Raw genomic sequence first — 115,343 nt, forward strand, 5'->3', positions numbered from 1 at the left:
AACTCGACGAGAAACTGAAGGGCTGGCTCTCTGAAATCGACGGCGGTATTGCAGATGTTTCGCGCACCGTGCGCAGCTTCGTGAAAGACCCTGTGTCGGCCGGCAAGCAAATGGGTCTCATCAAGGAGAACACAGGCTTTCTGTCGTGGTTGCCGACCGGTGAAGAAGTCACCCTGCATGGCATCGATGAATTGCTGAAGCTCTCGGGCCAGCGCGACACGATCCTGAAATGGCTCGATGCCTTCGACGCCAACCGCAGCGCGATGCTCAAGCAGGCATTCGGCGATGCGGCCACGGCCGGCACTCTGATCTTCATGGCCGCTCAGGTCGTAGCGGAAATCAAGCGGCGCAAGGCGCGCGGCATTCCCTCGCATACCGCGCACGCCGCGCCCGGCACGATGGAAAAGCCGCACATCAAGCCTGGCGAACATCGCGAGACCACGCAGAAAGGCGCAAAGCCCAGCGACCTGCCCGCGAAGGACGGCTGTGGGTGTCCGGCAACGGCGAGCAAGAGGCCCGTCAACTACGCGATGGGCGACGAGAACCTCGAACAGACCGACTTCGCGCTCGACGGCGTGACGCCGATCGTCTGGACGCGGCGCTATCGGTCGAGCCTTTGCGCTTACGATGCAAGCCCGCTCGGTGCGCGCTGGACGAGTCCCTATCACCTGTCGATCGACGAGCACGACAGCGGCGCGCTGACCTTCTTCGATCCGGACGCGCGCGCGGTGCCGCTGCCCGCCGTCCCGCTCGGCGATTCGATCGAGGTGCCGAGCGAGCAACTCACCATCAGCCGAGTCGATGCGCGCACTCTGCAACTCGCCTATCCCGATGGCTCGCGCGAGGTCTACGAGCAAAGCCGCACCGTGAAGACGTCACGCTACCGGCTCGTCGGCCGCACGGGCCGCGACGGTCTCGGGCTGACGTTGAGCTACAACGACAAGGACGAACTGACCGGCATCACCGACGGCGCGGAGAACACGATTCGTATCGAGAACGTGAACGGGCGTGTGGCGGCAATCTATCGGATCGGCTTGCACGGCAGCCGCGACGAGGCGATCGCGCAGTACACGTACAGTCCAGAAGGCGATCTGATCGAGCACCGCGACGTACTTCATCACGCGCGCACGTATGTCTATCAGCATCACCTCCTTACGCGCTACACGGACTTCAACGGCAACCCGGCCAATCTCGAATGGGACGCGTTGGGCCGAAGCGCGGCAACGTCCGCGCAATCGCGCTGCGTGCGGACGTGGATCGCCAAGGACACAATCCTCGACCGCGAAATGAACGTTCACGCGCTGGCCCCGAAAGAGGACACGCGCTTCGAATATCACCGCGAGCACTGGTACACCAAGGTCACGGACGGCGAAGGCAACGCCACGATTCATCGATACGACCAGCACAACCGCATCATTCTGGTCGAGCATCCGGACGGAACCAGCGACGCGTTCAACTGGAACGAGAACAATCAGCTCGTCAGCACGAAGAACGCGCTCGGTCAGGTGCAACGCTTCGAATACGACGAGCAAGGGCGTGTACGGCTATGACAAACAGGGCCGGCTCGCCTCGCTGCGCAACGAAAACAACGAGTCGACGACCTTCCGTTATGACGCGCTCGGGCAGTTGATCGAACAGACCGGCTTCGATGGGCGCAGCATTAGCTACGAATGGGACGACGCCGGACGGCTCGCGGCCTCGACCGAAGCCGGGGTCCAGACGCGTTACGAGCGCGATCCGATGGGCCGATTGCTCGCGCGCAAGATCGGCAACGCCGCCATCGAGCAGTTCTATTACGACGCCCGCGGGCGGCTCGTCACCGCCAAGGGCGGCGGCGCGGTGACGCGTCTTCATTACGATGATGCGGACAACCTGATTGCGGAAGAGCAGCACGTTCATCCGTCTTTCCGGGGCAGCTATTCGACCGTCACGCGTCACGAATACGACGTGCTCGGCAATCGCACGAAGACCACGCTGCCGAATACGCGCACGGTCGACTGGCTGCGCTATGGTTCGGGCCACGTTCACGGCGTTCTCGTCGACGGCAAGCCGTTGGTGGACTTCGAGCGCGACAATCTGCATCGGGAGGTGAAGCGCACGCATCGCAGCTTCACGCAGACGCGCGAGTATGACCGCGTGGGACGGCTCGCGCAGATGTCGGTGCGTCATGCGACGAGCGTCAATCTGCTCGATGTGCTTGCACGGCGCACGTATCAGTACAGCGCGGCGGGCCACCTGACGCGTATCGAGGACCACGCGCGCGGTGTAACCGACTATACCTATGACCCGCTCGGGCGCTTGCTCAAGTCGGTCACGCCCGATCTGACCGAAATCTTTGCGTTCGATCCGGCGGGCAATCCTGTCGATCCGGAGAAGGTTCCGCCGCGCCCGGTCGTGGAGACGGATGCAGAGCGCGCCGAGCGGCACGCGCGGGAACGCGCCGAAGACGAAGCGTGGCTGCGCGCGAATCCGGGCAAGCCGGCGCGCTCACAGTGGGATCAACGCCGCTCCGACGATGATAAGAAGCTTCATGCATGGGAACAGTCGTTGCCGAAGTGCATCGGCAATGTGCTGAAGGAGTTGAACCGCACGCACTACGCGTATGACGAGCGCGGGAACCTGAGCCGCAAGACCGAGCCTAATGGCGTGACGTGGGTTTATGCCTACGACAAGCAGAACCGGCTCACGGAGGCCAAGCGCTACGGGAAGCCGCCAGCGGCGAACGAGATCGATCGACGTGAGAGGAACACGGATGGTTCTACTCGGTGGATTTCTGGCACTGCGCCGTTCGATGTTGCCGCAAGCTATACCTACGACGCATTCGGGCGGCGCGTGGCGAAGGAAGTCAGAGGCGCGACAGGCGCAACCGAGCTAACCGTCTTCACATGGGACGGCGATGTGCTGCTCATGGAAGAGCGCTTTGACGAGCTGCCGCGCGAATATGGGCGTGAGCGTAAGTCCGCGAATGCCCGCTATGAGACGGTGCGAGAGGACGCGCAAGACGCGGATTCGCTGCCGGTCGCGCAGCGCATGCATACGTTGGACGTGAGCCATCAGTGGACGCGCGCGTCGCTCTATCTGCACGAACCGGGGACGTTCGTGCCGCTCGCGCGTCTCGATGAGAAGCTGGTCGAACCGGCGTTTCTCGCGACGGGCACCGATGGTGGGTTTGTTCAGGTTCCGGCGAAGAGCCGTCATGCGACGCTGTTCTATCAGAATGACCACCTTGGCACGCCGCAGGAGTTGCTGGACGAGTCGGGTAAGGTTGTGTGGCTGGCGCGGTATAAGGCGTGGGGCGGAAGGAAACCAACGCCCTATGGCAAGACGGATGCGGCCGAAGCGGATAACGCTATCCGGTTCCAAGGTCAGTACGCGGACGACGAGACGGGGCTAACGTACAATCGGCATCGGTACTATGATTCGAGTTCGGGCCGCTATATTACGCAAGACCCGATCGGCCTTGCGGGTGGCGTCAACCTGTATCAATATGCGCCTAACCCGATTCAGTGGATGGATCCGCTTGGGCTGACTCCATGTTGCCTCACATCTAGAGCAGCACGCCGCGAAGCGATGCGGCAAGCCGGTATCCCAACGAGCCAGCAGCCAATAAGTCAGTCGCGCAATGCTTCAGGATATGAATACCGGTACAACAAAGTAAAGGTTGATCCGATTAGCGGCGAAACGCGGATGACTGATTATGATCGACCTAAAATAGCCAATCCGAAAGGAAAGGCTTATTACGGGAGCTGCCAATGAATGAGCGAGGTGTGAACCAATACAAGAAAGAGCTCCTTTACAGAAAGGCTAACGGGAAAAAGTTGCTCAATGAGTACCTTGGCAAGATAGCGTCTTTGTTCCCAACTGAAGATCGATCAGAGATAATTCCTTTGGAGGAAACGGATGCTGTATTGGATCGCTTCAAAGCGGCGTCCACTCAACTACACCAGAAGACTGAGCGGATATCCGGGAGCGGACTTCACGTCGAACTCTCAGCCATGAAAGATCATCATAGAGACATGTATGTCCTCATAGATGAAGACTGGAGGTACTGCGGGATATTACGGGTCAAAAGTACGGAAAGTCTCAATGTCGACTTTGAATTTGGCAACAAAATACTGAATGACATTGTGTTTATATGGGCTGATATGTCTGCTGCTATCAGCTTTGATTTCTTTGAGGTTTCAGGCAATCGCCTGATAGATGTGAAGAGGTGGGGTGTGAGATGAACAAAGGGCCGCTTCTGCGGTAATGCCGTTTAGTTAAGGTCTTTTCTTAGATAGCGAACGGTGTACCGTTTAGGGCGGGATTTGACGACCCGGTCGCATGTGCGTCCGGGTCGTTTTTCGTTGCGCATAGACTTGAGCCTTTCGCGCAGACGCTGAAGGCAGGCGGGTAATTTTGCAAACGCCGGCGTGAGGGCCGAGCAAGAACAACAGCTCGTGCGCGGCGTGCTCGGATCCGATTGGGTTGGCGGGGGGGCTGAAAGTCTATCAATATGCGCCCAATCCGATTGAGTGGATTGATCCGCTTGGGCTTGCGAAGCGCTGTGCATTGAGCACAAAGAGACTCGGCAAAGCGACCGGGAGTTATTCGGCAGTGAAGCCGGGTCCTTTGCCCGATGATCTAGCCGCGACGTTTGCAGGAGGGCGATACAAAACCGTCACTTTGCCCAAAGACACCGTGCTGTATCGAGCAGGAACGGCGGAGCGACCGTTGGGGCAATTCTTTAGCCAAGAGGCACCTACTGGCGTGTTGCAAACTCGGATAGACAAAGCGGTGTTGCCTACGTGGCCTGGTGGGGGAACATCGCCGATTGATACGTCATTCGGGGTCAAGATTCCTGCGGGAACTCAAGTGTATGTTGGAGAGGTTGGTTCGCAAGGTGGTTTTTACGTAGGCGGTACGCAGTAGGTGGTTGTGCCAAAACCGTGGACTATCGAGGGAGTCGAGGTCACGCATTCATGCGTTCTCAAATGATGGATATTCGACAAATTGAGGCAGTGCTTTCTAAGATGCGCGACTTGCTACGCATCGGCGGACTGAGAGACTGGGCCGATGCGCTTGATAGTTGTGTACTGGACTTGCCTGTTGATCCTAGCGGTGTGCGAATGAGAATCGTCTCGATGTATGGCGGAATGGGATCGCTGAATGATGTGGTTTTATACAGAAATGGGCAGCCTCTGATTCGCGAAAACAACGAGCTTGATGATTTATGAAGCGAATTGTATCGACTCTGTCATGCGGCACCATAACGCTGTCCCCCTCGTGTCTTGTTGTGGACTGCAAAGGGTCGCATACGCGGCCCTTTGTTCGTCTACTCGGGGTAATGATCAGCCGTCCGTGTTCAACGTTGACCGACACGAACGGCAATGGCGTCGCACTCGACGGACATTTGACCGCGTGTGGCAGCCGTCTGATCGCTTACGAGGATCACGGCTCGGTGGGGTAAGGGAAATGGTCGAGCGTTGATGCGCGGCTCGACCTTCGCGACGAGCACCCCAAAGGCCCGCCTCGCGCGGGCCCCTACTTATGCGCGCTCGACGTCCTCGCTCGCTTCGTGTTGCGCCTCGCCGCCGTCCAACTCGCGCAGTTCAACGACGCCTTCAGGTTCCGTCGCGTAGACTTCCGCCTCTCCCGGCGTGAGCGTCGAATCGTTCAGCGTGTCACCGTCCACGATGACCCGAATATCTGAAACTGCCCTGGTTCTCGATATGCACCTTCATTGCTTTGTGTCCTTGGGGTTAGCGTTGCTGCGGGTGGATGAGCCGATCGATCGAGTTCGAGCCGCTTTCATGCTCAGGTAACTGCACGCCGCCGTGTCCGCCCGTATTGGCGATGGTGTTGTGATCGCTTCTATGTAGACGAGCGTGCACCTGTGAAAAATAAGCGCGGCTAGCAGAGCTGCGGCGTAGCGGATGCACATAGCAGAGCGACGCTTTACGAGAGCGCTCCGAAAGCCTTCCACGTTCCCGGCGTGCCTGCTGCGGTGCAGGTTCACCCGGCGACGGCTGTTCCGGCTGGGTTGCTATTGGTCATGGTGTCACCGATGACCCACGTTCCGGAGGTCGGCGGAGCCGTGCCTCGCAATACGCGCTGCCCGGGCAGCCGGTTCCCGCTGTCGAAGGACTGAAATGGCGCTACCGCTGTCGTACTGTCGATAGCTCAATTCCGAACGGCATAGCGGGCACACTGAAATCGTTGCCCGCGACATCAGCGAGTGCCACGGCCCCCGCTTGAAGATTGATAAGCCCAATCGGATATTGCGTATCGCCTGGGTAGGTCCGCACGTTCCCCATAATCGATAGCTTGCTGATGGTCACAGTTGCGCTCGTCGAGGAAGCGCCAACCGTGACCGCGCGCTCGTCGCTCGCGCCCGAGCTGTTGACGTTCAGAATGGCGTTACCGTCAACAACGATCGCTTGAACTGTGCATGCTGCCGCTGGCGCACACGCGACACAACCCGCAACTTCGCACTCTGCGATGGAAAGCAAGGTTGAGCGGGTCGGCTTCGCCTTCATCGGTTCGCGAGGAGATGCTCGATGTGCCCGTCGAAGCGTGCCGGGTTCGGGCCGCTGCGCGAGCCGCGCATCGCCGCCCAATCCAGAACCTGACGGACCGTACCATTTCCGTGGTAATGGTTAGTCGAGCCTGAACAATCCTCGAAGCGTTATGATGCAAGGCTTTGCACTCTGACTGGGGTTGAGGGAATTGCAGGAAGCAGGCATATTAACGCGTAATTCCTGCATTTTTTTACGAGGTGCGGATGGGTCCGAAGGCGCCTTTGACGGAGGGAGATTTCTTCCGGCAACCGTTGCGTGAACAGATCAATTTGAAGCATCCGTTGGTCGGTTTGGCCGATCTGATCAACTGGGACCGATTGGGCGCGTCGATGAGCGAGAGCTTCGTATCGCGCAAAGGGAGACCGGCCACATCCCCAAGGCTAATCGCCGGCTTACTGTACCTCCAGCACGCGTTCGACCTGTCCGACGAGGAGGTCGTCTGGCAATGGGTGGAGAATCCGTATTGGCAGGTTTTCACCGGCGAGACGTACTTGCAGACCGAAACGCCGATTGATCCGTCGAGTCTCACGCGCTGGCGTAAGCGTCTGGGCGAAGCCGGCGTCGAAGAGTTACTGGCCGAGACGATTGAAGCCGCCAAGCGTGCCGGTGTGATCAAGGCCTCAAGCGTGAAGCACGTGATCGTCGACACGACGGTCATGCAAAAAGCGATCGCCCATCCCACTGATTCACGCTTGCTCGAGCGGTGTCGCGAACATCTGGTGAAGGCGGCGGCGCGGCACGGATTGAAATTGCGGCAGAACTACAATCGCGAGGCCCCGCGCCTGGCCAGCCAAATCAGCCGCTACGCGCACGCCAAGCAATACAAGCGAATGAGGAAAGTTCTGCGCACGTTGCGCTCTCGTGTTGGCCGAGTCATGCGTGATGTCGAGCGTCAGCTCGATTCAGTGGCCGACACTGGGCACGGCGCGCTGCACGAGTTGATCGGCCGCACCAAGCGAATCTTGACGCAAAGGCGGAAGGACAAGAACAAGCTGTACGCGCTGCATGCGCCGGAAGTCGAGTGTCTGGCGAAGGGCAAGGCTCGCACGCCGTACGAGTTCGGTGTCAAAGTGTCGATCACGACGACCCACAAAGAGGGGCTCGTGGTAGGTGCCCGCTCGATGCCGGGCAACCCATACGACGGTCACACGCTGCCTGAAGCGTTGGAGCAAGCGGCGATCTTGAGCGACGTGAAGCCGGAAGTCGCCATCGTCGATCGCGGCTACAAGGGTGTTGCCATTGAGGGTGTGACGATCTACCACCCGGGATTGCGGCGCGGTATCACGCGCGGGCTGCGGGCGATGATCCGACGGCGAAGCGCGATCGAGCCTGCCATCGGTCACATGAAGGCGGACGGCAAACTCGATCGGAACTGGCTCAAAGGCGCACTCGGTGATGCGATTCACGCCGTCCTGTGCGGCGCCGGCCACAATCTGCGCATGATCCTCAGGAAGCTGCGGCTTTTTTGCGCCCTTGTTCTGTTCGCTTTGCTCAACCGCACAACCACTGTCGTCTTCACGGCATGAGCGCTAGCGCCGCCCAAAACGAATTATTCAGGGCGGACTGGTTAATTTTGCAAAGAAAGTAGGCGCCGCCCCGCACAGGGGCAGTGCCAATAGACCGACGCGAACACGGGATCCGGCGAAAACCAAAACCAAAACCAAAAAATCAAAACGAGTGATGAATCCCCGCCAGCACGATGACCTGATTCGCCGTACTCGACACCCCAGCGGTAAAGAAAGCCGCCTTCACCCCCCCAGTAGCATGCTCATAAAGCGCATTGACATAAAGCTGCGTCGACTTCGACAACATATAGATATCGCCGATTTCGAACTGCGTCCATCGTCCGCCCGCGAACGTCGTCGTCGCCGCGCCGCCCGCGATCCAGTTCCACGCGACCGGTTTAAAGGTCAACCCCGCATCGTATGACTGAAACGTATCGGACTGCCCGTTCGATTGCAGCTTCACGCGCGTATAAAGCGCATGCACGACGAACTTGCCGATCTCATACGACGCACCTGCGCCCATCTCCTCCTGCTTGTCCGCCATGTAAGTCGCCGCCGGCTGACCCTGAAACGTCGTCAGACCGGTCGTCGCGATCGCGGGCGTGCGATTGTGCTCGTTCGAATACGTGGCCGCCGCCTTGAACGGACCGTTCGCATACGTAATGCCGAAGCCGTAGTTGCGGCCCGTCGAGAAGTTCGTCGTGTTGCCGAGGCCCATCATCGCGCCCGCAGAGAAGCCATAGAAGTTCGCCGAGCGGAATTTCACCGAGTTGTCGTAGGGCACCACGCCCGTATCCGCCAATTGATCGATGTTGCCTGGATGGAACGCGTACCAGCTCGCCGCGAGATACGCGGTCGATAGCGGTCCGAGCATGTCGAAGCTGAACGGCGTCTGATGACCGAGCGTCAGCGTGCCGACGTTTTCCTGCTCGAGCCCGAGATACGCCTGCCTATTCCAAAGCGTGCCCGCCTTCGCGAAGTTGCCCGTGTTCGTGTAGAAGCCGTTCTCGAGTTGCGCGACGGTCTTGAGCCCGCCGCCCAAATCCTCGACCACGCGAAAGCCCCAGCGATCCGGCTGCATGTTGCCCTGCTCCTCCATCCACTTCGGATGGCCGCCGACGTTGTTGATATACGCGATGCCGGCATCGAGACTGCCATAGAGCGTGACCGTGCTTTGCGCGGCCGCACCGGTCGCGACCCCGGCCCCGATGAGCCCCGCTGCGATGATGTGCTTCACCCTTCGTTCTCCTGATCGTGTGGTTCGAGCGCGGGCCTCGCCCGCTTTCCTGTTCCTGCTGATCGCAGTTGTTGCCCTTCCCCCAGCAAGACGTCCCGCCACTCGTTTACGTTCCATATCTGGATCAACGTCCTGCCTATGGAAAGTATAGTGAGCTTTCCCGCGCCAAAAAAATAGATTTGTGATGAAGCCGGGTAGACCCTGAGACGACGCGCACACGGCGCATCTGCCGGGCAAAAGGGCTTACGGATCAATGACAAACGGGCGTTCTTACTTCATCCGCGAGCTTTGAACCGCGTCGACTTAAGTGTTTTCACCTAGATATCTACTTTTATATTTTTTCCGAGCCAGTCGACTCCTATAATCACCATACACGAACTGTCGTTCCTTTAGTGGAACACAGACGAACCAGAGGAAAGGGTGAAAGATGTCTGAACAATGGCGCTGCGCCGGGCATGCCGGCGATCTGTCGGAAGACGCACCAATCGAATTCAAGCTCGATGACGGCGCGGAAATCGGAATCTACAAAGTGGGCGACGCGCTGTATGCGCTCGAGAACGTCTGCCCGCACGCATATGCGTTGCTGACGCAAGGCTTCGTCGATGGCGACACCGTCGAATGTCCGCTGCACGAAGCGGTGTTTCACATCCCCACGGGCAAATGCCTGAAAGAGCCCGGCGGCCGCGACCTGAAGACGTATTCGGTGCGCCTCGCCGGCGAGGAAATTCAGATCAAGGTGGCGTGACATGGAAAAAGTCGTGAACTTCAACCCGCATCTCAAGCCGTGGCTCGCGCCGCAGCCGAACAACGTCGCCGGCAAGGGCGTGATCGAAAAGCCGGGCGAGACTGAAAGCTTCATCTGGCAGACGCGCAAGGCCGAGCCGACGCAATACGAAAACGACTTCGGCGATGCGCTCGAACGCGTCTTCGAAGCGGGCGCGCTGGAACTGGAACAGGTGGTCGCGGGCTTGAACAAGGACGGTTTCCGCACGCCGGAAGGCACCGCATGGACCGCCGACCGCCTCGCCGCCGAACTGCGCACGCTCGCCGAATAAAGAAGGAGCTTCTTCCCATGACGTCCCCTCAGCAAACAACCGCCGCCGATCCCGTTCAGGCCTATCTCGATCGCGGCTTGCGCAATTACTGGTATCCCGTGGCGCCGAGCTGGCAAGTGGCGAATGCGCCCATCGGCTTGACGCGACTCGGCGATCAGATCGTGCTCTGGCGCGACAACGAAGGCAAAGTGCATGCGCTCGAAGATCGCTGTCCGCATCGCGGTGCGCGTCTGTCGCTCGGCTGGAATCTCGGCGGCAGCGTCGCGTGCTGGTATCACGGCATCGAAGTCGATGGCAGCGGCACTGTGCAGAAAGTGCCCGCCGTGTCCGCGTGCCCGCTCGAAGGCCAGAAGTGCGTGAAGTCGTACCCCGTCGAAGAACGCGCGGGCGCGATCTTCCTCTGGTTCGGCGACGACGCCAACAAGGAACCCGCGCCGCTCGTGCTGCCCGAAGAACTCGTCGCCGAGGAATACGCGAGCTTCCTGTGCATGTCGCACTGGAAGTGCAATTACCAGTACGCGATCGACAACGTGATGGACCCGATGCACGGCGCGTATCTCCACGCGACATCGCATTCGATGGCCGAGGGCGACAAGCAGGCCGACATGCGCGTGCGCAAGACCGAAACTGGCTTGATGTTCGAGAAGGTCAATCAGCGCGACGTGAACTTCGACTGGGTGGAGCTCGGCGAAACCGGCTGCCTGTGGATGCGCCTCGCGATTCCGTACAAGAAGAAGTTCGGGCCCGGCGGCAACTTCGGGATCATCGGTTTTGCTACGCCCGTCGACAACGACAACTGCCAGGTCTACTTCTGGCGCACGCGCAAGGTCTCCGGATGGCAGCGCGATGCGTGGCGCTTCCTGTATCGCAATCGTCTCGAAGGACTGCACTGGGCCGTGCTCGAACAAGACCGCTATGTGCTCGAAAGCCTGGCGCCGAACGCACGCGATCACGAATTCCTCTATCAGCACGATGTCGGCATGACGCGCGTGCGTCGCATGTTGAAGCAGCGCGCGCAGCAACATCTCGCCGCGCTCGAAGCATTGCCGAAGAACACGGAGCACGCTCATGCGTGATGCGTCGAAAGCGCTCGACGGCCGTCGCGTGATCGTGACCGGCGGCGCTCGCGGACTCGGCGCGGCCTTCGTGCGCGCGCTCGTCGGGCAAGGCGCGCACGTCGCGTTCGGCGATGTGCTTAGCGAAGAAGGCGAAGCACTTGCGCGCGAACTGCGTGACGTGCACTTCTTCCCGCTCGATCTGAACGAACCGCGAAGCATCGCCGAATTCGTCGAACAAGGCACGAATGCGTTGGGCGGTCTCGATGCGCTCATCAACAACGCCGCGATCACCAACTCGGGCGGCAAGTCCGCCAGCGAGCTCACACCGCAAACATGGGATGCGGTGATGAACGTGAACGTGCGCGGCACTTGGCTGATGAGCGTCGCGTGCCTGCCGCATCTGAAGGATTCGGGACGCGGCGCGATCGTGAACATCGCATCCGATACGGCGCTGTGGGGCGCGCCGAAGCTGCTCGCATACGTCGCGAGCAAGGGCGCGGTGATCGCGATGACGCGCTCGCTCGCCCGCGAGTTCGGCGCGGACAACGTGACCGTCAACGCGATCGCGCCCGGCCTCACCGAAGTGGAAGCCACCGCATATGTGCCCGCCGAGCGTCACGAGTATTACCTCAAAGGCCGCGCATTGACGCGCGCGCAAGTCCCCGACGACGTGAACGGCCCCGTGCTGTTCCTGCTCTCGGATGCGGCGCGCTTCGTAACGGGCCAGTTGCTGCCGGTGAACGGCGGCTTCGTGATGAATTGATTCGCTCTATTTGATTGGAACCTGGAGAAAGCAATGGCCGATGCAGACATCGAACGCAAGTCGTGGGATCAGCCCGCCGAAGCGAGCTTCGCACAATGGATGGACACGCGCGTCGCGCGCCTCGAAACGCGCCGTTACGACTGGGACGCGCTCAAGTTCCAGGCCGACTACGACCCGAAGTATCGTCGCGCGCAGATGCGTTATGTCGGCACGGGCGGCACGGGTGTATCGAAGGACATGAACACGATTCCCGCAGGCAGCTTCACGTTTTCGACGATGGTCATTCCCGCCGGCAACATCGGGCCGAGTCATATTCATATCGACGTCGAAGAGATTTTCTTCGTGCTGCGCGGAAAGATGAAAGTCGTCTGCGAGAAGGACGGACAAACGTGGGAAGCCGTGCTCGGCGAGCGCGATCTCATTTCCGTGCCGCCGGGCGTGTATCGCACGGAGATCAACATCGGCGAGGAAGACGCGCTGATGTGCGTGATGCTCGGCGCGCCGAAACCCATCACGCCGACGTATCCGCCGGATTCGCCGCTGGCGAAGTTGAAGCGCTGAGGCTCGCATGAACATCCAGACGCTCGCGTGCTTTCCCGACACGCATATCGAAACCGCGCACGGCATCACGGGTTATCGCGAGGCAGGTGCGATGCATCGGCGCGCGCTGCCCGTCGTGCTGCTGCATGGGATCGGGTCGGGCGCGGCGTCGTGGGTCCGGCAGCTCGACGCGCTCGGTGCGAAGCGGCGTGTCATCGCATGGGACGCGCCGGGGTATGGCGAATCTAGTTGCATACGTAACGATTCGCCGCTTGCGCTCGATTACGGGCAAGCGTTGCGCGCGTGGCTCGATGCGCTCGATATCGATCGATGCGTGATCGTCGGCCATTCGCTCGGCGCGATCATCGCGGGATCATTCGCCGTGCATACGCCACAGCGCGTCGCGGGCCTGCTGCTGATATCGCCGGCTGCGGGTTATGGCGCTGCATCGAAGGAAGTGCGCGAATCGAAACGCGATGCACGTTTGAAGATGCTGAACGAACTCGGCCCGCAAGGACTCGCACGCGAGCGCAGCGCCAACATGCTTTCGCACTACGCCGACGATGAAGCGCGCGAATGGGTCCGCTGGAACATGGCGCGCATCGTCCCCGCAGGCTATGCGCAAGCGACGCATCTGCTTGCCAACGCCGATCTCGCAGCGGATATCGCGCGCTTTCACGGACGCATCGCGGTCGCCGTCGGCGCGGACGATGCGATCACGCCGCCCGACGCATGCGAGCGCATCGCGCAGGCCGCGCGGGTCAATCTGCAAGTGATGCCGCGTGCGGGCCATGCAGGCTACGTCGAATCACCCGCTGCATACACCGCATTGATCGATGCGTTTTGCGAAAGCATCGAATGCCACACGAAAGACGGAGTACCGCAATGACATCCCTCGCCACGGAAGAAGCCGACAAGGGCGAACCGACTTACATCGTGCCGGGACTCGAACGCGGATTGAAGATCCTCACCGAGTTCTCGCCGCGCGAACCGGTGCTTGGCGCGCCCGAATTGTCGCGACGCCTCGGCATTCCGCGCACGACGGTTTTCCGCCTGTTGCAGACGCTCGAATCGCTCGGCTTTCTGGAGCGCGCGGACAAGGACCGCAACTATCGGCTGGGCGTCGCCGTGCTGCGTCTCGGCTTCGAATATCTGAGCTCGCTTGAACTCACCGATCTCGGCCTGCCGATCATCGAAGCATTGCGCGACGCGACCGGTCTCACGAGCCACATCCTCATTCGCGATGGCCGCGATGTCGTGTTCGTCGCGAAAGCGCAGAGTCACGCGCCTATCTTCAGTTCGGTGAAGGTGAACGTCGGCACGCGCCTTCCCGCCCATGCGACGACGCACGGCCACGTTCTGATGGGCGATCTTTCGCTCGATGAACTGCGCGCGCTCTATCCGGAAGCGCATCTCGAACGCTTCACGACGTCCACGCCCGAAACGGTCGAAGAGCTCTTCGAGCGCGTGAAGGAAGACGCCGAACGCGGCTACGCGACAAGCCAGTCGTCGTTCGAGCGCGGCATATCGGTCGTCACCGCGCCCGTTCGCAACGACACGGGACGCATCGTCGCCGTCATCACGACGACGATTCCGCGTCCCGAAATCGACGCAGCGTTGCTCGACAGCGGTCTCGTCGACAAGGTTCGCGAAGCCGCCGATGCGCTCTCGATGCGTCTCAACTATCGCCCGGGCGCGCGTGCGTCCGCGTCGAACCGCTACATGAAATCTCTGGGGTTGCAATGATTCGAATCGATCTCTCGGACCAGGTCGCTGTCGTCACCGGCGGTTCGTCGGGCATCGGTCTCGCGACGGCGAAGTTGTTCTTGCAAGCGGGCGCATCGGTGGCCATTTGCGGGCGCGACAGCGAACGTCTGCAAGGCGCGCAGGCAACGCTCGCCGATGAATTCCCGCAAGCGCAACTGTTCGCCGCGCGTTGCGACGTGCTCGACGCGGAGCAAGTGAACGCATTCGCATCGCAGGTAATGCAACGCTTCCGCCGCGTCGACATGCTCGTGAATAACGCGGGTCAGGGCCGCGTCTCCACATTCGCCGATACCACCGACGACGCCTGGCGCGACGAACTGGAACTGAAGTACTTCAGCATCATTCGTCCGACGCGCGCCTTCTTGCCGATGCTGAAAGATGCGCCTTCGCCCGCGATCGTCTGCGTGAACTCGCTGCTCGCGCTGCAACCAGAGCCGCATATGGTCGCGACTTCATCGGCGCGCGCGGGCGTGTTGAGTCTCGTGAAATCGCTTGCGACGGAACTCGCGCCGCAACGCATCCGCGTGAATTCGATTCTGATCGGCATCGTCGAATCGGGGCAATGGAAGCGTCGCTATCAGAACTACTTGAACGAAAACGCCGATAACCCCACGCGCCAAAGCTGGGAAGAATGGACCGGCGAGCTCGCGCGCAAGAAAAACATTCCGCTCGCCCGCTTCGGCTTGCCCGAAGAAGCGGCGCAGGCGCTCTTCTATCTCGCAACAACGCTGTCGTCGTACACGACCGGCAGCCATATCGATGTTTCCGGAGGCTTTGCTCGTCATGTCTGAAAAAACCACGGTCGGCGAACTGATCGCCGCGTTCCTCGAACAATGCGGCGTCCGCACGGCGTTCGGCGTGATCTCGATTCACAACATGCCGATCCTCGATGCGATCGGGCGTCGCGGCAACATCCGCTATGTCGGCGCGCGCGGCGAAGCGGGCGCCCTGAACATGGCCGACGGCCTCGCGCGCGTATCCGGCGAACTCGGCGTCGCGTTCACGTCGACGGGCACGGCTGCCGGCAACGCAGCGGGCGCGATGGTCGAAGCGCTGACCGCGGGCACGGCGTTGCTGCATATCACCGGGCAGATCGAAACCGAGTATCTCGATCAGGATCTCGCGTATATCCACGAAGCGCCCGATCAGTTGTCGATGCTGCAATCCATCTCCAAGGCGGCGTTTCGCGTACGCACCGTGGACACCGCGTTGCCGACGATTCGCGAAGCCGTGCGCGTCGCGCTCACTGCGCCTGCGGGCCCGGTGAGCGTCGAGATTCCCATCGACATTCAGGCCGCTGAAATCGAATGGCCCGCCGATCTCGCCGCGCCGCACGTCGGCATGCTCACGCACGACAGTCTGCGCGTGAAGCAGCTCGCCGATGCGCTCACGAACGCGAAGCGTCCGTTGCTATGGCTCGGCGGCGGCACGCGTCATGCGCGCGGCGCGGTCGAGCGCCTCGTGAAGCTCGGCTTCGGCGTGGTGACGAGCGTGCAAGGTCGCGGCGTGCTGCCGGAAGATCATCCGGCGACGCTCGGCGCATTCAACGTGCATCCGTCCGTCGAAGCGTTCTACAAGACCTGCGATGCGCTCGTCGTCGTCGGCTCGCGTCTGCGCGGCAACGAAACGCTGAAGTACAAGCTCGCGCTGCCGCAGCCGCTTTATCGCATCGACGCCGATGCGCTCGCCGATAACCGCGGCTATCGCAACGAACTCTTCGTGCATGGCGATGCATCGCGCGTGCTCGATGAACTCGCGACGCTGCTCGAAGGCCGCATCCGCATCGATGCCGCGTTCGCGAGCGATCTCGCGGCAGCGCGCGAAACGGCCGTCGCGGAAGTGTCGAAGGGACTTGGACCGTACAAGCGTCTCGTCGATTCGCTGCAACGCGCGGTGGGCCGCGATTACAACTGGGTCCGCGACGTGACGATCTCCAACAGCACGTGGGGCAACCGCCTGCTGAAGATTTTCAATCCGCGCGCGGGCGTGCATGCGCTCGGCGGCGGCATCGGGCAAGGCATGCAGATGGCGATCGGCGCCGCGCTTTCGGGCGCGGCGAAGAAGACTGTCGCGCTCGTCGGCGATGGCGGTCTGATGGTCAATGTCGGCGAGCTCGCAACCGCCGTGCAGGAAAAGGCCAACGTCATGATCGTGCTGATGAACGATCAATGCTACGGCGTGATCCGCAACATTCAGGACGCGAACTACGGCGGACGCCGCATGTTCGTCGATCTGCATCAGCCGGATTTCGCGCAGTTCTGCGCGAGTCTCGGCCTTGCGCATCGCCGCATCACGTCGCTCGATCAGGCCGATGACATCGTGCGCGAAGGGCTCGCGATCGATGGCCCGGTGCTGGTCGAAGTGGACATGCTGTCGGTCGGCTCGTTCGCGACCGCGTTCGCCGGGCCGCCCGTCAAGAAGGAAGAGCCGAAGGAGCCGGAATATGCGTGATCCCCTCCATGCACGGCAAGCGATCGACATCGCGATGATCGGCTTCGGCGCGATCGGTTCGGCGGTGTATCGCGCGCTCGACAACGATCCGCTCGTTCGCATCTCGCATGTGATCGTGCCGGAACGCGATCGCGACAACGTGCGCGCGGTGCTCGGCGATAACGTCGATGTCGTGTCCCACGTCGATGCGCTCGCCAGTCATCCGGAATTCGCGCTCGAATGCGCGGGACATGCGGCGCTCGTCGATCATGTCGTGCCGTTGCTGAAGTCGGGCACGGATTGCGCGGTCGCATCGATCGGCGCGCTGTCGGAAGCCGGCTTGCTCGATGCCCTCGCCAATGCCGCCAATGAAGGCGCGGCCACGATCACGCTGCTCTCGGGTGCGATCGGCGGCGTCGATGCGCTCGCCGCCGCGAAGGAAGGCGGCCTGGACGACGTGCAGTACACCGGCCGCAAGCCGCCGCTCGGCTGGCTCGGCACGCCTGCTGAAACGCTCTGCGATCTGAAGTCGCTGACTGAAGAGAAGGTCATCTTCGAAGGCACTGCACGCGATGCGGCGCGTCTCTATCCGAAGAACGCGAACGTCGCGGCGACCATTGCGTTGGCGGGACTCGGGCTCGATGGCACACGCGTGCGTCTCATCGCCGATCCGGCTGTCGAGCGCAACGTGCATCGCATCGTCGCACGCGGCGCGTTCGGCGAGATGTCGCTGGAAATGTGCGGCAAGCCGTTGCCGTCGAATCCGAAGACATCGGCGTTGACTGCATTCAGCGCGATCCGTGCGTTGCGCAATCGCGCCGCGCGTTGCGTCATCTAAGGAGCTTCAGAAAGATGAATCATCCCGACACTTCGCTCGTAGCGTCCGGCGATATCTATATCGGCGGCGAGTGGCGCAAAGGGCGCGGCAATCAGTACGCGAGCATCTATCCCGCCGATCAATCCGTCAACGCGGAGATCAGCACCGCCGATGCCGACGACGCGCGCGAAGCCGTCGAGATCGCGGATCGCGCTTACAGGCAGGCCGATTGGGCCGGACTGAAGCCGCATCAGCGTGCTGCGGTTCTGCATCGCATCGCGAATCTGATCGAAGCGCGTCATGAAGCGCTCGCGCAATTGCAGCGCCGCGACAACGGCAAGCCGATCAGCGAAACGCGCGCCCTGGTCACGAGCGCGGCCAACACGTTCCGCTACTTCGCAGCGTGCCTCGAAACGCTCGAAGAAGAACTCACGCCTTCACGCGGCGATTATCTGACGATGAGCGTGCACGAACCGCTCGGCGTCATCGCGGCAATCACGCCGTGGAATTCGCCGATCGCATCCGATGCGCAAAAGCTCGCGCCTGCGCTCGCGGCCGGCAACGCGGTCGTGCTGAAGCCCGCTGAAGTGACGCCGCTGGCATCGCTTGCGCTCGCGCGCATCTGCGAGGAAGCGGGCGTGCCGAAAGGCGTCGTGAGCGTGTTGCCCGGCAAGGGCTCGGTCATCGGCGATGCGCTCGTGCGTCATCCGCTCGTCAAGAAGGTCGCGTTCACGGGCGGCACCGAAGTCGGTCGCGGTATTGCGCGTCTTGCCGCGGAAAAGCTGATGCCGGTATCGCTCGAACTGGGCGGCAAGTCGCCGACCATCGTCTATGCCGATGCCGATCTCGATCACGCAGTGAACGGCGTGCTGTACGGCATCTTCAGTTCATCGGGCGAATCGTGCATCGCGGGATCGCGGCTCTTCGTCGAACGCAAGGTGTACGGCGAGTTCATGTCGCGTCTCGTCGATCGCGCACGCGGGCTGCGCGTCGGCGATCCCACGCGCGAAATCACGCAGATGGGTCCGCTCATCACATCGCAGCATCGCGAGAGCATCGAACGCTATGTCGCGCTCGGTCTCGAAGAAGGCGGCACGCTGTTATGCGGCGGCGAACGTCCGACGGGCGATGGCCGCGAGAAAGGCTTCTTCTATCTGCCGACGATCATCGAAGGTCTCGCGAACGATGCGCGCATGTGTCAGGAAGAAATCTTCGGCCCGGTGCTTGCCGCCCTGCCCTTCGACGACGAAGCCGCGTTGTTGCAGCAAGCGAACGACAGCGTGTTCGGTCTCGCCGCCGGCATCTGGACGCGCGACTACAAGCGTGCATGGAACCTCGCGCGCGCGTTGAGCGCGGGCACGGTCTGGATCAACACGTACAAGCAGTTTTCGATTTCGACGCCTTTCGGCGGATGGAAAGACAGCGGCATGGGACGCGAGAAAGGCCGTCTCGGCCTGCGCGAATACATGCAGCAAAAGAGCCTGTACTGGGGCTTGAACGATGCCCCGCTGCCGTGGGCGAACTGAAGGAGTTGCCATGACGATCCTTGGCATTGAACGCATCACCTACGGCGTGACCGATCTCGACACCTGCCGGCGCTTTTTCGCGGACTGGGGATTGAAGGAAGTCGCGCACGATGAAGCGCGCGCGCGTTTCGAAACGCTCAACGGCTGCGAAGTGCTGCTTGCATTGGCCGACGATCCCGCGCTGCCGCCCGCATTCGAAGGCGGTCCGACGTTGCGCGAAGTGACGTGGTCCGTCGCGACGCGCGCCGAACTCGACGCGTTGCGCGGACGCTTCGCGGGCCAGCCCGGTCACATCGAAACCGACGATGCGGTCGGTTGCATCGATCCGAACGGCATGGCGATTCGTGTGGAAGTGACGAAGAAGCGCGACATCGACGTGAAGGGCTCACTGTCGAACGTGTGGGGCAACGCGCAGCGCATCGATACGCCGAGCCCCGTCTATGAGCGCGCGGAACCCGTCGAAGTGGGACACGTCGTGTTCTTCACGAACTGCGTCGCGGAGCAGGAAAAGTTCTATCACGAGCTGCTCGGCTTCGAGACATCGGATCGCTATCCGGGACGCGGCGCGTTCATGCGTTGCGCGCCGCATGGCGGTCATCACGATTTGTTTCTCTTGCAACTACCCGATGGAAAACGCGGCCTGAATCACGTCGCGTTCACGGTGCGCGACATCCACGAAGTCTTCGGCGGCGGCCTGCATATCAGCCGCTGCGGATGGACCACGCAACTCGGACCGGGACGTCATCCGGTTTCGTCGGCGTACTTCTGGTACTTCAAGAATCCGGCGGGCGGTCTCATCGAGTATTACGCGGATGAAGACGTGCTCACGCCCGAATGGCAGCCGCGCGAGTTCGAGCCGGGTCCGACCGTGTTTGCGGAATGGGCCGTCGATGGAGGTCTCGACGGCAACACGCGCCGCCAGAAAGAGGCGAAGGCGCCCGAAGGCAAGTTCATGACGGAGCGGAAAAATGGCTGATCTTCAGACAGTCGTCGTGATCGGCGGCGGACAGGCGGCGGGCTGGATCGTGAAGACGTTGCGCAAGGAGGGCTTCGATGGCCGCGTCGTGATGATCGCCGACGAGATTCATCTTCCTTATGAGCGCCCGCCGTTGTCGAAGGCCGTGCTCGCGGGCGAAGCGGATATCGAAACCGTGCGTCTCGTCGATCACGATGCATTCGCCGCGTTGAACGTCGAAGCGTGGCAGCCGGAACGCGCGACGTCGATCGATCGCGACGCGCGCATCGTGCGTACCGCGAGCGGACGCGAAGTGCAGTACGACCGGCTTGTCATCGCAACGGGCGGTGCGGCGCGCCGTCTGCCGGCATCGCTCGTGAAGACTTCGCATCTTGCCTATCTGCGCACGCTCGACGATGCGGTGCATATCGGCAAGCGTCTGCGCGAGAGTCATGCGAAGCGCCTGCTCGTGATCGGCGGCGGATGGATCGGCCTTGAAGTCGCGGCGACCGCGAAGAAGCTCGGCGTCGATGTGACCGTGATCGAAGGTGCGCCGCGTCTGTGCGGACGTTCGGTGCCCGCGAGCGTGTCGGACTTTCTGCTGAAGTTGCATCGCGATAACGGTGTCGATGTACGTTTGAATGCATCGGTCGTATCGCTCGAAGACTGCGAACGCGGCGTGCGCGCTTCGATGGCCGATGGCACGTTCATCGACGCCGGCTTTGCCGTCGCGGGCATCGGTCTCGCGCCGCACACGGCGCTCGCGGAAAGCGCGGGCATCGAAGTGAACGACGGCATCGTCGTCGATGAATTCGGCGCGACCCACGATGCACATGTGTTCGCTTGCGGCGATGTCGCCAATCATCCGAATGCGTGGCTGAAGCGCCGCGTGCGTCTCGAATCGTGGGCGAACGCGCAGAACCAGGCGATCGCGACGGCCCGCGCCGTGCTCGGCGTTCGCACGCCGTATGCGGAGATTCCGTGGTTCTGGTCGGATCAGTACGACGTGAACCTGCAGATTCTCGGCGACATTCCGCCGGGCGCGACGCCTGTCGTGCGCGGCGATCTGGACGCGCGTCGTGCATCGCTCTTCTTCTTCGAAGGCGATGTATTGCGCGGCGTCATCGCGATCAACGCGACGCGCGATCTGAAGGTCGCGAAGAAATGGATGAGCCAGGGACGCGCGGTCGATATCGCGTCGCTTGCGGGTACGGCGAAGGCACTCGCATAACACATTGACGGGAGCAGGCATGAGGAGCATGAGCAACACGGCCGTTGAGCACGGCGGCACGGCCACGACAGTCGCGGACGCGAGCGCGGCCGCTCACGCGGTCACGAAGGGATCGATCATCGCGCGCATCGAACGGCTGCCCGCCAATGCGATGCAGGTGCGCGCGCGGATTCTGATCGGCGCGGCGACGTTCTTCGATGGCTTCGATGTCATCGTCATCGCGGCGACCTTGCCGCTGCTCATCCAGCGTTGGGGGCTTACGCCGGGACAGGTCGGCTTTCTGATCGCGTCGGGATCGATCGGACAATTGATCGGCGCATTCCTGTTTCCTTCGCTTGCGGAACGCTTCGGGCGCGTGCGTTCGATCGCGTGGAGCTCGGGGATCATCGGACTGACGAGCATTGCATGCGGCTTCGCGCCTTCGTTCGCCGTGTTCGTCGCCTTGCGCATCGTGCAGGGGCTCGGACTCGGCGGCGAGTTGCCGGTGGCGGCGACGTACATCAACGAGATCACCCGCGCGCATGGACGCGGGCGCTTCGTGCTGCTGTATGAGATCGTGTTTCCGATCGGCCTGCTTGCATCGAATGCGCTCGGCGCGTGGATCGTGCCGCGATTCGGATGGGAAGCGATGTATTTCATCGGCGGCATTCCGCTCGTGCTGTTCTTCATGTTGCGCGCGCTGGTGCCGGAATCGCCGCGCTGGCTCGGTGAACGCGGCCGCATGAAGGAAGCGGGCGATGCGCTTTCCGCATTCGAAGCGACCGTCAAGCGGCCGTTGCCGCCGCTCGGCAATCTCGCCGAATTCGAAGCGATGGCGAATCGGCATCCGAAGCGGCGCCGTCTCGATCTGATCGGGCCGGCGTATCTGAAGCGCACGATCGCCGTCGCGCTGCTGTGGATGACGTGCGGCGTGCTGCAGTACGGTCTCTCGACGTGGTTGCCGACGATCTACAAGACGGTTTATCACGCGCCGCTGCAGCTTGCGCTGAATCTTGCGGTGGCGGCGTCGGTGCTGGGCGTGATCGGCTCGCTGACGTGCGCGCTGATCGTCGACAAGGTCGGGCGCAAGCCGGTCATCAACTGGTCGTTCGTGTTGTGCGCGCTGTCGCTGGTATGCGCGGGCGTGTTCGTCGCGCAGTCTGTGTATGTGGTTGCGACGTTCTGCGCGCTCGCGCTCGGCTTCATGGCTTGCGGGTTTATCACCGCTTATGTTTATACGCCGGAGTTATATCCGACGAGTATCCGCGCTTTCGGTTGTGGTCTCGGTGGCGCATGGCTCAAGATCGCGGCGATCTTCGCGCCGGCGCTCGTCGGCAAGACGCTGATGGGCGGGAACATGGACATCGCGTTCTATGCGCTCGCGGTCGTGCCGGTCGTCGCGGCGGCGGCGGTGCATTTCATGGGGATCGAGACGAAGGGGAAGGTGCTGGAGCAGTTGGAGGTTTGAGAGGATGGTTGCCCCGCTTTGCGCGGGGCTTTCTCTTTCCTGTTGAGCGGAGGCCAGAGGGGGCCTCGCTCGTTCGGAGGGTTTTCTGAGTTTTCTAGGTGGAACGTCCGGGGCGATCATGCTGCCGATTTAATCGCGGTTAGCGTCGCAAAGTATGCCTCGTCCGGCGTTTGATCCGCCAGGCTCGAGTGGGGGGCCGCTTTCGGTTGCACAGTTCGATGTATTCGCCGATGGGGCGCTTCGGACCACGCACTCGCGCGTTCCAGATCGGCGTGAACTAACGCGCCGCGTGCATCAGTTCGCCCCCGGTAACGGGACGCCAACCTTCTGCGCGGCAGCCAGCGCACCAGGTGGCAAGGGCGGCGGCGGCGGCCCGGTTGCCTTCTCGGCGAGCGTCTTCGTCACGAGGATGCGCGAGGGCAGTGTGAAGTGACGCAGCGCCAGCACGTCAAGCGGACCGGCGAATTCGACATGACGGTCTGGATAGAAGTGAACTTCCAAGATGCGGGTTCCGACTTTGTCAGGAATAGGCATTGATGGCATTGAGACCTTTGTTTCGGCGTGGAACATTCTCTCGTCTCCCTTGTGCCACTGATCGACATCGTAGTAGTCCCACTTCACCGTGAATTCCGTCCCTTTAAGCTTGTAGCAGCATGCTATGCCACCACCACCGGGCGGTTCATCGCCGCCGCCGCTCGCCTTATTCCCGTAGGCGTCGGTAATCGTGAAGCCATCCATGTTGTAGGGAAGATAGTTCCGCCCCATCGTGGAAATCCCGCTATACACTGGCTCTGACTTTCCACAGGCAACAAGCGTCGAAAGGGAAAAGATAACGATCGCGGCTCGCGACAGGGATTCGACTAACTTAAAGTCACTACGCATTCTGTTTAGCCTCTGTACGCGGCGGCGGCAACAGACCATCCTCGATGACCGGCACGGCGACTGCTTCAAACTTATCTCGTTTCAAATCGTCAAGCAGATCCTTAGGCAGATTCTGCATGGCTTTGGCAAATTGCCCGGGCTGGTCCTTGCTTTCTTGCAGGATGCGCTGAACCTCTGACTGTGCATCGAACCTGTTGTTGACCAGCAATGCAAAATATGCGAACTGCTCGAGATCTTTCTGATCGGTGAGCCTGTATTTCAACCAAGCGGCAGCGACAACACGTGCAATGCGCCGGTGCGACTCCGCCCAGTTGTCAGCGAACTTCGCATCCAGATCTTTCTCGTAGTGTTGTGACATCCAACGCGATACCTCGACCACCGGAACGCGGGATGGATCGAGCAATCCGCCTGGAAACTGCAACTCGACATGGCGATCGGGAAAGAAGTGGACTTCGAATATGCGCATGCCGACCTTGTCGGGCGTTGCGGTCGCAGGCATCGATACTTTCGCTTCGGCGTGTTTTATGTGTGAATTCTCCGGAGACCACTGATCGACATCGTAGTAGTCCCACTTCACCGTGAACTCAGTCCCTTTGAGCTTGTAGCAGCATGCTATGCCACCACCACCACCGGGCGGATCATCGCCGCCACCGCTTGCCTTATTCCCGTAAGCGTCGGTGATCGTGAAGCCATTCATGTTGTAGGGAAGATAATTCCGCCCCATGGTGGAAACTCCGCTGTATAGCGGCTCGGCCTTGCCGCAGGCAGCAAGTGTCAGAACTAAAAGCGTTGCCTCCAGCATCCGAAACACGGAACGGCTGCGTTTCTTTTTGTTAAGCATGACCTTTCCTCTGAATGGCATTCCATATGTCATCACCCACTCCCTCCAGTGCTTCGACTGACGACATCTCGCCTTTCGCGACAGCACGCAAACGCTCATTAACAAAGGGATGCTCGTCGAACGATGGCGAAACGAGTACGCCACAGGTCACGTAATCCAATGTCCCGGGTCCATCGTTTATGCGGTATTTTTCTGCCCGCTCGATTTGGCCACAAATCAACGTATAGAGGTCAATCACCGTCGGATGATCTAGCCGCACCCCGCATGTGGTTCGCAATTGGAGCGCGAGCTTGTCCGCATAGAAAAGGTTAAGTAGTTGACGATGTTGCTCGTTTGTGATGCAAAACTTATCAGTCTCGAATTCCCATGAGGGTTGAGGGTTTTCCCAGTGCACATCAACCAGCAAGCGATTGCGGTAGTCGATAGCGACACACGGCGCGATGAATTGCTGACATTCCACCTCAGTCCACACCTTTCTCAGGTGTTCGAGAATCCGGTTATCGTAAAAATGCAGGTAATACTCTTTTCGATCCGGAAGCGAGTAGGTGACATATCGCCGGTAGTGCGATGCCATTGCATCGAGGGCATTGTATGACCAAAGCCACGTCACCATAGGAATGGTTGCCTCGCGCCAAATTCGCCGAGCTAGACGATATTGCAAACTTCGCTCATCTTGAAGTTGCCATCGATCAAGGGCGATCAAATAGGGCGCGATATCCGTGTAGGACTCGATTTCCGTACCGTGCCACAGCGATACGTAGCTTAGACCGGGAACTCGTTCAAGCAGATTAACTAACCCCGCATTTCCGCGCCCATCGACCATCATGTACAAAAAAACCGGCTGCGCTTCGCCAGCATACCTATCGAACATCGCGCAGAGTCTCTCGACACAGCTTTGCCAATCGGCATCACGATTCGACACAGGCAACGCTGACGAGTCACCATGAGCCTCAGCAGGCCGTGGGAAGGCAGTCGCACCGATCTTAGGGGAGTTGGTCACGCCACCTCCGTCATCGCTTCAACACCGCGATGCGCGTCCAGCAGGCATTCTTTGCACGGCCCGATCGGCATGTTCGGCATCGGCAGTGACACACTGCCCGGTCCGGTCCAGTTGAAGCTGCCGCACTTCAGCAGAACACTGCCCGGAGCGCCCAACTCGATGTTGCCGCCTTCGATCTTGATATAAGCGCCGCCGCTCGTGAGCGTCATCGCCCCCTTTGAATGCGCCACGATCGAGCCGTCAATGCTATTGAATTGCATATCCTTCGACGACGACAATTCCATGCCACCGGTTCGCGCATGGACCACGATGTCCTGTTTGGCCGCCGTCAGCCGCATACCCTGAGTCTGCGCAAAAAGCGAAACAGCTTCGGCGGCGCCGGTCCATGCCGACGAGCAAGAGCGGTGTGAATCGCGTGATTGTTCTCGCGAGTTCCGCTTCCAGTTCTGCTCGTTCGTCACTCATGGCGCATTCCGGCGCTGTGATTCACGCGTATTCCAGTGCGTCCCCAGACAAAAATGCCGGGACCCCTTAAACGGGAATCCCGGCACACTCAGCACCTACTGGACGAAGCGAAGAATCAGCTCTTCGCTTTCGGCATCTGCGAAACCAGCGACAAGCCGATATCCATGCCTTCCACCTGGAAATGCGGCACGATAAAGAGCTTGATGCGGAAGAAGCCCGGGTTATCTTCGATATCCTCGACCGTCACCTTCGCCTCACGCAGCGGATGCGATGCCTGCAACTCATCGCCCGGATCCTTCATCTCGGTGACGAGACCCTTGATCCAGTTGTTGAGTTCAAGTTCGAGAAGACGCCGGTCCTTGGTCGTGCCGATGTTCTCGCGCTGAATCAGCTTCAGATAATGCGCGATGCGTGAAAGCAGAAAGATATACGGCAGACGCGCATTGATGCGGCTGTTCGCGGTCGCTTCCTTGGTCTCGTATAGCGCAGGCTTCTGCGTCGAATTCGCCGAGAAGAAGCACGCGAAATCGTGGTTCTTGTAGAACGACAACGGAATGAAACCGAGGTTCGCGAATTCGAATTCACGCGTCTCGGGAATCAGCACTTCGGTCGGGATCTTCGGCTGCACGCCCGTGCCGAGGTCATACAGATGCACCGGAAGATCCTCGACCTTGCCGCCTGCCTGCGGGCCGCGAATCTGCACGCACCAGCCGTTGTTCACGAAGCTGCGCGTCATGTTCGCCGCAAACGCGAACGATGCGTTCACCCACAAATAACGATCGTGGTCCGGACCCTTCACCTGCTCTTCGTAGTTGAAGGCGCGCACGGGCGTCGTATCCTTGCCGTACGGCAGACGGCCGAGCACGCGCGGCATCACGAGCCCGACGTAGCGCGCGTCGTCCGTGTCGCGGAAGCTCTTCCACTTGATGTATTCCGCGCGGTCGAAGTAGTTGCCGATATCCTGAATCGCAGCGACTTCCTCCATCGACTTCTTGCCGAAGAAGGCCGCGCCCACCGAGCCGATGAACGGCATGTGCGCGGCCGCCGCCACCTTCGAAATATTGCGCAGCAACGCCACATCCTGCGGCGAGTTGGCGAACTCGAAATCGCTGACCATCGCGCTGATCGGCTGGCCGCCCGGCGTGTCGTACTCTTCGATGTACGTCAGGCGATACAGGCCGCTCTGGATCAATTCCGGCGCGTCCTCGAAGTCCCGCACGAGCGCATCCTTCGATACGTCCAGCACTTCGATGCGCGCGTTCTTGCGAAAATCCGTGCGCGACACGAGCATCTTCAGACCGCGCCAGCGGCCTTCGAGCGCTTGAAATTCGGGGTTGTGCATGACCGAATCGAGTTGCCGGCTGATCTGGCGATCCAACTGACCGATGAAGAAATCGAGCAGCGACTTGTCGAGACGATCCACCGGCTTGCTCGTCTGCGCGACGAGATCGAGAAACGCGCCCATGCCGCGCGCGAGGCGCTCGTCGGCGGATGCTTCGGAAAGCATGTCGTTGTCCCGGAATGCCTCCAGCGGACGCGCCTGCGCCACCGGACTCAGATTGATCTTGTTGCAAAGCGATGCATAGACGCTGTCGCCATACGACTCTTGCGGAGCATCGAGCACGACGGTTTCGCCTGCGGCGCTCGCGCGGACTTCTTTCTTAGTCATTGATTGTCCTGTCTGGGATTCTTGTCGATTGAAGCGTATGGAAGGGTGCCGAGGTTCAGGCGTGGCCTTCCGGCTGCGTCGCCGCGGTGGCGATTTGCGAGAGTTCCCCGCGCAGCTTGTCCGACAGTTCCTTGTTCTTCAGGATCTTTTCGAACTCGCGGCGGAAAGTGCCGTTGTCCAGCAGATTCGACTTCAGATCGCGCAGCAGATTGCGCACGGCGAGCAGTGCCTGCAGTTCCGGAATCTGACGCGCCACCTGCTCCGGCTCGAAATCCTTCATCGAACGGAAAGAAAGGTTGATCGGCAGTTCGGAGCCGTCGTTGGAGAGCGTGTTCTCGGCGGCGAACTTCAGGTCGGGCGCGTAGTCGGCGAGAACGGCGTCGATATTGTTCTTGTCGATGTTGACTTTCTTGCGTTCGGAAAGCGGCGCCTGCTCGCGTCCCGCGCTGAAATCGCCCGCGACCAGCAGCTTGAGCGGCAATTCGACCTTCTTTTGCGCGCCGCCCGTGTGTAGATCGAGCGTGATCGAAACACGGCTTTTGGGAATCTCTCTCTGGAAGCTATCCATCAATAATCCTTAATAAATTGATCAAACCCATCTCGAAACCGAGAAACCACCTTGATTCTTCTTGCGCATATCGAGCGCCGATCAGACTCACGCGCCCAATGTGCCCTTCGGATTTTCGCGGGCATATTAGAACAGGTTTCGCCGCATTCCAAAAGAATCCAACGCTTGCCTAAATAATCGGCACGACACCCGTCCTCATCCGCCATTGCCGTTGATAAACAACGGCTTCGCAGTTTCCCGGATTGACTGCGCATGCTCGCGAAGCGCGCGCGACAGGGATCGAATGAACACTAATTGACAATCGTCACCCTCGCCATCTTCTTCTTGAAAATAGTCCAAGATCCATTTCCGTACATGCAAGTGGTTGTTATCGATCGACTTTCTCCTTGCCACTCTATAAATCCACTATTCATCCAGCAGGTATACGAATCACTTGGCCGACGATAGAATCCGCCCTTACATAAACCAATCAGTATCGCGAAATACATTCATGCGGATCGATAAACCGCTTTGGCACGAAGGCCTGATTCTCACGCAGCAGCATTTTCAACAACAGGAGCGATGGGCGGAATACCGGCTACGCAGTTTGCGGTTCAGGGCTACGGCGACACACGCCCCATCGTCGCGAACGACACGCCACAAGGGCGCGCGAAGAACCGTCGCGTGGAAATCACTCTCGTACCGGACACCGCGAACGTCGCGAACTGACATCGTTAATCGAATTCCCGGAGTTCTCTCTTCGGGATCTTGTCGCTCAGGAGTTGTTTTTCTGAGCATTGCTTGGCAGTACCAAAGAGGAGTAGTAAATGGCAATTCCCGCATACATGTGGCTGAAGGATGACGGCGGCGCCGACATCAAGGGTTCCGTCACCGTGCAAGGCCGCGAAGGCAGCGTCGAGATCGTCGAGTTCGGTCATGGCGTGCATATCCCGACCGATGGCAACACCGGCAAGCTCACCGGCACGCGCGTGCACGCGCCGATCACGCTGACCAAGGAAACCGATTCGTCCACGCCGTATCTGTACAAGGCGGTGACGAGCGGCCAGACGCTGAAGTCGGTCGAGATCAAGTGGTACAAGATCGACGACGCGGGCAAGGAGAAGGAATACTTCAACACCAAGCTCGACAACGTCAAGGTCGTCGCGGTCCGTCCGAAGATGCTCGACATCAAGAACCCGGCTTTCGAGAAGCACAACCATCTCGAAGAAGTCGAACTGCGCTACGAGCAGATCACCTGGTCGTTCAAGGACGGCAACATCATCCACAAGGACACGTGGAACGAGCGCGCGTAAGCGCGTGACCCAGCGGCTCATGACAACGTGAGCCGTCGAAGCCAGCCTGCTTGCGGGCTGGCTTTTCTTCTGCAATTCATCCCCACCGTACGCCCTCTTTCATTCACCTCGGCACCGACTTCATATGACAATGCGCGACTCCACTCATCTGCTTCGCCGGCTCAACCAGCACTGCGCCCGCACGCTCGAAGCGGCCGCGAGCCTGTGCCAGACGCGCCTTTCCGACGAAATCACCGTCGAGCATTGGCTGCTGAAGCTCATCGAGGCGGACGAAGGCGACATTCCCGCGATCCTGCGTCACTATGAAATCGATGTCGATGCGATCTGGAACGCACTGCTCGCCGCAATCGACCGCCTGCCGCGCAATCTGCGGGGCATGCCGTCGCTTTCCATCCAGCTCGCGAGCGTGCTTCAGGACGCGTGGCATCTCGCATCGCGCGAGGATATCGACGGTACGATCCGCTCGGCGCATCTGCTGCGCGCGCTCATCGGCGCACCGCATGTCATGCGGACGCAGGACGCGTGGCCGCTTTTTTCGCTTTCCGATGCGCAGATCGAACGGCTCGTGCCGCGTCTCGGACGCGCGTCGTGCGAGAACGCGCCCGCGCAGGAAGACGAAGGCGACGCAAGCGCACCAGTTGCAGATGCTCAAGCGCCCGTCAAGCAGGCGGCCCCGCGCTCGACCGAAGGCCAGGCGCTCGAGCGCTTCGCCATCGACCTGACGGAGAAGGCGCGTCGCGGCGAAATCGATCCGGTGTTCGGCCGCGATCGTGAGATCCAGCAGATGATCGACGTGCTCGTGCGGCGGCGCAAGAACAACCCGATCCTCGTGGGCGAGCCGGGCGTCGGCAAGACGGCGCTAGTCGAAGGGCTCGCGCTGCGCATCGCCGAAGGCTGTGTGCCGTCTCTCTTGCGCGACGTGCGCATTCTCACGCTCGACCTCGGGCTGCTGCAAGCCGGTGCGGGCGTGAAAGGCGAATTCGAGCAGCGCCTGAAAAACGTGATCGATGAAGTCAAGGCATCGGCGACGCCGATCGTGCTGTTCATCGACGAAGCCCACACGCTGATCGGCGCGGGCAACTCGGCCGGCGGCTCGGACGCTGCGAACTTGCTGAAGCCTGCACTCGCGCGCGGCGAGTTGCGCACCATCGCCGCGACGACGTGGTCCGAATACAAGGAATACTTCGAGCGGGATGCGGCGCTCGAGCGGCGCTTCCAGATGGTCAAGGTGGAAGAGCCGGACGACGATGCCGCCTGTCTCATGTTGCGTGGCCTCGCGACGCGCTACGCACGGCATCACAACGTGCATATCCGCGACGAAGCGCTCGTTGCGGCAGTCAGACTGTCGCGCCGCTACATCCCCGCGCGCCAGTTGCCGGACAAGGCCGTCGATCTCATCGATACCGCCGCGGCGCGCGTGCGTATGGGTCTCGACGCGCCGCCCGCCGAACTGCAGCGCGCGCGCGCGGTCGTGGCCGCGCTGGAACTCGAAGGCGCAAGCATCGATGCCGACGAACGGGCGGGCATCGACGATACAGCCGCGCATCGCGACGCGCTCCGCGCCTCACTGGCGCAAGCGAATCAGGAACTCGCGGACGTTCAGGCGCGCTACGACCGCGAACTGTCGCTGGTGCGCGCGCTGCTGGAACAACGCGGCGACGGCAAGACGAAGCCGGATGCAGACGCGTTCGCCGCAGCGAAGCACGCCCTCACGGATGCGCAAGGCAAGTCGCCGCTGATCTTCGCCGATGTCGATGCACAGGCCATCGCGCGCGTGGTCGCCGAATGGACGGGCGTGCCGGTCGGCAATCTCGTCGAAGACGAGCTGCTCAATCTGCTCACGCTCGAAGATCAACTGGCGAAGCGCGTGGTCGCGCAAGACGACGCGCTCGGCATGCTCGCGCAAAGCCTGCGCACCGCGAAGGCGGGGCTCAAGAGCGAACATGCGCCGCTCGGCGTGTTCCTGCTGACCGGACCCTCGGGCGTCGGCAAGACGGAGACGGCGCTTGCGCTCGCCGATGTGCTGTTCGGCGGCGAGGCCGCGCTCACCACGATCAACATGTCGGAGTATCAGGAAGCGCACACGGTGTCGCAGTTGAAGGGCTCGCCGCCGGGTTACGTCGGCTATGGCCGCGGCGGCGTTCTGACCGAAGCGGTGCGTCAGCGCCCATATAGCGTCGTGCTGTTGGATGAAGTCGAGAAGGCGCATCGCGACGTGCTCGACATGTTCTATCAGGTGTTCGATCGTGGCTCGATGCGTGACGGCGAAGGTCGGGAAATCGACTTCCGCAACTGCGTGATTCTGATGACGTCCAACCTCGGCTCCGAACAGATTCACGATGCGACCACGGACACGCCCGGCATCGCGCACGCCGCGTTGCTCGACGCCATCCATGATCCGCTCGTGAAGCACTTCCAGCCGGCGCTGCTCGCGCGTTTCCAGACGCTCGTGTTCCGCCCGCTCGACGTAAGCGCGCTCGGCGATATCGTGCGCCTCAAGATCGCGAAGATCGCCGATCGCCTGAAGCGTCAGCACGATGTGACGCTCGCCTGCGAGGAATCGCTGATCGCATCGCTGGCTCAAATGTGCCTGTCGCGCGATTCGGGCGCCCGCAATATCGACGCTTTCCTCGACCAGCGCATTCTGCCGACTGTCTCGCGCGAACTCCTGACGCGCATGGCGAGCGGCGCCGCACCCGCGGAGATTCGTCTCGCCTATTCAGAGGAAGGCAATCTGACGATCGAGTTCATCGATCGCGACTCGTCCGTGCCCGCAACCGCCTGAAGCGAGAAAAGATGCCAGGCCCGTCCCTATATGAAATGCTGCTCGGTCAGATCGACGGCGAACCGCTCAGCGATTTCGATGACCGCACGCTCGAAGTCCTGAGCGTGCAGCAGAACGTGCGACGCATCCTGAACACGCGCGCCGGTGCCCTCAAGCATTTGCCGGACTACGGGCTGCCCGATCTGACCAACATCTACAAGGCGCTGCCGGCTTCTTCACAGGCGCTGAAGGAGCAGATGGAAGTCGCGCTGCTGAAGTACGAGCCGCGCATCCGCGCGATCGACGTCGCGATGGTCGATACGTCCGAGCCGGGCCTGCAAGTGAGCTTCGAAATGACCTGTCATCTGAAGCGCGCGGGCCTCGTGCGCTTCGGAACGTACTTCGTGCCGCCCGGCGTTTTCCGGCTGGAGCGGCGCGTGCGCGAGGGCAGGATTTGACTCAGCTTGCGCGCGGGCTGATTCGCGCGCTACACCGAAGCCCCCCGCTCGCCGACCAACTCGCGAAGATCGTGCGCGATCCGGCCAATGACCGGCTCCCAGTCATGCAGCTTCTTCTGTCGATACAGACGCACGGTGGGATACCATTCGGTTCGCTCGCCCTGCAGTCCCCAGCGCCACTCGGGCGCGGACGGCAAGATTCCCCATGTCGGCTTGCCGAGCGCGCCAGCGAGATGCAACGGCGAAGAGTCCACCGATATCACGAGATCGAGATGATCGATGAAGCCGGCGGTATCTGCAAAGTCCGTCCACTGAGACGACACGTCGTGCGCGCGAATGCCCGACTGCCTCGTCAAACTGGCGTTCGCCTGGTTCTTCTGCAGCACGAACCATTCGATACCCTCGATCTCCGACAGCGGCTTCAATGCGCGCGCAGGCACGAAGCGGTCAATGCCGCTGAAGTTGTGCGGCCCGCTATACCAGCACAGTCCCACCTTCAGCTTGCCCGCATACGGCTGCATGAAGCTGTCCCAGCGAGCGCGGGCATCAGTTGGCGCCTCGATGTATCCGCGTCGACTGTCGGAGATGGCCGCTGCTGTCTCGTGCACGTATGCGGGCAGCAAGTAGTCGAAGACCCAGTAATCGTAATTCGCCAGTTCGTCCGGCCGCCAGCCAGATGCAACGGTTTGCGCGCCGTCGAGATCGCGAAACAGCCGGTGCAGTTCCGGCCGGCAAACGAAGTGAACCGACGCGCCCGCCGCTGTCAGCCGGCTCGCGTAACGCGCGAGCATCAGATTGTCGCCGACGCCCGCATGGTAGGCGACCAAGATACGCTTGCCTTGCAGCGATTGACCCCGCCACCATTTTGAAAGATACGGGGCAATATCCGGATCAAGCGCAAGAACATACTCATCGCTCGACACCCCTTCGAGCTTGCGCCATCCCTCGCGCTCGCGTCCGAGCAGAATGAGCACGTCCCCGAGCGGACCGAAGGCATCCACTCGGTGCGGTGCAATCTCTTCGGCTCGGCTAAATGCATTCAGCGCTTCGAGATAACGGCTCTGCATGTACAGCGCTTTCCCCAACATCAGCCAGATGTCGACGTCGTCGGGAGTCTGCGCGAGCAGCGCGCCCGCACGTTCGATGACCCCGGCATAATCGGAGAGGAATCGTCCGCGAAGATGCAGCGCGCTCTTCTCGTCGGCCCGGATAAGCGCCTGCTTCGCATGGAACCGCATCAGTTCCGGTCGACCAGCGAACAGGTAAATCTGCGCGAGGGCGGAATGTGCGTCGCAGTTGTCGGGATCGAATTCGAGCGCCTCGACAAAGCACTCGATCGCGCTTTCCCGATCCCCGCATTCGTTCAGATAGATGATGCCGCGCTGTACGCGGACGATCGCGTTGTCGGGGTTCCGCGCGATCCATCGCGTACACATTTCCAGCGCGAGAAGCGGCTCACCTAATCGGATGAGGCCATTGGTGGCCTCGATCGCGTAATGAGCCTCGTGAGGTTCGATATCGAACGTCCCGTGCCACAAGGCGATTGCCTGGTCGCGTTTGCCACGCTCGATTGCAGCCTGAGCAGCGCTGGCGAGCGCCGTCGCTCGCTCCCTGATGTCATGCTCCACCATCGCTCTTCCGTCGTTCAATAAGGATGCCAGAGCGTAACAGAGCCGAGCGTCTCAACCGTAACAATGCGACGCGCGAACGCCGCTACTCATGCCACTGCCCCGCCCCTCCCGCGAACGCCGGCACGCCCATCTCCTCGCGACTGCGCGCCGCACGCGCTTCGTCGGCTTCCACGGTCTTGCTCGTATCGATGAAAAGCGCCGCGACCGCACCGACCGCGAGCAATCCCGCTGAAATCGTGAACGGCACGTTATAGCTTCCTGTCTGCTGGATCAGATAACCGAACGCGACCGGCGACACCATTCCCGCGATGCCGAAGCCCGTGTTCATCATGCCGCCCGCCGTGCCCGCATACTTGCCCGCGATATCGAGCGGCAACGTCCACAGCACCGGATTCGTGATCTCGAGGAAGAAGAACGATGCCGTCAGGAACCACACCGCCATGATCGGGCTCGGCGCATTGACCATCGGCAGAAGGAAGGCGAGCGACCCGCCCATGCCCACCACGAGAATGCTGCAGCGCGCGAGCCGCAGTTTTCCCGTGATCCGGTAGATGCGGTCCGACAGCACGCCGCCGAGCGTATCGCCGATCACACCGGCAAGCAGCGGCAAAGCGGTGAACAGCGCGAGATGCTTCAGATCGAAGCCGCGCGATTCCTTCAGATACGAAGGCAGCCACGTCAGATACACCCACAGCAGCCAGCCATAGCAAAAGTCGACGAAGGTCACGAGCCACATGCGATGAATCAGCATGCGCCACGGCGTCGGCTGCTTTCTCGCGCGCGCGCATTCTCCCGCGCGATAGCCGATCTCAGCGGTTTCCTCGGGCGTCACGCGGCGGTTTTCATCGGGTGAATTGGTGAAGACGAAGAGATACAGCACCGTCCACGCAAGGCTCGCGATGCCCAGCAGAATGAATGCCTCGCGCCAGCCGCTCGCTGCGACCACGGCAAGCACGAGCGGCGGCGTCACCGCGCCGCCGAGCCGCGCGAAACTATGCGTGATGCCTTGTGCAAAGCCGCGTTCGCGCACCGGCATCCAGAACGTGAAGGCGCGCGTGGCGGTCGGAAACGCGCCGCCCTCGCCGATGCCCAACGCAAGGCGCAACAGCACGAGCATGCCGATGCTGCCCGCGAAGCCCGTCGCGAGCGTCGCCGCGCCCCATATCAACGAGAGCACGGTCAATACGAGCTTCGGGCCGAATCGATCGGCAAGCCATCCGCCGACGATCTGCATCACCGCATACGGATACGCGAACGCGGAGAATACGAGCCCGAGCTGCACGGACGTGAGGCCCATCTCCTGCCGGATCAACGGTCCTGCCACGGCGATGTTCACCCGATCGATGTACGAGATGAAGTACATCAGACACATCACGCCGAGAATGATATGGCGCGTCTTCACGCGCTGACGTTGCTTGTTCACAGTGTCTCCTTCCTTTGGTCCATCTGATGTGCAATATCGAGCCGTGTCAGCTAGACGAGCTTCAGGCGCTGCACCTTGCCCGAAGGTCCGCGCGGCAATGCATCGGTGAAGCGGAATTCACGCGGCGTCTTGTAACGGCCGAGTTCGCGCAGACAGTGCGCGCGCAAGTCGGCCACATCGAGCGATGCCGCGCCGCCGTTCGGCACGATGTACGCGACGATGTCCTGGCCATACGCCGCATCGGGCACGCCGACGGCCGCTGCTTCGAGCACGCCGGGATGACGCAGCAGCGCTTCGTCGATCTCGCGCGGCGCGATGTTCTCGCCGCCCTTGATGATCAGTTCCTTCGCGCGTCCATTGATGTAGAAGAAGCCCGCCTCGTCGCGGTAGCCGAGATCGCCGCTGCGCAGCCATCCGTCTTCCGTGAACGCGTTGCGCGTTTCTTCCGGACGCTTGTAGTAGCCGCTCATCAATTGCTCGCCGCGCAGCACGAGCTCGCCGGTTTCGTTGGGCGCGCACTCACGTCCATCGATGTCGACGATCTTCGCTTCGCCGCCGGAAGGCAAGCCGATACTGCCGATTCGCCTTAACGTTTCGTCATACGGATTACTGAATATCGGCGCGGCGGTCTCCGTCATGCCCATCGTTTCGATGACGCCGATGCGAAAGCGCTTCTCGAACGCCCGATGATGATCGGCCGGTAACGCTGCCGACGCGCTGCGGCAAAATTTCAGCGCCGACAGATCGCAGCCCTCAGCGCCCTCGCCGTTCAGCAGATAAGCGACGATGGTCGGCACCACGTTGATCCATGTGCATCCGAACTGCGATGCCTCGTTCCAGAACGTGCGCGCCGAGAAACGCGGCGTCATCACCGCCGATCCGCCGTGCCACAGTGGCGACAGCAGCGCGACGACGAGACCGTTGATGTGATAGAGCGGCAACGATACGAGCACGCGATCATCATCGGATAGCCGATGTTCCTCGCTGATGTTGCGCATGTTGGCAAGCAGGCTGCGATGACTCAGCAGCACGCCTTTAGGCGCGCCCGTCGTGCCCGACGTGTACATGAGCAGCGCCGTATCGCCGGGATTCATCGCGCCCGCATCGCTCGCGACGATATGCGCGCCGGGCGTTTCGTCGCGCACGAGTCCGATCGTGCGTGACGGAAGCGTCGGGATATCGGGTAAAGCGTTCGCATCGGGCGACGTACGCACCACAGCGACGTCACGGTCCATGCCTTCGCGACGCAACACGTCGATCGCTTCGACGATGGTGTCGTGCGTGTCATCGGCGACGAAGATCGCGCGCGTCTCCGAATGCTCGACGATATAGCGCACCTGCGAAGGCTGACACAAGAGATTCAGCGGATTCGCCACCAGGCCGCTATACATCGCCGCCAGCAGCAGCCGCGCGGTCTGAATGCCGTTGCCCATGAAGACGGACACGACATCGCCCGCACGCAGGCCCGCAGCATGAAAACGCTCTTCCAGCGCGAGACATGCTTCGCGCAACGCGCCGAAGGTCAGCATGTCGTCCCCGACCGCGGAGAGCAGGAAGGGTTTGTCCGGCGCGCGTCCGGCGCGAGCGTCGATCAATGCGCGCAACGTGGATGCAACGACCGGCGCACGATCGGAAGGAACGATTCGATCCGCTAACGCGTTCATCGCCCGATCCTCCTGAAGTAATCGCCGAGCAACGCGTCGACTTCCGGCACGCGCTCCGCAATCCGATACGCGATGCGCGTCACGTTCAGGTATTGCCGATAGCCGAGATTCGCCGAGAAGTTGTTGCCGCCCCAGGTGCCGCATCCCATCGACAGCGAGAACGGCAGGCCGTTGTCGAAGTTGCCGCCGGTCGCGAGGCAGTGCGCCTGATCGACGATCACGCGCGCCACCGGCAATTCTGTGCCGAGCCGGACGGCGAGGGCATCGTCCGCGCCGTGCACGCCGACCGAATGTCCCGCGCCCATGTATTCGTAGATGCCGCGCACGATGCCGATTGCGGCGTCGATGTCGCGCGCGCGATAGACCGTCAGCACGGGCGAGAGCTTTTCGCCGGAGAACGGATACTCGGCGCCGTAGCCGCTCTCCTCGACCATCAAGAACTTCGGCTCGCGCGCCGCGATATCGTCGAGGCCCGCTTCGCGCGCAATGGCCGTCGCCGAGCGCGCGGTGCAGCGCGCCGAGAGCTTGCCGTCGTGCCACATCGCCGCCTGCAACCGCGCCTTCTGCGCAGCGTCGAGCAGCACGCCGCCCTGCTTCGTCAACGCATCGAGCATGCGTGCATGGATCGCGTCTTCGATCACGACGCTGTTCTCCGATGAACAACTCGTCGCGTTGTCGAACGTCTTGGACACCGCGATCTTGCGCGCCGCATCATCGGGAATCGCGCTCGCCGCGACGATCGATGCGACGTTGCCCGCGCCCACGCCGAACGCGGGCGTGCCGCTCGTATAGGCCATGCGGACGTTCGCCTGCGAGCCCGTCGCGACGACGAGATCCGCGAGCTTCATCAACGCGGCGGTCGCGGCCTTGCCGATCGGATGCGGCAACATCTGCACGAGATCGCGATCGAGACCGGCCTTCGCGAACTCCGCATGAATGAACTCGATGAGCAACGCGCACGACGAATAGCCCTTCGGTGAGGGCGCGACGATGACCGCGTTGCCGCACTTGAGCGCGTTGATGATCTTGTTGGCGGGCGTCGCGGCCGGATTCGTCGATGGCGTGATCGCCGCCACGACGCCGACCGCGCGCGCAATTTCGACGATGCCGTGTTCCTCGTCGCGCACGATCACGCCCGTCGTCGCGACGCCGTGAAGATCGCGCAGCAGGCCGAGCGTCTTGCGATGGTTCTTGCGGAATTTGTCGTCGGCGTTGCCGAGGCCCGTATCGCGCACGGCCAGGTCCGCGAGTTGCCGGTTGCGCTGCGGCTCCATGATGGCCCACGCAGCGGCCGATGCAGCTAAGTCGAGCGTCTCCTGGCCCGCTTGTTCGAAGCGTCGTTGCGCGGCGCGCGCTCGCGTCACGAGCGCGGCAACGATGCGCTCCACATCGGGTTCTGGTTGATTCGGCGCATCGTCGTGAGGACGTGCGAGCGTCGCGCCGCTTGCCATGTGATTCATGCGATAAACCTCGGCTGTTGGAAGATTGAAGGTGCTCTCCAATCTAGTCAGCCGCGTCCGTCGCGCGGTCCCGTTTTCTGGACTAACGCGTGCAGCGATAGCGCGAGCATCGGAAATTCAGCTTTTCGGGACTTTTTAGAGTCCCGAAAACCGGTGTTTTCGACGCACAATGAAATAAAACCGAAAAGTATGCAGACGGAGACAAGCGTGACTTCGAATCAATCGAATGCCGCCGCCGTGCGCGCGTTTCGCGTGCTCGAAACGCTCGCCGAGGCGAATCGCCCGCTCTCCATGACCGAGCTCGTCGATGCATTGGGTCTGCCCAAACAGACCGTGCATCGCATCCTGGTGCAGTTGATGGACGCATGGCTCGTCACGCGCGGCGCAAGCGACAAGCTTTATGAATGCTCGGCGCGCGTGCGTACGCTCGCCATCAACGTGCTGATGCACGCGGGTCCCGCTGCGGCGCGTCATGCGCTATTGGAACAGCTCGTCATGCGCGTCGGCGAAACATGCAATCTGACGATGCTCGCGGGCAACGACGTCGTCTATGTGGATCGCGTCGAAACGGGATGGCCGCTGCGCATGCATCTGCAGCCAGGTTCGCATGTGCCGTTGCATTGCTCCGCAAGCGGCAAGCTGCTGCTGAGCTTTTTGCCGAAGGATCGGCGCGAACGCATGATCGAACGCTTGCCGTTGCGTTCGTATTCGGAGCGCACGATCACCGATCGCGACGCACTGCGCAAGGAGCTCGCATTGACACGCCGCCGCATGCTCGCCATCAACAATCAGGAGCATTTGCAGGGACTCGTTGCGATCGCGGTGCCGGTGATGCTCGATCGCAATCGCGCGTGTGCGGCGATTGCGATTCAGGCGCCGGTGGGGCGCGTGGCGCTCGATCATGTGCTTGCGTTCGAACCCGATCTGCGCCGTGCTGCGGAAGAAACCGCGAAGACGTTCAAGGATTGAAGGCCGGTTTTCGATTCGGCAAACCGGCCTTTGCTTCAGTGCTTATCGTTCGCTGGTCTGGAGATGCCGCGTCGAATGATGTTCGTCTTCGACCTCGACTTCCTTGCGGCCGCGCTTGAACACGACATACGCGACGATCAGAATGCCGAGACTCGCGACGCCCAGCCACAGCGGCTTGCGTTGATCGGGAATGAAGGCCATCGCGACGAGAATCGCCATCATCCCGAAGATCGCGAGCCACGTGAGATAGGGAAATCCCCACATGCGTACGCGCAGGTCGCTTACTTCGAAGCTCGTCATACGGCCGCGCAAGCGCAGTTGCGAAAACGCGATCAGCAGATACACGAAGATCGCCACCGTGCCATACGAATTCACGAGGAACGCGAACACCGTATCCGGCGATACATACGACATCACCACCGACACATACCCGAACACCGTGCCGAGCAGAATGGCGCGCGTCGGCACGCCGCGCTTGTTGACCTTCGCGAGTCCGAGCGGCGCATCGCCGTGACGCGTCAACGCGAACAGCATGCGCGATGCCGCATAGAGGCCCGAGTTCAGCGCGGACAGCACGGCGGTGAGGACGATCGCGTTCATCACGTTGGCTGCGGCGGGCATGCCCATTACTTCGAGCGCGCTGACATAAGGCGTCGCCATCTGATGCGAATTCCACGGCACCAGCGCGACGACGAGCGCCACCGATCCGACATAGAACACGAGCACTCGCGTGATGACGGAATTAGTTGCCTTCGCAACTGCCTTCGCAGGCTCCTTCGCTTCGGCCGCCGCGATCGTGACGATTTCCGCGCCGAAGTAGAAGCCGGTCGCCGCGACCGCGCCCGTCATCACGGGCCCGATGCCCTTCGGCATGAAGCCGCCATGGCCGAGGAACGTCGCGGCGACATCGGTCGTGTGCATCGATGCGGGCCAGAAGCCGCAGACGTACAGGCCGCCGAGAAACAGGAACACGATGATCGCGCCGACCTTGATCGACGAAAACCAGAACTCGAATTCGCCATAACTGCCGACCGAAATGAGATTGGTCAGCGTGAGCACGACGAGCAACACGAGGCTGATCATCCATGCAGGCACATCCGGTATCCAGAACTGCACGAGCTTCGCGCCCGCGACTGCTTCGAGCGCGATCACGATGACCCAGAAGTACCAGTACATCCAGCCCGTCAGGAACCCGGCGAGACGGCCCGGCCCGCGCTGCGTCTTGAACGCGAGCCGCGCATATTCGTAGAACGAGCCGACGGCGGGCATCGCGCAGGCCATCTCGCCGAGCATACGCATGACGAGAACCACGAGGCCGCCCGTGATGAGAAACGAGAGAATCGCCGCGGGTCCGGCCTGCTGGATCACCACGCCGCTCCCGACGAATAGTCCGGCGCCTATGACGCCGCCCAATGCGATCATCGTCATGTGGCGCTGCTTGAGGCCACACTTGAGATCGCTCTGCTCCGTACTCGATTGCATGTCGTCTCCTGATTTGCTTGTACCGATTCGGCGCTCGCCCGCGGGTTCGTTGCCGGCGGGTCGAGACGTTCGTTCAATGACGCTTCAAAGCGCCGGACGATCCTTTCGATAGGCGTTCTTCACCGCGATCCTGCCATCGCTGAACGTGAAGACGTCCACCATGCGCGCCTCGATGCGCGAGCCGTCCGCCTTCGTGCCGCGAAACGTCGATTCCGATACGCCGCGATTGCCGCTCACGAAGTGCTCGCCGTCATTCCACGATGCATCGGGAAAGGTTTCCCACGCAAGCGTGAAGCCCTTGCGCACTTCGTCCCGGCCCTTGAACGTGCGGCCCAGCGCATCGGGTCCGGCCACGCCGTGAAAAACGCATTCGTCCGCCATGCAGTTCATCAGCGCGTCGATGTCGTGGCGGTTCCATGCATCGTTGAACGTCTGCAAGAGGCGAATGTAATCCTGATTCGTTTGTGTGCTCATGTGTCGATGTTTTCAGTGCGTTGCGAAAGAGACCAAAATGCGTTCAGCGCTTCTCGTCCTGCGTCAGATACTTGTGATACAGAAACCGTTGGCCGACGCGGCGGAACGGCGCGAAGCCTTTCCACTTCACCATGCCCATCACGTTCGGATATTCGAGCGCGGAGTCGTAGATCGGCAGATCGTCGCGGCTGTGCTGCCACTTTCCCGCGACGCGCTCGGCCATGCGCCGCCCCGCATGCGCGGAGAACGACACGCCGTTTCCGCCATAACCGACTGCATAAAAAATGCTCTGTTGCGGATCGGGTTGTGCGACGCGCGGCATCATGTCGTGACTCACATCGACCCAGCCCCACCACGAGTAATCGATGCGAATGCCTTTGAGCGATGGAAACTTGCGATGCAAGCCCTCGATGAGCACGTCCATATGGCGAGGGTTTGCCGCATCGGCGCCGGTGATCGCGCTGCGGCTGCCGATCTGCACGCGGTTATCCGGCAACAGCCGATAGTAGAAGCGCAGCGTGCGCGTATCGGTAATGACCTGGCGCGAGAGGAAATTGGTCGATGCGAGTTCTTCCTGCGTAAGCGGCCGCGTAACGAGCGAGTTCGAGAGTATCGGCATGATCTTCGCGGATAGCGCGCGATGCATGTCGTTGCGCGTATAGCCGCCGGTCGCGAACGCGATCGCCTTCGCGCGAATCACGCCGCGCGGCGTGCGGACATGATGCACGCCGCGAATCGTCTCGACGTTGAGGACCGGCGTGCCCGGATGCACCTTCACGCCGAGCGAGCGCGCCATACGCATATAGCCGAACGCGAGCTTCAACGGATGCACGCCGATGCCATCGGGCTCCAGCAGCGCGCCGCAATTCTCGCGATCGTCGACATACGATTGGGCGACTTCCTTCGCGCTCAGCATGCGCGCGTCGTAGCCGAATACGTCGCGCATCACTTTGCATTCGTTCGCGAGAAAGTCCATCTTGCGCGCGCGATGCGCGATGTACAGATGCCCGCCCGGCTGCGGATCGCATGTGAACTCGCCGATCAATTGCTTGAAGGTGTCGAAACCTTCGCGGATCTCGGCATCGAGCCTGAGCGCCGTCTGCTTGCCCCAGCGTTCGATCCATTGCGAGCGATAGAGGCGTCCGCTCGCGTTCTGCCCTTGCCCGCCGTTGCGGCTCGTGCAGCCCCATGCCGTGCGATTCGCATCGACGATGGTCGCGCGGATGCCATGTTCGCGCGCCAGAAAGAGCGCCGTCGAAAGGCCGGTGAATCCCGCGCCGACGATCAGCACGTCGACGTCGGCATCGCCGGGCAAGGGGCCGTCGTCTTCGGGCGGCTCGCCTGCGGTCGCGACCCAGTAGGTGGGCGCGTAATCCATCGGCTGACGGCCGATGGGCGAAACGAGCGGGTCGTAGAGCGGATCGTATGGGGCGCACGCGCCACGAAAGGCCGGCGCAACGTAGTCGAGAGTAGCCACCGATGACTCCTTGGAAAGTACCCTCATACTGCACCGAACTCGACGTACCGCTTAGAGCCACGCCGAAACCATCGTTAGTGCCAGGATGCCGCCGCCGCTGGCCCCTGCGATTGGTCGCGTCTGGCACTACGACGCGCGCTTTTTGTCTGGTCATACTGGGCCGAATCCCTTCTCTCTCGCACCGAATGTCTCGGGAGGCCAATGATCATGCGGAGTGACCCATGCCGAAGCGCTCTCAGGCATCGAAGGGCAAGCATTCATGCCTTCGAGTCATCTTCGCGCCGATCTGCGCAGCGTTGCCTTTCGCTCCGATGAGCGTTTCGATCGCCGCTTGCCCAAGGCCACGTGCGCGTCGATCGGCGATCGCCTCTTGCGCGCGAAGAGCATCGCGCGGCTCGTGATGGAACGTGTGCCGAGATTCACGTCGTCGGCAAGCGCTGGCAAGTCATGCCATGCCGCGATGTCGACGAAACCGCCATCGTCTTCATCGGCCTGTTCGAAAACGACGACATACATCGCGCGTTAAGTCGTGCGTCTGCGCCGCGCACCGAGCCATGCGGCGAGCTTCGCGAATAGCGTCATGTCCGGCGCAACGCTCAGATCCACTGCGAAGTGATGCCGATAGTACGTGCTCAAATCGAGGCCGACGCCAAGGCCGAGCACTTCCACAGCGCGCGATGCTTCGTGCTTCTCGACGACCTCTCTCAAGTGCTGATCGAGATAGTTCGGATCGTTGGCTTGCGCGGTCGCGCTGTCCATCGGGCTTCCATCGGAGATGACGACGAGGATGCGGCGCGCTTCGTCACGCGCGATGAGCCGCGAGCATGCCCAATCCACCGCTTCGCCGTCGATACCTTCGCGGAACAGATCGGCCTTGAATAGCGCCGCGATATCGCGTCGCCCGGCACGCCAGCCTGCATCCCCTTCCTTGAAAATCATGTTGCAGGCTTCGTTGAGCCGGCCCGGATACTTCGGCCGGCCCTTCGCGAGCCAGTCGAGCTTCGCGCGCCCGCCATTCCATGCGCCGGTCGTGAAGCCGAGCACTTCCGTCGTGACGCCCGCCATGCCAAGCGCTCGCACGAGCACGTCGATCATCACCGTGACCGGCTCGATGCTCGCCTTCATCGAGCCCGAGCAGTCGATGAGAAAGCCCACCGCACAGTCCGCGTGCGGACGTTCGCGCTCGCGTCTGAATACGCGCCGCTCATCCGGCGATGCCACCACTTGCGCGAGCCGCCGGCCGTCGATGCGCCCGTCTTCCTCGCCGAACGACCAGCCATCGCGACGCGGCACGGTGATGGACGCCTGCAACATGCGCGCGAGACGCGGCACGTTGATATGCCGCGCGGCAATCAGAGCGTCCAGCCGCTCGCGATATTCGCGCAACAACGCGGCCCGGATCAGCGTCGATGGGCGAACGGTCTTGTCGTAACGCGTGGTGAAGATGCGATACGCCTCGCCCGTCGCCTCGCGCGCGCTGCTGTCGCCACTCGCAGCGAGCGCCAGCCGTTCGAGTTCGCCATGTTCGTCGTCGGTATCGAACCAGGTGCCGAGCATGGTGCGCGCGGCATCTTCTTCTTCGTCGTCGGATGAATCGCTCTCGACGAACGTGTGCCGCACTTCCTGCACCATTTCGCCTATCGTTCGCGCGATTTCCAGCGCATGGACCGCATACGCGCGCTGGTCGTGACGATGGCGGCGCATGCCCGCAAGCGCATTGCCGAGCGATGGCGCGAGCGCCGCACGGGTCGCTTCGATGAGCCCTTCGGTTTCTTCGAGCACGGCGCGGCCCGAAAGACGCGACTGCGCCATTTGCGCGGCCGTGTAAATCAACAAGCCGATTTCGCTGTCGAGCAAGCCCGATTCGTAGCACGCGAGCGACCACGCATCGAAGCGATGCCGCACATTGCGCTTCACGCCTTCCATGCCGGAAGGCACGCGCGTTTCGCAGCGCAACTGTTCGAGCATGTCGAAGACCATGCGCGCGACGGGTTCACCGGGAGCGAGTTCGCGATGCAGCGCGGCATCCGAATGCGCGATGCGCAACGCGGACGCATCGGCCGCGCCGCGCGTCGAATCGGCGTCATCTTCCTCTCTGTGCTCGCCGCGCAAATGTGGCGCATGCAACGGCACCGGCCGCAGATGCCGATACAACTTGCCACCGCGGTAATGCAATGCGTCGTCGCCGGTCAGGGCTCGCACGGTGGCCGCGCACAGCGCATCGCGTCGCGCGCGTTCGCGCGAGTCGTTCATCGCGCCGACTCGTCGTGCCACTGCGATGGCGTATCGAGTTCCTCGCCGAACGCGCGCTGAAAATATTCCGCGACGATCGGCCGTTCCGCTTCATCGCATTTGTTCAGGAAAGTGAGACGCAGCGCGAGCTTCGTATCGCGGAAAACTTCGCGGTTTTCCGCCCAGCTAATGACGGTGCGCGGCGACATCAGCGTCGAAAGATCACCCGCCGCGAAGCCGCGCCGCGTGAGGCCCGCCATGCTCACCATCGAATCGACGAGCGCGCGGCCCGCGTCGTCATCGAGCTGCGGCACGCGCGCGAGCACGATGCGGGCCTCTTCCTCGCGCGACAGATAGTTGAGCGTCGCGACGACGTTCCAGCGATCGATCTGCGCGTGATTCAACATCTGCGTGCCGTGATACATGCCGTTCAGATTTCCGAGGCCGATCGTGTTGGTCGTCGCGAACAGCCGAAAAAAACGATGCGGCTGGATCACGCGGTTCTGGTCGAGCAGCGTAAAACTGCCGTCGCGTTCCAGAATTCGTTGAATCACGAACATCACGTCGGGACGGCCGGCGTCGTATTCGTCGAACACGAGCGCAACCGGCCGTTGCAGCGCCCAAGGCACGATGCCTTCCTGAAACTCGGTGATCTGCACGTCGTCGCGCACCACGATCGCGTCCTTGCCGACGAGATCGAGGCGGCTCACGTGGCCATCGAGATTGACGCGCATGCAAGGCCAGTTGAGCCGTGCCGCCACCTGTTCGATGTGAGTCGACTTGCCGGTGCCGTGCAGCCCCTGCACCATCACGCGCCGGTTGAATGCGAAGCCGGCGAGAATCGCCAGCGTGACCTCGGGATTGAAGCGGTACGCCTCGTCGATTTCCGGAACGTGCGGATCGCGCGTGCTGAACGCAGGAACGTCCAGATCGGTGTCGATTCCGAAAAGCGAGCGCACGGACACCTTCCGATCCGGCTCGTCCATCCATGTGTCGCGCATCATGAGGCTTCGTCTCCCGTAGCAGAGACTTCAGCATAGCAACTATTCTTTTTCGGAACAATTCATTTCGTTTATTTTTATCAAAACGGCGTATGAGGCGGCGATCGGCACCTCATTTAAAATAATGTCGACAAATTGATATGGAAATCATGCCGATGGACAAGCCCGACACGCCCACGCTGCGCGCCTTCGCGCTGCTGGAATATCTGGTCCAGGCGGGCAACCCCGTGTCGCTGACGGACATGGCCGACGACATGGGTATGCCGAAGCCTTCGCTGCATCGCATGCTCGCGTCGCTCGAAGCGGGCGGACTCGTGATTCGCGAGCCCGGCGACCGAAACGCGTATGTCGTCGGCCCGCGTCTCGCGCAACTCGGTCTCAACGTGATGACGCACGCGGGCGCACGGCGTTTGCGTCATGCGATCCTCACCCGGCTCGTCTCCGATCTCGGCGAGACCTGCAATCTGACGATGCTGCATGAAAACGAAGTGCTGTATCTGGATCGCGTGGAAGCGCCGTGGCCGCTCAGGCTCGACCTCAAGCCCGGCTCGCATGTACCCGTCTGGTGCAGCGCGAGCGGCAAGCTGCTACTCGCGCTGCAACCGCGCGAGGAACGCAATGCGCTCGTGCGCGCGATGAAACTCGAGCGCTACACCGCAAACACGATCACCGACACGGAAATGCTGGAAGCGGAATTGGACCGCATCGCGAAGAAGGGCGTGGCGATCGACAACGAGGAGTTCGTGCAGGGCATCGTGTGCGCGGCCGCGCCCATCGCCGACGCGCACGGCACATGTATCGCGGCGATCGCCGTTCACGCGCCTGTGTCGCGCACGCCGCTCTCGCGCGCGCTGGAAATGGTGCCGCGTCTGAAGGAAGCCGCGGTGGAGTTGGGCAAGACATTCTAAAGGCCCGTTCCGGATCAGCCGTATAAAAAAACGCAACCGGACGTTCTGAAAATCGTGGCGTCGCCGCCGCTTCCCGGCGTAAAGTAGTCGTAATCCGAAACCAACCGTTCCGTTTCCGATTCATGCGCGACGTCACACATCTCGATCCTTCCGAACACGCCGGCGATGAAGCACGGACGCTTCGCCCGCTTGCCGTGCTCGAACAACTGGCGGCCGCCGGCCACGCCTACACGCTGTCGCAACTGGCGGCGCGCGTACGCATTCCCAAGGCCACATTGCTCCGGCTGATCGATTCGCTCGAAGCGCAGGGCTATGTCACGCACATGCCCGACTCGCGCGGCACCGATCGCGGCATCGCGCTCGGGCCGCGCGCCGCCCAGCTTGCACTCGCCACGCTCGCCAACAATTCGTTCACGCGCGCATGCCGGTCGATCCTGCGCTCGCTCGTCGACGTGATCGGCGAAAGCTGCAATCTCACCGCGCTCGACGGCGATACCGTCCTTTACATCGAGCGCGTCGAAACGGCCGAGCCGCTGCGCTTGCACATGCAGGCCGGCATGCGCGTGCCGCTGCATTGCACGGCGAGCGGCAAGCTGTTTCTTTCGCAGATGCCGCTGGCCGAGCGCCGCCAGATTCTCGGACGCCTCACGCTCACCAAGAAGACGCATCGCACGCTGACTGACCGGTCGTTGCTCGAAGCCGAGCTCGACCGGCTCGCGGCGCGCGGGATCGGCATCGATAACGAGGAGTTCGTGCTCGGCATGGTCGCGGTCGCGGTGCCCATCACCGACGCCTCCACCGGGCGCGCGCTCGCGTGCCTCGCCGCGCATGCGCCGACCGCGCGCGCGAATCTGAACGATCTGCTGCAGGCGGTTCCGCAGTTGCGCGAAACCGCCGTGAAACTCGCAACGCTCATCGATACGTCCGACGGACTGACGCTCATGACGCGTCAACGCCCCGCCGCACGCTGACTCCGCTTTTCGCCGAACTTGCCGCCGAACTTCCCGCCGAAGCCCGCCGCACGGGCATCGGCGGCGATTCGCCCTTCTTTTGAACGACTTCATTCCGATTCTTTTAGAGACGAATCATTCCGTTTATTCGAAAAACAGGTTGACCGCGGAATCGGCCTGTCCTACGATGTCTTCACGATACGAATTCCGGAACCGAACGTTCCGTTTTATTTCACCCGGAGACATTCATGAGCGAGCACGACCAAGCACGTCCGTCCAAGACCACCCTCGCCGCCACCGGCGCGGCGCCCAGCGGTCCGCAGGCGATGACCCCGTCCGAAGCATTCGTCGAAACGCTCGCCGCCAATGGCGTGACCGAGATGTTCGGCATCATGGGTTCGGCATTCATGGACGCGATGGACATCTTCGCGCCCGCCGGCATCCGTCTCATTCCGGTCGTGCACGAGCAGGGCGCGGGTCATATGGCCGACGGCTATTCGCGCGTGTCCGGTCGTCACGGCGTCGTCATTGGTCAGAATGGTCCGGGCATCAGCAATGCGGTGACGGCCATCGCTGCGGCGTACTGGGCGCACAGCCCGGTCGTGATCGTCACGCCGGAAGCCGGCACGATGGGCATCGGCCTCGGCGGTTTCCAGGAAGCGAAGCAACTGCCGATGTTCCAGGAATTCACGAAGTATCAGGGCCACGTCACGCATCCGGCGCGGATGGCCGAATTCACCGCGCGCTGCTTCGATCGCGCGATGTCCGAAATGGGACCGACGCAGCTCAATATTCCGCGCGACTATTTTTACGGCCAGGTGAAGGTCGAGATTCCGAAGCCGCAGCGTCTCGATCGCGGCCCCGGTGGCGACCAGAGCCTGAACGAAGCGGCCGATCTGCTCGCGCAAGCGAAATTCCCCGTCATCATCTCGGGCGGCGGCGTGGTGATGTCCGATGCCATCGAAGAGTGCAAGGCGCTCGCGGAACGTCTGGGCGCGCCGGTCGTCAACAGCTATCTGCATAACGACTCGTTCCCGGCGAATCATCCGTTGTGGTGCGGCCCGCTCGGTTATCAAGGCTCGAAGGCGGCGATGAAGCTGCTCAGTCAGGCCGATGTCGTCATCGCGCTCGGTTCGCGCCTCGGACCGTTCGGCACGCTGCCGCAGCACGGTCTCGACTACTGGCCGAAGGAAGCGAAGGTCATCCAGATCGATGCGGATCACAAGATGCTCGGCCTCGTGAAGAAGATTTCCGTCGGCATTTGCGGCGATGCGAAGGCGACTGCCATCGCGCTCACGCAACGTCTCGCGGACCGCAAGCTCGATTGCGATGCGACGAAGGATGCCCGCGCGAAAACCATCGCTTCTGAAAAAGCCGCGTGGGAGAAGGAGCTCGACGAGTGGACGCACGAGCGCGATCCGTACAGCCTCGACATGATCGAAGAGCAGAAGGGCGAGAAGCCCTTCAGCGGCGGCCAATATCTGCATCCGCGTCAGGTGTTGCGCGAACTCGAAAAGGCGATGCCGGAAGACGTGATGGTCTCGACGGACATCGGCAACATCAACTCGGTCGCGAACAGCTATCTGCGCTTCAACAAACCGCGCAGCTTCTTCGCGGCGATGAGCTGGGGTAATTGCGGCTATGCGTTCCCGACGATCATCGGCGCGAAGGTCGCGGCGCCGCATCGTCCGGCCGTGTCGTATGCGGGCGATGGCGCGTGGGGCATGAGCCTGATGGAGACCATGACATGCGTGCGCCACAACATTCCGGTGACGGCCGTCGTCTTCCATAACCGTCAATGGGGCGCGGAGAAGAAGAATCAGGTGGACTTCTATAACCGCCGCTTCGTCGCGGGCGAGCTCGACAATCAAAGCTTCGCCGAGATCGCGAAGGCGATGGGCGCGGAAGGCATCGTCGTCGACAAGCTGGAGGATGTGGGCCCGGCGCTGAAGAAGGCCATCGATCTGCAGATGAATCATGGCAAGACGACGATCATCGAAATCATGTGCACGCGTGAGCTCGGCGATCCGTTCCGCCGCGATGCGCTCTCGAAGCCGGTACGCATGCTGGACAAGTACAAGGACTACGTCTAAGTCCTGCCTCACGCCGCTGCGCGCCCGCGCAGCGGCGTTTTCCGACCGACCATCGAGAGCCCGCCATGAAAGCCATGCATCGCATCATCGATCAGGCTCGCGACCTGCCGATGCGCGTCGTCCTCTCCGAAGCCGAAGACACGCGCGTCCTTCAGGCGGCGCAACGCGCGCACAGGGAAGGTATCGCGCGCATTGTGCTCGCGGGTGCGAAAGCGCGCGCGTATCAGGTCGCGGATGGCGCGGGCATCGATCTCGAAGGCATCGAGGTGATCGATCCTTCTCAATCATCGCTTGGCGAACGCTTTGCGGAAGAGCTTCTCGCGTTGCGCGAGAAAAAGGGCATGACGCCCGATCAGGCGCGCGCCGCCGTGCGCGATCCGCTGTGCTTCGCGAACCTCATGGTGCGTATGGGCGAGGCCGACGGATCGGTCTCCGGCGCGGTCAACACGACGGCGGATGTCGTGCGTAACGCGATTCAGATCATCGGCGTTCGCCCTTCATTCAAGCTCGTTTCCAGCTTCTTTCTGATGATGCTCTGCGAGCCCTTTCATACGATGAAAGGCGGCCTCGTCTTTTCCGATTGCGCGCTCGTCGTCGAGCCGAATGCGGAGCAACTCGCCGAAATCGCGATGGCCGCGGCCGACAGCGCACGCAGTCTGCTGATGGAAGACCCGCGCGTCGCGATGCTGTCGTTTTCGACGAGCGGCAGCGCGCATCATGCGGCCGTCGACAAGGTCATCGATGCGACGCGGCGCGTGAAGGAAGCGCGCCCCGGCCTCGCCATCGATGGCGACGTGCAGCTCGACGCCGCGATCGTCGCCGAAATCGCGATGCGCAAGGTGCATCACTCGCAGATCGAAGGACACGCCAACACGCTGATCTTCCCGAGTCTGGAAGCGGGCAACATCGGCTACAAGCTCGCGGAGCGCATCGGCGGTGCGAAGGCTATCGGCCCGTTGTTGCAAGGGCTGGCGAAGCCCGCCAACGATCTGTCGCGCGGCTGCAGCGCGGACGATATCTTTCACGTAATCGCCGTGACTTGCGTGCAGGCGCAGGCAGCGCGGCATCACCCGGCGTGAGCGCGCATCATGGACACGCGAGCCGATACGGAAGCCTTCGCTCACCCTGAATCGACGGATGGCGCGCCGCTCGCCGAAAGCGCCGCGCGCAACGAAACGCCTACGCTGCGCGCATTCAGCGTGCTCGAACATCTGGTCGCGGCGAAGGGCGCGCTGTCGCTCGCGGAGCTGGCGAACATCATCGAGCAACCGAAGGCATCGCTGCATCGCATGTTGCAATCGCTCGAAGCGGGCGGCTTCGTCGCGCGCGAGCCGGGCCAGAAGAACGCTTACGTGATCGGCCCGCGCCTCGAACGGCTCGGCGTCGACGTGATGATGCACAGCGGCGCGCGGCGCCAGCGTCATGCGATTCTGGAGCGTCTCGTCGCCGATCTCGGCGAAACGTGCAACCTGAGCACGCTGCACGACACGCAAGTGCTTTATCTCGACCGCTGCGAATCGCCGTGGGCGCTGCGACTGGAGCTCAAGCCCGGATCGCATGTTCCCGCGCATTGCAGCGCGAGCGGCAAGCTGCTTCTTTCGATGATGCCGCGCGACGAACGCAGCGCGCTCGTTCGCGCGATGCGGCTCGAACGCTTCACGCCCAACACGCTCGACGATCCGAACCTGCTCGAAGCGGAACTGGATCGCATCGCGAACAAGGGCATCGCCGTCGATAACGAAGAGTTCGTGTTGGGCATCGCCTGCGTCGCCGTGCCGGTTTTCGACTCGCGCGGCAAGTGCATCGCGGCCATCGCCGTGCATGGGCCGGTCTCGCGCATGGCGCTGTCCCGTGCGCTGACGTTCGTGCCGCGCCTGCAGGAAGCCGCCGCCGAGCTCACGGCCACTTTCTGACGCGCCGCAGCATCGTTACTTCGGATGGCGAATCAATAAATCGCGGCTCAGGGACTACCCCAATCCCCCTTCCGCTTCTGAATCGGAATTCGCACTTTCCGTTTCACTTTCGCGAGCTTCCGCGCTTTTCTCTTGGCTTCCTTGCCCGCTTCTTCCACATTGAACGAAACGCAAGCGAAACGATTCGTTCCAAAAGAAGACCTCAGGAGACAGGTGTCATGCAGCAGGAAGTCGATTACGTCATCGTCGGTGCGGGCTCGGCAGGTTGCGTGCTCGCCAACCGTCTGAGCGCCGATCCGTCCAACACCGTGCTGCTGCTCGAAGCGGGCGGGCCCGATGCGAGCCCGTGGATTCATATCCCCGTCGGCTACTTCAAGACCATGCACGATCCCGAGCTCGACTGGTGCTATCGCACGGAACCGGACGATGCCGTCGCAGGACGCAGCATCGACTGGCCGCGCGGCAAGGTGCTGGGCGGCTGCAGTTCGCTCAACGGGCTGCTCTATGTGCGCGGTCAGCGCGAGGACTACGATCGCTGGGCCGAACTCGGCAACGCGGGATGGAGTTACAAGGACGTGCTGCCCTACTTCAGGAAATCGGAAGATCAGGAGCACGGCGCGAGCGAATATCACGGCGCGGGCGGGCCGTTGAAAGTATCGGATTTGCGCTTGCGCCGTCCGATCGCCGATCACTTCATCGCGGCGGCGCAGGAAATCGGCATCCCGTTCAACGAGGATTACAACGGCGCGACGCAAGAAGGCGTCGGCTATTTTCAGCAGACGGCCTACAAGGGCTTTCGTTGGAGCACCGCGAAGGGCTTTCTCAAGCCGGTGCGCGACCGGCGCAATCTTATCGTCGAGACGCGGGCGCAAACGCGCAGGGTACTGTTCAACGGCAAGGAAGCGGTCGGCATCGAGTACATGCATGAAGGCGTCGTGAAGAAAGTTCGCGCGCGTGTCGAAGTGATTCTCGCGGCTGGCGCGATCGGCTCGCCGCAGATTCTGCAGAACTCGGGCGTCGGGCCTTCGAGCGTGTTGAACGGCGCAGGCGTGCAAGTGAGGCACGACCTGCCGGGCGTGGGCCGGAATCTGCAGGATCATCTGCAAGTGCGGCTTGTGTTCAAGACGCGCGAGCGGACGTTGAACGACGAGGTCAACAATCCGCTGAAGAAAGCGCTCATCGGCTTGCAATACGTTATCTCGCGCACCGGGCCGCTGACGCTCGCGGCGAGCCAGGTCGCGATCTTCACGCGTTCGTCGCCGGATGTCGCGCGTCCCGACATCCAGTTTCACATGCAACCACTTTCCGCCGACAAGCCCGGACAAGGCGCGCATCCGTTCTCGGCGTTCACGTCTTCGGTGTGTCAGTTGCGGCCGTACAGCCGCGGCAGCGTCGAGATTCGCTCGAACGATCCGCTGCAATATCCCGCGATTCATGCGAATTATCTTTCCGACGAACGCGATCATCCCGTCGTGATCGGCGGCATCAAGGTGGCGCGACGCATCGCGGCGGCGCCTTCGCTCGCGAAGCACATCGTGTCGGAGTTCATTCCTGGTTCGGAGTATCGAACCGATGCCGATCTGCTCGACGTCGCGCGCAAGTTCAGTCAGTCGATCTATCACCCGGCGGGCACCTGCAAGATGGGCAACGATGCATCCGCGGTCGTCGATGAGCGCCTGAAGGTGCGCGGCATCGGACGACTGCGTGTGGTCGATGCGTCGATCATGCCGGAGCTCGTATCGGGCAACACGAATGCGCCTGTCATCATGATCGCGGAGAAGGCGGCCGACATGATTCTCGAAGACCAGCGCTATCAGCACGTCACGCATGTGGAAGACGTAACCCAGGTCGTTGCGGAAAAGCCCATGGCCCATGCAGGCCAAAGAGACTGAGCACAAGTCTCGAACCCATCACGGAGACAAACCATGAACGCACTGCCCCGAACCGATGGCAAACAGATGAGAAAGGTCGTCGTCGCGAGTCTGATCGGCGCGACGATCGAGTGGTACGACTTCTTTCTATACGGCGTGGTCGCCGGCATCGTCTTCAACAAGCTCTATTTTCCAGGCAGCGATCCGCTCATCTCGACGATGCTCGCTTACGGCACCTTCGCCGTCGGCTTTCTCAGCCGGCCGCTGGGCGGCGTGATCTTCGGGCACTTCGGCGATCGCGTCGGCAGAAAGAGCATGCTCGTGATGACGCTGACGATCATGGGCGTCGCGACGGTGTTGATCGGCATGGTGCCGACGTATGCGCAGATCGGCATATGGGCGCCATCGCTGCTGCTGTTTCTGCGCGTGCTGCAAGGCATCGGTCTCGGCGGCGAATGGGGCGGCGCCGTGCTGATGGCGTTCGAATACGCACCCGAGAACAAGCGCGGCTTCTATGCGAGCATTCCGCAGATCGGCCTCGCGCTCGGCTTGTGTCTGTCGTCGGGCGTCGTCGCGGGGCTCTCGCTCATGCTGACCGACGCGCAGTTCCTCGCGTGGGGCTGGCGTATCGCGTTCTTCCTGTCGTTCGCGCTTGTGCTCATTGGCATGTATATCCGCCTGAACGTGATGGAAACGCCGGAGTTCGCGCGCATCCAGAAGACGGGCAGCGAAGCGCGCATGCCGATCGTCGATGTCATCACGAAGTATCCCGGCAATACGCTTGCGGGCATGGGCGCACGCTTCATCGATGGCGTGTTCTTCAACGTGTTCGGCGTGTTTTCGATTTCTTATCTCACCGGCACGCTGCATCTGCAACGCACGGACGCGCTGCTCGGCGTAATGGTCGCCGCGTTCGTGATGATCTTCACGATTCCGTTCTTCGGACGGCTGTCGGATCGCGTTGGGCGTGCGCGCATTTACTTCTGGGGATCGCTTGCGACCGGGCTTTCCGCGTTCCTCGGCTTCTGGCTCATGAAGAATAGCGGCGGCAATACGATGCTCGCGTGGCTCGCGGTCGTGATTCCGCTCGGCGTGGTTTATGCATCGATCTATGGTCCGGAAGCCGCGCTCTTCTCCGAACTCTTCGACGCGAAAGTGCGCTACTCGGGCATCTCGTTCGTGTATCAGTTCTCGGGGATCTTCGCGAGCGGCATCAGCCCGATCATCGCGACGTGGCTCTTGCAACGCAACGGCGGCGATCCGTGGATGATCGCGGGATACTGCCTCGCAGCGGGCATCGTCAGTGCGATGTCGGCGGCGTGGGTCGGGTTGCGGCAGAGAAGGGAGATGGCGTTTTCGGTGCGGGGCGCGAGTTGACTTGCAGCTCAGAAGAAGAGACTGATCAAAAACTTCACCGGCCTGAACGACACCGGCTCGGCGTGCTCGTCGAGCGAGAGCCGGGCGAAATAGACGGCGTATGCGGGCACTTCGCGCCAAATCGAATACGCGTCCATCGCCCTGACTTCACGCGGAAACGCACCCGGCAAGACCGTTGCGCCAAGGCTCTCGAACGCGAGCTGCGCTCGTGGAAGGTGGAAATAGCGAGCAAAGACCCGCACGATGACACTTCAAGGCGGTCTCGAGCCGCGCCGCGAGAATGGGCTTTGGCGTGCCGTCATCTTGGAGCGCATTTCGGAAGACCACGGCGACGTCGGCGCGTTCGAAAGGCACGGTGATACGTCGCAGGCAGATCAGCACCATGCGAATCATGGAGGCGCGCATCACGCGGGACTCCCCGCAACGCCAACCTGCCGCCTCAACCATTCGACATCGACGTGCTGCAGATAGCTTCTGATGTTTCCCCACACCGGATGAAATCCATAGCCGCCATGCAGCAACTCATCTTCGGCCTGTTGCCTGGTCCACCCTTGATACACCACGCGATACAGCGCCGATACCAGCCCCGTGCGATCCGCGCCATGCTGACAGTGAATGAGAATCGGACCATCGCGGTCGACATCGCGCAGCGCCTTGAGCGCGGCGATCATGTCCTCGTCCTTGATGTTCCATGTGTTGATACGGAGGCGCTGCAGCGCGATGCCGCTGCCTTCGAGAACATCCTCATCGGAATGAAACGAACGGAAGCTGACGATCTTGCGGATACCCAGTGCGCGCAGTTGCACGATATCGGCCGCCGATATCTGCGCGCTCCGATAAAGCGAAGGCGTGATGCGATGAAGATTGTCGACGCCTGCGTACACGATCGGTTCGGCCCAGTTCAGCGGGCGTTCGACCGTCATGGATGCAGACGTGGCCGGAGCGGGCGCTGCCGCCATCTTCGACTGCAGGACGTATGCCGCAGCGATGAAGCCCGCGCCGTAAAACAAAATGCGGAAGACTTCATTCATGCGACGACCGCCCCGTGCCAGGCTCACGCGACAGATGAAACAACACGAGCGCTGCAATGCTCATGGTCCAGTGATCGGTTGGTGCGAACCCGATCCAGTGCTTGTGCCAGGGCACATGAAGCGCATCGAAGCGATCGATGCCGAACGCGGGATTGAGAACGAACCAGAGAAAGTCTTCGATCAGCCAGAACGTCATGACGCATGCGACGATGCGCGCCTCGATGCGCCATGACCATCGACCGAAAAAGATCACGGGCAGATGAAAGAACAACGCGACGAATGGAAAGACCCACGCGTGATACCCCGTCATCGGTCTGCCGCCCCAGAAGATGTCGAGCAACCAGTGATGTTCGATGCGCCATGTCGGCAAGCTCGCGGCCCAACCTGCGTTGCCTTCGATCTGTATTTCGACGTTGGCGAACAAGAAGCCCAGCAGCGCGACCCAGCCGACGAGCGCGAGCGTGCGCCCGCCAGGCACGAGGGCACGTGCGTTCATGCCGCCACCTTTGTATCCGGATTGCCGAGCGCATCGCACACCGTATCCAGAACGAAACGTGCTGCATACGGACGCGAGAGCGGCGCGATTCGCTCGCGCATCGCATCGAGCCGGGCCGGATCGTCGAGCAGCGCGCGAACGCGATACTCCAGCGCCACTGCATCGACGGCTTTCAGCGCGACGCCGTGTTCGAGCAGGTAATCCGCATTGCGCTCTTCCTGCCCCGGGATCGGCGAGGTGACGATCATCGGCAGTTTCATTGCGAGGCACTCGGACGTGGTCAGCCCGCCAGGCTTCGTGATGACGAGATCGGAACACGCCATCAGGCGCTCGACGTTGGGCGTGAAGCCGGAAACGTGCAAACGTGCTGGATGGAACGCGCACAGTTTTCGCAACGCGGCGCGCATCGCTTCGTTGCGACCCGCCAAAGCGATCAACTGAAAATCGCCGTCCATGTTCAGCAGACGTTCGGCGAGTGCGTCGAGCGCGCCAAGACCTTCGCCGCCGGACATCATCAACAGAGTCATGCGCGCAGGGTCCAGGCCGCATTGCGCCGCGCACGCCGCGCGGTCGAGAGGCTCGCTGAAGGCGGGCATGACAGGTATCCCGCCGATGTGAACCGATGCCGATGAAACGCCGCGGTTCGTCATGCGCCAAGCGACTTCGTCGTTTGCGGCGAAATATCCCTGCATGCCCGGCACGACCCACATGCGATGAAGATCGAAGTCCGTGACTTGCACCCACACCGGCGTATGAATGTTGCCGAGACGACGTTCACGCGAAAGCAACTCGGCAGGCAGGAAATGCGTGCAAATGATCGCATCGGCGCGATGCCGCTCGATCTCCGTTATCAGCGCGCGGCAGTTGAGCCGCTCGACCGCGCGTCGAAGACGTTCGCCGAATGATCGTGGCGAAGCGCTGTCCGTCTTCTGATAGAGATAACTCCAGAGGGCCGGCTGGCGAGCGACCAGTTTGATGTAGAACTCCGCGTAAAGCGCCTTGAAACTTGCGGGAACGAAGTCCATGACATCGAGATGCACGGCTTCGACACTTGCGGGATGAGTCTTTGCATACGCGCACAGCGCCTCTGCTGCGCGAACGTGGCCGGCGCCCGCGCTCACGCTTAGAACAAGAACCTTGGGCATACTTATCGGAAAGCTCGATGGGGTGACTGTTCGATTCGGCTTGGAGATCACGCTAGCGCGCCGCCGATATCGTCAATAGAACCAACTTACGAAGTCGTCATCCGTGAAAAACGCAGGCGATTCTATTCAATCGTCGCGCCGCATCCGCTATCCGGGATCATTTTTTACTTCAGCGTCATCGCGCGAACGGATTCGCGGCTAACAGCTCGTCTGCCTTCGGGCTATTTTTCAACTGGCGCGACAGGCAAGCCCCACGTAATATCGACACATCCAATAAACGTTCCACAAGGAGACATGCATGCCCATCCGTCCTACCGCGATGCTTTGGGCGCAGCTCTTCGAGCGCTCGCGGGTCTCGGGGATGAGCCTGCAAAACCAGATCCGCCAGATGATCGTCAATGCGATCCTGAGCGGTCATATCGCGCCCGATTCCGCCTTGCCTTCGAGCCGCGAACTCGCCGATCAGCTCAACGTGTCGCGCAACACCGTCGTGCTCGCGTATCAGCAACTCGTCGAGGAAGGCTATCTCGTCTCGCGCGAGCGCAGCGGCCATTTCGTGAATCCTGCGACCGACGAGTTGCAACGCGGCTTCACCGCAGCGGGCGTCGCGGAAACATCGAGCATCGAGACGCAGCAAGGTCATCCCGACTGGAGCGCGCGCATCCGGCACGCGCCGTCGCATCAACGCAATATCGTCAAGCCGTCGAACTGGCAGAGTTACGAATATCCCTTTATTTACGGGCAATTCGACACCGAACTCTTCCCGACGAGCGACTGGCGCGAGAGCTGCATGCACGGCTTGTCGGTGATGGAGATCCGCAACTGGGCGCCCGATCTCATCGAACGCGACGACGAAACGCTCGTCGAACAAATACGCACGCGCGTGCTGCCGCGTCGCGGTGTCTTCGCGATGCCCGAAGAGATCGTCGTCACGAACGGCTGCCAGCAGGCGCTCTATCTCATCGGCGCGTTGTTGTGCGGCACGCAGACGAAAGTCGGCATGGAGAACCCCGGCTATCCCGATGCGCGCAACATCTTCCAGCATCACAACGCGCAAATCGTGCCGCTCGAAGTGGACGGAGACGGCGCCGTCATCGACGATGAAAGCGTGATCGCGGCTTGCGATTACGTGTATGTCACGCCGAGCCATCAATGTCCGACGACCGTCACGATGCCCATCGAGCGGCGACGCAAGTTGCTCGACCTGTCGGTGAAGCATGATTTCATCGTCGTGGAGGATGACTACGAGAGCGAGAACACGTTCTCGGGCACGCCGCATCCCGCGTTGAAGAGCCTCGATACGGCAGAGCGCGTCGTCTATATCGGTTCGCTGTCGAAGACGCTCGCGCCAGGACTGCGGCTCGGTTATATCGTCGCGCCGCGCGAGCTGATACGCGAGCTGCGCGCGCTGCGCCGTCTGATGATTCGTCATCCGGCCGCGTACATCCAGCGCGCATTCGCGACCTTTCTCGCGCTCGGTCATCACGACACGCTATTGCGCAAGCTCGGGCGCGTCTACAAGGAACGCGCCGAAGTGCTGATGGATGCGCTCGCCACGCATCTGCCGGAATTGCGCGCATCGAACGTGACGGGCGGCGCTTCGTGCTGGGTCGAAGGTCCGCCGTGGCTCGACGCGACGCGTCTCGCGAAAGACGCGCAAGCGCTCGGCGTGCTCATCGAACCGGGCAGCGTGTTCTTCGCCGATCCCGCCGATGGTCAGCGATGCTTCCGCATGGGTTTTTCAGCGATACGCGCGGAGCTGATCGAGCCGGGCGTGCGGGCGCTCGCCCAAGTCGTGCAGCAGCGGCGCCCCTGAACGTGCGCGTCTATTTCCACGGCGCCATCGCGTGAAAGACGCCATCGCGACGCACGAGCGCATGAAACAGCGCCGCCGCGAGATGCACGACGATCAGCGCGAAGAAGCACAACGCGAGGAACCGATGCGCGTTCCAGAGCAGCGTGTGCAACGAATTGCTATGCGGTAAAAGTGACGGCAGGCGATAGCCGCCTATCACGACCGGATAATCCGCCGCCGACAACATGCCATAGCCGAGCAATGGCAACGCGATCATCAACGCATAGAACGCATAGTGCGATAGATGCGCGGCGAGCTTCATCGGCTCGGGCATGTTCGCGGGCAGCGGCGGCGCACCGCGCGCGATTCGCACGGCGAGACGGATCAGCGCGAGCACGAGTATCGCGATGCCGAGCGGCTTGTGTATCGACACGAGCGTCAGATAGTCCGGCCTCACCGTCGACACCATGCCGACGCCGATGAACAGCATCGACAGAATGCAGATCGCCATGATCCAGTGCAGGGCGCGTTGCAGCGGCGAGAACCGCTCGTTGATCGCGTTCATTGCTGCGCTCCTTGCGAAGGCGTGTGCGGATAGGCCTTGTCCTCGGCGGTGCGTCGATTGAACGATACGGAATAGGCAGCCGAGCGCGCGGCAGGAAACGGATCGTCCGATACGCGCATGCCCGAGGGCAGCACGGTCGGATCGAAGTTGAGATCGCGGCAAGGACCGTCCGGCTCCGGTTCGATGGCTTTCACGACGAGCGTGCCCACTTCGACCGTATGCCGGTCTTCCGGCCACGCCTTGCTCGGGTCCGCGGTCGGATCGCCGGGATTCGCGACGGTGACGACCATCGCCCAGCGTTGCGGCGCGCCTTGCACGCGCTGCGTGATCTCGGCATCGAGAAAATTCGCGCCCTTCTGCTTCAATTCGTCCGGCGTCAGCGTCTCGGGCTTCGCGGCGGGAACGAAGGACCAGCGCACCGTCTGATCCTGTCCCTCCGCGTTCGTGAAGACGAAGCTGTTGAGGCTGTTGTAACGCTCGTCCGCATACGATGCCGTCCACGGCGCACTGCCGGCCCACGCGCCGAACGCAGCGATCTCCGGGTGCGCGGCGGCGAACTTCTGCATCGACTCGGGATCGCTCTTGTTCGCGAGCGCGCGTTGCAGGTCGAAAAAGGCCTGCGGTGTCGCAACGGGGAAGAACGGCGCATCGATCATCGCGGAGCGCCACTCGCTGCCGTCGGGCATCACGATGCGCAGGCTCAGGCCGCGCACGCGCGCCATCGCATCCGATGCTTTCGGGTCCGGCGTCGCGAGATTGAAGCGCCCCGTGACGGGATACGTACCCGGCATGAACATCCTGGCTTTGGAGATTGCCGCGCCCGAGCCGTTGGATTCGAAATCGCCGCTGAAGCAGATGCCCTTCGCATGATTGCGTCTGAAGCCCGGCACCGCGCCGCCCGGTGGCGCGAGGCTGCCCACGATCTTCGCCGGTGTGAGGCGATTCGGCGTGAGCCAGCCCGCCGTGTAGGCGAAGGCCGCGACCAGCACGGCGACGATGGCCGCGATGAGGATCAGCGCGGGAAGAGGCGAACGCGGGGAAGCGGATTTGTCAGGCATCGTAGTCTCTCGATCAACGATTCTGTTGCACGGTAATCTAGCAGCGTGACGGAAATCGTGCCAGCAACGCGCAAAATTCGCAGATACCCCCGCTTCGCATTGTCTCCTGGTTCGAAATGGAACGAAGTTATGGCCTGCCGATAGCCGCTCGCGATAACTTCGCGTTCATCGCAAGTCGAGCCATTGCTTCAATGCGGGATGGCTTTTGATCGAGTCTTCGAGCAATCCGGTTCTCAATGTCCTGCCTTCGGTGTTCATGTGGAGGTCGGTGTTCAGAAACAGTTTGCGGTTGAAGAGAAGCTGGTTCCGGTCGTCGAGCACGGTTCCGAGCGGAGAAATGGCGCTGGCGAATTGCTTCGATGCTTCTTCGACCCGATCCGCGCGCGTCGTGCTCGTCTGCACATAGGGCGTATTGGCGAAGTAGACCGACACGCCCTTGTCGTGCATCGCATGGACGAATCGCTTCAGCACGAGAAAGCTATCCGGACAGATTTCCGTTTCCTGTTCCGCCGATTCCGGACGTCCCGTGTAATTCGAGCCATCGATCTGCTGCATGTTGCCCAGGCCGTCGAGGTGATACGCGGAATAGGCGAATGATGTCGGCGGCGGCGCATCGATGAATCTCGTCACGATTTCCTGATCGTGAAATGCGCGAAGCCTGTCTTCGATGGATTTCGGAAACCATGTCTCGCGAATTCGAGCCTGCGCGAGTTCGAAGATGAGTCCAGGACCCATCGATGTAATTGCGTCCAGCCGCCGGAATATCGACCACGTCCGCCAGCGGTCGTGATCCCAGGCGATGGCGTTTCGCGCTCTCCAGGTGGCATTCTCCTTGTTGGCATCGTCGCAATAGTATTCGCGCTCCAGTGCGAGAATCACGGTGTCGTCGTTCTCGGCGACGGACGTCACTTCGCCAAGGATTTCATCGAGCGCGAGTCCCGCGTGAAATCCGTAATTCAAAACCGGAATGCCGAGATCCTTGCTCAGTTGCGTCGTGTCCACGCTGAAAAGCACGTTCGATCCGGCCGCTACGATCAGCTTTCGCTGTCCCTTGTAATGCTGCGCGATGCTCCGCTTCACGACCGTCATTTCCCGTACCCAATACTCGCCGGCAATTGGCGCGGGCGCGAGCATCAATGCCGCCGAGAACCAGGCGATCGCGATAATGGCCAGCGACGTCGCGAAGATTTTCAGATACGTCATGGTCAGAACTCGAAATAGAGAAACTCCGATGGACCCGCTGATCCAATAGCCAGAACCACGACGAAAAAGAGCAACGCCGAAAGACTTGCGGCCAATAACGTGGCGTCGACCCGGCGCGGCAATATCCGGTTCCGGACGCGCGTGAATGAAAGTTCAGCCGACCTGTAGCGCTCCAGCAAACGCTGCAGGTTCGGGAATCCCCACACGAGAACGAAGCCGAACAGCAGCGTGACGAACACCATCGACGGAATGCCGACGGATGGCAGAAAGCCGTCGAAACGCAGCTTCGAACCGAGAACGGGAGCGATATGCCGTTCCAAAGACGCGGGTAGCGAAACACCGTGAAAGCCCGCCATGCCCGCGAGCATGTTCCAGGCGGTCTGAAAGTTCTCGGCCCTGAAGAAAACCCATCCCACGACGACGGCTAAAAAGGTCAGCGCTACGCCTGCGATTCGCGCGAACCGGCTCGAACCATCTATTCCCAGACGCGGAGACACGGCGCGCCAGCCGTGATTCACGATCAGATACGCGCCATGCAATCCGCCCCACGCGATGAACGTCCATCCGGCGCCGTGCCACAAGCCGCCCAATAGCATCGTTATCATCAGATTGACGTAGCGGCGCAGCGGGCCGCCGTGTTTGCTTCCGCCGAGCGGTATATACAGGTAATCCCGCAAAAACGCGGATAACGTCATGTGCCAGCGCCGCCAGAAGTCGATGATGCTGGCCGCCTTATAGGGCGAATCGAAATTGATCGGAAGTTTGACGTTGAAGAGCAGTGAGATGCCCACGGCCATATCGCAATAGCCGGAAAAGTCGAAATACAACTGGAGCGTGTACGCGAGCGCGCCCGTCCAGGCTTCGAAGAAAGTCAGCTGCACGCCCGCACTCGCCGCGCTGAAAAGCGGCACGGCGCCTTTGGCTAGCGTGTCTGCAATCAGAACCTTCTTCGCGAGCCCCAGCACGAAAACCGTCAATCCGGCGGATATGTTCTCCGGATTCATCCGGAAGGTTTTCGGATTGCCGAACTGCGGCATCATCTGACTGTGATGCAGCACCGGTCCTGCGATCAGATGCGGGAAATACGTGACGAACAGTAAGTAGTTGACGAAGTTGTATTCGCGCGCGATGCCGCGATAGACATCGACGAGAAAGGCGATCTGCGTGAACGTAAAGAACGAGATTCCCAACGGCAGAATGATGTCGAGCGCCGCAAGATTCATCCCCAGCAGATGATTCGATGAATCGATGAGAAAGTTGGCGTATTTATAGTAGCCGAGCAGACCCAGATCGATTGTTATGGCGCCGATAAGAATCAGCTTCGGATGGCCGCTTTTCCTTTCGCTTTCCCTGCCGATCCACCACGCGGCGGCATAGTTGAACAGGATGGAACCGAGCAAGAGCACGACAAAGCGTGGCGTCCATATTGCGTAAAACCAAAGCGACGCCAGCCCGAGCCAGAGCGCAGCGAGCCGATGGCTATAACGCCCGAGCAGAAACGCGCCGACGAAAACCACGGGAAGAAACGCGAAGATGAACGAATAGGAATTGAAAAGCATGCTCGAGACTCCGCGGCAAACGGCGTCCGGGCGTGCATCACCGCGGATGCGTCGTCGTTCGTTGTCGGTCGAACAGGATGCTAGATGCTGAATGGGACGGCGGGCGGCGCTTGGCCGATGTCACCATCGCTTTGGCTGACGGAAAGGGGCACGCCGAAGCCCGGCGCGCTCGCGTTCAATGAGGAATGCGTCGAACTAGCCCGCTTTCAGCACACGCAGGGCCACCGCGCCCGCCGCCTCGCCTTCGGCCGCCTGCTTCGCCTCGCGCATCGACAGATAGCGCAAACAGCACACGCGCAGAAACGACGCGAAGTTGGTCGGCGCTTCGCCGCGCAGCGCGATCAGTTCGTCGTAGAGCTTGACGGCGAACTGGCTCGTCGTGAGATTTTCGCGCCCGGCGATTTCGTGCAGCACGTCCCAGAAGAGATTTTCGAGCCGGACGGTAGTGATCACACCATGAATGCGCAGCGAACGCGTGCGCGATTCATAGAGGATCGGATCGGCGTTGATGTACACCCGACACATGACGTTGATCTCCAGGAAACGGGCCGCCATGCTCGTCGCACGACGGCCGACCGAACAAACTATTCCGCTACGCAATCATCGGCAATCACGTCAAACCCTGCGCTGCTTCATCTGGCCGGCGATGTAGTCGGCCTGACGGATCGCCAGCGTGACGATCGTGAGCGTCGGGTTTTCCGCCGCGCCCGTCGTGAACTGGCTGCCATCGGAGATGAACAGGTTCGCCACTTCGTGCGTCTGGCCATGCGAATTGCAGACGCCGTCGGCGGCTTTCGCGCTCATGCGCGCGGTGCCGAGATTGTGCGTCGACGGATACGGCGGCACGAGATACGTCGCCTTCGCGCCCGCCGCTTCGTACACCGCGCTGCCCTGCTTGTACGCGTGCTGGCGCATCGCTTCGTCATTCGGATGATCGTCGAAGTGGACGTTCGGCACCGGCAAGCCGTACTGATCCTTCACGTCGGTGTTGAGCGTGATGCGGTTCTGTTCGCGCGGCATGTCCTCGCCGACGATCCACATGCCCGCCGTGTACTGATACTGATCCATCGCCGCCGCGAAGTTCGGCCCCCACGAGCCGGGATCGAGAAACGCCGCATAGAAGGGCAGCCCGAGCGAAAGCGTCTCCATGTGATAGCCGCCCGCGAAGCCGCGCTTCGGATCGAACACGGATTCATCCTCGATGATGCCGGCCATCGTCGTGCCCTTGAACATCTCGACCTTGTCGTTGAACACGCCGTAGACCGAGCCTGTCGTGTGCCGCATGTAGTTGCGGCCGACCTGGCCCGAGCCGTTCGCGAGGCCATCGGGGAACTTGCTCGACTGCGAGTTGAGCAGGAGCCGCGGCGTCTCGATCGCATTGCCCGCCACCGCGACGACGCGCGCCCTCTGCCGTTGCAGCTTGCCGTCCTTGTCGTAATAGACGACGCCCGTCGCCTTGCCGCGCGCATCGTGCTCGATCTTCACGACATGCGATTGCGGGCGCAATTCCATGCGGCCCGTCGCCTGCGCGCGCGGCAGTTCGGTATAGAGCGTCGACCACTTCGCGCCCATGCGGCAGCCCTGAAAGCAGAAGCCGCGCTGAAAGCAGTGCGTGCGATCGTCGCGGACCGTGCTGTTGATCGCCATATGGCCGGTGTTGCACTCCTTGTAGCCGAGCTTCGCCGCGCCCGCCGACATCACTTTGAAGTTGTTGTTGCCCGGCAGGCCCGGATTGCCGTTCGTGCGCGTGACGCCCATCTTCTTTTCGGCGCGGTCGTAGTAGGGATCGAGCTCCGCGCGCGTCACCGGCCAGTCGAGCAGATTGGCGCCCTGCACGTCGCCGTAAGTCGTCTTGGCCTTGAACTCGTGCGGCTGAATGCGCAGGCTCGCGCCCGCCCAGTGGACCGTCGTGCCGCCCACGGTCTTGCAGATCCACGCGGGCAGGTTGGGGAAATCTTTCGCGACGCGCCAGTTGCCCGATGTCGTGCGATTGTCGAGCCATGAAAGCTGCTTGAACGCGCTCCACTCTTCCGTCGCGAAATCGCCTTGCGTGTGCATCGCGCCTGCTTCGAGCACGACCACGTCGACGCCCTTCTGCGCGAGTTCGTTGGCGAGCGTCCCGCCGCCCGCGCCCGATCCGATGATCACCACGACGTGATCGTCGTTGTGCCTGAACTGCACCTTGTTGTCCGTGTACATGTCTGTCTCCGTTTTCCATCGGATCGCTCGAATGGGTTAGCTGTCTTTCGGAATCGGACCGCTGTTCGCGAGAGGCGGATCGGGCAGCCATGACAGGTTGTTGAAACCCTGATAGAGATAGCCGCCATCGCCCTTCGATGCGCCATAGCCGAAGTGCTGATACGCCAGCGCGTTGCTGTACAGGGACACGACGGCCGTGCTGCGTACGGTGTTGAAGAACGGCGTGCCCGCGAGCGCGGCGACGTCCTGCGCCTTGTCGTTCGCGCCGCGCCTCGTCCAGTCGGAGCCGGCTTTGGCGTCGAGCTGCGCGACGCCGTCGGCGAGTTGCTGGCGCACGGCGGGATCGGCTTTCGCCTTGGCGTCGAGATCCTTGACGACGAGCGCGTAGACGGCGTCATCGAGTGTTGCGTGCGGATAGATCTGTCGCGTGACTTGCAGCAGCACTTCGCCCTGATGCGTGTCGAGCCCCTGCATTTCGAGCGCCCAGACGCGGCTCGGCGCGAGGCTCGCGAAGATCGAGGTCGCCGCGATGGTGCCGACCAGCACGCCGGTGCCGCGCAGAAATTCGCGTCGCGTCAGTGCGATGTTCGGTGGCGCGGCGATGTCGTCGTGGTCGTGATGCTCTTCACCGTCGTGCGCGCGCCGCTGCGCGACGATCGGGATGATCGTGTCTCGCATGTCTCTCTCCTTGTGGGGCACTGCAACAGCTTATTTATGTGTGTGGTCCCGCGTGATGCCGCTGACTATCTGACTATTCGTAATGTCCATGCCGTTCGAGAACCTCGATCTTGTAGCCGTCCGGATCCTGAATGAAGAAGTAACGCGCGATGAGCGAGCCGTCGTCGTTCTTGAATTCGCGCACGTCGTTGGGTGAGAGACCGAGGCCGATCAGACGCTCGCGCTCCGCCTTCGCATCCGGCACGCTCACCGCGACGTGGCCGTAGCCGTCGCCATGTGTGTATGGCTCGGCGCGTCCCTTGTTCCAGGTGAGTTCGAGCTCGGCGTTGGTTTCGTCGTTGCGCAGATAGGCGAGCGTGAAGTCCGGAAAGTCCAGCCGGTGCGCGACGCCGAGATCGAAAGCCTTCTCGTAGAAATCGAGCGAGCGTTGCAGGTCCTGCACGCGAATCATCGTGTGAATGAGCTTTGACATGAGAGCCTCCCCTTTTTAGTGAAGTTTAGGAAGCCGCGCGCGCAAAGGGTAATGGCCGGTTAAATCGGGCGTAGGCGTTTGCCCGGGGCTTGCGCATTGGCTCGACGCCACATGATCGAAAACGAACATCCGAACGCTGAAACGAAACTATTTGTCGCAATTGAGATAAATTTCGGTCGCCGAGAGTAGGATTGAACCGGCTTTTCGATGCCGAACGTTCGAATTCGATCATCGCGATAGCCGAACAGAAAGGGCACGGCGCGCCGCCGCTCATCGCCCGTCGAGAACAACGGAGACTCAATCTTGAAAACAGTCATCGGCTTGCGCTGGTGGATCATCGCGCTCGTCTGCGCGGGCACGATCGTCAACTATCTTTCGCGCAACGCGCTCGGCGTCATGGCCGCCGAGCTGAAAACGCTCATGAACATGAGCACGCAGCAGTATTCCTATGTCGTCGCCGCGTTTCAGGTCGGCTATACGATCATGCAGCCGGTGTGCGGACTTATCATCGATGTAATCGGGCTGCGGCTCGGCTTCGCGCTGTTCGCGTGCCTCTGGTCCGCGACCGGCATGGCGCACGCGCTCGCCGGCGGCTGGGTGTCGCTCGCGGCGCTGCGCGGACTCATGGGCCTCTCGGAAGCCGTCGCGATTCCGGCGGGGATGAAGGTCGTCGCCGAATGGTTTCCGAATCGCGAGAAGTCGGTCGCGGTCGGCTACTTCAACGCCGGGACGTCGCTCGGCTCGCTGTTCGCGCCGCCGCTCGTCGTCTTTCTTTCGCTGCGCTACGGATGGCAAAGCGCGTTCGTCGTGACCGGCGCGATGGGCTTCGTCTGGGCCGCGTTCTGGTACTGGCTGTATCGCGGGCCGCGCGAGCATCCGAAGATCGGCGAGCAGGAGAAGAACGCGATCATCGAAGGGCAAACGCCCGTGACGAACCGCCCGGGCGAGCAACGCCGCATCCGCGAAGTGCTCGGCACGCGCCGCTTCTGGGCCATCGCGCAGGCGCGCTTTTTCGCCGAACCCGCGTGGCAAACCTTCAGCTTCTGGATTCCGCTCTATCTCGCGACCGAGCGTCACATGGACCTCAAGCAGATCGCCATGTTCGCGTGGCTGCCGTTTCTCGCCGCCGATCTCGGCGGGCTGTTCGGCGGCTATCTTTCGCCGTTTCTGATGAAGCGTTTCCGCGTGCCGCTCATCGCGTCGCGCATCGCGGGCGTCGTGCTCGGCGCGTTCATGATGATCGGGCCCGCGTGCATCGGGCTCGTCGCGTCGCCGTATGAAGCCATCGCGCTGTTCTGCGTCGGCGGCTTCGCGCATCAGATGATCTCGGCGCTCGTCAACACGCTCGCCGCCGATGTCTTCGAGCCCGGCGAAGTCGGCACCGCCGCGGGCTTCGCGGGCATGGCGGCGTGGATCGGCGGACTGGGCTTTTCGCTCGTCGTCGGCGCGCTCGCGGATTCGGTGGGCTTCACGCCGCTCTTCGCCGCGCTCGGCGCGTTCGACCTGATCGGCGCGGCGCTGCTCGTCGTGCTGATGCGCGGCGTGACGAGCGACGCGAATCCGCCCGGCGCGGCGCATCGGGCCGCCTGAGATCGAATGAACGGGAGACACATCATGGCCAACTTGAAGAATCGTCCGCGTTTCGCGATTTCGGAGCGAACGGACAACCGCGTCGCGCTGAGTTCCGCCGATGGCGCGGGCATCGAACTGTTCGTCCTCGCCGATGACATCATCCGCGTGCTGGTCTTGCCGCACGGCGAACTGCGCGGGCCGCGCACCTGGGCGATCGCGCCCGGACAGGACGACGTGCCGCTCGAAGGACGCGACCGCTACGATACGAGCGGCTTCGCGAGCGCACCGTTCACGATGTCGGACGATGACCAACACGTCGTCATCGAGACAGCGATGATCCGCTTGACGATTGCGCTCGACGGCGGCTTCTGCTCGTGGCAAATCGTGCGCGACCGCCAGTGGCATCACGTCATGAACGATCGCAAGACGCAGGCGTACAACTTCGGCTGGTGGGACGAGCGCGTGTATCACTACATCGCGCGCAAGCCGGGCGAAATGTACGTGGGACTCGGCGAACGCGCGGGTTCGCTCGACCGCGCGAATCAAAGCTACGAGATGCGCAACGTCGATGCGATGGGCTACAACGCCCGCACGACCGATCCGCTCTACAAGCACATTCCGTTCTACGTGACGTGGCAGCCGGAGACATCGACGGGCTTCGGTCTCTTCTACGACACGCTCGCCGATTGCCGCTTCGACATGGGCCGCGAGCTCGACAACTATCACGGGCACTATCGGCACTTCATCGCGGAGCACGGCGATCTCGACTATTACTTCATCGCGTCGCCCGACACGCCGCTTCACGCCGTGCGCCGCTTTACATGGCTGACGGGTCGTCCCGCGTGGATGCCGAAGTGGGGCCTCGGCTACTCCGGCTCGACGATGAGCTACACCGACGCCCCCGACGCGCAAAAGCGCATGGCCGAATTCATCGACCGATGCCGCGAGCACGACATCCTGTGCGATTCGTTCCATCTTTCGTCGGGCTATACGTCGATTGGCGGCAAGCGCTACGTGTTCAACTGGAATCGCGACAAGTTTCCCGATATCGACGGTTTCGTGACGAGCTATCTGCGCGAAGGCGTGCGGCTGTGTCCGAACATCAAGCCGTGTCTGCTGCGGGATCACCCGCTGTTCGATTCCGTCGCCGATGCCGGTCTCCTGATCGAAACGCGCGACGGCGAACCGGCGTGGGTGCAGTTCTGGGACGAAGTCGGCGCGTATCTCGACTTCACGAATCCGCGGACCATCGACTGGTGGAAAGCGCGCGTGAAGGAAAGCCTGCTCGCGCACGGCATCGCCGCGACGTGGAACGACAACAACGAGTTCGAAATCTGGAGCGCGGATGCAATCGCGCGCGGCTTCGGCGAGCCGTTTCCGGCGCGCGAGGCCAAGGTCCTGCAGACGCAACTGATGATGCGCGCCTCGCGCGACGCGCAGCGCGAACATGCGCCCGGCGTGCGGCCGTTTCTCGTATCGCGCTCGGGCGGCGTCGGCATGCATCGATATGTGCAGACGTGGTCGGGCGACAACTACACGTCGTGGGACACGCTGCGCTTCAATCTCAAGATGGGCCTCGGTCTCGCGATGTCGGGCGTGTCGAACAGCGGACATGACATCGGCGGCTTCGCGGGGCCCGCGCCGGATCCTGAACTGCTGTCGCGCTGGGTCGCGTTCGGCATCTTTCTGCCGCGCTTTTCCATCCACTCATGGAACGACGACGGCACCGTCAACGAGCCTTGGATGTATCCGCAAACTACCCATCTCATCGCCGGTCTCATCAAGCTGCGTTACCGGCTGATTCCGTACCTGTACCAACTGCTGTGGCGATCGCATCGCGCGTACGAACCGGTGCTCCGTCCGATGTTCGCCGAATTCCCCGACGATCCGCTCTGCCTCGAAGACGGCGACGACATGATGCTCGGCTCGTCGCTGCTCGTCGCGCCGGTCGTCGAGGCGGCGCAAAGCGAGCGACGCATCCATCTGCCGAAGGGCGCGCGCTGGTCGTCCTACTGGAGCGGCGAAGTCTTCGACGGCGGCCAAACGGTCACGCTGCCCGCGCCGCACGATCGCCCCGTCATGTTGATCCGCGAAGGCCATGTGATTCCGCTGAACATCGCGGAGCAGCACTTCGCGCGTCCCGCCGATGAACGCGCGTTCATCGCGTTGCCTTGCGCGGGCGCCGGCGTCGCGCGCGGCGATTGCATCGAAGACGACGGCGAATCCGAAGCGTGGCGCGACGGCGTGCACGGGCGCTGGCGCGTCGTCATCGAAAGCGATGCGCGAAGCCTGCGCATCGCGATAGAACGCCACGGCGCGATGCCACGCGTACAGAACGAAGTCCGCGTGAGCGTGCCCGCATCGGATACGCGCGTCGCGACCTGCGCGACGGGCGAGCTGGCCGGCGAGCGCATCGCGGACGGCTGGCGTCATATCACGCTGCGTCTTGCAGACTGAGCCTCAACACTTCACGGGAAAGTAATCAGCAATGAAGTCCTTGAATCGCGCACGGACGCGCGCAGGCGTCCTCACGTTCATTTCTCTCGCCGTCGCCCTGTTCAGCGGCACGGCGACGGCCCAAAGCAGCGTCACGCTCTACGGCGTCGTCGATAACGCGTTCGCGTATGTCAGCAACCAGCGCGGGCAGTCCAACGTCTACATGAGCCAGGGCAATCTGCAGGCGAGCAAGTTCGGGCTTCTCGGCGCGGAAGACCTCGGCGGCGGCACGAAGGCGATCTTCCGGCTCGAAAGCGGCTTCAATTCGCTGACGGGCGCGCAAGCCAGCGCAAACGCGATGTTCAATCGTCAAGCCTATGCGGGCTTGAGCCACGAGCGTTACGGCACGCTGACGCTCGGCCGCCAGTACACGCCTTACTTCAGCATGGTCGGCGCGCTCGGACCGACGGGCGTGCTGACCGGCGCGACCGGCGCGCATCCCGGCGACGTCGATGCCCTCGACACCACCCTGCGCTTCAACAACGCGGTCACGTATGCGTCGCCGGTGATCGCGGGTCTCGCGTTCAGCGTGCAATACGCGCTCGGCGGCGTGCCGGGCAGCATCGCGAGCGGCAGCAACTTCAGTGCCGCGCTTCGCTACGACTACAAGCCTTTCGCGATCGCGGCGGGCTACGTGAAGCTGAAAGACATCGCGACCAGCCCGGCGCTCGGGAGCTTCGCGATCAACTCGCCGGTGAACAACGGCTACGCGAGCGCACAAAGCGCGCAACTGATCGCGGCGGCGGCGCGCTACACGTACAACGATCTGATGCTCGGCCTCAACTATTCCAACGTGCACTATGCGCCGGGCTCGCGCTCGCTTTTCGCCGATGAAGCCGTGTTCAACAGCTACGGCGCCATCGCCACTTACCGGTTCACACCCGCGGTGAATGTCGCGGCGGGCTACAGCTACACGCGCGCGAGCAGGGCCAACGGCATCGGCGATGCGGCGCAGTATCACCAGATTTCGTTCGAGGAAACGTACAGCCTGTCGGCGCGCACTACGTTCTATGCGCTGCAGGCGTATCAGCACGCGCGGGGTCAGTCGCTCATCGCGTCGGGCGGAACGGGCGGCGTGGCGATTGCGAATGCCGTGGCGGTCGTCGGCGATTCGCAGAACGCGTCGCCTTCGTCGGGACCGTCGCAGTTCGTCGCGATGGTCGGCATCCGGCACGCGTTCTGATCGACGCGCCGCTACGACAGCATCCAGGTTCGCGCGAACGCATCGAAACGCGCGATTTCTTCCGCTTGCCATTGCGCGCCGTGCCCGAGTTCTTCGGCCATGATTCTGGCGACTTCGGGCGCGGCATCGCGGGCGGCGGCGGCATCGAGAAACAACGCGCGATTGCGCCGCGCGAGCACATCCTCGACACAGCGCGCGAGTTCGGCCCGCGCCGCGAAGCGCGTCTGCGCCTCGGTCAGGCCGCTCGCCTTCACCAGAACGTTTTGCGCGCCCGGCAGACGATCGATGATTGCCCCATCGGAACCGTAGTAGCCGTGTTGCTCCGCCGTCGATCCATGCAGCGGCAACGACGCCGTTCGGCACGGCGCAGCGCTCAGCAGTTGCTTCGAGACGGCGAGATCGATCACCTGCTGCGCCATCAGACGGTACGTGGTCCACTTGCCGCCCGTCACGGTGATCATGCCGGTCGCGTTCATTTCGATGGTATGTTCGCGCGACAACGACGCGGTCGATGCCGCGCCGTCACTCTTCACGAGCGGACGCAGCCCCGCCCATACGCTCAGGACATCGTCGCGCGTCGGCTTGACGGACAGATAATCGGCAGCCGTCGCGAGAATGAAATCGATGTCCTCGTCGCTCGCGCGCGGATCAAGCGGCAAGTCGTGACGCGGCGTGTCGGTCGTACCGACTATCGCGTGACCGTGCCACGGCACGATGAACAGCACGCGCCCGTCCTGCGTCTTGGGCACGAGGATCGCGCTATCGCTGCGCAGGAAGCGGCCGGGCAAGGTCAGATGCACGCCCTGGCTCGGCGCGACGATCGGGCGCGCGCCGGGCTCGGCCATCGCGCGGATCGAATCGACCCAGACGCCCGTCGCATTGACGACGCAGCACGCGTTCACCGCGAACCGGTCGCCGCTTTCGACGTCCTCCACCTCCAGCCGATGACGCCCCGCCGCGCGATCGAACTGCACGCCGCGCACCGCCGCATTGTTCAGCGCGACGCCACCGAGATCGAAGAGCGTGCGCATCAGCGTGATGGCGAGACGCGCGTCGTCGAACTGGCCGTCGAAATAAAGCGTGCCGCCGCGCAGCGCGTGACCGTGCAGCGATTCGGCGAGCATCGGCGATTTCGCGCGGGTTTCGGCGAGATCGAGGCTGCGGCTCGCGCGCAGGTTGAGCGAGCCCGCGAGCCAGTCGTAGATCTTGAGGCCCGCGCCGTACGTCAGCTTGTCGCCGAGCCGGTACGCGGGAACGATGAAACCGAGCGCGTGCACGAGATGCGACGCATTGCGCGCGAGCAGTCCGCGCTCTCGCAACGCTTCGCGAACGAGCGGGATGTTGCCCTGCGCGAGATAGCGCACGCCGCCGTGCACGAGCTTGGTGGCCTTGCTCGATGTGCCCTTCGCGAAGTCGCGCGCTTCGAGCAGCAAGGTCCGATAACCGCGCGACGCCGCATCGACGGCCGTGCCGAGACCGCTCGCGCCGCCGCCGATCACGACGACATCGAAGAACGGCGTCTGATCTGTTTCGCGCAAGAGCGCCGCGCGTCCGGATGGCATGTTCGTTTTCATGTCAGACCGTGGAAAGCGGTTCTTCGGCGGGATGTTCCCAGGCGCGGGCGCGATCGATCGCGCGATGCCAGCGCTCGATGTGCATCGCGCGTTCCGCCGACGCCATCGCGGGTTCGAACCGGCGCGCGGGCGGCCACGCGCTCGCGATTTCGTCGCGGCTCGACCAGAAGCCCGATCCGAGTCCGGCGAGGCAGGCCGCGCCGAGCGCGGTCGATTCCGTGACGCTCGGGCGCACGACGGGACGGCCGAGCAGATCGGCCTGAATCTGCATCAGCAGGTCGCTCTGCGACGCGCCGCCGTCCGCGCGCAGCTCGCTCACGGCGATGCCGGCATCGGCTTCCATCGCGTCGAGGACATCGACCGTCTGGAACGCGATGGCTTCGAGCGCGGCCCGCGCGATATGCGCGCGATTCGTCCCGCGCGTCATGCCGAGCAGCGTGCCGCGCGCGTAGGGATCCCAATACGGCGCGCCCAGACCCGCGAATGCGGGCGCGAGCACGACGCCTTCGCTCGACGAACATTGCGCGGCGAGCGCGCTGATTTCCGCCGCGCTTTCGATGAACCCGAGACCGTCGCGCAGCCACTGGACGATCGCGCCGCCCATGAAAACCGCGCCTTCCAGCGCGTAGGTGCGCTGCCCGCCGAATTCCCAGCCGATCGTGGTCAACAGCCGATGCCGCGATGCGACCGGCTGCGCGCCTGTGTTCATCAGCATGAAAAGGCCGGTGCCGTAGGTATTCTTGACGAGGCCCGGCTCGACGCAGCCCTGCCCGAAGGTCGCGGCCTGCTGGTCGCCGGCGACGCCTGTGATCGGAATCGGCGCGCCGAACAACGCGGCGTCGGTATGGGCGATCGCTCCGCTCGATGCCACGACTTCGGGAAGCACGGCGCGCGGGATATCGAAGAGCGCCAGCAGCTCGTCGTCCCATGCGCCTGCGCGGATGTCGAAGAGCGCGGTGCGCGCGGCATTCGATACATCGGTTACGTGGCGGCGGCCTGCGCTCAGTTGCCAGAGGAGCCAGCTATCGACGGTGCCGAACGCCAATTCGCCGCGGCACGCGCGCGCGCGCAGGCCGGGCGCGCTGTCGAGCAGCCACGCGAGCTTGGTCGCGGAAAAGTATGGATCGATGCGCAAGCCCGTCTTTTCTTCGATGAGCGATTCCGCGCCGGATTCGATCAGACGGGCGCAATGCGCGGCGGTGCGGCGGTCCTGCCAGACGATCGCGGGTCCGACGGGCGCGCCCGTTTGCCGGTCCCAGAGCAGCGTGGTTTCGCGCTGATTGGCGATGCCGATGGCGGCGATATCCGAAGCCCGCGCGCCGGCCTTCTGCATCGCTTCGTGAGCGACGGCGAGTTGCGACTGCCAGATGTCGGCGGGATCGTGCTCGACCCGCCCCGGCTGCGGATAATGCTGCGCGAACTCCCGCTGCGCGCTCGCTATCACGCTGCCCGAATGGGCGAACAGCATCGCGCGGGAACTGGTCGTGCCCTGGTCGAGGGCAAGGATAAAACGTCGCTGGCTCATGCGGCCACTCCAGACAGCCGGTTCGGAGAATGTTCGAATACGAATCTGAATATTCGTTTTCAACCATCGTAGCATCGCGTGGCGTCGACGGAAAGATGGCGGACGCACTGTTCGAGCGCATGTGAACCGGCAATTTCAGAGCCGGCGTTGGTCGGCGGCGGCTTTCGTCGTACACTGCGCGCATCCGATAATTTTCATTTTTTTGCGATTCCGAGCAGCTTTCGATGACATCCGACCAAGCACTGAACGGCAGGCAGCGCGCGCTGCTGGATCGCGTCGCCCGAGACGGCTTCGCGACCATCGAAGACCTCGCGGCGCAATTCGACGTCACACCGCAGACGATCCGGCGCGACGTCAACTGGCTGTCCGATCGGAACCTGCTGCGCCGATATCACGGCGGCGCGAGCGCGCTGACGAGCTCCGAGAACGCCGCGTACACGGCGCGTCAGCAGATGTTTCTCGACGAGAAGCGTCGCATCGCGAGGCGGGTCGCGGCGGAGATTCCGAATCACGCGACGCTCTTCATCAATCTCGGCACGACGACCGAGGAAGTGGCGCGCGCGCTGCGCCAGCATACGGGCCTGCGCGTCATCACGAATAACCTGAACGTGGCGAACATTCTCGCGGACGAGTCCGACGCGGACCTGATGGTCGCGGGCGGCAAAGTGCGCGCGCGCGACAAGGGCGTCGTGGGCGAGCAGGCCGTCGACTTCATCCGGATGTTCAAGGTGGACTTCGGGATCATCGGCATTTCGAGCATCGAGGAAGACGGCACGCTCCGGGACTTCGACATCGCGGAAGTGCGCGTGGCGCAGGCGATCATCGAGCAGTCGCGCACGGTGTTTCTCGTTGCGGATCATTCGAAGTTCGGCCGCGCCGCGCTCGTGAAACTCGGGCATCTCAGCCAGATCGACGCGCTCTTCACCGACGCCCCGCCGCCCGAATGGATCGCGGAAAGTCTCGCCGATGTCGCCGTGCATGTCGCGGATTAAGGCGACGCGATCGGCGAACCGTCCTTGTCGTCCGCAGCGTCGCGGACACTACAATCGGGTACTTTGACAGCATCCGCTTACAAGCACGGGGACGCGAACATGGCGCAAGCGCCGCACATCGGCCGGAAGGAAGACCGCAGCACGCACAACGAACGCCGCTGGCTCACGACCGGCGGTCCGATTCTCTTTTTGCTGCTCTGGTCCGCCGGCTTTCCGATTGCGAAAACCGGCCTGCATTACGCGTCGCCGCTGACGTTTCTCGCAATACGCTTCGCATTGAGCGTCGGCCTGCTGCTCGCGGTATGCGCCGTGAAGCGTCCGCAATGGCCGCGCAACGCGCGCGCGTGGCTGCATCTCGGCGTCGTCGGCTTTCTCGTGCAGGTGATGTACTTCGGACTGAGTTATCTGTCGATGACCGCGGGCATCGCGACGTCCGTGCTCGCGCTGATCGTGTCGTTGCAGCCGATTCTCGTCGGCGTGCTCGCGCCGAAGTTCGTCGGCGAACGCATCGGCGTGCGCAGATGGATCGGCTTGCTGCTCGGGCTCGCGGGCGCGGCCGGCGTGATCGTCGCGCGCGGGCCGCTGCATGCGGAATCGCTCGGTCCGGTGCTGATGGCGATCGGCGCGCTCGTCGGCATCACGGCCGCGATGCTCTATGAAAAGCGCTTGGGGACCGCGCAAGATCCGGTGACATCGAATCTCGTGCAATACAGCGTCGGCTTCGTGTTTTGCGCGCCGATGGCCTTGCTCTTCGAGCACACGCAAGTGCAATGGACGCCGGCATTCATCGCGACGCTCGCGTATCTCGTCGTCGGCAATTCGCTGATCGCGATCACGCTGCTGCTCGCGATGACGCGTGCGGGCAAGGTCTCGCAAGTCGCGTCGCTGTTCTTCTTCGTGCCGCCGGCAGCCGCCGTGCTGTCGTACTTCTTTCTCGGCGAAGTGCTGCCGAGGACCGCATGGTATGCGATGGGCGTCGCCGTGCTCGGCGTCGCCATCGCCACATGGAAGCCGCGCAGATAGCGGCTAGTGCGAATGCTTCGGCACTTCCGCGCCACGGCATCCGACGAGAAAGTCGAAGTCGCAACCTTCATCGGCCTGAAGAACGTGCTCGACGTACAGCTTGCGATAACCCGTTTTATCCTCGGGAATCTCGCTCTTCGCCGCGTTCCACGCATCGAGGCGCGCGCGGATTTCATCGTCGCCGATGTCGATGCGTAGCACGCCGTTGTCGCAATCGAGCTCGATCCAGTCGCCATCGCGCACGATCGCAAGCGGCCCGCCCGCGCGTGCCTCGGGCGCGACGTGCAGCACGACGGTGCCATACGCGGTGCCGCTCATGCGCGCATCCGACACGCGCACCATGTCCGTCACGCCTTGCGCGAGCAGCTTCGGCGGCAAGCCCATGTTGCCGACTTCCGCCATGCCCGGATAACCCTTCGGCCCGCAATTCTTCATGACGAGCACGGAGTCCGCCGTGACATCGAGATCGGGATCGGCGATACGGTGCTTGTAGTCGTCGAAGTTCTCGAACACGACCGCGCGCCCGCGATGCTTCAGCAACGCAGCCGTCGCCGCCGACGGCTTCAGCACCGCGCCATTCGGCGCGAGATTGCCGCGCAGCACGCACAATCCGCCATCGGCGACGAGCGGCTTGTCGAGCGGGCGAATCACTTCGTCGTTGTAGAGCGGCGCTTCCTTCACGTTCTCCCACAGCGTGTGGCCGTTCGCGGTGAGCGCATCCGGATGCGGAATCAGGTTCGCTTCGCCGAGACGCCGCAAGACGGCGGGCAAGCCCCCGGCGTAGTAGAACTCTTCCATCAGGAAGCGGCCCGAAGGCTGCAAATCGACGAGCGTGGGCGTGCCGCGACCGATGCGCGTCCAGTCGTCGAGTTCGAGCTTCACGCCGATACGCCCCGCGATCGCCTTCAAATGAATCGCCGCATTCGTCGATCCGCCGATCGCCGCGTTCGCACGAATCGCGTTTTCGAAGGCCTCGCGCGTGAGCAGCTTGGACAGACGCAAATCCTCGAGCGCCATTTCGACGATACGCATGCCCGACAGATGCGCGAGCACATAGCGACGCGAATCGACCGCCGGAATCGCGGCGTTGTGCGGCAGCGTGACGCCGAGCGCTTCGGCCATGCACGCCATCGTCGATGCAGTGCCCATCGTGTTGCAGGTGCCCGTCGAGCGCGACATGCCCGCTTCCGCCGACATGAACTCGTGAATCGAAATCTTGCCCGCCTTCACCTGCTCGCTGAGTTGCCATACGACCGTGCCCGAGCCGATGTCGCGTCCTTCGTGCTTGCCGTTCAACATCGGTCCGCCCGAGACGACGATCGCGGGCACGTCGCAGCTCGCCGCGCCCATCAGCAACGCGGGCGTCGTCTTGTCACAGCCGACGAGCAGCACGACCGCATCGACGGGATTGCCGCGTATCGCTTCCTCGACGTCCATGCTCGCGAGATTGCGCGTGAACATCGCGGTGGGACGCAAATTCGATTCGCCGTTGGAGAACACCGGAAACTCGACGGGGAACCCGCCCGCTTCGAACACGCCGCGCTTCACGTGCTCGGCGAGCTTGCGGAAGTGCGAATTGCACGGCGTTAGTTCGGACCACGTATTACATATGCCGATGATCGGCTTGCCCGCGAACTCGTGGTCCGGAATGCCCTGGTTTTTCATCCAGCTCCGGTACATGAACCCGTTCTTGTCGGCGGTGCCGAACCACGCGGCCGAACGGAGCTTGGCTTTTGGGGCGCTCATGGCTTTGATCACTTGATGGGAAAGACCTATAAATAGCATGACTATATCGATGGGGCGTACCGGGAAAACGCTAATCGCCACGTCAAAACACTCTGCATATAGTTTGTCTATTGAAGTCAGCGCGCGGGCTTCGTCGTCCCAATTACTAGTTCAAAACGCCGCGCTCTCGAATCGCCCTCTCGCACTGTTCGCACGGTCATCCGCAACGCTTCGTTCTTTCATCGATGAAAGCCGCGTGTGTATGACGTGCCGTGAAACCCAGTATCTGACAGCGATCGACGATGAGTCGACCCATCGACCAACGAAGAAGAGACCGGAGGAACACATGGCGCAGAATCGGGATGACGACGCAAACGACAGCAAGCTCATCAGCGCGGGCCGGCGCGGCATCATGCAGGGCGCGGGACTCGGCGCGGCGCTGTCGCTCCTGGGCGGCGTGACCGGTGGCGGCGGTTTGATCTCGTCCGCGCAGGCGGCCGAAGCGGCGTTTCCGCAGCACAAGAAATGGAAGATCGTGTTCGTCAATCATGTGACGACGAACCCGTTCTTCGTGCCGACGCAATACGGCATTCAGGATGCGTGCTCCATGTTCGGCATGGACTATCAGTGGACCGGCTCGGCCACGTCCGACGCGGGCGAAATGGTGCGCGCGGTGAATTCTGCGATCGCTGCGAAAGCCGATGCGATCGCCGTGCCGATCGTCGATCCGAACGCATTCGACAAGCCCATTCAGGCCGCGCTCGACGCCGGCATTCCCGTATTCGCTTACAACGCCGATGCGCCGCGCGGCAAGACGAATCCGCGGCTCGCTTACATCGGACAGGATCTGTATCTGTCGGGTTATCAGATGGGCGAGCGAATCGCCAGCATGATCGACAGCGGCATGGTCGCGCTTTTCATCGCGACGCCGGGACAGTTGAACATTCAGCCGCGTCTCGACGGCGCGAGCGATGCGATCAAGAAATCCGGCAAGAAGATCGACATTCAGACCGTTGCGACGGGCGCGACCGTCAACGAAGAACTGTCGAAGATCAAGTCGTTCTATCTCGGGCATCAGGACCTGAAAGGCATGTTCGCAGTCGATGCCGGCAGCACGCAAGGCGTCGCGCAAGTGATGAAGGAATCGAACCTGCCTTCGAAGGGCGTGCATGGCGGCGGCTTCGATCTGTTGCCGCAGACGATCCAGCTCATCCACGAAGGCTTCCTCGATTTCACCATCGACCAGCAGCCGTATGTGCAGGGCTTCTACACGGTGATGGAAGCGTTCGTGTTCCTCGCGTCGGGCGGGCTCGTCGGGCCGGCGAACATCAATACCGGTCTCAAGTTCGTGACGAAGGATACGGTCGAGCCGTATCTCAACACGTCGACGCGTTATGAAGGCAAGACCACCAAGCCGCAAATCGTGCCGATGAAAGGGGCCATCAAGTCCTGATGAACACAGTGAACGAACCCCGTAAAGCAACGACGCCCGCGCGGATCGCCAGTCCGCGCGGTGCGTGGGCGTCGCATTGGGCGCCGGAGTTGCGCATCCTCCTCGTGGCCGTGCTGCTCGCGGCTTACTTCCAGTTCATCAACCACGACTTCCTGTTCAGCAACGCGAGCCTCGTCAACCTTTCGCAGTATGTCGCGCCGGTCGCGATCATCGCGTTCGGCGAGATCATGCTGATGATCGGCGGCGACATCGATCTGTCGGCGGGCATGGTCTTCGCATTCGCGCCGTTCATGATGGTGTTCGCGAACGAAGCGGGCGCGCCGATGTGGCTCGCGGTGATCGCGGGGCTCATCGCCGCGGCGATCATCGGCTTCGTGAACGGCGCGGTGACGGTCTTTCTGCGCCTGCCTTCGTTCGTGACGACGCTCGGCACGCTCTTTCTCATCAACGGCATCACGCTGACCGTCTCGCGGGGCACGCCCGCCGCGACGCCGGGCTCGCCGGAATTCGCCGCCGTGATGGGCGCGTGGGGCTATAGCGAGATCATCTGGACCGTTGCGATTGCGTTCGTCATGCATGTGCTGTTGCGGCATACGCGCTGGGGTCTGCACACGCAGGCGGCGGGCGCGAATCCGCTCGGCGCGAGCGAAGCGGGCATTCATGTGAACCGGCTGCGGCTCGGCAATTTCGTGCTCGCGGCGGTGCTCGCCGGATTCACGGGCATTCTCGAAAGCTTTCGCATCACGTCGATCGATCCGCAAGCGGGCGGCAATCAGATCATGTTCCTCGCCGTGGCCGCTGCCGTGATCGGCGGGACGCCCTTGACGGGCGGCTCGGGCACGATTGTCGGCGGACTGCTCGGCGCGGCGGTGCTCGGCATTCTGAGCGATGGCTTCACGCTCATCGGCATCAACGCGTTCACGTTCAACATCATTCTCGGCGCCGCGATTCTCGCCGCGATGATCTTCAATATCCACATCGGCCGCATTCGCCGCAAGGGAGCACGGTGATGGCAGACCCGCAAGCAGCAGCCGCCACCGATCTCGCGCTGCGCGGCGACAAGCTCGTCAAACGCTTCGGCGCGGTGACGGCGCTCGACGGCGTGTCGCTTACGCTCGGCCGTGGCGAGATTCTCGGCATTCTCGGCGACAACGGCGCGGGCAAGTCGACGCTCGTGAAGATTCTCACGGGCTTTCATCAGCAGACGAGCGGCACGCTGCATGTGCACGGCGAGGAAACGCTGCTGAAGTCCGTCGATCATGCGCGCGCGCTCGGCATCGAATGCGTGTATCAGGACCTTGCGCTCGCGAATTCGCTGTCGATTTATCACAACATGTTCCTCAATCGCGAGATCGTGCGGCGCGGTCCGTTCAGGCTCGTCGACCACAAGCAGATGCGCGAGCGCGCGGCGCAATGTCTCGAGGATATCGGCGTACATGTGCCTTCGGTCGATCTGCCGGTCGAGCGTCTGTCGGGCGGTCAGCGTCAGGCGATCGCGGTCGCGCGCGCGGTGCATTCGAACGCGAAAATCCTGTTGCTCGACGAGCCGCTCGCCGCGATGGGCGCGCGCGAGGCCGCGCTCATCATCGATCTCGTGATGCGTTTGAAGGAAAAGGGCGGCCTCTCGATCATCATGATCATGCACAACTATGCGCAGACGCTGGACATCGCGGATCGCATCATGTTGATGCAGCGCGGCCGCGTGACTTACGAGCAGCGCAGCGCGAACACATCGGTCGCGGAACTGATGGATATCGTGAGACGGGAATATCGGGCGATGCGCGCGACGACCGCTCAATAGCCGTTTCGAGCTGCGCGTCATGGATTACCGCAACCCCAAGCAACGCAAGAGCATGCACGGACGCATCGTGCAGGAGCTCGGCATGCAGATCGTAAGCGGGCGCATTGCGCCGGGCGAGCGTCTGCCCGCCGAGCCCACGCTCTGCGAAAGCTACGGCGTGAGCCGTCCCGTGCTGCGCGAAGCGACGCGCGTGCTCGTCGCGAAGGGGCTCGTCGTATCGAAGCCGCGCGTGGGCAGCGTCGTGCGCGCGCGCGACGAATGGCACATGCTCGACCCGGACGTGCTCGTCTGGACCATCAGCCATCTTCCCGAAGGCGAGTTCTTCCGCTCGCTGATGACAGTCCGCCAGATCATCGAACCGGCCGCTGCCGCGCTCGCGGCCATCTCCGCGACGGATGACGACATCGCGCGCATCGGCGCTGCGTATGAGCGCATGGAAGGTGCGCAGACCGCCGCCGATCTGCTCGTTCCGGACCTCGAGTTTCATCGCTCGATCATGGCGGCCACGCACAACGACATGCTCGCGTATATCGGCAACATGCTGTCGCTCGCGCTCAGCGAGTCGATCAAGCTCACGAGCCGCCACCCGAATACGCACGCGCTGTCACTACCGCGTCACAAGGCGATCTTCACCGCGATCGCGAACCGCGATGCGCTCGCGGCGCGTCAGGCGAGCGTCGTGCAGCTCGACAACGCACGCGCCGACGCCACGTCCATCCTCGGCGGCGCGGCGCTCGAACCGGACCGTCCCCTCTCCGGGTAAGTTTTCCCGATCTTTCGCGTCGTAACGTTTGCATCGGACGAAATTCGTTCAAGTCCCGTTCATCCCTGCCGTAAACCCTATTGAGACCGGCTTCGACGCGGTCTCCTCTTCGCCCCACGTGTCCGGCAGCGCCCTCTTCCGGACGGCTCACCGGGGTTAATCGACAAGCATTCCACCGTTCCTGCGTCCGACGCGGGACGAAGGTCCGTTACCGGTCCGTCCGCGTTCGTCCGGACGACTCGCGCAACGTACGCCTACTTCGTGGAGATGGATGTCAGCCACTTAGTAATCCGTATTGAAATGACGAACTTCGCTCCGGCCTTCCGCTTCATCCGATTCAAGTCTATTGCGCTCGTTGCAGCGGTGAGCGTGTTGGTCGCCGCATGCGGCGGCGGCGGTGGCGGCAGCAGCGACAACGCATCATCGAGTAGCGCCGCGCAGAGCGGCAGCGCGTCGGCTTCTTCCGCGAGCGTGACGGGATCGGATACATCGCCATCGGGCACGGGGACGACCAAGCTCACGACGAGCCCGCCCGCCACCGCGAGCGACACCTCCGACGACACCGCGTCGAGCGGCACATCTTCGCCCACGGCCAGCGCGCCCGCTCCCGCGTCGAGCACGGATAGCACGAGCACCGATAACTCGAGCACCGGCAACACAGGCACCACGACGCCGACGCCGACGCCGTCCGCGCGACTCTTCTACGGCGTGAACGGTCACAACAATGAAGGCGGCGCCTACGATATCTCCAGCCCCGCGCTGCAGCTTTCGCAATTGCAGGATCTCGGCGCGAAGCTGTATCGCAACGAGGTCTATAGCCAGGGCACCGCGAACAAGCTCGCGGGCATCGCCGACATCATGGCGGCAGGCGGCGTCACCGTGTATCCGGTGATCCTGATGGACATCGCCACGTTCATCAACGAAACCGACGGCTACAACGCCGGTTTCGCGCTCGGCCAACAGACGGCGAGTTCGCGCCGCTATGCGTACTACGAGGTCACGAACGAGATGGAATCGGCGCTGCTGCTCGGCAATGTCGATGGCGTGCTTCCGTCGCAATACGATGCCGCCAAGTTCAGGATCCTGCGCGGCGTCATTCGCGGGATGATCGCGGGCATCAAGTCGGTCGATACGTCGGGGAAGATCATTCTGGGCGGCGGCACCTGGCTGCACTACGGCTTCGCGCAAATGCTCGCGGCCGGCACGGAGCCGGATGGCAGCACGGGGCATGAGGTCGTGAATTGGGACATCACCGCGTGGCACTGGTACTCGGACATGAACGACATCACCAACGCGTGCGGCGGCACGGGCTGTCACAACGTGCTCGCGGCGCTTCAGGCGCTCGGCAAGCCGATCTGGATCAACGAGGCCGGCGTGCGCCCGAACTTCGGCACCGATCAGCAGATCGCGGCATATCTCGTCGGCAACAAGATGTTGGCGCAGTTCGTCACGCTCGCATCGACCTACGGCATCGAATCGGTTCAGACGTACCAACTCTACGACGATCCGGCGGGTCTTCCGGGCGGCGGCGCATACGGCTTGCTCGAGAACGACGGCCACACGCAGAAGGACGCCTATACCGCGTACAAGAATTTCGTCGCGGCGCATCCTATGTGATGCTTTCGCCTTCGATCAGCACGCGGCCATTGTCGATGCGGATGGGTATGTGCCTGAGGCTCGCGCCAAGGCATGGACCATCGACGCACACGCCGTCTTCGAAGCGAAACATCGCGCTGTGATGCGCGCACATCAGCAGCGCGCCTTCATAGGTCCAGAACGCGTCGGGCTCGTAGTTGAGCGGTATCGAGAAATGCGGGCAAACGTTGCGATACGCCCACGCATCGCCGCCGCGTCGCAGAACGAGAACCGATGGCGCGGCTTCGAAGCCGCCGCCATCGGGAATGTCGTCGAGCGCGCAAAGAACGTTCACGCGGGCTCCTTCACGAGCAGCGTGAAATCGCGCGCCACCTCGTAACCGCCCTCCTTCGCCACATACTCGATGACGAGCGAGCGCTTCACGCCGAACACTGCATCGGAGTTCACATACGGATCGTCGGACGAGTAGAGCGCGGTTGTCAGCGGCTCGTAGCCGGGTGCGTCGATACGAAAATGGATGTGCGCGGGACGCATCGGATGACGTCCCGTAGCGACGAGCATCTGGCCGACGGGACCATCGGTCGGAATCGGATAGCTCGTCGGCTTAATCGAATGGAACGCGTACGCGCCGTCGGCATTCGTGCGAAAGCGCCCGCGCAGATTGCCTTCCGGCTGATCCGGGTCTTGCCCTTCGTACATGCCGTTCGGCGCGGTTTGCCAGACTTCGATCAGCGCATCGGCGACGGGCTTGCCGTTCACGTCGCCGACCGTGCCATGAAAGAACACCGGCTCGCCATCGCTTTGCGCGATGTTCGCGCCGAACGCCGATTCCTTCACGCCATCGCGATAGAACGGGCCGAGCAGACTGCTCTCGGTCGCGGCTTCATCGTGATGCTGATTGATGTCGTCGAGCACGATGGAAAGCCCCAGCGTATCCGACAGCAGAATGAACTCCTGCCGGATGCCGTCGCACTTCTTGCCCGTCGCCGTGAGGAACTCGATGCCGCGTCGCCATTCGTCGTGCGTGAGGTTCACTTCGCGCGCGAACGCATGCAGATGACGCACCAGCGCGACGACGATCTCCTTCGTGCGCGCATCGGCGCATTGGCCGAAGGCGTCAGTGACGGATTGCGTGAGGTGTTCGTTCATGGTCGTCGTCCTTCGTAGGCCGCTTCGATCAGCGCACGCAGCGGCGCGCGTTCGACCGGACGCGGATTCCAGTACGGGCTTTTCAACGCGATATCGACGGCGATGTCGATATCGCTCTCCTTCATGCCGATGTCCTTGAGCGCGGTCGGCGCGCCGTTCGTTCGTGCGAGTTCGAATGTGCCTTGCGCGGCATCGTCGGCGTTCAATGCGCGAGCGATGCGCTTCATGGCGCCGGGCGCGGCATCGCGGTTATAGGCGAGCGCGTGCGGCAGCACGATGGTATGCGTTTCCGCGTGCGGCAGATTGAACGTACCGCCGAGCGTATGACACAGCTTGTGATGCAACGACATGCCTACGCTTCCGAGCACCGCGCCGCACAGCCACGCGCCGTAGAGACAATCGCTGCGCGCATTCATATCTTCAGGATTCCGGGCGACCTTGCCGATGCCTTGCGCGAGCGCGCGAATGCCTTCTTCGGCCATCAGGCTCACGATGGGATTCGCGTCCTGCGCGTACAGTCCTTCGGCAGCGTGCGCGATCGCGTTGATGCCGCTCGTCACTGAAAGCGACGCAGGCAGCGAGACCGTGAGTTGCGGATCGTAGATCACGGTTTTCGGCAGCACGCGCATGTCGCGGCCGGTCTTCTTCAAGCCGGCTTCGGTGAGGCCGTAGATCGGCGTCATTTCCGAGCCTGCGTAAGTGGTCGGCACGGCGAGTATCGGCAATGACGATGTCAACGCGATCGCCTTGCCGAGACCGGTCGTCGAGCCGCCACCGATGGCGATCGCGCAATCCGCGCCGATGCGCTCCGCATACTCCCGCGCCGCGCGCGCCGTTTCGACGGGAACGTGCATCACCGCTTCGGCGAACACGCCCGCCGCGCGATGTCCGATGCGTTCGGCGAGCGCTTCGGCCTGATCGCGTTGCGGCGGCGTCGAGAGAATGAGCGCGCGCCTTGCGCCCAGACGTTCGATCTCGCGTTCGACGTGTTCGATGCTTCCCGCACCGAACACGACGCGCGACGGCATGCCCTGATAAACGAACGATTGCATGATTTCGGGTGCGCTCAACGTGGATAGTAAGGCGGAATATTGGCGTCGACATTCACCCACACCGACTTTGCCTGAGTATATTCGCGCATCACTTCGAAGCCCATCTCGCGTCCGTATCCGCTCGCGCCGACGCCGCCGAAAGGCGATCCCGGATTCACGCGCTTGTAGCAGTTGATCCACACCATGCCGCTCTTCAGTTGCCGCGCGAAGAGATGCGCGCGTTGCAGATCGCGCGTCCAGAGTCCCGCGCCCAGGCCGTATTCGGTGCCGTTGGCAATCGCCAGGCCTTCTTCATCCGATTTGAACGTGCTGACGGTGACGAACGGGCCGAACACTTCCTCCTGCGCGACGCGATCGGTCGGCTTCGCCTGCACGATGGTCGGTTCGACATAGCAGCCTTTCGCGAGCCCCGCGGCGTCCGGCGACTTGCCGCCCGCGAGCACGCGACCGCCCTGCTCCCGCGCGACATCGACATACGAAAGCACGCGATCGCGATGCATCTGCGATGTGAGCGGACCCATTTCCGTAGACGGATCGAGCGGATCGCCGATGCGGATCGAGCGCGCGAGCGACGTGAAGCGTTCGAGCAAGTCATCGGCGATGGATTCGTGCACGATCAGCCGCGACGCCGCAATGCACGCCTGCCCTTGATTATGAAAGATGCCGAACGCGGAACCTTGCACGACAGCGTCGAGATTCGCGTCGCCGAACACGACGTTCGCCCCTTTGCCGCCGAGTTCGAGCTGCACTTTCTTCAGATTGCCGCTCGATGCCTGCACGATCTTGCGGCCCACCGCCGTCGATCCGGTGAACGCCACCTTGCCGATCTCGGGGTGCTCCGCGATGTATTGACCCGCGACGTGACCGAAACCCGGCAGCACGTTCACGACGCCCGCCGGAAAGCCGACCTCGGCCATCAACTGCGCGATCGCGAGGCTCGACAAGGGCGTGAGTTCGGCGGGCTTCATCACGACGCAATTGCCCGCCGCGAGCGCGGGCGCCATCTTCCAGCTCGTGAACATCAGCGGAAAATTCCACGGCACCACTTGTCCGACAATGCCGACCGGTTCGCGCGTCAGATAGTTGAGAAAGCCGGCTTCGACAGGAATCACCGAGCCTTCGAACTTGTCGGCCATGCCGCCGAAATAACGAAACGTCGCGGCCGTGCGCGGCACGTCGAGATTGCGCGTATCGCGAATCGGATGGCCGGTGTCCATCGATTCGAGGCGCGCGAGTTCATCGGCGTTCGCTTCGATCGCGTCGGCGAGTTTCAGGAGCAGGCGTCCGCGATCCGCCGCCGCCATCGCGCTCCACGCCGGGAATGCCTTTTTTGCGGCTTGAACCGCGCGATCGACATCCTCGCGGCCGGCCATCGAGACTTGCGCGATCTCGCTGTTGTCGTGCGGATTCAGTGTCGCGAGCGTTTCGCCGGACAGGGCGGCCACGAAGCGGCCGTCGATGAAGAGTTGCGTTTGCATGTCTTGCTCGTGTCGAAGATTGAAGACGAAGCGTTCCCCGCGACGCCTTTTTCAAGGCATCGTTCTTGTCGAAGGGAAACCGTAGGCGGCTTAGAACGCGACCGGATACGGCGGCAGTTCGCCGCTTTCGTAGCGCCTCGGCAGATCGGGCGTCGCGTTCTCCCAGACGAGAAGCATCGAGCGTTTCTGCGAATAACCCTTGTGGCGGATGTCGGCGGGCATCGCGGCGATATCGCCGGCGTTCATCGTGATGCGCGCGCGCGGCTCGCCGGTGTCCTTGTCGGCCACATCCCAGATGATCTGATCCGACAGTTGCAGGAACCACTCGACGCGATCGTTGCCGTGAAAAACCGGCAGCACGAATTCCTCGGTCGTCGGGCAAAAGAGGCTTTGCTTGCACACGGACGTGACCGATGGATTCCACGTCACGTCCGAACGCGACAGATACTTGAAGAGGCTGAACGCGTGCAATTGCCCTTCGAATTCAGGCTCCGCGTGAATCTCCGGCTCGTCTTGCGATACATCCGCGAACTGGCGATTCACCGGGAAGTCGTCGCGCAACGGCGAATCGCCTTCGAGGCCCGGCATGCGCTTCGTCGCGATGCGCGTGCGGTCGATCGCCGCGATGTTGTCGCCGTGCTTGGCGCCGAATGCCGAGCCGGTTTCCTCGGGAGCCGCGAACGGATCGAAGCCTTCGTTCACCCAGTCCTTCAGGATTGCCTTGAACGTCGCCATGATGATCGGCGTTTCGAATTGCTGCGTGTAATCGACGCCCGCTTCGCGGAAGCTCGCGTTGTACGCGCCGGCATACATGTCGACCTTGCCGTAGTGATTGCGCGTGCCGATCACTTCATCGAAATTGACCCAGCCGTAGAAGAAACCCCACGCGACGTCGCGCATCATCGCGCGCAGGAAGTCGTCGGCGTGCATCTGATGCGAGCGCGTCTGTCCTTCTGCCGGCCACTTCACGGTGACGAAATACGCGTCGCGGCTGAACTCGAACTCGCCGAGCTTGAACGTGCGATAGCCGGTGGACGCATCGGGGTCGGTGGCGACGACGCTTTGCAGAAAAATGGCTTGATCCATGATGTTTTTGCTCCGAAAGATGAGAGTTCGCGGCGGCGTTACTGGATGCAGATGTCGGCCCATTTCTCGACCGATTCCGCGCCGGCAATCGTCTGCACGAGCAGCACGCCGGTCTTTCTCGCTTCGAAGCGATACGCCGCGCCCGCAGGCAGCAGCGCCTGATGTCCGCGACGCAAGCGCACGAAGCCCATCTTCTGGCCTGAGGGCTCGCCTTCGAGTTTCACCGAGCCTTCGATATCGGCGCTTACGAGCGCGCCATCTGAAGGCTTGATGAAGTGCACGTCGATCTCGCCATCGAGCGCGACGACGAATTCATCGTGCGATGCCGTGAACCACGCCGACACGCCTTCCGCGCGCAGCGTTTCGATCACGTACTTGAGGTTCTTGCCGACGACCACTTTTTCGTACGGCGCGGATTGGCTCGCCACGTCGAACACGTTGGACATCACGTAATGCGATGCCTGTCCCTTGATGATTTCGATATTGCCTTTGCGATAGTTATCGAGGCTGCCGAGTCGGGTCTGTTGCATGTCTGTCTCCATGTCCGCGGTCACGTTCGCGGTGTCGCGCTGGAATCAAGATTAGGGCGGCGAGCGCTGCGAGGCAATGAATCGAGGTTCGCGTTTGCCGAACGATGCGTGCTCGATCGCAGCCCTAGGGAAAGTACTTACTTTTGCGCGTTTTTATCCGCGAGCCACGGATAGCGCTGCGTGTCCGCGCTTTCGTAATCCGGGTCGAGATAGATGAAGCAGCGCTGGATCTTGAAGTCGCGGATCTCGAAGACATCGATCCAGCGGCCCGCGTGCGTGACGCCCGCGCGCCAGTCGACGCCGCTTTGCGTCGTGCCGTAACTCGTGCCTTCGATGACCACCGTATCGCCCTGCTGGATCACGTTCAGATACGCGAGGTCGTGCTTGAACTTCGCGACGATCGAGCCGAGGTCCGCGAAGAGTTGTTCAAAGGCCGCGCGGCCTGTCGCGATGCCCCATTTGGGGAAATAGACTTCGGCGTGATCGTCGAAGAGATCGAAGAATGCTGCGCCGCGATCGAGCCTGCGCAGATATTCGAGCGCGATGGTCTTGCGCTGTTCGTCGCTCATGGTGATGGGGTTCATGCTTTAGTCTCCTGATGTCGGATTCAATGCAGCGTGCGCAGATACGCGATGATTTTTTGCCGCCGTGCTTCGTCGCCTTCAAAATAGGTCATCGCGTTGCCGGGCGCGACGGCTTGCGTGTCGGTGAGCCACGCGTCGAGCAGCTTGTCGTCCCAGACCTTGCCCGACGCAGACGCCTTCATGCCCGCCGAATACTTGAAGCCGGGCTCCGATGCCATCGGCTTGCCGACGATGCCGAAGAGATTCGGCCCTTGTCCGTTGGGTTCGCCCTTGCCGAAGGTGTGGCACACGGCGCAGTTGTTCGTCGTGAGTTTCTTGCCGATCGCGACGCTGTCCTGCTGCGCATGTGCCGCAGAACTGGCGAGCGCGAATATCGCAATTAAGTTAGCCATCCGAATCATGATTGACCTCCATTGGCTGATTGCGCCGCGCGATACGCGAACGCGATGATCGGTCCGAGCGTGCCGCCGCCCGCCCAGTAAGCACGCGCGGACGCCGACGCCACGCAATTGCCCACGCCGTACAAACCCTTGATCGGCTCGCCGCGCGTATCGAGCACTTGCCCATGCGAATTGGTCTTCGGACCGCCTTTGGTATCGAGATTGCCTGCGACGATGAGCGCCGCGTAATACGGTCCTTTGGCCGAGAGCGGATACATCGTCTCGTTCTTCTGATCGGCTTTCTTCGATACGGGTCCGTTGAAAAGCTTCTCGACGATGCGCTCGCCGCGATGGAAGTCCTGATCCACGCCCGTCTTCGCGAAGCCGTTGAAACGCTTGATCGTCGCGTCGAGACTGCGCACGAAGTCGTCGCTCAACGTGGCGCTACCGAGCGCGCTCTGGTACTTCGCCATGCGTTCGCGAATCGCGCCCGCCAGTTCCGCAAGCGTGTTGCCGCGCAGTACGTGCCGGTCGTTCGATCCCTTGGGAACGATGAGGCTGCCGTAGTCATCGCTTGCGCAATGCTCCTGCGCCTGCTGATCCCAGATGGAAACGAGCGTGAGATTCGGATACTCGCCCTTCGCGCCGTCCCATTCGGAGAACGCCGCACAGACCTCGTTGTATGCGAGCTTCTCGTTCACGACGCGCTTGCCGTACTTGTTCACGTAGAGCATCGAATCGCCCGTCGGCGTGAAGATGCCGGACAGCGAGCCATCCTTCGCGATGGCCTTGTCGAGCGAGATCGGCGCCATCCACGAGTAGTTCATGTTGCGCAACTGCACGTCGAGCGCGCTGGAAATCCGCACGAAATCGCCTTCGTTGGTTGGCGCTGCACAACCACCATACACCGCGCCGTGCAGGAAGTTCTTGCGCAACTCGGGATCGTGCGTGAAGCCGCCGGTCGCGAAGATCACCGCCTTCTTTGCGCGCACGCGAAAGAGCGTGCCCTCTTCCGTCAGCGATTCGACGCCGATCACCGCGCCCGTTTCATCGACGAGCACTTTCTGCACGCGATAACCCGTCTTGATGTCGATGCCGTCTCGGCGTGCTGCCGCGCTCATCGTGCGGATCGCGACGCGGCCGCCGTCCGACATGCTCGGCAAGCCGTCTTTAGGAAACAGCACGCGGCCGCGCGGCGCCTTGTCTTCGGGCAACTCGGCCCAGTAATCCGGCACCGCGCCTTCATGCCGATACGGCAGCGCGCCCTTGCTCGCGAGCAACTCCGCCGCCGGCGATGCGCTGTCGTAGATCGCCTCGCACATCTCGTACTCCCAGTCGGACAGACCGAGCTTCGGCAACGACGGATCGTATTGCTCGGGCCGCGACAGACGCGCGACATAGCGCATGTAATCAGGCTTCGGATCGGCGATGCCCGCGCGGCGCATCGGCTCGTTGTTCGGCACCCAGTACCAGAACGCGGCCTTCGCGGCCGTGCCGCCGACGCTGCCTGCCTTCTCGAGAATCACGACGCGGTTTCCCAGCCAGCGCGAGAACAGCGCGCACGGCAATCCGCCGCCACCGCCGCCGCACACGACCACGTCATACTCCGCGTCGAACTTGACATCGCTCGCCGCGCGCGCCGTGAGCGATACCGCGCCGAACGCGGCCGCCGCCGTTCCTGCGCCAGCGGCCTTGATGAAGCTGCGTCGCGATGCGGCAGAAAGCTTGTTCGTCTCACTCATGTTTGTCTCCATCGTTTGAATGTGCTCACCAGTAGTGCCACGCCTGCACGAGAATTCCGTTGGTGAGCGTGGTGTTGCGGCCCGAAACCGAGTGTTGGTATTGGATCGAAAGCTGGTCGTACATCTTCTGGTGCAGGAACGGCAGGCTATTCGGCTTGAACTGGAACAGCACGCCGAGTCCCACGGTCGTTTCGCGGCTCGCGCTGTTGGAAAGCGGCATCCCCGCCGTCTGATTGAAGGTGCCCCCGCTCGTCTGATAGTCGAGGCCGACGAAAGGAATCGCGAAGGGGTTGTCGGGCGGCGAGATGCTGTAGCCGACACGCAAATTCAGATGGAACGTGTTGCCCGGGCTCAGATCGTCCTGACCCGAGCGCAGCGTGCGTCCGCGCAGAATGCCGCCGAGCAGGAGGTCTACGTTCAGGTGTCCGTACCAGTCGTCATAGAAGACTGACGGCCAGAACGACCACGTATTCGTCGATACCGCGTTCTGCCCGACGGGCACTTGTACATAGGTCTGAAAGCCGAGCGTCGTCGCGGGCGCGGGGTTGTACCAGACGAGCCCGCCGACGAGCGGATCGCCAATGCCGCTTGCCGAGAATTGCGAGCCCTGCGTGCGGATCGCGGGCACCGTGATGCTCGCGTTGAAGCCGACATGCGGCAGCGACGGCACTTTCCAGTAGTGGATGAACGTCGATAGCCCGACGAAGGTGTTCGTGCCCGGACCCGCGACCTGATTGCCGTGTGAATCGAATGCGCGGCTGTCGTGATTCCATTCGAGGTTCTGGCCGAAGGAATCATAGGTGCCTTCGAAGTCGCTGCTGAACTGCCACGTTTGCGGACGGTCCGTCGCGAAGGGAATGCCCGACGCGTGGGCCATCGTGCAGGTTGCGCCAAGCATGGCGAGCGCCCATGCGTGACGTCGTCGTATCTTTGATTTCGGGTGCCGCATTTGCATCGTCGTCTCCGGTCGTTCGTGTCGTATGAGCGAACGTTACGAAGGCGCGGCGTATCGGTCTTTCAGGTTTCGGAAATTACAGATTCCGGCGGATGCGGGTTTACACCACGCACAAAGCACGCACGCGGCGTTCGCAAACGGCGACCCATCGCGCGTGCAAGAGCTTTGCGCTCGCATCTATACTCGCGTGGACAGCGGCATCGAAAGCCGCGAGAAAAGGAGACGTAACGATGAGCGCCATTGCAGCGCCCGCTCGCATCGACCGCTTCAGCAAGCTCGCGGGCGTTCCGGGACTCGAATACTGCAGCTCGGGCCCGCGACCTTATTCGCTGGAATTGAGCAATTCGTCAGACATGATCTGCCTGCTGCTCGGCACGATCGTCTCCGATACGCGCTACGACGACGGCCCCGCCGCGCCCTTCACGTTTCGCGCAGAAACGGCCGCGTATCATCCGCGCGGCGGCAGCATGCGTATCGACGCGCACGATGTGCGGCATGGCTTCATCGCGTTTCGATATGCCGATGCGTTCGTGGACCGCATCGCCGATCGCAACGCGGAACCGTTGCGTCGCGCGGGCAGCCGCAGCAATCTCGACGCCGATCCGATCCGTCATCTCGTGCGCTATGCGCGTCAGAAAGCGCATGACGGATCGGGCAAGACCGATCCGTGGGAACTGCAGTGCGTCGCTACGCTCGCGTGGATCGAAACGACGCGTCATCTCGAACGCGCCGCGCGCGAACGTAAATCGGCGCTGACGGACGCTACATTCGCAACGCTCGCAGCCTATGTCGCCGACAACATCGATCAGAACCTGTCCTGCGCGGATATCGCCGCCGAGCTCGATCTGCCCGTGCGCGCGGTCTTCGATGGCGTGAAGGCGCGTACCGGTTATTCGCTCTATCGCTATGTGCTGGAGAAGCGCATCGGCGCCGCTGCGCGCATGTTGCGCGCGGACGATGCGCCGCTTGTCGATATCGCCGCCGCGTGCGGATTTTCGTCGCAGCAACACATGACGGCGCTCTTTTCGAAACGGCTCGGAACCACGCCACTGCGCTATCGAAAAGCCGCGGGATAAGCCAGGAGGAAGCATGGACCTCTTCATGTCGATGGAGGCCTTCGTTCGCGCAGCCGAAGCGCAGAGTTTCGCGAGCGCGGCGCGGCAGCTCGGCGTGGCGAAATCGGTTGTCACGTCGCGTGTGAAGCAACTCGAGGAGCACTTCGGCGTCGCGCTGTTTCATCGCTCGACGCGTGCCGTGCGGCTTTCGGAAGTCGGCGAATCCTACTATCAGGATTGCCTGCTGCTCGTGTCGAAAGTGAACGAGCTGTCGGGACGCGCGATTCCCGAAACGCAATCGCTCTGTGGCACGCTCAACGTTCATGTCTTGCCCGGCTTCGCGCTCGGACACTTTTCGCAGGCGCTGATCGCGTTTCGCGAGGCGCATCCGCGCATCGAGTTCGTCGTGACGGTGAACGATCGCGTGATCGATCCCGTGCAGGAAGGCTTCGATCTCGCTCTGCAGATTTATCCGCCCGCGTCGAACCTGCTCGTCGAGCGCAAGCTCTTTCCGGTGCGCGGCGTATTGTGCGCGACGCCCGCGTATCTCAAGGAAGAGCCTGCGATCGAGACGCCGCTCGATTTGCTGCGTCACGATTTCGCGCGTTACGCGCACTATCCGTGGGGCGACAACTGGCCGCTCATGAAGGGCAACGAGTGCTATGAGATCGCGCTCAACGCGGTGCTTAAAACCAATAGCGTGCATCTGCTGCTCGAGTTCGCGCGCGCGGGCGCGGGCGTCGTCTATCTGCCGACGATGGTCGCTGCCAGCGATCTGCTCGAACGCCGTCTCGTGCGCGTGCTGCCCGATTACGCTGCGCCGCCGTTGTGGCTGTCCGCGGTGTATCCGACTTCGCATCGTTCGACGACCAAGGTGAAAGCGTTCGTCGACTTCCTGCGCGAGCGCTATCTGAGCGAGCCGCAATGGGACAAGGCACTCGGCATTTCGCCGCCCGATGACGAAGAGCGCAACGTCGACGAAGAACTCGGCGACGTGTGATCGCAACTAGAGCACGTAGAGCCACGCGAGCAAGGTGACGATCGAAAAGAGCGTGGTCATCGAGATGACCGCGCCGACCACGCCCTTCTCGACGTCGTATTCCGAAGCAAGCACGTATGCGCTTTTCGCGGTCGGCACGGCGGCGCACACGACCGCGGCGATGGTCGCGTCGTGACCAAGTCTTGTCGCGAGGCACAGCGCGTACACGACGAGCGGCACGATCGCGAGCTTGAGCGCGGTCAACAGCGCGTAGAGATTGACGCGTCCGCGCAACTCGTCGAGCGTGAGATCGAGACCGATCGCGAAGAGCGCGCATGGCGTCAGTGCTTCGCCGAGTATCGTGAGAAACGATGCGACAGGAACCGGCAGCGTCAATCCGACGACGGACCACAGCAGTCCGCAAATCGTCGCGAGAATGACGGGATTGGTCGCGATCTGCCGAACGAGCGCGGTGACATCGATCTTGCGCGATGCATCCATCCGGCCGATCTCGACCAGCACGACAAGCACAGGAAACATGATCGCGCCGACGAACACCGTCGCGACCGCCGCCGCGAGCACGCCGGGCTTGCCGTAGAGCGTCTTCAGGATCGGCAGCGCGACGAAGCCGGTGTTGGTCATCGCGACGGCAGCGGCGAGCATCGCAGCGGATGCGAGACTCGCGCCGCGCACGATGCGCGCGACGAGCAACACGGCGGCGAAGCAGATCATCGAGCCGCCGCCGAACGCCGCGAGAAAGCGCCATTCGAGCAGCGAGCGAAGCGACTCGTCGGCGATGGTCAGAAAGACCAGCGCGGGCATCGCGACGTAATATGCGAAGCGCATCAGGGAAGGCGCGAGCGCATGCGGCATGTAGCCCGACACGCGCGCCACCCATCCGGTGAGAATGATGGCAAAGATCGGAAGGATCATGCCGGCAAGATGCATGGCGGACTCCGATATCGATGCAGCGCCCGGCGCGAGCGCTCGCTGCTGAAATGGGCATCATTATCGGAGAAAAACGTCGCGCGACGTGCGATCTTGCGCAGCCGCGCGACGCTCGTCCGCTAGCGTGCGGCCAGCAACGCTCTCGCTTCCTCGCTCGACAGCACGCCTCGCTCCTCGCGATTCGCGGCGCTCGCCGCGTAGACATCCTTGCGTGCGTGCGTGATGCCGAGCGGCGCGAAGCCGTTGGCCGGATTGAACGCGAGCCGTTCGATACGCGCTTCGTCGTCGACGGATGGCGGTGCATCGATTTCGAGTTCGCCGATGGTCACTACGTCCGACTTCCACGCGATGGATGCATCGTTGACGGGCGTCGTTTGTTCATCGACGAAGAATTGCACGCCGAGTTGCCACTTGACCGGACCTTGCTCCAGACGATTGCAGATATCGGCGCGCAGATAGTTGTCGCCATGACGCTCGGCGTTCGTCCCCGAGGACGTCGACGGATGCGGATGCAGCGAATACTTGATCGCCGCCTGCCCTAGTTGCACGACCGATCCCCAGTAATGCTCCGTCGCCAGGCTGTCGACGTGATGCACTCTGGTTTCCTTGAAAAGGATCGCCAGAATGCGCGCGCCCTCGGCGGGCCCGAGTCTTGCCATCATCATCTCGCGCAAGCCCTGCGCGATCCCGCTCACCGTGCCTTCCGCAAGCAACGCGACGATGATATCGGCGACCGCCATGAACTGAGCGGCGTCGCGCGCATGTGAGCGACCGCCTTCGTTGGTCATCAGCAGATCGGTTTCCGCGCCCTCTTCCGTGAAGAACTTGAGCGCGATGCCGCGAACGTCCGGCGACGTGTCCGGCTGCGGACACGGCTGTCCGTTGGAGATGCGGCATGCGGCGCGATACGTCGCCGGGTGCTTCGCGAAGGGGCCGAATCGCGCGGCATCCGGAATATCATCAGCTATCCGAAGCACTCCGAAAGCGCCGAGCAATGACTTCTGATGTTGCGCTCGATCGACCTGTCCGTTCAGCCCCGTGTGTTTGCTCGCGGCCAGCTTCGTCTGCTGCGCGCCGATCGCCGTGACGAGCATCGCGAGCGTGGCGGCGTCATCGAGCTTGTCGGTCCAGCCGGCGCCGTCGCCGGCGGATTGAGGGGAGTTCACGATCAACCTCCGTTCGCGCCTGGAGTGATAGCGCGCTGTTTAAGTGTAGGTGCGTCAGCTGACTCGTCTGACTCACGCGCCGGCACCGCGCCTGCCGCAATGCTGCCGTCGGCGCGCGCCGCGAAGTAGCGATAGATCGCGTCGATGTGATTCTCGATCAGCGCGTTGCCGCGATAGGCCGGCATACCCAACGGCGGATTGCCGTCGAGAATCGCGGCGATGAAGCGCTCGCGGCTCTGCGTGCGCGCAAAGCCGACGATCGACGGCGCGGCGAGTCCTTCATGATCCTTGCCATGGCAGCGCGCGCAGTCGGCGACGCGCACGGCCCGCCATGCATCGATCAGCGAGTTGTCGGCTGCGGCCGCTGCGTGAGCATGGGCGACCAGCCAAACGCCGACGATGCCGGCAAGCGCTGCGCGAATCAATGATTGCGTCCTGAGATTCGGCCGACGTACTTCCATCCCTGATCGCGTATCCATACGTAAGTGAAGCCCGTTGGACCGTCGATGAACACGGTCATCGGCCGCTCGCCCGCCGACGCTTCCTTTTGCGGTTCCGTCGACGCCTGCGTGATGCGCGCTTCCGTCGGCTTCAGGTTCGCATCGCGATCGTCGAGGCGCCAGCCGTCGTCATCGGCGTAAATGAGGCGTGACGTTCCGCCCGTTGGCGTCTGAACCGTGAACGCGAGCGGATCGGCGTCGGTCGCGGCAGTCGCGGCGAAGGTGCTGGCGCACGTGAGCATCGTGATCGCGAGGAACGTCGCACGCTTTGTCTGATGGGATCTCATTTCGGGTACCTCCTTACGGGCCGCGCGGTCGCGGCTGTCCAGATGGGCTTATGCATAGAGAACGAACGTGGCCTCGACGAATGTGAAGCCCGGAGATCCGCGTGGCTGACTATTTGATTTCGCTGCGGACAAGAGTCTGTCGTGTGGGAGCATCGCCACGCGGGGCCGATGAGCGGCCGTCTTTTGATGGGCTCAACTATCGACCGAACGATCGTCTGGAAAAACCATGCATCGGGAGGGATTCAGCCCCGCCATTGGGGGACTGCGAAATGGAACGAGGATCGAATTCGTCGAAGGCGTCCCCGCCGCCTTCGCACATTGCTACTGGCCGCTATAGATGTTGCAGCTCAGGCCCGGCGTGCAGAGTTGCATCGTGCTGCCCGTCCAGGCATCGCGCGATGCGCTGCCGGACTTGCTCGTCGACATCGCTCCGCCATAGCTGGAATCGCTCGTTGCCGTGCTGCCGTCTTGCGCATTCTGCTGCGCGGTGCTGCCTTGGGCCGGCGCCATCTGCATGTTCTGCGTTTGCGCGACGGCGCTCATCGCGAAGACGCTTGCGGCCGATGCGGCCAATAGAAGAGTTGCTCTCATCGCCATCACCTTCTTGAGTCAAGAAACCGATTGAGGACTGCAAGCCTGCGACGAACTCGCGGGCACGCATGCTGGGACCCGGTTTCGAGCGCGAAACGCCGCGCCTTCCGGGCTTCTGATCGAACTTGAGGATGGGGCTTGTAAGCCCCGAAAGCGCGTGGCGGGTAGCACGCACTCCTACCCTATACCGCGGATCGGAAAAGTAAATTCCCGATCCGCAGTTTCCTTGGCCGGCGCGCATGGCAGCATCTGCGCGAACGCGCTTGCTTAAGCAGATTGCGATATCGCGGCATGCATCGAGCTTTCAATCGCGTGGCGTTTCGAAGACGATGCACGGTTTTGCTATATTGGATTTCCCGCCCGGGATTTTCGACGATGCGTGTCGGCCGACCTGTCAAACCTCTGCCTCATCCGAATTGCGATTACTGCGGCGCGCCCGCGACCCTGACGCGCGCGGGCGACGAGGCCTATCCGTATCGCGAAGACCACGGCCCGCTCTGGTTGTGCGCCGATTGTCAGGCGTGGATCGGCATCTTTCCACGCAGCACGCGTAATGTCCCGCTCGGCCGTCTCGCCGATGCCCGCCTGCGCGATCTCAAAGTGAAACTGCACGCCGTTCTCGAACCGCTCGTGCAGGCGAAGGTCCGGCGCGACGGCTGCAATGTTTTCGAGGCGCGCTCCAAGGGCATGAAGTGGCTCGCGCAGGCGATCGGCGTCGAGCCGGAGAAATGCAGCATCCACACGCTGGACGCCGATCAATGCGAGCGCGCGATCGCCGTCGTCGAACATTTTGAACACGAACGCGCCCGGCACCCTTCAGATTCGACGATCGATGAACGTTAACCTGAAAAGGTCAACGTTCATCGGTCCTCGCATGTCACGCACTATTCCTTTTCAGCGCTCGCCGCAAGCGACGCGCGCGCGGCTCAGCAAAGCGCAGCTGCTTCCCATCCCGCGCGCAGTGGCGGACGAGCTCGCACTCGTGGCGCATATGTCGCTGACGGCGTTGCGCTCGGGTTCGTCGGACGTCGCGCCGGCGCAGCATGTCACCGAGGCGATTTATCTCGCCAAGTTCCTCGCCGAAGCGGGACACGGCGATTTCTCGCATGAAGAACTGCTGCTCGCGGACCAGTCGATGGCCGCCGTCTTCGACATCGGACGCACGTCCGGTTCGTGGATCCTCGCGCCCGAGGACTTCGAGCGGATCGCGGCGATCGTGTCGCTCTACGATCATCAGTTGCGGCGCGCGTCGCTCGCGGCCTTGTCGGTTGCGAGCGAACGGCTCGAACGCTTCAAGGCCGGCGAGCCGTATCAGTCGACGCAAGCCCGCAAGTCGGCGCGCGTTTGACGCTCGCGTTCGCCGTCAAAAGGCGGTACGCAAGCCGATCATCACGCTGCGGCCGCCTTCCGGCGCGATGTCCCGCACGACCGAGCTCGCGTAGCGCACTTCCTGATTAGTCAGGTTCTGGCCGCGCAGAAAGGCGAGCCAGTTCGTCGCGCCGACGCGAAATTTGTACGTCAGGATGACGCCGAGCGTGGTGTAGCTCGCGGTCGGCAGTTCGTTTTCCGGCACGCGATGCTGCGCCCACGCGTGAACCAGTTCGGTTCTCGCGCCGTACGGCCCATACGCGTAGTCGAGCGCGAGCGTCGCGCGCAGCGGCGAGATGCGTGGCAATGCCTCGCCGGTATCGATGTTGCGAGCGTGCGTGTAGTCCGCGACGATTTCGACATCGAGACGTTGCGCGCCCTTGTCGAAGACGCGCCAGGTTCCGTCCAGTTCGACGCCGTAGAACTCCGCGCGCACGCCGCGATAGACGGCTTCGTTGAGCGCATCGTCGGTGCCGGGCGCGACGGGTTCGTCGTCGTCGTTGACGAGCCGGCCGGTGTTGAATTCCGTCAGATAGTTGCGAAAGCGGCTGTAGAAGACGCCCGCGCTCGCCTTGTTCGCGCCGCTCGCGAAGCGCATCGACAAATCGGTCGAGATCGCTTTTTCTTTTTGCGCGTCAGGGTTGCCGATCAGATATTGGCCGGTCGCATCGTGCGGACCGTTCGAGTAAAGCTCGTAGTACGTGGGCGCGCGTTCCGTGTACGCGACATTGCCGGCGAGGCTCCACGCCGAGTTCAGCTTGAACAGCGCGCCGGCCGAGACGCTGCCTGCGTTGAAATCGCGCTTCGGGGAATCGGCGAATTTTTCGTTTCCACCCGACGTCGGATCGATGTTCACGTGTTCGTAGCGTGCGCCGATGCTCAACTTCAGCGCATCCGTGACCGTCCACTCTTCCAGACCGAAAAGCGCCGCGTTCGTCGTCTGCGATGTCGGCACGAGCGCTTCATCGCCGAGCGCGGAGAACGTGTTCTGGCCGAGTTGCACGCCGATCGCGCCATCGAGCGGACCGATCTTCCGGTGCCGCGCCTCGATGCGCGCCTCGTATCCGTGATTGCGGAAAATCGTGCCGGTCTCGCCGTCGTCGATCTCCTTGTGCTCGTAGTCGGTGTAGGCGAAGTCGAGCTTCAACCGGCTGAAGGGGCCTTGCAGATCGCGTATCTCCGACGACGCCGCGATGTGATCCTGATGCATGCGAAGACGCACATCGTCCTCGGCGACCGAGCCATAGTTCGCCTCGTATCCGTTGTAGCTGATGCCCGCGTAACCGTCCGTCCACGTGTAGGACGAGCCGACGGCGCCGCCGTGCCAGCGGCCGTCACTGTTCGGGATGCTGCCGTAGGGTTGCGCGACATCGGGGCCGTCGAGCGCGCGTTGACCATCCGAGTGCGCGAATCCGGGGATGCGCTCGTTACTCGTCTCGCGATCGAAGGCATCGACGTGGAAAGCGAATCGGCCATTTCCGCCTTCGACTTGCGCGGCGCCGGCGCGGGCATCGTTGGCGCCGCCGTAGCTGGCATCGACTTGTCCCGACACGCCTTTGATCGGGTCGCGCGGGATGCGGTTGTCGATCGTATTCACTACTCCGCCGATCGCGTTCCCGCCGTAGAGCAACGCCGCCGGCCCACGCACGATTTCCACCCGTTCCACTGAGAGCGATTCTTGCGGCACGGCGTGGTCGTAGGACAACGACGATGCGTCGTAAGCCGCGACGCCGTTCTGCAGCAAGCGGATTCGGTCCCCGTCCATGCCGCGGATGATCGGCCTTCCGACCATCGGACCGTAGGTTGTCGTCGAGACTCCGGGGAGTCCGTTCAGGGTTTCGCCGAGGGAGTCGGCGCGTCGCAGTGTGAGGGCAGTGCCGTCGAGGACGCTTGTCGGGGATGCCAAAGCGTTTGAGCCTAGCGGGTTCGCGGTTACGAAGATCGGTTGGAGCGATGTGTCGTTTATCGGTTGAGATTGGGCGCTGGCCGCAGTTGTGATTAGGAGCGCCGTCCAAGGCAGGACGTTGAAGGCGCGGGCGGGCGTCGATGTTGGGTTTGGACTGAACACGGTCGCTCTATGTGATGTTATAACGTTTCGTTTGGTCGGCGCTGTCCGGGCATGGAGGCGGCACATCGCTGTGAACGACGAAATGATATAACGTATCGCGTGGTTTGGCTCGGTCGGATTATGGTGATTTTCAATGGTCGACGACTTGAACTTTACGGATTATGTAGTGTTTGATACAGACGGCGAGTTGCGGGTGTCTTTCGGGCGTTCAGATTTGGCGAGCGGGCTGCTTCGCGATGATTCGGACTGTTCGGTGGACCTCTTTTCGTGAAACAAGTTGAGTTTGTTTATCTAACCTATTGATTTTTAATCGGTTTTTTGAATTCTATTGTGGTTCGCTTTGTTCCACGCACGAGTAGAGCTTTCGATACCCGTCACGTTGGCGCATTGGTCTTTGGTTAGCCGCGAATGATCGGCCGGCCGCACCCGAGCACCGATTTTGTTCGCCTTGCGATGGTCCTGAGCCACCGTTGAGTCAGTCCGCGGACATTCGTTATCCATGCACGCTAAATACAAGGTATGGCGTGGCGAATGGACCAGTTTGGATAGCGTCGCATGGTCCGCTCTTGTCTCTGGCGGCAACGATAAAGAATCACCACTCCTCCTCGACCTTCGCCAGTCACTTCAGCTAATGGCAATCAGGCGCCAAGGTGGGTTGCAGGTTTAACAGCGGTAACGGCGTCGGCGCGCCTCATTGGGCGAGACAGGGACGTACTCGGCGTTTTTCATTTTCGAGTGCCGTCGAGCACTTCCGCTTTCCGCGGTCGCAAGCAGAAGGTCGCGGTCCGTCGGCTTGGGTGTGAATGAAGATGGCGGTGTTCGCGAATAGACGCGAGGAGCACAGGCGCGGGCAGAGCATTCCCCCACGCGTACCGATTGCCGGAGATTCGTCGTCGCATGCTGTCCAATCGATGTGCTCAGTGCGTGCGTTTTGATGTTCTCGTCTGCCACAGAGTGTCCGAATTCGGACAGTCCGCGTGCAACCGCTTCCGCTGGTGAGAAGCGAAGTGATCGGTGGCCTCGAGTCCCGAACACGGCTGAGCAGCGTCGCGCCTTCCGGATTCGGATCGCTCGTTACGGTCGCGCTGTCGGAGCGGAAGACATTTTTCGGCTGGTGCGCTCCGTCATGCGATCGAGGCCCGTTAGCGAAAGCCTCGCCTGCAGCCCACGGCGGGCAGGCCGGCCATACATGTCCGAATTCGGACACTAAGGTCGCTGGCAACGATGGTCTCGTATCCTGCCTACGCCGTCGAACCGGGGCACGTGTCCGAATTCGGACACCAAGGTCGTTCGCAACAGTGGTCGCGCATCGTGCCTACGTGCTCGAACCCGGACATGTGTCCGAATTCGGACACCAAGGTCGTTGGCAACAATGGTCGCGCATCGTGCCTACGCGCTCGAACCCGGACATGTGTCCGAATTCGGACACATGCCACTCTCGCCCTTGAACTTTCGTCACGCGAAACTTGGTTTGTCGCCCATAAAGAAACCCGCCGAGGCGGGTTCAAAAAAATCACTCAGACCGAATCGAGAACATCTTCCCTATGTGTTCTCTAAGTTGACTTTCCTGCTCCTCTGTCATCACTCCGGCTTTGAACTTGAAGGTCAGTCCCTTGACATCCTTCGTGATGCTCCCGGCTTGGACCTTTCCGGCGAAGATCTTCAGGATGCTCCGCCCACCGGCATCCGTCGCCGATTCTCCACGGCTGGCCTGTGCATTCAAACTCGGCGCAACCTTCGTCTGAACCAGGTCGCCCGACAGCACCATCGGCCACAATTCTTGCAGCACCTTGAGTCCATGTTCGCCCGTCTTCTTCAGTGCGTTCGCGATATCCTGAGCCGACGATGCTCCGAGCACGGACGGGTTCAAATCCAGATCCCGCTTCACGAAGTCCGGGAGCGCATCATATGCAAGAAACCGATACAGGTCGCTACGAGTAATGCCCATAGCTTCCGCGAGCCGCGTTCGGTTCGGAAATTCCGCTTCCGCACGACGAATCGCGATGGCGATTTCATAATCAGACAGATCATCGCGCGTCACGTTTTCCATCAACGCCAAAGCCGCCATGTCCTGATCCGTGCAGTCGATCACAACTGCGCGAACAGTCGCCTTGTTGATCAGCTTATGTGCGCGCCAGCGTCGTTCGCCCGCAACGAGTTGGAACGATTCTCCGACTCGTCGAACCGTTACCGCCTGCAACAGCCCAACCTCACCGATCGACCGCGCCAACTCGGAAAGCTTGCCTTCGTTGAATTGACGACGCGGTTGCCATGGATTCGGCACGATCGCATCGACCGAGATTTCTGTGTCGACACCTCGGGCTTCGAGTTCCTGGATCCGAAGCTGTGCAGCAGCTAGCGCACTCGTGATTCCCGGCATCGTCTGCGGGCCACGAGTGGTCTTATCCTTTTTGTTCTCGCCTTTGAAATCCGCGGGCTTCGGCAGGTTGGCCGTCTTGGCCATGAGTTGTTCTCGGATGTTATTACTCATGCCGACTCCCTCCACGATTTGACGAACATATCATCCAGCCATTTGGCATATTGCATCATGGGCTGTCGCACTCGCTGAAGCGACTTCGCCGTTGAATGCGTGCTGACCACGTCGAGTGCCGTCGAGAAGGAAAGCGCGCCTCCGCTCATGACCGAGCTGGCCGGAATCTCGAACGGGTCGAGCCAGCGCCCGTATGCGCTTTGCGCCCATTGCCGAACAACCGGCGCGGACGACGTCTTGCCGTAATCCACCTTCGACAACAAAATAGAGATGAAGTCGTAGACCTTATCCTCCTCGTAAGGAAGGAAGTCTTCGGCAACGTCCGAGAAGAGTCGCCAGAACGCGAGCGAACTAATGAAGTCGAGATTCTCGGGAATCATCGGCATGACGAGCGCGTCGGCGGCGAGCAGCGCGTTCAAATTCATATACGACAGCGACGGTGACGTATCGATCAGGATGTAGTCGTACTGCGAGCGCAATGGCTCGAGACCCTCGCGCAAGACTGCCCAGAATCGATAGCCCTGAATGGTCTTCTGGCGAGCCGGCAGCAAGAACTCCGCTCCATATAAGAATGTATGGCCGGGGATGATGTCGAGGCCATCCCAATACGTCGATTGCACGCTCGCGCCGAGACCGCCCTCTACGTTTTGATCGTAGATATAGGGCAGCACGGTGTCGTCGCCGGAGATTTCCTTTTCGGCATAGAGACCGCACAACTCCGAAGCCGAAGCTTGCGGATCGAGGTCGATGAGCAATACTTTGCGGCCAAGAAGCGTCAGAGCCTGTGCGAGGCAAACCGTCGTTGTGGTTTTAGCGGAGCCGCCCTTCAACTGAGCCGTTGTCAGCACCTTGCCTCTGAAGGTGCCGTTGCTGTCGTCGAGCCGGGTCTGGTAGATATCAGAAGCCATCTTCACCCAGACGCGCACTTCAGGCAGAGTAAATGTCCGGCTGCGGCCGCTGCCGTTCAGCGTGCCTGTCGGAAGCCCGCCTTCGCCTTTCGTGACCAGATATTGAATCTGCTGCCGAGTCAGATTGCACATCTCGGCCAGTTCGCTAATCGTATAGAACGGCGCGAGCTTACGCGGACGCGGCGCCAGAATCTGTTCACGAAGGTTATCCGAGAAGGGTTCCAGGTTATCCGCGAACTCAGCAACTTCGCGGAGCGTAACCTTCCGGTCTTCCATAGGTAGCGTGCCTACGTTTGCCATTCTGCGCTTTCTCCAAGTATTGACGTCGAAGCGCAGAATACACGAATACGCGTAAACAAGGTTGTATTGCGTCGAGTTTTAACCGATCGGCCAGCGGTGTATATCCAACCCCTTGATTTTTCGTTCTTTTCTAAATAGGCCGCTCGGTGCCGTGAATTGAGTAGACGGCGAAGAACGAGTTGAATCCTAAGCATCGTGAAATCACTGCGGCGTCCGCACAAAAACCACCCCGGGGGCGGTTTTTGTGCGGTTCGCTCTCATCCGCTTTTCTATATTAGATTCAACGACTTAACGAAATTCATTCGCCGCAGCGAGCGTAAACTCAGTCGATGTCAGTTCAGTCTTTTTGTAAACCTAAACCCACCCACCAACAAACAGCGCCACCCATTTCCCTTAAAAATCAACACGCAACCCTGTGGATAGAGGCGCTTTTTGTGACGCCTAGGGCGCTTTTTGTGCGGACGGCGCCGCAAATTGGGCCGCACGAGGCGGAAATTGTGGCGACCGGGGTGGAAATTGTGATCCGCCTCAGCGAACGGGGCGATTTTTGTGCGGATAACGTCAAGCAGGAGCGGGGTGGTTTTTGTGTTGACACCCCTCGCTCGCCTGATAGAGTGCCGGGGATCGAAGCCGAATCGGAAGCATGGAAAACCAAGACCTCACTGTCACACCGCAGCAGTTGGCGCTGGACATCTACGAAGACATGTCCGCGCAGGGATCGGCGATCTGCGAGTCGACGAGGGACATCGGTTTCCTGCGCAACAACATCTTCACGCGGGTCGGCGGATTGGGCATCGCCGCGCGGCGCGTGCTCGATGCGGCGTACTTCATCGTTGCGACGAAGGCGCCCGAAGAACTCATCGACGACAAGGTCTATACGTTCACGGCCGACGTCAACTACTTCAAGTGGTTGATGCGCTACGACAGCCGCAACCACAGTCATCTGATCGCGCAGATGCGAGCCGCGGCCCGGGCGCGCGTCGAAATCATGACCGCGCCGTCGATCGAGGAACTGACCGAGAAGGACTCGTGGGGCACCATCAGTTTGCTGGGTGACTGCTACATCGAGCGCAACGTCGTGTGCGTCCTGCTTGCCGGGCGGGTCATCAAATATCTGATCAGCCCGTACAAGGCGCATTGGCTGAGCCTGCGCGCATCGACGGCTTTTTCGCTTTCGCTCGCCCGCGCGATTTACGACCGCCTCATTCCGTGCGAAGGCCACGGTGTGACCGAGTGGTTCGCATTCGAAGACGTGCTCGAATGGCCCGGCAAGGTCGGCGAATCGCGCAAGGAAGTGAAGGAATTCAAGAAGCGGTTCCTCGAGCCCGCCATCGACCAGCTCAACGAAGTCTCCGATTTCGATGTCAGCTGGGAGCCCAATGCCGATCGCGTTCCGGCGGACAAGCTGAAAATCCGTTTCCGCTTCACGAAGAAGCAGGGCGCCGACGCGGCGCGCGCCGGCATTCAGGATTCGATGTATCTGCTTCTGCACAACGAATTCGCTTTCGATACCCCCGACTTCGAGCGCCTCGCGAAGCGGCGCGACGTGTGGACCGACGAGCGGCTCGAACAGGCGATCGAATACACGCGATACAAGCTCAACGAAGGCAAGGTGACGGTCAGCCCGCGCGGCTATCTGTTCAAGGCCCTGGAAGGGAATTACCGCATCGGCGAAGCGGACCGGAAGATGGCGTCGATCAAGGCGAAGCAACTCGAGGACGACAAGAAGGACCGCCGTTCGCGCGATACGGCGCAGGCGCATCTTGAAGCCAGCATTCAGGTTCAGAACGATACGGCCAAAGCCAAGATGAGCGAGGAGATCCGCGCCGGCCGCGAGTACTTCGAATCCGTCGATGCGCCGGCACGCAAGGAACTGTGTCACTCGTTCGTGAGCCAGCTGATTCCACAGCGGCTCATCGAGAAGCAGGGCGTTTCACGCGAGAGCCTGAGCGCCGACAACATTCTCACCGTCAATCGCGTGGTCGCCGACGCCTTCTGCTCGCATGTCTACGCGAAGATGAAGAAGGCGCGTGCGGGCAACCGAATCTGATCTGCGCGAAGGGTCGAGAATTTCTCAGGCATCCTGTCTATTCAGCAAGGTTTTCTGACAGCCCGCGAGCACCGCGCCGGCAGCCAGCACGAGCGCCGAATAAACGAGTCCGCGAGTGAGCCCGGCGCTGTCCGACACCCGTCCGATCACGACCGGACCGACGATCTGCCCCAGCGCGAACACGATCGTGAACGCGTTGATCCCACGCGGCCACTGATTCGCCGGCAGATTGTGCCGCACGAAAGCCGTCGTCGATGCCACCGCCGATAAAAACGTCGCGCCGAACAACGTACCCGAGACGAACGCCGCCAGCGGATGCGCGAACATCGCGGGAATGAGCGTTGCGGCGGCGAGCAGTCCGTTGAGGATCGCGAGCGCCTGACCGCCGCGCATGCGATCGAGCAGCCCGGACCACATCCGCGCCGATACGACCGTCGCCACGCCCAGCAGGATATAAAAGCCGATCACGACCGCCGCGCTCATGCCTGCGTTGCGAAGCAGGGCGACGATGAACGTCATGTAGCCGATATAGCCGATACCGAAGCACCCGTATCCGGCGAGCGCGAGCGCGAAACGCCGCCGCCGAACCGGCGCGCCCGCGGCGCTGTCCGTACCTTGACGCGTCGCCGAAACAGGCTGCGCGGATTCGATACGCCGCGCGGCCCAGACGGCGGCGCCGGAACACGCCGCGCAACCCGCGGCGAGCGCGAACCACGCGACGCGCCAGCCGTGCGCGACCGGCAGGACCGTCAGCGGAACGAGTATCGACGAGATCACGATGCCCCAGCCCGTGCCGCCGTAATACAAGCCGATGACGAGTCCGGCGTCGCGCGGCGACATCGATGCGAGCCGTGCCGCCAGCACGCCGCCGCTCACGAAGACGAGCGCGCTGCCGATTCCCGTCGCGACGCGTAACGCGAGCAGGGCGTCGGTATCGGTCGTCGTGCCGCTCGCCGCCATCAGGACGACGGTGAGCGCGCAGCCCGCGACGAACAGCGTGCGCGACGGCGCGCGCATCGACAATCGTGAGAACGCGAGTGCGCCGAGCAGGTAGCCGAACGCATTCGCCGTATTCATCGCGCCGGCCTGGGCGAAGTTCCACGCGAGGTCGAGCCGCATCGGCGGAAGCAGCAGCGCGTAGGAGAAGCGCGCGAGCCCGAGCGCGATGGCGCTGCCGAGCGATAGCGCCATCGCGAGCAGAAGCGCCTGTCTGCGAAGTTCCCCGCTTGCATCGTCACGTTGTATCACGCTCTTTTCGTCCTGTTGTCGATACGCGGCCTATGGTATCGCGGACCGGTCATATTGCTTACACAAGCCGTGGCTAAGCTTCGCAGCGCTGTATCGATCTGCGACCGAAGCCGGAGAAACCGATGTCCACTGTTGCATGCCGTCACGCGCTCGTGGCGTGTCTCGTCGTTTGCGCCAGTGCAATCGTTTGCGGTTGCGGCGAGCGGGACACGGAATCATCGGCCTCCGCCGGGCTCACGCGCGACGTATCGTCCGAAACATCCGCGACATCCGGCCCATCCGCGACGAGCGAGCTTCAGAATTGGGCGAAACAGGCCACAGGAGGCGCATCCGATGAAGCGGCGCAGCCCGCGATAGCGCGAGCCGCGTCGGAACCGCTCGCGACACCGGTGATTCACACGGTTGACTGACCCATCCATTTACTTCCCGCAAAACGAATGAAAAACACGAACCGTCGTGACTTTCTGCGCGCGGCCGCCCAGGCGGCAGGCGCGACCGCCGCACTGAACGTGATGCCGCTCGGCATTCGCCAGGCGCTCGCGATTCCCGCGAACAACCGTCATGGATCGATCGAGGACATCGAGCACATCGTCGTGCTGATGCAGGAGAACCGCTCGTTCGATCACTACTTCGGCACCATGCGCGGCGTGCGCGGCTTCGGCGACAAGACCGCCGTGACGCTGCCCAACGGCAAGCCGGTGTTCAATCAGCCGATCGCGTCCGGTGCGGGCGAAGTGCTGCCGTTCCACCCGGACGCCGCCAATCTCGGCCTGCAGTTCCTGCAGGATTTGCCGCACGGATGGACGGACGGGAAGGGCGCGTTCCACGACGGCCGCTATGACCAATGGGTGCCGTTCAAGGGCACGACGACGATGGCGTATCTGCAGCGCGACGACATCCCGTTCCACTATCAGCTCGCCGACGCCTTCACGATCTGCGACGCGTATCACTGCTCGACGAACACATCGACCGATCCGAACCGCTACTACATGTGGACGGGCTATGTCGGCAACGACGGCACCGGCGGCGGCCCGGTCGTCGATAACGCGGAAGCCGGCTACGGCTGGTCCACGTTCCCCGAAGTGCTGGAGCGCGCGGGCATCTCGTGGAAGATCTATCAGGACATCGGCACGGGGCTCGACGCGAAGAATTCGTGGGGCTGGACCGACGACGCGTACATCGGCAACTATGGCGACAATTCGCTGCTGTACTTCAAGCAGTATCAGAATGCGCAGCCCGGCAGTCCGCTGTATGAAAAGGCGCGTCGCGGCACGAACGCGGTCGCCGGCGACGACTACTTTTCGATCCTGAAGCGCGATGTGGCGGCGGGCACGCTGCCGCAAGTCTCGTGGATCGTCGCGCCCGAGGCGTTTTCCGAGCACCCGAACTGGCCCGCGAACTACGGCGCCTGGTATATCGATCAGGTGTTGCAGGTGCTGACGTCGAATCCGGATTTGTGGAGCAAAACGGCGCTGCTCATCAACTACGACGAAAACGACGGCTTCTTCGATCACCTCGTCCCGCCGTTTCCGCCGACGTCGAGCGCGAACGGTCTTTCGACGGTCGATACCAGCGCGGAGATCTTTCCGGGCAGCGCGAAATACGCGAGCGGCCCCTACGGCCTGGGCGCGCGCGTGCCGATGCTCGTCGTGTCGCCTTGGTCCAAAGGCGGCTGGGTATGCTCCGAAACCTTCGACCATACCTCGGTGATCCGCTTCATCCAGAAACGCTTCGGGCGCGCGCACAACCTCGCCGAGCCGAACATCTCGCCGTGGCGTCGCGCGATTTGCGGCGATCTGACGTCCGCGTTCGACTTCCGCAATCCGAATAGCGCGATGCCGACGCTGCCGGCGACGAGCGGCTACGTTCCGCCCGACAAGCAGCGCCATCCCGACTATGTGCCTGTCCCGCCCGCCGCGCAGGCGCTGCCGAAGCAGGAGTCCGGCGTGCGCGCCGCGCGCGCGTTGCCGTACGAGCTTTTCGTGCGCGCGCGCCCGGATGCGTCGAAGGACGCCGTCTCGTTCGACTTCGTCAACACCGGACGCGCGGGCGCGGTCTTTCTGCTGTATCGCAATGCGAGCGCGGATGCGCCTCGCACCTATACGGTCGAAGCGCGCAAGCGTCTCGCGGACAGCGTCGCGGCGAACGCGGACGGCAGCTTCGATTTCGTCGTGCACGGCCCGAACGGCTTTCTGCGGCGGATCGCGGGCAAGGCGAGCGCGCAGTCGCACTGGTGGTCGCGCGAGCAGGCCGCGCCGGATGTCGCCGAAGGCTACGACGTCGCCAACGGCAACCTGCAACTGCGGCTCGCGAACCGCGGAACCGCGGCATGCACCTTCAGCGTGAAGAATGCCTACGATCCATCGAAGACGGTCACGCGGCGCGTGCGGGGCGGCGACACGGAGCAGCTCTACGTCGATCTGCGCGACGCGCACGGCTGGTATGACATCGAAATCACGGTCGACACCGATTCCGCGTTCCTGCGCCGTCTCGCGGGTCACGTCGAAACCGGGCGCGACAGCATGAGCGATCCGGCGTTCGGCGCCTGACGCAATCGCGTCGAGCATTGCCGGCCGCGCGCATCGACCCGCGCGGCCGCGTCGACTTTTCCTCCGCCATCCGCCAGTCCAGCGGAACTCCGCAGCTCGAGTCCACTCCCAAAGTCTCGCAAAGGCGGGCATTTTTTGCCGGCCAGCCTCGTCGTGCAGCGCACATACGTGGGACATCACGCATTGCGAAGCGCGACAAAGCCTGTGAAGATCGAACGTGCACGTCAATTCACGCTCAGGTTCGACGCGACGGTGAAATCAAAATGGCACGCCGCGCGCCGTATCGCAGCATCGATCCAATAACGAATTGGGGTGCAACACGGAGACGGGGATGAGAGAACGAGCAACCGTGCTGCTGGTTCGTCGCCAGTCAGTGCTGCTGGTCCGGGAGCGTGGCGGACCGTGGCTTCTGCCGGGCGGAGCGGTGGCATACGACGAATTGACGATTGTTGCAGCGATCCGAGCGCTGCACGAAGACACCGGCGTCGAGGCGAGCGCTGCGGCGTTTCTGTTTCAGCAGGCGTCGGCGCATCATCTGCATCATGTTTTTCGCATTGCGATACCGGACGAGGTGCATCTGCGGCCGAAAGCCGGCGCGCGATTCCATGAGTTGCTGTGGATCGATGCGCCTCAACTCGCGCAAGTCAGTGCGACGCCTGGCACACGCGCGATCCTGACCCGCGCGATGGGCGGCAGCCGGGAGCCGGCGCGGCACGCGTGGAAAAACGGCGACGCCGATGCGGCCATGACGGCCGGCGCCGGCAGGCGCGGGCGCTGAATCGGGTCGCCGATCGGTCGCATCGAGGCTTTTTTCGTCTGCGCAAATCGCGAAGGCACCTTGTTTCGCCACGAAATGAATACTTTTCCGGCGAACTTATGCCTATGCTAGCGTTGGGACGGTTGCCAGGCGCACCGGCGAGTATCGTCGGACGCGAGCGGCAGCTTGAGCAACGGAAGCATTCGCCCTTTGACTGGCGGAGGAAACCATGAAGCTCGTCAGCCTATTCGCCGGAACCGTCGGGTTCGTGGCGGTGGTCGGCCTTTCCTTATTGGCGGTAGCGGACATTTTCTTGACAACGTCCGACAAACCCGCGGAAAAAGAGGGGCTCGCGTGAAACGCGCTTTCTTACTTGCTGAAATGATCGGTTAATCGTCGGTCAAATAGGCGAGACGACTGGCGGCAAATCGGGAATATCGACGCGCGCATTCGAATGACGCGCCGTTGTCTTTCGAAATCCGCATCTCGACGTGTAATACGCTCTGCATCGGTCTCCGAATAAATCGCGCCGGCCTTCGCGTCGCAGCGGTCGATGCGCGTCCCCGGCCCGCGCCGCACCATGCCGTTCGTCCGCCCGCGCGGCCGCGCTGCCCGGCGAGCGGTCCACGGAAAAGATGCGCTTTCACCCTTTTGTTCAGGGATTTGCGCGGGCCGCATCCGTCCGAAAATCATCCACATAGGTCCGTCACGCGGAAATTGGCCGATTTCCGATGTGATATAATCCGCGAATAAATCAAAATTTCATTCGGCCAAAACTTTCAGCGGCAGGTTTTATCTAATGCTTGATTCAACGCGTACGAGCGCGGAGGAAGCATGTCTGTAGGCGGTGTTATAGGCGCAATTGTTTTTTTCGCAATAATCGGCCTCGCTTTGCTGGCCGTGTTCGAAATTATCTTTTCGCCTTCTTCCAAACATAAGGCAGATGAAATGAGCAAGCCGGCTCATAAGCGGCCTACGTGGTATCGCAGGCGCGAGGTCGCCGTGCGCCGCGACGAGCCTTGATCCACGACAAAATTTCCTGATCCGCCAACAAGTTAGGTCTCCCTCCGTATCGGCCCGTGGCCAGCGCCAGGCGCGCCGGCCATCGCATCGCGCAGCCATTCCGGCACAGCCGTTCAAAATCCCTCGCATTATTTAGCTGTCGCAACTGTGTGCGATAGCGCACCGCAGTCACGTTCCCCAGACTCTAGTCTTTCTTCGCCGGCATCATCATGAAATGTAGGTTCATCATTTCGAAAGCGCCGGAACACAACACATATAAAAGACAGTTAAGCGCTTAGCTAAAGATTTCAATTCTATCGACTGGCGAATCCGCTGCTGTCTGAGGGAAAAGAAAATGGCGCAACCCGCATATCCTTCCGTGCTTGAATGGTGGACGCGCATCGAGAAGCGGCTCTACGGCGACTCCGAAGAGACACCGCGACGCGCTCACGTTCGTGCTC

General features: G+C 62.1%; 103 protein-coding genes and 3 pseudogenes (2 of these 106 cut by a window edge). 51 read left to right on the forward strand and 55 right to left on the reverse strand.

Going from position 1 to position 115,343, the window contains the following annotated elements; translation table 11 throughout:
* The 3 genes in view from BG60_RS39445 to BG60_RS00285 are tightly spaced (at most 11 nt apart) and all read left to right on the forward strand, a layout consistent with a single transcriptional unit that may run on beyond the window.
* Positions 1–1,550: the 3' portion of a contractile injection system protein, VgrG/Pvc8 family gene (locus BG60_RS39445; protein ID WP_051996378.1), read on the forward strand. It extends 652 nt beyond the left edge of the window; 1,550 of the gene's 2,202 nt are visible here — the last part of the coding sequence; its start codon lies beyond the left edge, outside the window; it ends in the stop codon at positions 1,548–1,550.
* The gene (locus BG60_RS39450; RefSeq protein WP_051996380.1) at positions 1,537–3,756 is read left to right on the forward strand and encodes an RHS repeat-associated core domain-containing protein; all 2,220 of its coding nucleotides are present in this window, start codon (positions 1,537–1,539) and stop codon (positions 3,754–3,756) included. The genes BG60_RS39445 and BG60_RS39450 overlap by 14 nt, the downstream gene beginning before the upstream one ends.
* A gap of 11 nt (positions 3,757–3,767) precedes the next feature.
* Complete coding sequence (locus tag BG60_RS00285; protein ID WP_152563165.1) at positions 3,768–4,226, forward strand: hypothetical protein; 459 nt, start codon at positions 3,768–3,770, stop codon at positions 4,224–4,226.
* A 29-nt stretch (positions 4,227–4,255) separates the two neighbouring features.
* Here the strand turns inward: BG60_RS00285 and BG60_RS39455 are convergent.
* Positions 4,256–4,423: pseudogene (locus BG60_RS39455) on the reverse strand (IS4 family transposase); the annotation flags it as partial.
* A gap of 538 nt (positions 4,424–4,961) precedes the next feature.
* On the opposite strand from BG60_RS39455, the gene BG60_RS00290 reads away from it, so the two are divergent.
* Positions 4,962–5,216 carry a DUF6966 domain-containing protein gene (locus BG60_RS00290; protein ID WP_152563166.1) on the forward strand — a complete coding sequence of 85 codons (255 nt, stop codon included), beginning with the start codon at positions 4,962–4,964 and terminating at the stop codon, positions 5,214–5,216.
* Positions 5,217–5,527: 311 nt separating this feature from the next.
* On the opposite strand, the gene BG60_RS38050 is transcribed toward BG60_RS00290, so the two are convergent.
* Positions 5,528–5,674 carry a hypothetical protein gene (locus BG60_RS38050; RefSeq protein ID WP_008345983.1) on the reverse strand — a complete coding sequence of 49 codons (147 nt, stop codon included), beginning with the start codon at positions 5,672–5,674 and terminating at the stop codon, positions 5,528–5,530.
* Between the two features lie 1,089 nt (positions 5,675–6,763).
* On the opposite strand from BG60_RS38050, the gene BG60_RS00305 reads away from it, so the two are divergent.
* Positions 6,764–8,086, forward strand: coding sequence for an IS5 family transposase (locus BG60_RS00305; protein ID WP_034470069.1), 1,323 nt, complete (start codon positions 6,764–6,766; stop codon positions 8,084–8,086).
* A gap of 142 nt (positions 8,087–8,228) precedes the next feature.
* Here BG60_RS00305 and BG60_RS00310 read toward each other — a convergent pair whose 3' ends face one another.
* Positions 8,229–9,302, reverse strand: coding sequence for a porin (locus tag BG60_RS00310; protein WP_008345987.1), 1,074 nt, complete (start codon positions 9,300–9,302; stop codon positions 8,229–8,231).
* 427 nt (positions 9,303–9,729) lie between these two features.
* Between BG60_RS00310 and BG60_RS00315 the strand changes: the two genes are divergently transcribed.
* The 14 genes from BG60_RS00315 to BG60_RS00380 are packed head-to-tail and all read left to right on the forward strand — an operon-like array spanning position 9,730 to position 22,891.
* Entirely contained in the window at positions 9,730–10,047 is a 318-nt protein-coding gene (locus tag BG60_RS00315) for a non-heme iron oxygenase ferredoxin subunit (protein ID WP_008345991.1), read from the forward strand.
* Between the two features lies 1 nt (position 10,048).
* Positions 10,049–10,357, forward strand: coding sequence for a recombinase-like helix-turn-helix domain-containing protein (locus BG60_RS00320; RefSeq protein WP_008345993.1), 309 nt, complete (start codon positions 10,049–10,051; stop codon positions 10,355–10,357).
* A 17-nt stretch (positions 10,358–10,374) separates the two neighbouring features.
* Complete coding sequence (locus BG60_RS00325) at positions 10,375–11,433, forward strand: aromatic ring-hydroxylating dioxygenase subunit alpha (protein WP_008345995.1); 1,059 nt, start codon at positions 10,375–10,377, stop codon at positions 11,431–11,433.
* Positions 11,426–12,178: an SDR family oxidoreductase gene (locus BG60_RS00330; protein WP_008345996.1), complete on the forward strand. Its 753-nt coding sequence runs from the start codon at positions 11,426–11,428 to the stop codon at positions 12,176–12,178. Before BG60_RS00325 ends, BG60_RS00330 begins: the two co-directional genes overlap by 8 nt.
* Positions 12,179–12,211: 33 nt before the next feature.
* The gene (locus BG60_RS00335; RefSeq protein WP_008345999.1) at positions 12,212–12,739 is read left to right on the forward strand and encodes a cupin domain-containing protein; all 528 of its coding nucleotides are present in this window, start codon (positions 12,212–12,214) and stop codon (positions 12,737–12,739) included.
* Positions 12,740–12,746: 7 nt separating this feature from the next.
* Complete coding sequence (locus tag BG60_RS00340; protein WP_034470071.1) at positions 12,747–13,607, forward strand: alpha/beta fold hydrolase; 861 nt, start codon at positions 12,747–12,749, stop codon at positions 13,605–13,607.
* Positions 13,604–14,464 carry an IclR family transcriptional regulator gene (locus BG60_RS00345; RefSeq protein WP_008346003.1) on the forward strand — a complete coding sequence of 287 codons (861 nt, stop codon included), beginning with the start codon at positions 13,604–13,606 and terminating at the stop codon, positions 14,462–14,464. Before BG60_RS00340 ends, BG60_RS00345 begins: the two co-directional genes overlap by 4 nt.
* Positions 14,461–15,276: an SDR family oxidoreductase gene (locus BG60_RS00350; protein ID WP_008346005.1), complete on the forward strand. Its 816-nt coding sequence runs from the start codon at positions 14,461–14,463 to the stop codon at positions 15,274–15,276. The genes BG60_RS00345 and BG60_RS00350 overlap by 4 nt, the downstream gene beginning before the upstream one ends.
* A complete protein-coding gene (locus BG60_RS00355; RefSeq protein WP_008346007.1) occupies positions 15,269–16,936 on the forward strand; it encodes a thiamine pyrophosphate-binding protein in 1,668 nt (555 codons plus the stop codon). The genes BG60_RS00350 and BG60_RS00355 overlap by 8 nt, the downstream gene beginning before the upstream one ends.
* A complete protein-coding gene (locus BG60_RS00360) occupies positions 16,929–17,753 on the forward strand; it encodes an aspartate dehydrogenase (protein ID WP_008346008.1) in 825 nt (274 codons plus the stop codon). Before BG60_RS00355 ends, BG60_RS00360 begins: the two co-directional genes overlap by 8 nt.
* A gap of 14 nt (positions 17,754–17,767) precedes the next feature.
* The gene (locus BG60_RS00365) at positions 17,768–19,258 is read left to right on the forward strand and encodes an aldehyde dehydrogenase (protein WP_008346009.1); all 1,491 of its coding nucleotides are present in this window, start codon (positions 17,768–17,770) and stop codon (positions 19,256–19,258) included.
* Between the two features lie 10 nt (positions 19,259–19,268).
* On the forward strand, positions 19,269–20,234 hold the full coding sequence (locus BG60_RS00370; protein ID WP_008346011.1) for a VOC family protein: 966 nt from the start codon (positions 19,269–19,271) through the stop codon (positions 20,232–20,234).
* Entirely contained in the window at positions 20,227–21,444 is a 1,218-nt protein-coding gene (locus BG60_RS00375; RefSeq protein WP_034470074.1) for an NAD(P)/FAD-dependent oxidoreductase, read from the forward strand. The genes BG60_RS00370 and BG60_RS00375 overlap by 8 nt, the downstream gene beginning before the upstream one ends.
* 28 nt (positions 21,445–21,472) lie before the next feature.
* Positions 21,473–22,891: an MFS transporter gene (locus tag BG60_RS00380; RefSeq protein WP_008346015.1), complete on the forward strand. Its 1,419-nt coding sequence runs from the start codon at positions 21,473–21,475 to the stop codon at positions 22,889–22,891.
* A 453-nt stretch (positions 22,892–23,344) separates the two neighbouring features.
* On the opposite strand, the pseudogene BG60_RS00385 reads toward BG60_RS00380, so the two are convergent.
* The 7 genes and pseudogenes from BG60_RS00385 to BG60_RS38635 form a co-directional block, all read right to left on the reverse strand.
* Positions 23,345–23,773: pseudogene (locus tag BG60_RS00385) on the reverse strand (DUF3304 domain-containing protein); the annotation flags it as partial.
* Complete coding sequence (locus tag BG60_RS00390) at positions 23,766–24,614, reverse strand: DUF3304 domain-containing protein (protein ID WP_008346018.1); 849 nt, start codon at positions 24,612–24,614, stop codon at positions 23,766–23,768. The gene BG60_RS00390 and the pseudogene BG60_RS00385, both read right to left, overlap by 8 nt.
* Positions 24,607–25,614, reverse strand: a complete 1,008-nt coding sequence (locus tag BG60_RS00395) for a DUF4123 domain-containing protein (protein WP_144403781.1) — start codon at positions 25,612–25,614, stop codon at positions 24,607–24,609. The genes BG60_RS00390 and BG60_RS00395 overlap by 8 nt, the downstream gene beginning before the upstream one ends.
* A complete protein-coding gene (locus BG60_RS00400) occupies positions 25,611–26,075 on the reverse strand; it encodes a DUF2345 domain-containing protein (protein WP_081851801.1) in 465 nt (154 codons plus the stop codon). The genes BG60_RS00395 and BG60_RS00400 overlap by 4 nt, the downstream gene beginning before the upstream one ends.
* A gap of 119 nt (positions 26,076–26,194) precedes the next feature.
* Positions 26,195–27,748: a type VI secretion system contractile sheath large subunit gene (tssC, locus tag BG60_RS00405; protein ID WP_034470077.1), complete on the reverse strand. Its 1,554-nt coding sequence runs from the start codon at positions 27,746–27,748 to the stop codon at positions 26,195–26,197.
* A 55-nt stretch (positions 27,749–27,803) separates the two neighbouring features.
* Positions 27,804–28,316 (reverse strand): type VI secretion system contractile sheath small subunit, encoded by a 513-nt coding sequence (tssB, locus tag BG60_RS00410; RefSeq protein ID WP_034470080.1) that lies wholly within the window; start codon positions 28,314–28,316, stop codon positions 27,804–27,806.
* Between the two features lie 195 nt (positions 28,317–28,511).
* Positions 28,512–28,655 (reverse strand): hypothetical protein, encoded by a 144-nt coding sequence (locus BG60_RS38635; RefSeq protein WP_160172869.1) that lies wholly within the window; start codon positions 28,653–28,655, stop codon positions 28,512–28,514.
* A gap of 228 nt (positions 28,656–28,883) precedes the next feature.
* Between BG60_RS38635 and BG60_RS40130 the strand changes: the two are divergent.
* From BG60_RS40130 to tssE, 4 genes and pseudogenes are all read left to right on the forward strand, one after another.
* Positions 28,884–29,024, forward strand: a pseudogene (locus BG60_RS40130) (OmpA/MotB family protein); the annotation flags it as partial.
* Positions 29,025–29,122: 98 nt separating this feature from the next.
* Positions 29,123–29,608, forward strand: coding sequence for an Hcp family type VI secretion system effector (locus BG60_RS00415; RefSeq protein WP_008346030.1), 486 nt, complete (start codon positions 29,123–29,125; stop codon positions 29,606–29,608).
* Positions 29,609–29,732: 124 nt separating this feature from the next.
* The gene (gene tssH / locus BG60_RS00420; protein WP_034470083.1) at positions 29,733–32,393 is read left to right on the forward strand and encodes a type VI secretion system ATPase TssH; all 2,661 of its coding nucleotides are present in this window, start codon (positions 29,733–29,735) and stop codon (positions 32,391–32,393) included.
* An 11-nt stretch (positions 32,394–32,404) separates the two neighbouring features.
* On the forward strand, positions 32,405–32,830 hold the full coding sequence (tssE, locus tag BG60_RS00425; RefSeq protein WP_033536886.1) for a type VI secretion system baseplate subunit TssE: 426 nt from the start codon (positions 32,405–32,407) through the stop codon (positions 32,828–32,830).
* Positions 32,831–32,859: 29 nt separating this feature from the next.
* Here the strand turns inward: tssE and BG60_RS00430 are convergent, their stop codons facing one another.
* From BG60_RS00430 to sauS, 4 genes are all read right to left on the reverse strand, one after another.
* Positions 32,860–34,458, reverse strand: a complete 1,599-nt coding sequence (locus tag BG60_RS00430; protein WP_206540322.1) for a tetratricopeptide repeat protein — start codon at positions 34,456–34,458, stop codon at positions 32,860–32,862.
* Between the two features lie 85 nt (positions 34,459–34,543).
* Positions 34,544–35,884 carry an MFS transporter gene (locus BG60_RS00435; protein WP_008346035.1) on the reverse strand — a complete coding sequence of 447 codons (1,341 nt, stop codon included), beginning with the start codon at positions 35,882–35,884 and terminating at the stop codon, positions 34,544–34,546.
* Positions 35,885–35,934: 50 nt separating this feature from the next.
* A complete protein-coding gene (locus BG60_RS00440; RefSeq protein WP_008346037.1) occupies positions 35,935–37,548 on the reverse strand; it encodes an AMP-binding protein in 1,614 nt (537 codons plus the stop codon).
* The gene (gene sauS / locus BG60_RS00445) at positions 37,545–39,008 is read right to left on the reverse strand and encodes an acylating sulfoacetaldehyde dehydrogenase (protein ID WP_008346038.1); all 1,464 of its coding nucleotides are present in this window, start codon (positions 39,006–39,008) and stop codon (positions 37,545–37,547) included. The genes BG60_RS00440 and sauS overlap by 4 nt, the downstream gene beginning before the upstream one ends.
* A 189-nt stretch (positions 39,009–39,197) precedes the next feature.
* On the opposite strand from sauS, the gene BG60_RS00450 reads away from it, so the two are divergent.
* Complete coding sequence (locus BG60_RS00450) at positions 39,198–39,977, forward strand: IclR family transcriptional regulator (RefSeq protein WP_174447703.1); 780 nt, start codon at positions 39,198–39,200, stop codon at positions 39,975–39,977.
* Positions 39,978–40,019: 42 nt separating this feature from the next.
* On the opposite strand, the gene BG60_RS00455 is transcribed toward BG60_RS00450, so the two are convergent.
* The 5 genes from BG60_RS00455 to BG60_RS00480 all read right to left on the reverse strand — a co-directional run bounded on the left by BG60_RS00455 (position 40,020) and on the right by BG60_RS00480 (position 46,646).
* The gene (locus BG60_RS00455; RefSeq protein ID WP_008346042.1) at positions 40,020–41,459 is read right to left on the reverse strand and encodes an amino acid permease; all 1,440 of its coding nucleotides are present in this window, start codon (positions 41,457–41,459) and stop codon (positions 40,020–40,022) included.
* 84 nt (positions 41,460–41,543) lie between these two features.
* Complete coding sequence (locus BG60_RS00460; RefSeq protein ID WP_008346044.1) at positions 41,544–41,933, reverse strand: nuclear transport factor 2 family protein; 390 nt, start codon at positions 41,931–41,933, stop codon at positions 41,544–41,546.
* A gap of 43 nt (positions 41,934–41,976) precedes the next feature.
* Positions 41,977–43,410, reverse strand: coding sequence for an NAD(P)/FAD-dependent oxidoreductase (locus BG60_RS00465; RefSeq protein ID WP_008346045.1), 1,434 nt, complete (start codon positions 43,408–43,410; stop codon positions 41,977–41,979).
* A gap of 522 nt (positions 43,411–43,932) precedes the next feature.
* Positions 43,933–45,663: a cobaltochelatase CobT-related protein gene (locus BG60_RS00475; RefSeq protein ID WP_008346049.1), complete on the reverse strand. Its 1,731-nt coding sequence runs from the start codon at positions 45,661–45,663 to the stop codon at positions 43,933–43,935.
* Complete coding sequence (locus BG60_RS00480) at positions 45,660–46,646, reverse strand: AAA family ATPase (RefSeq protein WP_008346051.1); 987 nt, start codon at positions 46,644–46,646, stop codon at positions 45,660–45,662. Before BG60_RS00480 ends, BG60_RS00475 begins: the two co-directional genes overlap by 4 nt.
* A 152-nt stretch (positions 46,647–46,798) precedes the next feature.
* On the opposite strand from BG60_RS00480, the gene BG60_RS00485 reads away from it, so the two are divergent.
* The 7 genes from BG60_RS00485 (at position 46,799) to BG60_RS00515 (ending at position 55,755) form a co-directional block, all read left to right on the forward strand.
* Positions 46,799–47,551, forward strand: coding sequence for an IclR family transcriptional regulator (locus tag BG60_RS00485; protein WP_008346053.1), 753 nt, complete (start codon positions 46,799–46,801; stop codon positions 47,549–47,551).
* Positions 47,552–47,673: 122 nt separating this feature from the next.
* Positions 47,674–48,522: an IclR family transcriptional regulator gene (locus tag BG60_RS00490; protein ID WP_008346055.1), complete on the forward strand. Its 849-nt coding sequence runs from the start codon at positions 47,674–47,676 to the stop codon at positions 48,520–48,522.
* A 305-nt stretch (positions 48,523–48,827) separates the two neighbouring features.
* On the forward strand, positions 48,828–50,594 hold the full coding sequence (gene xsc, locus BG60_RS00495; RefSeq protein WP_051078970.1) for a sulfoacetaldehyde acetyltransferase: 1,767 nt from the start codon (positions 48,828–48,830) through the stop codon (positions 50,592–50,594).
* Positions 50,595–50,659: 65 nt separating this feature from the next.
* On the forward strand, positions 50,660–51,673 hold the full coding sequence (gene pta, locus BG60_RS00500) for a phosphate acetyltransferase (protein WP_008346057.1): 1,014 nt from the start codon (positions 50,660–50,662) through the stop codon (positions 51,671–51,673).
* A gap of 9 nt (positions 51,674–51,682) precedes the next feature.
* Positions 51,683–52,507, forward strand: a complete 825-nt coding sequence (locus BG60_RS00505) for an IclR family transcriptional regulator (protein ID WP_008346059.1) — start codon at positions 51,683–51,685, stop codon at positions 52,505–52,507.
* Between the two features lie 218 nt (positions 52,508–52,725).
* Entirely contained in the window at positions 52,726–54,399 is a 1,674-nt protein-coding gene (locus BG60_RS00510; RefSeq protein WP_034470087.1) for a GMC family oxidoreductase, read from the forward strand.
* Positions 54,400–54,441: 42 nt separating this feature from the next.
* Positions 54,442–55,755 carry an MFS transporter gene (locus BG60_RS00515; RefSeq protein ID WP_372492603.1) on the forward strand — a complete coding sequence of 438 codons (1,314 nt, stop codon included), beginning with the start codon at positions 54,442–54,444 and terminating at the stop codon, positions 55,753–55,755.
* Positions 55,756–55,763: 8 nt separating this feature from the next.
* Here BG60_RS00515 and BG60_RS38060 read toward each other — a convergent pair whose 3' ends face one another.
* The 4 genes from BG60_RS38060 to BG60_RS00530 all read right to left on the reverse strand — a co-directional run bounded on the left by BG60_RS38060 (position 55,764) and on the right by BG60_RS00530 (position 58,427).
* A complete protein-coding gene (locus BG60_RS38060) occupies positions 55,764–55,997 on the reverse strand; it encodes a hypothetical protein (protein ID WP_144403782.1) in 234 nt (77 codons plus the stop codon).
* Between the two features lie 162 nt (positions 55,998–56,159).
* Positions 56,160–56,786: a dual specificity protein phosphatase family protein gene (locus BG60_RS00520; protein ID WP_008346066.1), complete on the reverse strand. Its 627-nt coding sequence runs from the start codon at positions 56,784–56,786 to the stop codon at positions 56,160–56,162.
* A complete protein-coding gene (locus BG60_RS00525; protein ID WP_034470089.1) occupies positions 56,779–57,282 on the reverse strand; it encodes a hypothetical protein in 504 nt (167 codons plus the stop codon). Before BG60_RS00525 ends, BG60_RS00520 begins: the two co-directional genes overlap by 8 nt.
* Positions 57,279–58,427, reverse strand: coding sequence for an MGDG synthase family glycosyltransferase (locus BG60_RS00530; protein ID WP_008346069.1), 1,149 nt, complete (start codon positions 58,425–58,427; stop codon positions 57,279–57,281). The genes BG60_RS00525 and BG60_RS00530 overlap by 4 nt, the downstream gene beginning before the upstream one ends.
* A gap of 298 nt (positions 58,428–58,725) precedes the next feature.
* On the opposite strand from BG60_RS00530, the gene pdxR reads away from it, so the two are divergent.
* Positions 58,726–60,243, forward strand: coding sequence for a MocR-like pyridoxine biosynthesis transcription factor PdxR (gene pdxR / locus BG60_RS00535; RefSeq protein ID WP_008346070.1), 1,518 nt, complete (start codon positions 58,726–58,728; stop codon positions 60,241–60,243).
* Positions 60,244–60,253: 10 nt separating this feature from the next.
* Here pdxR and BG60_RS00540 read toward each other — a convergent pair whose 3' ends face one another.
* The 8 genes from BG60_RS00540 to BG60_RS00575 form a co-directional block, all read right to left on the reverse strand.
* Positions 60,254–60,787 carry a cytochrome b gene (locus BG60_RS00540; protein WP_008346072.1) on the reverse strand — a complete coding sequence of 178 codons (534 nt, stop codon included), beginning with the start codon at positions 60,785–60,787 and terminating at the stop codon, positions 60,254–60,256.
* Positions 60,784–61,845 (reverse strand): catalase family peroxidase, encoded by a 1,062-nt coding sequence (locus BG60_RS00545; protein ID WP_008346074.1) that lies wholly within the window; start codon positions 61,843–61,845, stop codon positions 60,784–60,786. The genes BG60_RS00540 and BG60_RS00545 overlap by 4 nt, the downstream gene beginning before the upstream one ends.
* A 165-nt stretch (positions 61,846–62,010) precedes the next feature.
* Complete coding sequence (locus BG60_RS00550) at positions 62,011–63,048, reverse strand: hypothetical protein (protein ID WP_008346076.1); 1,038 nt, start codon at positions 63,046–63,048, stop codon at positions 62,011–62,013.
* 2 nt (positions 63,049–63,050) lie between these two features.
* The gene (locus BG60_RS00555; RefSeq protein ID WP_008346078.1) at positions 63,051–64,607 is read right to left on the reverse strand and encodes an MBOAT family O-acyltransferase; all 1,557 of its coding nucleotides are present in this window, start codon (positions 64,605–64,607) and stop codon (positions 63,051–63,053) included.
* Between the two features lie 195 nt (positions 64,608–64,802).
* On the reverse strand, positions 64,803–65,132 hold the full coding sequence (locus tag BG60_RS00560) for a ribbon-helix-helix domain-containing protein (RefSeq protein ID WP_033536923.1): 330 nt from the start codon (positions 65,130–65,132) through the stop codon (positions 64,803–64,805).
* Positions 65,133–65,222: 90 nt separating this feature from the next.
* Entirely contained in the window at positions 65,223–66,806 is a 1,584-nt protein-coding gene (locus BG60_RS00565) for a GMC family oxidoreductase (RefSeq protein ID WP_008346081.1), read from the reverse strand.
* Positions 66,807–66,842: 36 nt separating this feature from the next.
* Positions 66,843–67,484: a twin-arginine translocation signal domain-containing protein gene (locus BG60_RS00570; protein WP_008346083.1), complete on the reverse strand. Its 642-nt coding sequence runs from the start codon at positions 67,482–67,484 to the stop codon at positions 66,843–66,845.
* 73 nt (positions 67,485–67,557) lie between these two features.
* Positions 67,558–67,956, reverse strand: a complete 399-nt coding sequence (locus BG60_RS00575; RefSeq protein ID WP_008346085.1) for a VOC family protein — start codon at positions 67,954–67,956, stop codon at positions 67,558–67,560.
* Between the two features lie 303 nt (positions 67,957–68,259).
* On the opposite strand from BG60_RS00575, the gene BG60_RS00580 reads away from it, so the two are divergent.
* From BG60_RS00580 to BG60_RS00590, 3 genes are read left to right on the forward strand one after another with little or no spacing between them, the layout of a single operon-like run.
* Entirely contained in the window at positions 68,260–69,546 is a 1,287-nt protein-coding gene (locus BG60_RS00580) for an MFS transporter (protein WP_008346087.1), read from the forward strand.
* A gap of 24 nt (positions 69,547–69,570) precedes the next feature.
* On the forward strand, positions 69,571–71,985 hold the full coding sequence (locus BG60_RS00585) for a glycoside hydrolase family 31 protein (protein ID WP_008346089.1): 2,415 nt from the start codon (positions 69,571–69,573) through the stop codon (positions 71,983–71,985).
* Between the two features lie 31 nt (positions 71,986–72,016).
* The gene (locus tag BG60_RS00590) at positions 72,017–73,207 is read left to right on the forward strand and encodes a porin (protein WP_008346091.1); all 1,191 of its coding nucleotides are present in this window, start codon (positions 72,017–72,019) and stop codon (positions 73,205–73,207) included.
* A gap of 11 nt (positions 73,208–73,218) precedes the next feature.
* On the opposite strand, the gene BG60_RS00595 is transcribed toward BG60_RS00590, so the two are convergent.
* Positions 73,219–74,781: a glycerol-3-phosphate dehydrogenase/oxidase gene (locus BG60_RS00595; RefSeq protein WP_008346093.1), complete on the reverse strand. Its 1,563-nt coding sequence runs from the start codon at positions 74,779–74,781 to the stop codon at positions 73,219–73,221.
* 1 nt (position 74,782) lies between these two features.
* The gene (gene glpK, locus BG60_RS00600; protein ID WP_008346094.1) at positions 74,783–76,306 is read right to left on the reverse strand and encodes a glycerol kinase GlpK; all 1,524 of its coding nucleotides are present in this window, start codon (positions 76,304–76,306) and stop codon (positions 74,783–74,785) included.
* Positions 76,307–76,530: 224 nt separating this feature from the next.
* On the opposite strand from glpK, the gene BG60_RS00605 reads away from it, so the two are divergent.
* Together BG60_RS00605 and BG60_RS00610 are read left to right on the forward strand one after the other, a co-directional pair.
* Positions 76,531–77,298: a DeoR/GlpR family DNA-binding transcription regulator gene (locus tag BG60_RS00605; protein ID WP_008346095.1), complete on the forward strand. Its 768-nt coding sequence runs from the start codon at positions 76,531–76,533 to the stop codon at positions 77,296–77,298.
* Positions 77,299–77,397: 99 nt separating this feature from the next.
* Entirely contained in the window at positions 77,398–78,321 is a 924-nt protein-coding gene (locus BG60_RS00610; RefSeq protein ID WP_008346096.1) for a DMT family transporter, read from the forward strand.
* 3 nt (positions 78,322–78,324) lie between these two features.
* Here BG60_RS00610 and BG60_RS00615 read toward each other — a convergent pair whose 3' ends face one another.
* Entirely contained in the window at positions 78,325–80,067 is a 1,743-nt protein-coding gene (locus BG60_RS00615; protein ID WP_008346097.1) for an IlvD/Edd family dehydratase, read from the reverse strand.
* 325 nt (positions 80,068–80,392) lie between these two features.
* Between BG60_RS00615 and BG60_RS00620 the strand changes: the two genes are divergently transcribed.
* From BG60_RS00620 to BG60_RS00635, 4 genes are read left to right on the forward strand one after another with little or no spacing between them, the layout of a single operon-like run.
* The gene (locus BG60_RS00620; RefSeq protein WP_008346098.1) at positions 80,393–81,499 is read left to right on the forward strand and encodes a sugar ABC transporter substrate-binding protein; all 1,107 of its coding nucleotides are present in this window, start codon (positions 80,393–80,395) and stop codon (positions 81,497–81,499) included.
* The gene (locus BG60_RS00625) at positions 81,499–82,509 is read left to right on the forward strand and encodes an ABC transporter permease (RefSeq protein WP_008346099.1); all 1,011 of its coding nucleotides are present in this window, start codon (positions 81,499–81,501) and stop codon (positions 82,507–82,509) included. The genes BG60_RS00620 and BG60_RS00625 overlap by 1 nt, the downstream gene beginning before the upstream one ends.
* Entirely contained in the window at positions 82,509–83,300 is a 792-nt protein-coding gene (locus BG60_RS00630; RefSeq protein ID WP_008346100.1) for an ATP-binding cassette domain-containing protein, read from the forward strand. The genes BG60_RS00625 and BG60_RS00630 overlap by 1 nt, the downstream gene beginning before the upstream one ends.
* Before the next feature lie 19 nt (positions 83,301–83,319).
* Complete coding sequence (locus tag BG60_RS00635; RefSeq protein WP_008346102.1) at positions 83,320–84,063, forward strand: FadR/GntR family transcriptional regulator; 744 nt, start codon at positions 83,320–83,322, stop codon at positions 84,061–84,063.
* A gap of 254 nt (positions 84,064–84,317) precedes the next feature.
* Here BG60_RS00635 and BG60_RS40045 read toward each other — a convergent pair whose 3' ends face one another.
* Positions 84,318–84,731 carry a hypothetical protein gene (locus BG60_RS40045; protein WP_008346103.1) on the reverse strand — a complete coding sequence of 138 codons (414 nt, stop codon included), beginning with the start codon at positions 84,729–84,731 and terminating at the stop codon, positions 84,318–84,320.
* A 40-nt stretch (positions 84,732–84,771) separates the two neighbouring features.
* On the opposite strand from BG60_RS40045, the gene BG60_RS00645 reads away from it, so the two are divergent.
* Positions 84,772–85,680, forward strand: a complete 909-nt coding sequence (locus tag BG60_RS00645) for a glycoside hydrolase family protein (RefSeq protein WP_034470092.1) — start codon at positions 84,772–84,774, stop codon at positions 85,678–85,680.
* Here BG60_RS00645 and BG60_RS00650 read toward each other — a convergent pair.
* The 10 genes from BG60_RS00650 to BG60_RS00695 form a co-directional block, all read right to left on the reverse strand.
* Positions 85,673–85,993 (reverse strand): Rieske (2Fe-2S) protein, encoded by a 321-nt coding sequence (locus BG60_RS00650; RefSeq protein WP_008346109.1) that lies wholly within the window; start codon positions 85,991–85,993, stop codon positions 85,673–85,675. The two genes, BG60_RS00645 and BG60_RS00650, sit on opposite strands and share 8 nt — an antisense overlap.
* Complete coding sequence (locus tag BG60_RS00655; protein WP_008346110.1) at positions 85,990–86,808, reverse strand: intradiol ring-cleavage dioxygenase; 819 nt, start codon at positions 86,806–86,808, stop codon at positions 85,990–85,992. The genes BG60_RS00650 and BG60_RS00655 overlap by 4 nt, the downstream gene beginning before the upstream one ends.
* Positions 86,805–87,860, reverse strand: a complete 1,056-nt coding sequence (locus BG60_RS00660) for a maleylacetate reductase (RefSeq protein ID WP_008346113.1) — start codon at positions 87,858–87,860, stop codon at positions 86,805–86,807. Before BG60_RS00660 ends, BG60_RS00655 begins: the two co-directional genes overlap by 4 nt.
* A gap of 14 nt (positions 87,861–87,874) precedes the next feature.
* Positions 87,875–89,338 carry an aldehyde dehydrogenase family protein gene (locus BG60_RS00665; protein ID WP_034470095.1) on the reverse strand — a complete coding sequence of 488 codons (1,464 nt, stop codon included), beginning with the start codon at positions 89,336–89,338 and terminating at the stop codon, positions 87,875–87,877.
* Positions 89,339–89,428: 90 nt separating this feature from the next.
* Complete coding sequence (locus tag BG60_RS00670; RefSeq protein ID WP_033536888.1) at positions 89,429–90,424, reverse strand: hypothetical protein; 996 nt, start codon at positions 90,422–90,424, stop codon at positions 89,429–89,431.
* A gap of 38 nt (positions 90,425–90,462) precedes the next feature.
* Positions 90,463–90,954: a cupin domain-containing protein gene (locus BG60_RS00675; RefSeq protein WP_033536925.1), complete on the reverse strand. Its 492-nt coding sequence runs from the start codon at positions 90,952–90,954 to the stop codon at positions 90,463–90,465.
* A gap of 137 nt (positions 90,955–91,091) precedes the next feature.
* On the reverse strand, positions 91,092–91,538 hold the full coding sequence (locus BG60_RS00680; protein ID WP_008346123.1) for a nuclear transport factor 2 family protein: 447 nt from the start codon (positions 91,536–91,538) through the stop codon (positions 91,092–91,094).
* A gap of 23 nt (positions 91,539–91,561) precedes the next feature.
* The gene (locus tag BG60_RS00685) at positions 91,562–91,939 is read right to left on the reverse strand and encodes a c-type cytochrome (RefSeq protein ID WP_008346125.1); all 378 of its coding nucleotides are present in this window, start codon (positions 91,937–91,939) and stop codon (positions 91,562–91,564) included.
* Complete coding sequence (locus BG60_RS00690) at positions 91,936–93,660, reverse strand: FAD-dependent oxidoreductase (RefSeq protein ID WP_008346126.1); 1,725 nt, start codon at positions 93,658–93,660, stop codon at positions 91,936–91,938. The genes BG60_RS00685 and BG60_RS00690 overlap by 4 nt, the downstream gene beginning before the upstream one ends.
* A gap of 25 nt (positions 93,661–93,685) precedes the next feature.
* On the reverse strand, positions 93,686–94,558 hold the full coding sequence (locus tag BG60_RS00695) for a transporter (RefSeq protein ID WP_033536889.1): 873 nt from the start codon (positions 94,556–94,558) through the stop codon (positions 93,686–93,688).
* Positions 94,559–94,845: 287 nt separating this feature from the next.
* On the opposite strand from BG60_RS00695, the gene BG60_RS00700 reads away from it, so the two are divergent.
* Both BG60_RS00700 and BG60_RS00705 read left to right on the forward strand, forming a co-directional pair.
* A complete protein-coding gene (locus tag BG60_RS00700) occupies positions 94,846–95,691 on the forward strand; it encodes a helix-turn-helix domain-containing protein (protein ID WP_008346129.1) in 846 nt (281 codons plus the stop codon).
* Positions 95,692–95,704: 13 nt separating this feature from the next.
* On the forward strand, positions 95,705–96,670 hold the full coding sequence (locus BG60_RS00705) for a LysR family transcriptional regulator (protein WP_008346131.1): 966 nt from the start codon (positions 95,705–95,707) through the stop codon (positions 96,668–96,670).
* A gap of 6 nt (positions 96,671–96,676) precedes the next feature.
* On the opposite strand, the gene BG60_RS00710 is transcribed toward BG60_RS00705, so the two are convergent.
* From BG60_RS00710 to BG60_RS00730, 5 genes are all read right to left on the reverse strand, one after another.
* Positions 96,677–97,597 (reverse strand): AEC family transporter, encoded by a 921-nt coding sequence (locus BG60_RS00710; protein ID WP_008346134.1) that lies wholly within the window; start codon positions 97,595–97,597, stop codon positions 96,677–96,679.
* Positions 97,598–97,716: 119 nt separating this feature from the next.
* Positions 97,717–98,763, reverse strand: coding sequence for a catalase (locus BG60_RS00715; protein ID WP_235366304.1), 1,047 nt, complete (start codon positions 98,761–98,763; stop codon positions 97,717–97,719).
* A 2-nt stretch (positions 98,764–98,765) separates the two neighbouring features.
* Entirely contained in the window at positions 98,766–99,188 is a 423-nt protein-coding gene (locus tag BG60_RS00720) for a c-type cytochrome (protein ID WP_008346138.1), read from the reverse strand.
* Positions 99,185–99,550 carry a hypothetical protein gene (locus tag BG60_RS00725; RefSeq protein WP_008346140.1) on the reverse strand — a complete coding sequence of 122 codons (366 nt, stop codon included), beginning with the start codon at positions 99,548–99,550 and terminating at the stop codon, positions 99,185–99,187. Before BG60_RS00725 ends, BG60_RS00720 begins: the two co-directional genes overlap by 4 nt.
* A 321-nt stretch (positions 99,551–99,871) precedes the next feature.
* Positions 99,872–100,141, reverse strand: coding sequence for a hypothetical protein (locus BG60_RS00730; RefSeq protein WP_235366305.1), 270 nt, complete (start codon positions 100,139–100,141; stop codon positions 99,872–99,874).
* A gap of 375 nt (positions 100,142–100,516) precedes the next feature.
* Between BG60_RS00730 and BG60_RS00735 the strand changes: the two genes are divergently transcribed.
* Complete coding sequence (locus BG60_RS00735) at positions 100,517–100,984, forward strand: zinc-finger-containing protein (RefSeq protein WP_008346143.1); 468 nt, start codon at positions 100,517–100,519, stop codon at positions 100,982–100,984.
* 31 nt (positions 100,985–101,015) lie between these two features.
* The gene (locus BG60_RS00740) at positions 101,016–101,489 is read left to right on the forward strand and encodes a hypothetical protein (RefSeq protein WP_008346145.1); all 474 of its coding nucleotides are present in this window, start codon (positions 101,016–101,018) and stop codon (positions 101,487–101,489) included.
* Positions 101,490–101,504: 15 nt separating this feature from the next.
* Here BG60_RS00740 and BG60_RS00745 read toward each other — a convergent pair whose 3' ends face one another.
* The 3 genes from BG60_RS00745 to BG60_RS00755 form a co-directional block, all read right to left on the reverse strand.
* Complete coding sequence (locus tag BG60_RS00745) at positions 101,505–103,643, reverse strand: TonB-dependent receptor (protein ID WP_404989942.1); 2,139 nt, start codon at positions 103,641–103,643, stop codon at positions 101,505–101,507.
* 1,447 nt (positions 103,644–105,090) lie between these two features.
* Positions 105,091–106,068: a ParB/RepB/Spo0J family partition protein gene (locus BG60_RS00750; protein WP_034470099.1), complete on the reverse strand. Its 978-nt coding sequence runs from the start codon at positions 106,066–106,068 to the stop codon at positions 105,091–105,093.
* Entirely contained in the window at positions 106,065–107,276 is a 1,212-nt protein-coding gene (locus BG60_RS00755) for a ParA family protein (RefSeq protein WP_033536892.1), read from the reverse strand. Before BG60_RS00755 ends, BG60_RS00750 begins: the two co-directional genes overlap by 4 nt.
* A gap of 643 nt (positions 107,277–107,919) precedes the next feature.
* On the opposite strand from BG60_RS00755, the gene BG60_RS00760 reads away from it, so the two are divergent.
* Complete coding sequence (locus BG60_RS00760; protein ID WP_008346150.1) at positions 107,920–109,326, forward strand: replication initiation protein; 1,407 nt, start codon at positions 107,920–107,922, stop codon at positions 109,324–109,326.
* 24 nt (positions 109,327–109,350) lie between these two features.
* On the opposite strand, the gene BG60_RS00765 is transcribed toward BG60_RS00760, so the two are convergent.
* Complete coding sequence (locus BG60_RS00765) at positions 109,351–110,517, reverse strand: YbfB/YjiJ family MFS transporter (RefSeq protein ID WP_008346152.1); 1,167 nt, start codon at positions 110,515–110,517, stop codon at positions 109,351–109,353.
* 494 nt (positions 110,518–111,011) lie between these two features.
* Between BG60_RS00765 and BG60_RS00770 the strand changes: the two genes are divergently transcribed.
* From BG60_RS00770 to BG60_RS39915, 3 genes are all read left to right on the forward strand, one after another.
* Positions 111,012–113,123 carry a phosphocholine-specific phospholipase C gene (locus tag BG60_RS00770; RefSeq protein WP_008346153.1) on the forward strand — a complete coding sequence of 704 codons (2,112 nt, stop codon included), beginning with the start codon at positions 111,012–111,014 and terminating at the stop codon, positions 113,121–113,123.
* 331 nt (positions 113,124–113,454) lie between these two features.
* Positions 113,455–113,901: an NUDIX domain-containing protein gene (locus tag BG60_RS00780; RefSeq protein ID WP_051078963.1), complete on the forward strand. Its 447-nt coding sequence runs from the start codon at positions 113,455–113,457 to the stop codon at positions 113,899–113,901.
* Between the two features lie 208 nt (positions 113,902–114,109).
* Positions 114,110–114,238: a hypothetical protein gene (locus tag BG60_RS39915; protein ID WP_268811670.1), complete on the forward strand. Its 129-nt coding sequence runs from the start codon at positions 114,110–114,112 to the stop codon at positions 114,236–114,238.
* Between the two features lie 11 nt (positions 114,239–114,249).
* On the opposite strand, the gene BG60_RS38065 is transcribed toward BG60_RS39915, so the two are convergent.
* Positions 114,250–114,579, reverse strand: a complete 330-nt coding sequence (locus BG60_RS38065) for a hypothetical protein (RefSeq protein WP_152563167.1) — start codon at positions 114,577–114,579, stop codon at positions 114,250–114,252.
* 658 nt (positions 114,580–115,237) lie between these two features.
* On the opposite strand from BG60_RS38065, the gene BG60_RS36215 reads away from it, so the two are divergent.
* Positions 115,238–115,343, forward strand: partial view of a glucosamine inositolphosphorylceramide transferase family protein gene (locus BG60_RS36215; protein ID WP_008346157.1) — the 5' portion only. 1,229 nt of this gene lie beyond the right edge of the window; 106 of the gene's 1,335 nt are visible here — the first part of the coding sequence; its start codon is at positions 115,238–115,240; its stop codon lies off the right edge, out of view.

The sequence above is a fragment of the Caballeronia zhejiangensis genome (genome assembly GCF_000698575.1).
GTDB classification, from domain to species: domain Bacteria; phylum Pseudomonadota; class Gammaproteobacteria; order Burkholderiales; family Burkholderiaceae; genus Caballeronia; species Caballeronia zhejiangensis.

What these genes read in the sequence shown, in the direction of transcription:
- BG60_RS00780 (WP_051078963.1), top strand. Translation starts at nt 113,455, where the DNA reads ATGAGAGAACGAGCAACCGTGCTGCTGGTTCGTCGCCAGTCAGTGCTG.
- BG60_RS00450 (WP_174447703.1), top strand. Translation starts at nt 39,198, where the DNA reads ATGCAGACGGAGACAAGCGTGACTTCGAATCAATCGAATGCCGCCGCC.
- BG60_RS00595 (WP_008346093.1), bottom strand. Translation starts at nt 74,781, where the DNA reads ATGAAAACGAACATGCCATCCGGACGCGCGGCGCTCTTGCGCGAAACA.
- BG60_RS00305 (WP_034470069.1), top strand. Translation starts at nt 6,764, where the DNA reads ATGGGTCCGAAGGCGCCTTTGACGGAGGGAGATTTCTTCCGGCAACCG.
- BG60_RS00765 (WP_008346152.1), bottom strand. Translation starts at nt 110,517, where the DNA reads ATGGCGCTATCGCTCGGCAGCGCCATCGCGCTCGGGCTCGCGCGCTTC.
- BG60_RS00760 (WP_008346150.1), top strand. Translation starts at nt 107,920, where the DNA reads ATGGAAAACCAAGACCTCACTGTCACACCGCAGCAGTTGGCGCTGGAC.
- BG60_RS00610 (WP_008346096.1), top strand. Translation starts at nt 77,398, where the DNA reads ATGGCGCAAGCGCCGCACATCGGCCGGAAGGAAGACCGCAGCACGCAC.
- BG60_RS00360 (WP_008346008.1), top strand. Translation starts at nt 16,929, where the DNA reads ATGCGTGATCCCCTCCATGCACGGCAAGCGATCGACATCGCGATGATC.
- tssH (WP_034470083.1), top strand. Translation starts at nt 29,733, where the DNA reads ATGACAATGCGCGACTCCACTCATCTGCTTCGCCGGCTCAACCAGCAC.
- BG60_RS00510 (WP_034470087.1), top strand. Translation starts at nt 52,726, where the DNA reads ATGCAGCAGGAAGTCGATTACGTCATCGTCGGTGCGGGCTCGGCAGGT.
- sauS (WP_008346038.1), bottom strand. Translation starts at nt 39,008, where the DNA reads ATGAATCACATGGCAAGCGGCGCGACGCTCGCACGTCCTCACGACGAT.
- BG60_RS00330 (WP_008345996.1), top strand. Translation starts at nt 11,426, where the DNA reads ATGCGTGATGCGTCGAAAGCGCTCGACGGCCGTCGCGTGATCGTGACC.
- xsc (WP_051078970.1), top strand. Translation starts at nt 48,828, where the DNA reads ATGACCCCGTCCGAAGCATTCGTCGAAACGCTCGCCGCCAATGGCGTG.
- BG60_RS00615 (WP_008346097.1), bottom strand. Translation starts at nt 80,067, where the DNA reads ATGAGCGCCCCAAAAGCCAAGCTCCGTTCGGCCGCGTGGTTCGGCACC.
- BG60_RS39915 (WP_268811670.1), top strand. Translation starts at nt 114,110, where the DNA reads ATGAAGCTCGTCAGCCTATTCGCCGGAACCGTCGGGTTCGTGGCGGTG.
- tssE (WP_033536886.1), top strand. Translation starts at nt 32,405, where the DNA reads ATGCCAGGCCCGTCCCTATATGAAATGCTGCTCGGTCAGATCGACGGC.
- BG60_RS00675 (WP_033536925.1), bottom strand. Translation starts at nt 90,954, where the DNA reads ATGCAACAGACCCGACTCGGCAGCCTCGATAACTATCGCAAAGGCAAT.
- BG60_RS00745 (WP_404989942.1), bottom strand. Translation starts at nt 103,643, where the DNA reads ATGTGCCGCCTCCATGCCCGGACAGCGCCGACCAAACGAAACGTTATA.
- BG60_RS00460 (WP_008346044.1), bottom strand. Translation starts at nt 41,933, where the DNA reads ATGAGCACACAAACGAATCAGGATTACATTCGCCTCTTGCAGACGTTC.
- BG60_RS00565 (WP_008346081.1), bottom strand. Translation starts at nt 66,806, where the DNA reads ATGTACACGGACAACAAGGTGCAGTTCAGGCACAACGACGATCACGTC.
- BG60_RS00635 (WP_008346102.1), top strand. Translation starts at nt 83,320, where the DNA reads ATGGATTACCGCAACCCCAAGCAACGCAAGAGCATGCACGGACGCATC.
- BG60_RS00625 (WP_008346099.1), top strand. Translation starts at nt 81,499, where the DNA reads ATGAACACAGTGAACGAACCCCGTAAAGCAACGACGCCCGCGCGGATC.
- BG60_RS00290 (WP_152563166.1), top strand. Translation starts at nt 4,962, where the DNA reads ATGCGTTCTCAAATGATGGATATTCGACAAATTGAGGCAGTGCTTTCT.
- BG60_RS00375 (WP_034470074.1), top strand. Translation starts at nt 20,227, where the DNA reads ATGGCTGATCTTCAGACAGTCGTCGTGATCGGCGGCGGACAGGCGGCG.
- BG60_RS00700 (WP_008346129.1), top strand. Translation starts at nt 94,846, where the DNA reads ATGAGCGCCATTGCAGCGCCCGCTCGCATCGACCGCTTCAGCAAGCTC.
- BG60_RS00730 (WP_235366305.1), bottom strand. Translation starts at nt 100,141, where the DNA reads ATGAGAGCAACTCTTCTATTGGCCGCATCGGCCGCAAGCGTCTTCGCG.
- BG60_RS00490 (WP_008346055.1), top strand. Translation starts at nt 47,674, where the DNA reads ATGCGCGACGTCACACATCTCGATCCTTCCGAACACGCCGGCGATGAA.
- BG60_RS00710 (WP_008346134.1), bottom strand. Translation starts at nt 97,597, where the DNA reads ATGCATCTTGCCGGCATGATCCTTCCGATCTTTGCCATCATTCTCACC.
- BG60_RS00655 (WP_008346110.1), bottom strand. Translation starts at nt 86,808, where the DNA reads ATGAACGAACACCTCACGCAATCCGTCACTGACGCCTTCGGCCAATGC.
- BG60_RS00605 (WP_008346095.1), top strand. Translation starts at nt 76,531, where the DNA reads ATGACATCCGACCAAGCACTGAACGGCAGGCAGCGCGCGCTGCTGGAT.
- BG60_RS00485 (WP_008346053.1), top strand. Translation starts at nt 46,799, where the DNA reads ATGGACAAGCCCGACACGCCCACGCTGCGCGCCTTCGCGCTGCTGGAA.
- BG60_RS00570 (WP_008346083.1), bottom strand. Translation starts at nt 67,484, where the DNA reads ATGCGAGACACGATCATCCCGATCGTCGCGCAGCGGCGCGCGCACGAC.
- BG60_RS00575 (WP_008346085.1), bottom strand. Translation starts at nt 67,956, where the DNA reads ATGTCAAAGCTCATTCACACGATGATTCGCGTGCAGGACCTGCAACGC.
- BG60_RS00355 (WP_008346007.1), top strand. Translation starts at nt 15,269, where the DNA reads ATGTCTGAAAAAACCACGGTCGGCGAACTGATCGCCGCGTTCCTCGAA.
- BG60_RS00545 (WP_008346074.1), bottom strand. Translation starts at nt 61,845, where the DNA reads ATGCCTGACAAATCCGCTTCCCCGCGTTCGCCTCTTCCCGCGCTGATC.
- BG60_RS00690 (WP_008346126.1), bottom strand. Translation starts at nt 93,660, where the DNA reads ATGAGTGAGACGAACAAGCTTTCTGCCGCATCGCGACGCAGCTTCATC.
- BG60_RS00555 (WP_008346078.1), bottom strand. Translation starts at nt 64,607, where the DNA reads ATGCTTTTCAATTCCTATTCGTTCATCTTCGCGTTTCTTCCCGTGGTT.
- BG60_RS00750 (WP_034470099.1), bottom strand. Translation starts at nt 106,068, where the DNA reads ATGAGTAATAACATCCGAGAACAACTCATGGCCAAGACGGCCAACCTG.
- BG60_RS38065 (WP_152563167.1), bottom strand. Translation starts at nt 114,579, where the DNA reads ATGTGGATGATTTTCGGACGGATGCGGCCCGCGCAAATCCCTGAACAA.
- BG60_RS00340 (WP_034470071.1), top strand. Translation starts at nt 12,747, where the DNA reads ATGAACATCCAGACGCTCGCGTGCTTTCCCGACACGCATATCGAAACC.
- BG60_RS00475 (WP_008346049.1), bottom strand. Translation starts at nt 45,663, where the DNA reads ATGAACGACTCGCGCGAACGCGCGCGACGCGATGCGCTGTGCGCGGCC.
- BG60_RS00680 (WP_008346123.1), bottom strand. Translation starts at nt 91,538, where the DNA reads ATGAACCCCATCACCATGAGCGACGAACAGCGCAAGACCATCGCGCTC.
- pta (WP_008346057.1), top strand. Translation starts at nt 50,660, where the DNA reads ATGAAAGCCATGCATCGCATCATCGATCAGGCTCGCGACCTGCCGATG.
- BG60_RS00415 (WP_008346030.1), top strand. Translation starts at nt 29,123, where the DNA reads ATGGCAATTCCCGCATACATGTGGCTGAAGGATGACGGCGGCGCCGAC.
- BG60_RS00380 (WP_008346015.1), top strand. Translation starts at nt 21,473, where the DNA reads ATGAGCAACACGGCCGTTGAGCACGGCGGCACGGCCACGACAGTCGCG.
- BG60_RS00695 (WP_033536889.1), bottom strand. Translation starts at nt 94,558, where the DNA reads ATGCTTGGCGCAACCTGCACGATGGCCCACGCGTCGGGCATTCCCTTC.
- BG60_RS00365 (WP_008346009.1), top strand. Translation starts at nt 17,768, where the DNA reads ATGAATCATCCCGACACTTCGCTCGTAGCGTCCGGCGATATCTATATC.
- BG60_RS00755 (WP_033536892.1), bottom strand. Translation starts at nt 107,276, where the DNA reads ATGGCAAACGTAGGCACGCTACCTATGGAAGACCGGAAGGTTACGCTC.
- BG60_RS00590 (WP_008346091.1), top strand. Translation starts at nt 72,017, where the DNA reads ATGAAGTCCTTGAATCGCGCACGGACGCGCGCAGGCGTCCTCACGTTC.
- BG60_RS00390 (WP_008346018.1), bottom strand. Translation starts at nt 24,614, where the DNA reads ATGCTTAACAAAAAGAAACGCAGCCGTTCCGTGTTTCGGATGCTGGAG.
- BG60_RS00585 (WP_008346089.1), top strand. Translation starts at nt 69,571, where the DNA reads ATGGCCAACTTGAAGAATCGTCCGCGTTTCGCGATTTCGGAGCGAACG.
- BG60_RS00620 (WP_008346098.1), top strand. Translation starts at nt 80,393, where the DNA reads ATGGCGCAGAATCGGGATGACGACGCAAACGACAGCAAGCTCATCAGC.
- BG60_RS00455 (WP_008346042.1), bottom strand. Translation starts at nt 41,459, where the DNA reads ATGCAATCGAGTACGGAGCAGAGCGATCTCAAGTGTGGCCTCAAGCAG.
- glpK (WP_008346094.1), bottom strand. Translation starts at nt 76,306, where the DNA reads ATGAGCCAGCGACGTTTTATCCTTGCCCTCGACCAGGGCACGACCAGT.
- BG60_RS00480 (WP_008346051.1), bottom strand. Translation starts at nt 46,646, where the DNA reads ATGATGCGCGACACATGGATGGACGAGCCGGATCGGAAGGTGTCCGTG.
- BG60_RS00560 (WP_033536923.1), bottom strand. Translation starts at nt 65,132, where the DNA reads ATGTGTCGGGTGTACATCAACGCCGATCCGATCCTCTATGAATCGCGC.
- BG60_RS00705 (WP_008346131.1), top strand. Translation starts at nt 95,705, where the DNA reads ATGGACCTCTTCATGTCGATGGAGGCCTTCGTTCGCGCAGCCGAAGCG.
- BG60_RS00685 (WP_008346125.1), bottom strand. Translation starts at nt 91,939, where the DNA reads ATGATTCGGATGGCTAACTTAATTGCGATATTCGCGCTCGCCAGTTCT.
- BG60_RS00345 (WP_008346003.1), top strand. Translation starts at nt 13,604, where the DNA reads ATGACATCCCTCGCCACGGAAGAAGCCGACAAGGGCGAACCGACTTAC.
- BG60_RS00770 (WP_008346153.1), top strand. Translation starts at nt 111,012, where the DNA reads ATGAAAAACACGAACCGTCGTGACTTTCTGCGCGCGGCCGCCCAGGCG.
- BG60_RS00350 (WP_008346005.1), top strand. Translation starts at nt 14,461, where the DNA reads ATGATTCGAATCGATCTCTCGGACCAGGTCGCTGTCGTCACCGGCGGT.
- BG60_RS00440 (WP_008346037.1), bottom strand. Translation starts at nt 37,548, where the DNA reads ATGAACGCGTTAGCGGATCGAATCGTTCCTTCCGATCGTGCGCCGGTC.
- BG60_RS00320 (WP_008345993.1), top strand. Translation starts at nt 10,049, where the DNA reads ATGGAAAAAGTCGTGAACTTCAACCCGCATCTCAAGCCGTGGCTCGCG.
- BG60_RS00525 (WP_034470089.1), bottom strand. Translation starts at nt 57,282, where the DNA reads ATGAACGCACGTGCCCTCGTGCCTGGCGGGCGCACGCTCGCGCTCGTC.
- BG60_RS00530 (WP_008346069.1), bottom strand. Translation starts at nt 58,427, where the DNA reads ATGCCCAAGGTTCTTGTTCTAAGCGTGAGCGCGGGCGCCGGCCACGTT.
- pdxR (WP_008346070.1), top strand. Translation starts at nt 58,726, where the DNA reads ATGCCCATCCGTCCTACCGCGATGCTTTGGGCGCAGCTCTTCGAGCGC.
- BG60_RS00660 (WP_008346113.1), bottom strand. Translation starts at nt 87,860, where the DNA reads ATGCAATCGTTCGTTTATCAGGGCATGCCGTCGCGCGTCGTGTTCGGT.
- BG60_RS00735 (WP_008346143.1), top strand. Translation starts at nt 100,517, where the DNA reads ATGCGTGTCGGCCGACCTGTCAAACCTCTGCCTCATCCGAATTGCGAT.
- BG60_RS00670 (WP_033536888.1), bottom strand. Translation starts at nt 90,424, where the DNA reads ATGGATCAAGCCATTTTTCTGCAAAGCGTCGTCGCCACCGACCCCGAT.
- BG60_RS00540 (WP_008346072.1), bottom strand. Translation starts at nt 60,787, where the DNA reads ATGAACGCGATCAACGAGCGGTTCTCGCCGCTGCAACGCGCCCTGCAC.
- BG60_RS00520 (WP_008346066.1), bottom strand. Translation starts at nt 56,786, where the DNA reads ATGAATGAAGTCTTCCGCATTTTGTTTTACGGCGCGGGCTTCATCGCT.
- BG60_RS00505 (WP_008346059.1), top strand. Translation starts at nt 51,683, where the DNA reads ATGGACACGCGAGCCGATACGGAAGCCTTCGCTCACCCTGAATCGACG.
- BG60_RS00325 (WP_008345995.1), top strand. Translation starts at nt 10,375, where the DNA reads ATGACGTCCCCTCAGCAAACAACCGCCGCCGATCCCGTTCAGGCCTAT.
- BG60_RS00335 (WP_008345999.1), top strand. Translation starts at nt 12,212, where the DNA reads ATGGCCGATGCAGACATCGAACGCAAGTCGTGGGATCAGCCCGCCGAA.
- BG60_RS00315 (WP_008345991.1), top strand. Translation starts at nt 9,730, where the DNA reads ATGTCTGAACAATGGCGCTGCGCCGGGCATGCCGGCGATCTGTCGGAA.
- BG60_RS00665 (WP_034470095.1), bottom strand. Translation starts at nt 89,338, where the DNA reads ATGCAAACGCAACTCTTCATCGACGGCCGCTTCGTGGCCGCCCTGTCC.
- BG60_RS00740 (WP_008346145.1), top strand. Translation starts at nt 101,016, where the DNA reads ATGTCACGCACTATTCCTTTTCAGCGCTCGCCGCAAGCGACGCGCGCG.
- BG60_RS00550 (WP_008346076.1), bottom strand. Translation starts at nt 63,048, where the DNA reads ATGACGTATCTGAAAATCTTCGCGACGTCGCTGGCCATTATCGCGATC.
- tssB (WP_034470080.1), bottom strand. Translation starts at nt 28,316, where the DNA reads ATGGATAGCTTCCAGAGAGAGATTCCCAAAAGCCGTGTTTCGATCACG.
- BG60_RS00630 (WP_008346100.1), top strand. Translation starts at nt 82,509, where the DNA reads ATGGCAGACCCGCAAGCAGCAGCCGCCACCGATCTCGCGCTGCGCGGC.
- BG60_RS00725 (WP_008346140.1), bottom strand. Translation starts at nt 99,550, where the DNA reads ATGAGATCCCATCAGACAAAGCGTGCGACGTTCCTCGCGATCACGATG.
- tssC (WP_034470077.1), bottom strand. Translation starts at nt 27,748, where the DNA reads ATGACTAAGAAAGAAGTCCGCGCGAGCGCCGCAGGCGAAACCGTCGTG.
- BG60_RS00370 (WP_008346011.1), top strand. Translation starts at nt 19,269, where the DNA reads ATGACGATCCTTGGCATTGAACGCATCACCTACGGCGTGACCGATCTC.